We start from the raw sequence: 113960 nt of genomic DNA on the forward strand, positions 1-113960 counted from the left end.
GAGACGAACTCGCGGTTGATCTGTGCCACGCCAATGTCATCTTCCACGATGACCGCTCTCAGTTTGACACTCATGGATTTCCGCCTGCCGACGCCTCGAGCCTCTCGACCGGTGCAATGTGCCCGCCCACGATGCGCAGTGTCACGGTGATCCGGGCGCCGTGGGTGGCACCGTCACCAGCGGATTCGCCAGCAGACGGGAGTCCATTATCAACCTCCACCGTGCCGGCGTTCCGGGTGGCTATTCGTTTAACCAGGGTCAGGCCGATGCCGCGGCCGGTGGAAACGGACCCGGGCCGGGCGGCCTTCGACGAGTATCCGGGGGTGAAGACGCGCTCCCGTAACGCGGGCGCGATTCCCTCGCCGGAGTCGGCCACCGAGATAACAAGTGCTCCTGCGCCGTTGGCAGCCGTCCCCGTGTTGAGGGACACCGAAATCCGGCCACCGGCGCCTGTGGCTTCGACGGCGTTGTCGAGCAGATTGCCGATGATCGTCAACAAGTCCCCGCGGAGGATTTCCGCTGACGGCCGCGAGGCCAGCTGGGGCAGCCTTGAGTCCGGTTCGATCGTGATGTTAATGCCGAGTTCTTCCGCGCGTGCCTGCTTCATCATGAGCAGGGCCGCGATTTCCAGTTCCTGGATACCCGATCGCCCGGCCACTCCGGACCCGGTTCCGCCGCTGCGTTCGTTGGAAATAAAGGTAACGGCCTGCTCCACGCGGCCGAGTTCGAGGAGTCCGGAGATTACCTGAAGCTTATTGGCGAAGCCATGGGCCTGGGCGCGCAGGCCGTCAGCCAAACCCTGCACGCCGTCAAGGTCACGTAGCAGTGCGTGCAGTTCGGTGTTGTCGCGCAGGATGAGGATTGAACCGATGGTGTGGCCGCTGATCTTGGCAATGTCGCGCCGCACCAGTAAGACTCGCTCACCCGAGAGCACCAGGGATTGTTCGGCGTCGCCGTCATCCAGGAACCCCACCAACACGTCCTCAAGGGCGTCCTTGGCAGGTGTGCCTACCAAACCCGGCTCATCCTCGAGGGAGAGCAGGCGCAGGGCAGCGTCATTGATCAACGCGATGCGGCCGCGGTCATCAACGGCCACCACGCCTTCGCGGACACCGTGCAGGATGGCCTCACGCTCTTGGAGCAGCCCGGCAATCTGTTCGGGCTCCAAGCCAAAGATCCGCTTTCGGATCACCACCGTCACCCTGGCAGCCCCGACAACGCCAAAGATCGCCGCGATGCCTATGGTCACGAACAACCAGACCGAATTCGAAAGGTACTGGCTGCGCAGGTCCGTTTCCATGACCCCGACCGAAACCGCACCTATCACGGCATGGTCGGCGCTGAATATTGGCACTTTAACCCGCCAGGATTCCCCCATCGTTCCCTTTTGGGTGCCTATGTACAGGCCACCCGAAAGGGCAGGTCCGGGATCGGTCGAGACGCGCTTTCCGATCTCTGCGGGGTCGGGATGCGAATAGCGGATGCCTTCCTTATTCATCACCACCGCGTAGGCGATCCCGGACGACTTGCTGATCAGCTCGGTGATCGGTTGGATCGTTTTGCTCGGGTCCTTGTCACCGAAGGCGTCCACTATGACCGGCATCGTGGAAACTGATTGCGCGACTCCAAGCATCCGGTCTCGATAGTTTTCCCTGAGCTGGCGCTCCTGCAGGAAGCTGGCGACGGCACCTGTCCCCACAACTGTGATGAGCACAATGGCAACCTGCAGCAGCAGCAACTGTGCCCGCAGCGTCATCCGTCGTCCCATGCCCCGATCTTGCCAGAATTTGGCGCTGCCTTTAGTCGCGGGAGAGTTCACCGGCGGGCTCCTCGCCGTGGGCCGCGCCGTGGGCCGCGCCGATGGCCGCCCCCGACCAGGCACCGCCAACCAGCATGATCCCGGTGGCGACCAGGACGCCGGCAGCCCCCGTTGCGGCCGAAAGCGCCCCCAGTAGGGGCGGCAGCAGGGTTTGACCAAAACGGTTGCTGGCTAGGCGCAGCGACATCGCCAGTCCGCGGGTCCCGGGTGTCGCCAGCTCCGCGATCCAAGACATCGTGAGTGGCTGGCAAGTACCGACGGCGAACCCATAGATCGCCGAGAGGACAATCAGCATGGCGACAGGCACGGGAAGCGCGAAGGCGACCAGGCCAGCTGCGGAGACCCCGATGGCCCACACCATTAGCCGGCGGCGTCCCAGGACATTGACCAGGGAGCCAAGGAATAGGCGCGAGAACATCGAAAACATCGACCGGGTCACCAACATGGCGCTGACGAGCACCGCAGCAATCCCGCGTTCGTGACCGAGTGCTGGCAGGTATGCCAAAAACAGGTCGACCGAGGCCAGGACGATACCGCCCGCCAAGAGCGCCCGCACCAGGCCGGGGATGCGCAGCAAGGCTGCGGCCTCGGTCAGCATCCGGACCCGATTCTCCGGCGCGTGCAGTTCCGAGCTTGGGATGAGGAAGGAGATTCCGAGCAGTACGACGCTGAGTGCGCCGCAAATAACCAAGATCAGCCCCACCGGTGGCGTATCGATGGTGCCGCCAGGAAACGCCAGCAGCAGCGGGCCGATCGTTTGGCCGAGCGCCGATGCGAAACTGAAGTACCCGAACTTGGCGTCAAACTGCCCCCGATTCGTCGTATTCGCGACCATGGCCTGCTCCCCGATCACGGATAGCAAATGGCCCACGCCCAAGAACATGGTGGCGAGCAGCAGTGCCGCCACGGAGCTTCTGCCCAATGTGGCGATGAGCGCCGCCACGATCAGCGCAGCCGCACCGGCGAGCAGTGAAGCTCGTTCGCCTGTGCGGTCTATGACGTGGCCGGCCGGGAGCGCCAGCAGGAGTGCTGGCACAGCAAACGCAGCGACCAAAATGCCGAGCAGCGCCTGTGAACCTCCTGCGTCCAGGACGGCATACGACAGCGTGGGCCGCATGGCAAACGTGATGACCTGGATGACGACGGCGTGGGCAAGCAAGAACGTGATGGTTCGGGACCGCCTCGGCAGACCCCTCATGGCCGATCGGTCATGAGGCTACCGTCATGAGTTCCTGGGCCTCGGCTGAGGGAACATTCGAGCCGGCGTAAAGGAGGGCATCCTCCGCATCGAAAACGAGCCGGACGTCGCCGTCGAGGTCTCCGGTCGGTGAGATGACCTGGACCACGTTGGTGCCAAGCTTCAGTCCGTATTCGTAGCGGGAACCGACATAGGAGCGCGTCAGCACCGAGGTGTCGAGCACGTTGGCCCCCGTGACATCCGCCGTCGCGGCCGTGATCGTGAGTCGCTCAGGCCGTACGGCCACTGTTACGGAATCACCATGGCTGAGTACAAGGTCGCTGGCGACCTTCACTACGAGCCCGGTGTTGTCGAGGCGGACGTGAGCGATTCCGCCATGCGCTTCCTCGAACCGCCCAGTGAAGAAGTTGCAGCTGCCGACAAATGCGGCGACGGCGGCAGTGGCAGGTTTTTCGTAGATTTCGGCCGGCGTGCCGATCTGTGTCATTTTCCCGTCGAAGAGTACCGCGATCCGGTCGCTCAACGAGAGGGCCTCGTCCTGGTCGTGGGTCACGTACACCGTGGTGATGCCCAGTTCCACCTGCAGGCGCTTCAGCCAGGCCCGGGACTGTTCGCGCAGCTTCGCGTCCAGATTCGACAGCGGTTCGTCCAGCAGAAGGACCGACGGCGAATAGACCAGCGCACGGGCGAGGGCAACCCGCTGCTGCTGGCCCCCGGAGAGCTGGTGGGGGTAGCGGTCCTTCAGATGCGCCAGCCCCACCGTGTCGAGCGCTTCATGGATGCGGGCCGCCTTCTCGTCCTTGGACACCTTGCGGATGGCCAGGGGCATCACCAGGTTCTGCGCCACCGTCATGTGCGGCCAAAGCGCGTAAGACTGGAACACCATGCCGAGGTTGCGTTCCTCGGTGGGCAGGTAGAGCTTCGAGGCCGAGTCAAAGAATGGCACGCCGCCAACGGTGATGGCACCCGAGCTGGGCGACTCGAGCCCGGCGATGCAGTTCAGTGTGGTCGACTTTCCGCATCCACTGGGCCCCAGAAGGGTGAAAAATTCCCCTTCCCGAATGGTGAAACTTATGTCGTTCAGCACTGAAACGTCGCCAAAGGTCTTGTGTAGCCCTGAAACGTGTACCTCAGGCATCGGTATGTCCCTTCATGAACCTGTTCGCCACGGCGACGAACACGGCAGTAATTGCAATTTGGATGGTGGCCAAAGCCGCGACGGAACCGGTGTTGCCCTGAACCCACAGATCGAGCATGGTGGTTCCAATCACGCCTGTGTTGGCCGAGGACAGGAACAGTGCGGCGGAGTATTCCTTCATCATGGTGACAAACACCAGGATGAGCGCTCCGACAAAGGCCGGGCGCAGGAGCGTGCGAAGAATACGGAAGAAGGTTCCGAACCAGTCCGCACCTGATGTCCGCGCCGCGTCATCAAGTTCGCGGCCAATCTGCATGATGGCCGGGGCGATGGACCCGAACGCCGTGGGCAGTGCGCGGAGGCCAAAAGCGATGATGATAGCCATCAGGGTTCCCTGCACCCACCCGCCGCCGGGCATCAGGGCGAACGCCCAGAAAAATCCTATGCCGACGATGATTCCCGGCATGGCTTGGGGTGCCAGCGATAAGTATTCAACGCTGCGGGCAAATTTGAACGGGGAACGCCGTGCGATCAGGACGGCCAAGAGCGCCAGGACGCTGACCAGGACTGCCCCCACCGCCGCCACCACCACACTGTTTGTGATGGACTCCACATAGACGGGGAAACTGAACACGCGCTCGTAGTTGGCAAACGTCAGAGTCTGAAGCGGGTTCTGCAGCGGAGTGAAGATCATGGTGAATGACCTGAATACGAGCCCAAGGATCGGCAGCAGCGCGCCAAAGACAACATAGATGACGATCGCGGCGGTGGCCACCCAGCGGATCCAGCCCAGCTCAAGCAGCCGCGGCCGGACGGCCTTGCCCCGGACAGAAATGAACCGCCGGGCATTTTTGAGGACCTTCGCCTGGATGGCCACGGTGCCAATCGTCACGGCCAGAATGAGGGTCGAGGCCGCGCCCAAGATGCCGTAGTCGGGCTGGATGGACTGCAGACCGTTCGTGTAGAGGAAGGTGGAGAACACCTCGATGTTCACCGGCGTGCCGTAAAGCAATGGCACGCTAAGTGTTTCCAGCGACACACTGAATACCAGGATTGAGCTGTACACGATCGGCGGCCGCAGCATGGGCACGACCACCGTGAAGAGGATTCTCAGCGGGCCGGCACCACACACGCGTGCGGCACTCTCCAACGATGCATCCGCCTGGCGCAGGGCGTTGGCACAGAATACGTACGCGATCGGGGCAAGTCCGACAGCCTCGGTGACGGCCATCCCACCCAGCGAGTACAGGTTCCACGGCACAAACCCCAGGACCTGGCGGAATTGAACGCTGATGAAGCCAGCCGGCCCGTAAAGGGTGATCCAGCCAAAGCCCAGAATCAGAGTGGAGATGAAGAACGGCCACTGCATGGACAGACCGAGCAGCCGCCCGAACGGAAGCTTGGTGCGCACCACCAACACTGCCATGGGGATGGCGATCACCAGCGTGAGCACCGTCGTGGCAAGAGCGAAGATCGCCGTGTTCAGCATGACCTGGCCGAAGCCGGCATCGGTGAATAGCTTGACGTAATTGCCGGTTGTCAGGAATCCGCCGGCCTCATAGAGGGGCCGGTCCCGGAATGACTGGTAGAAGATCGGGACGATTGGCGCGAGAACAAAGAGGGCCAAAAGGACGAAGATGCCGTATTGCACGACCCTGCCCCGGCCGACGCCGAAGACCCTGGGGTACTTCGGAGCCGGCAGGGCGGACCGGCTGGCCGGCGGTTTAGTTGCACGTTCCGTGCGGGTGGTTGTCATTGCTTAGCCTGCCTGGTCACAGTCGATGATGCAGAGCGCGTTACTTGCCGAGCTTGTCGTTCCATTTGGTGACGAAAGTGGTGACATCAGCGCTCGGAACCACCTTGTAGGGCACGCGGATGATGCCGTCCTTCCCGACGGCTTTCTCCACTTCCTGGTAGGTGTGGCGACCCTCTGTCAGCTTGACGCTCTCCCGGTACGAGCTGAGGCCGCCTTCAGCGACGGCGTTCTGGCCGGCCTCGGAAAGTACAAAGTCGAGGAAAAGCTTGGCCGTAGCGGGGTGCGGAGCCTTGGGTGTGATGCCAATTCCACGGCCCAGGACAACAGTGCCGTCCTTGGGCAGAACAAACTTAAGCAACCCGCCGCTGGCCTTCTCGGCCGGGTACCCCACGGCCGAACTGATGAAGAATCCAGCCATGTATTCCCCGGAAAGGATCTTCTCCTTCTGGGTGCCGGAGGACGTTTCCTTACGAGCCGCGGGCAGGATGCTGTCGAGGCTGTTCCAGGCTGCGGAGTTTCCTTCGGCGAAGGCGCGGGAAACACTGAAGCCCCACGCGCCCTTCACGTCGCGGGTGGTGATTTTGTTCTTGTAGCTGCCCGGATCGGCCGAGACGGTCTTGGCGAGATCGGCGATGCTGGTTGGTGCTTCCTTCACGAGCGCTGAGTTGTAGGCGATGCCTACCGGGTCCAGTGACATGGCCCACACATTCGGCATCAGCTGAGCGAATTCAGGCAGCTGCTTCGTTTCCGGGGAATCATAGGCCATGAGGGTGTCGGGCTTTGAGGCATAGTTCGACCAGGCCTGCACGGCGTTGGAGACGAGCATGTCCGCCGGAGCCTTGCCCGTGGCGGTCTCACTCAGTTGGCGCTGGAAGACCTCGTCACTGTCCAGGTTGTCCGCCGAGACCTTGGTCCAGGGGTACTTGGCTTTGAAGTCCCGAAGGATTGGCGCCCAATTCTCTTGGTCTGTGTTCGAGTAGATCGAGAGGGAGCCGCCTTCCGCCTTCGACGCGTCAATGATCTTTGCGTAGTCGGCCGGGTAGTAGCTTGGCGTGCCAGCGCCGGCGCTCCCTGGTGTTGCACCGCCGCTCGCCGGGCCACCGCAGCCGGCAAGGGTGACCACCAGGGTGACGGCGGTGAGGGCGCCGAGGCCGGCAAAGCCCCGGCGGCTCAGCAAACCCGAATTATTGATGGAAGTACGGAACATTACTCACTCCTTTGTGACATGAAACATGGGCTGATGCTTTGTTCATGTTCTTGGCACGCACACAGGACATCAATCTTTTGGTCGTATTGGTAAAATCCAGGCTGCTTCTGCTCGTATTGGCCACACGGCCGACTGGCTCTGTCAACTCGAACGGAGCCCACCAGGACGGCCCGAACGGCACCCACGTGCGGGCCTCGCCCGCAGTGCGCTAGCTGGGAAAGCGCGATAGCCGCCTGAACAGCCGGCGGCTGGGCGGGCCGGCTGGCGAAGTTGTTAGAGAATGGGCTGGATTTCAGGAGATTCTGAAGGAGCGCTTCCAATCCTCGCTTCTACCTGCACAAAGAAAAACCCCCGGAAATCTCAAGGATTCCGGGGGTCTTATCTGGTAGCGGTGGGGAGGCTCGATCTCCCGACCTCACGATTATGAGTCGTGCGCTCTAACCAACTGAGCTACACCGCCACGAATGAGGAAAGCCTGTGTCAAGCCGGTCAAAACCGCCTTGACACAGGCCCTCATCCAGAGCCCCCCACCGGAATCGATCCGGTGACCTCGTTCTTACCAAGAACGCGCTCTACCACTGAGCTAGGGGGGCAACGAGTAAATACTTTACCGGAAGATTCGGCTCCCAACAAATCGGTCCGACCGCCGCGTCCTGTGGGCCGGAATCCGCGCCATCCCGGGGAATCCCGGCCCGTCACGCGGGGCCGCAGCGGTGCCCACGCCGCTCCGGCGGCCCGGATGTGACGAAGCAAACTCGTGCACCGCCGCCGGTTGGCGCAGAACGGGACGCCGCGGTTAAAGCCGAACGGGCCGGCTCACCCGAGCCGGCCCGTTCTGTTGCCTAGGAACTAGGAGTTACCACTTGTTGCGCGGCTTGAAGCCGCCCTCGTGGCGCGGCTTCCGGGTATCGGTACCGACGCCGCGCTCGTTGCGGTCGCTGAAGGAGCGGCCGCCGCGGTCCGCGGAGGAACGCTCGCCGTCCTGCTTGCGGAACTCACGCTTGAAACCGCCGTTGCCCTTGAAATTGCCGCTGCCGCCGGAGTAACCGCCGCGCTCTCCCCCGCGGTTGCCCTGGTAGGCGCCCCGCTCGCCCGAAGGCTTGCGGCCGTTGTCCAGCTCGAGGTGGATCAGCTCGCCGCCGATCCGGGTGCGGGAGAGGGCACGCAGCTGCTCGGGGCTCAGGTCGGCCGGGAGCTCCACGAGGGAGTGGTCCGAGCGGATGTCGATTCCGCCGATCTGGGCCGAGGAGATGCCGCCTTCGTTGGCGATGGCGCCGACGATCGAACCGGGCATGACGCGCTGGCGGCGTCCGACCGCGATCCGGTAGGTGGCGTTGCCCTCGGTCAGCGTGCGGGTCGGCCCGCGGGAGCCGAAGCCGTCCTTGGAACGCTCGCGCTTTTGGAATTCCGGCGCGGCCGGGAGTTCCTTGACCAGGAGCGGCTGGCCGCCCTGGGCCATGACGGCCAGTGCGGCGGCGATCTCGGCGGCCGGCACGTTGTGCTCCGCCTCGTAGGAGGAGATCAGGTCACGGAACGAGGCGACGTCCTCGGATTCCAGGGTCTCGGTGATCTTCTCGGCGAACTTGCCCAGCCGCAGGGTGTTGACCGTCTCGGCGGTGGGCAGGTGCATCTGCTCGACCGGCTGGCGGGTCGCCTTCTCGATGGACCGCAGCAGGTACTTCTCCCGCGGGGTCATGAAAAGAATGGCGTCGCCGGAGCGGCCTGCGCGGCCGGTGCGGCCGATGCGGTGCACATAGGACTCGGTGTCGTGCGGGATGTCGTAGTTAACGACGTGGCTGATGCGCTCCACGTCCAGGCCGCGGGCCGCGACGTCGGTAGCAACGAGGATGTCGATGCGGCCTTCCTTAAGCGCCTCAACGGTCCGTTCACGCTGCTGCTGCGGGATGTCACCATTGATGGCTGCCGCCTGGAAGCCGCGGGCCTTAAGCTTGTCGGCCAGGTCCTCTGTCGCCATCTTGGTCCGCACGAAGGCAATGACGCCGTCGAACTCTTCGACCTCGAGGATGCGGGTCAGTGCGTCGAGCTTGTGCGGGCCCATGACCTGCAGGTAGCGCTGGCGGGTGTTGGCACCTGTGGTGGTCTTGGACTTGACCTGGACCTCGGCCGGGTTGTTCAGGTACTGCTTGGAGAGGCGGCGGATCTGGCTTGGCATGGTGGCGGAGAACAAGGCGACCTGGCGGGATTCCGGGGTCTGCTGGAAAATCTGCTCCACGTCCTCGGCGAAGCCCATGCGGAGCATCTCGTCGGCTTCGTCCAGCACCAGGTACTGGAGTTCGGAGAGGTCGAGGGAGCCCTTGGCGATGTGGTCGATCACGCGGCCGGGGGTACCGACCACCACCTGCGCGCCGCGGCGAAGGCCGGCCAGCTGCGGACCGTAGGCGGAGCCGCCGTAGACCGGCAGCACGGTGAAGTCGTCGATGTGCTTGGCGTACGAGGTGAAGGCCTCAGCAACCTGGAGGGCAAGCTCACGGGTGGGGGCCAGGACCAGGGCCTGCGTCTTGCGCGACGGGCCGTTCAGGTCGTGGAGTTCGGCGAGCCGGGACAGCGCCGGTACTGCGAATGCTGCAGTCTTACCGGTGCCGGTCTGGGCCAGGCCCACCACGTCACGGCCCTCGAGCAGCAGCGGAATGGTTGCCGCCTGGATCGGGGACGGCTTCTCGTAGCCGACGTCCTGCAGGGCTGCGAGAACGCGGCCGTCGATGCCGAGGTCGACGAACTTGACGCCTTCCTCCTCGTCGGCGGCCTTGTCGGCGGCGGCAGCGGGGGCGGCCTTGTCGGCGGCGGGAGCGGGGGCCTCGGCAACCTTGTCGGCGGCGGGAGCCTTGTCGGCGGCGGGAGCGGCGGCGTCGGCGGGGGCCTCGGCGGGCTTGTCCGCGGCGGTTTCCGCGGGCTTGTCGGCGGGAACGGCGTCAACGGTGGTGTTGCTCTCGGCGGCAGCCGTTTCGGTAACCTCGACGTCGGCCTGAGTGTTCTCGGTGTCGACGGAGTTGTCCTGATTTTCGGGCATAGGGGAATCTTCCTCATCCATAGGGGCCAGGCGGCACTACCCGAGGTGAGCGGAGCCGCAGTACGCGTGACACGGAATGCCGGGCATACGTTGACCGGCCGGTCACAGAAGCCCGGCGCTTTCGCAATCCCGTGGCAGGACTTCCCGCTGCATCTCTTGGCTGCTATCCCAGCAGTCTGTACAGCGTTTTCTTTAGCCGGCTCTCCCTATGAAAATGCCCGCATCACATTTGCGGGCCCCAACACTTGCCAGTCCTGCCTCAAAAATTGGGCAGGAATAAGGGATTTCCGGAGTGGGGGATGCTTCAAGTGTAAGGCATGCTGCGGCGCGGACGCCACTGCAGCGGCCGACGGCGGCGGTGAGCTTGCGCACACAGGCCGGGTTTGGTCCTACACCCCCAGCTGGCGCTGCCGTTTCTTGAACTCGGCGGCATAGTCGGGCTGGAGGCGGATCTGCCCGCCGGCGTCGGCGTCCCGCAGCGCCGCGATGTCCTCGAGCGCGGGGTCGCTGAACCACTTGCCGATGGTCACCCCGTGGGCCGGGATGTGGCTCCGGTGGATGTGGTCTCCGGCCTGGATGCTTCCGGGCCGGACCACCCGGAGGTAGGTACCTACCCGTCCCGCCTCCGTGAACCGCTTGACCCAGTGCGGTTCCTGCATCCGGCGCTGGAAGGTGGCGCAGGGGACCCGCGGGGACGTCACCTCCAGCTCGACATCGAGCCCAATCCTCCAGCGTTCGCCGATGACCGCACCGGTCGCGCTGATGCCCGCCACGCGCAGGTTTTCGCCAAAGGTTCCCGGCGGAAGCTCACGCCCCAGCTCCGCAGCCCAGTAGTCGGCGTCGTCCTGGGAGTAGGCGTAGAGGGCCTGGTCTTCGCCGCCGTGGTGCAGGCGGTCGGCCTGCACGTCGCCGTACAGGCCCAGCCGGCGGACCTTCACCAGGCCGTCCACGGGGCGCTTATCGATCGCCGTCACACCCACGTTCCCGGCATCGGCGTGCAGCTGGTGCACCCGGCAAATGGCCAGCACAGAAGCGGTCTCCATGGCACCAGTGTAGGTGGGCAGCCGCGGCCGGCCGGCAACCCGCACCGAGGCCGGCGTTCCTGCCCAGTTACACCCCCGGCCCGGCCGGTTAAGCCGCCCGACACCGGCGGGTCGGCCGGATTCTTCACCCGGCTGCCGGAGTAACTGGGCAGGAGCGCGGCGTGGTCGGCGTGGCCCTCGGGAGCGGAGCCGGTGCCGTGCGCTGCCGGTTAGAAGGGGCCCGGGGTCAGGCGGAGAAGCCGCCGTCGGCCTTCACCAGCTGGCCCGAGACCCAGCGGCCTGCCGGCGAGAGCAGGAAAGCCACCGTCTCCGCCACGTCTGCCGGAGTGCCGAGCCGGCCGCCGGGCTGCCGGCCGGCCAGTTCCCGGCGCAGCCGTTCGTCCATCCATCCGGTGTCCACCGGCCCCGGGTTGAGCGCGTTGGCGCTGATCCCCTGCGGCCCCAGCTCCCGGGCCGCGGCGATCACGATCCGGTCCAACGCGCCCTTGGAGGCGCCGTACGGCAGGTTGAATGCGGTGTGGTCGCTGGTCAGCGCCACGATCGCACCGCCCTCGGCCGGGGCCTGCCGGGCAAATGCCGCGATCAGTTGCCAGCTGGCGCGGGTGTTTACGGCAAAGTGCCGCTCGAAGCTCTCCAGGCTGGTGTCCAGGATGCCTGAGTCGACGGATTCTGCGTGGCCGAGGACCAACCCGTGCAGGATGCCGGCCCCCGCCGCCGCCGCAGCCATCAGCCGGTCGACGGCGGCCGGATCCTGGAAATCTGCGGGCACTGCAACCACGGCGGCCCCGATCGCTTCCAGCTCGGCGGTGAGGCGTTCGACGTCGTCCGGCTGGACTCCCCAGGGCATCCGCGCGTCGTAGTCCTGCCAGTAGGTCAGGACCAGGTCCCAGCCGTCGGCGGCGAGCCGGCGGGCGATTCCCGCACCCAGCCCGGCGAGCCGGCCAACGCCGGTCACCAGCGCGGTCCTGCGCGGCCCGGGCGGGGTGGGCGGGACCGGCGCGCCGGGTTCGGGTGCGGGGCGGGAACCGGGGACCGGCGGAGGGGTGACCATGGCGTTCAGCCTAGTGCCGCGTTACGCCGCGGCCGGAGCAACGGCCGTCCGGCCGGCGTCCTTGCGGATGGTCGCGCTGATGACGGCCGCGATGGTGCACATCGCGGCCGCAGCGAACCAGGCATAGGTGTACTGGCCGGTGGCGTCCCGGACGGCGCCGGCGGCCAACGCGGCCGCCGCAGCGCCAAGCTGGTGCGCGGCGAAGACCCAGCCGAAGACCACGCTGCCGTCGGGACCGAATTTTTCGCGGCAGATCGCGGCCGTCGGCGGGACGGTAGCGACCCAGTCGAGCCCGTAGATGACCACGAACACCAGCATGCTCGGGTGGACTTCGGCGCTGAGCAGCAGTGGGAGGACGAGCAGTCCGATGCCGCGGAACTGGTAGTACACGGCCAGCAGGATCCGCGGGTTGAACCGGTCGGTAAGCCAGCCCGACGCGATGGTGCCCAGGATGTCGAAGATCCCGACGACGGCGAGCAGGCCCGCCGCGGTGGTCTCGGGCATGCCGTGGTCGTGCGCCGAGGGGATGAAGTGGGTGCCGATCAGGCCATTGGTTGTCGCCCCGCAGATCGCGAAGCCGGCCACCAGCGCCCAGAAGGTCCGGACCCTGCTCGCCCGTTTTAGCACCTGCAGCGCCCGGACGGCGGCGTTCCGGCGGGGTTCGGCCGAAGCCCCGCCCGCGGGCACCGCCGAGGCTCCGCCCGCTCCGGGATCCGCCGTGGCCGGTTCGGCTCCGTACGGCAGTGCGCCGACCTCGGCCGGGGAGTTTTTCAAGAACTTCAGCACGAGCGGGACCACCGCGAGGGCGCCGGCGGCGATCAGGAGCGAAGCCTGGCGCCAGCCCGGGCTCTGTGCCAGGGCGGCGATGAACGGCAGGAACACCAGTTGCCCGGCCGCGCTTCCGGCGGTCAGGATGCCGACCACCAGGCCGCGGCTCTTCGCGAACCAGGAGTTGGCGATGGTGGCGGCGAAGACCAGCGCCATGGATCCGGTGCCGAGCCCGATCAGCAGGCCCCAGGTCAGCAGGATCTGCCAGGACTGGTTGACCAGTACCGTCAGGGCGCTGCCGGCCCCGATCAGGATCAGCGCCACCGAGGTGACGGCGCGGACTCCGAAGCGCTCCATCAGGGCCGCCGCGAACGGCGCCGTGAGTCCGAAGAGCACCAGGTTGATACTGACGGCGGCTGAGAGGACGGTCGTGGACCAGCCGAACTCGTTCTGCAGCGGCACCATGAGGACGCCGGGCGCTGCCCGGAACCCGGCCGCCCCGACCAGGGCAAGGAAGGCGACGGCGGCGACGACCCAGGCCGGGTGCAGCTTGCGGCGCGCCGGGGGCAGCCCGGCCTGCCGCGGCGTGGACTGGCCCGCCTTGGGTTGGCCCGCCGAGGGTTGGCCCGCCAGAGGTTGGGCCGCCTTGGCCTTGCCAGCAGCGGCCTTGCCCGCGACGGTCCGGGGCGCGCTCATGCGGCGTCCCCTGCGGCCCGGGGAGTCAGCGCGGTGGCGAGGGGCACCGGGTCAGCTGTCCGGGTGAGGCTGTGCCAGCTGGTGTTTTCGGCCGTCAGCCGTTCGCCGCAGCGCGTGCAGGTGTCGGCCGACGTCGTGCGGTGCCCGCAGCCGCTGTGGATCACGAACATATGGGCCTTTGCGGTGGGCGCGGCCAGATGCTTTTCGGCCCAGATCACGACGGCGTTGAGCACTGGCAGGGCATCCTCGCCCTTGGCGGTCAGCACGTACTCCTGGCGGCGCCGGCCGCCGTCGTCGTAGGGACGGCGGGTGAGCATGCCCGCCTCGACGAGGGAGGCGAGCCGGCGGGTGAGAACGGAGTCGGACGCGCCGAGCCGGGCCTTCATCGCGTCGAAGCGGCCGTTGCCCAGGAAAATCTCGCGAAGCACCAGAACGCTCCAGGGATCGCCGAGAATGTCCAGGCCGCGGGCCAGGCTGCAACTGCGCCGGGACCAGTCTGATCGAAGTGCCATTCCGGCAGACTAGCTGGCTACCTTGAAGAAAGCTAGGGTCGGCCGGTGAGATGGCATTTCACGGCAATGTTCGACGAATGAACTGCCGTGAAATGTCACTTCGACGCGGGGTGGCCGGAGGCGGGGCGGCCGGCCCAGCCGTGACCGTGCAGCCGGGTGCGGGACGGCCGGTAGGCCAGCGCCCAGTAGATCAGCATCGCCATGCCGCACAGCACGCCCAGGCTCCCGGCGGTGAGCTGCCATTGCGTGACGGGCGTCTTGCCCCACTCGCGCGCTCCGGCCAGGACCGCCAGGTACTTGGGCGTGAGGTAGAAGGCGACGGCGGACGCGGCCACAATGATCCAGCCCGCGAGCCGCATCCTGCCGTTGCGTGACGGAACCCGGTGGATGGCAAAGCCCATACAGGGCAGCGCCACGGCCATCCAGACCCAGTGATGCGACCAGGACACCGGGCTGATCAGGAGCATCAGCAAGGCGGTGGCGGACACGGCGACGAAGTTCTCCTCCGCCTCGACCGCCCATTTGATCACGAGCGCAGCCACGGCGGTGAGGGCGAGGGACATCACCAGCCACACCAGGGTGGTCAGGGAGGTATCGGGCAGCCCCAGATGCAGAAGCAGGCCCTTGACCGAGAGGTTGTCCACATACCCCGGGCCGCCGATCCTGCCGGTGTCCGGCAGGATTTTGGTCCAAAACGTCCAGGAGGCGTTGGGCAGTACCGCCCACGCCAGCACGATCGATCCGAAGAACCCGGCAGCCATCCAGCCGAGGGCCTTGAAATCGCGGCGGACCAGGAAGTACAGCCCGAAGGCGAGCGGGGTCAGCTTGATTCCGGCCGCCACCCCGATCAGCAGGCCGGCCGGCCAGCGGAACTCCCCCGCCCTGGCCTTACCGTGCAGCGCGAAGTCGGCCAGGATCAGGCCCATCAGGATGACGTTGATCTGGCCGAAGTCGAAGGTGTCCCGCCACGGGCCCAGCAGCAGGATCGCGGCGGTGCCCGCGAGCGCCGCTGCACGGGACCGCCAGTCCACGGCCGCGTCCCGCCAGCGGCCCAGACCGAAATAGTGCCGGGTCAGCCAGGCGGACACGACGGCGGCGCCCAGCAGTGCGGCGGCAATGAAGACGAGGCTCCCCACGCCTTGCCCCAGGGTGGCCAGCGCGGCGAAGAGCAGGGCGGCGAACGGCGGATAGGTGAACGGCAGTCCGTCCCGCGGCGCGTAGAGTTCGTTGACGCCGGTCTCCCCCGCCTGCAGCACCCGGTTTCCGCCGTAGAAATAGACCTCGAAGTCGTTCATCAGCGGGATGTAGGCGGAGTAGAGCACCGCCAGCGCGGCCACCACGGCGGCTGCACCGGCGGCCGTCGCGATCCAGCCGCCGGTGGCGTTCCGGGCTGCCCGGGCAGTGACCGTCACCGGGGGCTAGCTGCCCTGCTGGAGGCGCGCGAACGCCTGCTCGAGGTCGGCGATCAGGTCTTCGACGTCTTCGATGCCGCACGAGAGCCGGATGAGGTTCTCCGGGACGGCCAGTTCGGTGCCCTTGACCGAGGCGTGGGTCATCTCCGAGGGGTAGTTGACCAGTGATTCGATGCCGCCCAGGGATTCCGCGAGGGTAAAGACCGAGGTGGATTCGGCCACCGTGCGCGCCGCGGCTTCGCCGCCCTTGAACTGCACGGAGACCATGCCGCCGAACTTCTTCATCTGCCTGCCGGCCAGTTCGTGGCCGGGGTGCGAGGGCAGCCCGGGGTACAGCACGGCCTCCACCTCGGGGCGTTCCAGCAGCCACTCGGCCACCGCCTGGGCGTTGTCGCTGTGCCGGTCCATGCGCACGCCCAGGGTCTTGAGCCCGCGGGTGGTCAGGAAAGCGTCCATCGGGCCGGAGACCGCGCCGACGGCAAACTGCACGAAGCCGATCTTTTCGGCCAGCTCGGCATCGTTGACGATGATGGCGCCGCCAACGACGTCGGAGTGCCCGCCGATGTACTTGGTGGTGGAGTGGACCACGACGTCGGCGCCGAGGGCCAGCGGGTTCTGCAGGTACGGCGATGCGAAGGTGTTGTCCACCACCAGGAGGGCACCGGCGTCGTGCGCTACCTTGGCGAGACCCGCGATGTCGGTGATCTTCATCATCGGGTTCGACGGGGTCTCCACCCACACCAGGCGGGTCCGGCCGCCGCCGGCTGCCGTGCCGCCGGCCGCCACGGCCTTCGCGACGGCGTCAAGGTCGGACATGTCCACCGGGGTGTTGCCGATCCCCCAGCCGCCCAGGACGCGGCTGATCAGCCGGTAGGTGCCGCCGTAGGCATCGTTGCCGAGCACGATGTGGTCCCCGGGCCGGGTCAGGGCGCGGATCATCGAGTCCTCCGCGGCCAGGCCGGAGCTGAAGGAGAACGCCGCGGCGCCGCCTTCCAGTGCGGCCAGCTGTTCCTGCAGGGAATCGCGGGTCGGGTTGGTGCCGCGGCCGTACTCGTAGCCGGACCGCAGGCCGCCGATTCCGTCCTGCGCATAGGTGGAGGAAAAATGCAGCGGCGGCACGACGGCTCCGGTGCGCGGCTCGAAGGCCTGGCCGGCGTGCACGGCGCGGGTGTTAAAGCCGGTGGTCGTGGAAGAGCTTTCTGGCTGGGTCATGGGGCTCCTTGGACTGGTAACTGGTCAGTTGCTGAGGTAGGCGAGGAGGTCGTGGCGGGTGAGGATCCCTACCGGGGCGCCGAGGTACGTCACCATCAGGGTGTCCGCGCCGGAGAGAAGTTCGCGTGCGGTCGAGATCGATTCGAGTGATCCGATTACGGGCAGCCGGGCCTCCATGTGCTCGGAGATCTTGTCCGTGAGGCGGGCCTCGCCGCGGAACAGCTTGGCTGTCAGGGTGCGTTCGTCCACGGCCCCGAGGACCTCGCCCATCACCACCGGCGGCTCGGCCGACAGCACGGGGATATGCGAGACGCCGTACTCGTTCATGATGTTGATGACGTCACGGACGCTCTCGTTGGGGTGGATGTGGACCAGGTCCGGCAGTTCGCCGGTCTTGGACTTGAGCACCTCCTCCACCAGGGCTTCGTCCCCGCCGGACAGGAAGCCGTAGGACCGCATCCACTGGTCGTTGAAAATTTTCGCGAGGTAGCCGCGGCCGGAGTCGGGCAGGATGACCACCACGACCGCGTCCGCCGGCAGCTCACGCGCCGCCCGCAGCGCGGCGACGACGGCCATGCCGGAGGAACCGCCCACCAGGAGGCCCTCTTCCCGGGCCAGCCGGCGGGTCATGGCGAAGGAGTCGGCATCGCTGACGGCCAAGACCTCGTCAGGAACGGCCTTGTCATAGTTGACCGGCCACATGTCCTCGCCGACGCCTTCGACAAAGTACGGCCGGCCGGTGCCGCCCGAGTACACCGACCCGGCGGGGTCGGCCGCGATGATCCTGACCACGCCGCCGTCAGCCTCGGGGCGGTCGGCGGAGACCTCCTTGAGGTACCGGCCGGTGCCGGTGATGGTGCCGCCGGTACCGGCGCCGATCACGCAGTGCGTGATCTTGCCGTCCGTATCTTGCCAGATCTCCGGCCCGGTGGACTCGTAGTGGCTGGCGGGCGCGGCCGGGTTGGAGAACTGGTCCGGCTTGTAGGCGCCGGGGATCTCGGTGACCAGGCGGTCCGAGACGCCGTAGTAGCTTTGCGGGCTGTCCGGTGCGACGGACGTGGGCGTCACCACCACTTCCGCGCCGTAGGCCTGAAGCACGGCCCGCTTGTCCTCGCCGACCTTGTCCGGGACCACGAAGATGCAGCGGTAGCCTTTCTGCTGCGCCACCAGGGCCAGGCCGACGCCGGTATTGCCGGACGTCGGTTCCACGATGGTCCCGCCGGGGAGGAGTTTGCCGCTGCGTTCAGCTTCATCGATCATCTTGGCGGCGATGCGGTCCTTGATGGACCCGCCGGGGTTCAGGTATTCGAGCTTCACCAGCACCGTGGCGGCGATGCCGTCGGTCACGTGGTTGAGCTTGACGAGCGGCGTGTGACCGATGAGGTCCAGGACGGACTGCGCGTACTTCATAGGTACAAAGTTACCGTCTCCGCGGACACGGGCAGTCCGCACGCCCGGTTGCCGCCACCGGTGCGACGATGGGGCAGTGAGTCCGACGAGCCGCTGGAAGTCGCTGCGCAGCTACCTCGTACCCGTCGCCGTATTGCTGGCGGGCGCCGGGGTGCTGGTTGCCGGGCTGCTGCCCTGGCCGGCGTTCCAGGCCCTGGCCGGGCGTACGGCGCCGGTGCTGGGCTTCGTGGTGGCTATGTCCTTCGTTACGGAATTGGTCGACGACGCCGGACTGTTCCGGGCGGTGACCGGCCGGCTGGCCGCCTTCGGGCGGGGCCGGGTGGGGCTGCTTTGGCTGCTGGTGATCGCGCTGGCGGCAGTTTCCACGGTGTTCCTGTCGCTGGATACGACGGCGGTGCTCGTGACCCCGGTGGTGGTTTTGCTGGCCGTGCACGCCCGAATCCCGCCGCTGCCGTTTGCCCTGACCGCCATCTGGCTGGCGAACACGGCCTCCCTCCTGCTGCCGGTGTCCAACCTGACGAACCTGTTGGCCCAGGAGCGCCTCGGTTTCACCCCTGCCGGGTTTGCCCGGCTGGTCTGGGCACCCGCGCTGGTGGGCATTCTGGCGCCGTTGGTGCTGCTGTGGCTGGCCTTCCGGAAGGAACTGCGCGGACGCTACAGTCCGCAGCCGGCGAGACGGGCGCCGGACCCGCTGCTGCTGTATGCCGCCGGCGGGGTGATGCTGGTGCTGTTGCCGGCTTTGGTGTCCGGCGTCCCGGTTTACCTTCCCGCCGCGGCCGCCGCGGGCGTACTCCTGGTGCTGTTCCTGTGGCGCCGCCCGTCCGCACTGCGCTGGTCCATGGTCCCGTGGCGGTCGCTCATGCTTACCGTCGGCCTCTTCATCCTGGTGGACGCCCTGCATGCCCACGGGCTGGGGACGCTGCTGGCCGGCGTCGCCGGGACCGGGGAGGGGCTGCCGGAGCTGCTGCGGCTGGCCGGGCTGGGCGCGGGCGCGGCCAACGCCGTCAATAATCTGCCGGCCTACCTGGCCCTGGAACCGGTGGCCGGCTCGCCGGTGCGGCTGGCGGCGCTGCTGATCGGGGTCAACCTTGGCCCGCTCGTGACCCCTTGGGCGTCGTTGGCGACGCTGCTGTGGCACGAACGCCTGCGGGTGCTCAATGTCGGGATCCGGTGGGGCGGCTTCGCGCTCGCCGGGTTGGTCGCCGCCGTTGTGACCGTGCCGCTGGCTGTCCTGGCCCTGTGGCTTGGCGCCGGAATGCCCTGAGCCGGGCGCGGGGGCATCAGGCGCCGAGGTCGTCGCCCGCGGAGCCGGTGGCATCGCCGCCCGGCGCGCTCTGCCAGAGTCCCACGACGTTGCCTTCGGTGTCCCGGAAGTAGGCGGCCCAGCCCATGGTGCCGACTTCCTGCCGCGGTGAGACCGTGCTGCCGCCGAGGGACCCTATTTTCTCCAGCGCCGCGTCGATGTCGTCGACGTCGACGGTGATGACCGGGGAGCGGAGGTCGCCTTCGCGCCGGAACATGCCGCCGTTGATGGAGCCCGGAGCCGAGGGCATGCCGGCCGCATCCGTGGGCGTCGTCTTGATCATGGAATAGCTCATCTCCGGCATGGAGGTGACCTCCCAGCCGAAAGCCGAGGTGTAGAAGTCGCGGGCGCGGCGTTCGTCCTCCGCGGGGATCTCGAAATGTACCACTCCACCAGCCATCACAGGCTCCTGCCAATCAAGGGGATGCGCTCCCGGTGCGGGGCGCGGGATTCCGCGTCCACAGCCGGATTCTAGTCCCGCCCGCGGCTGCCGATAAGGGCCGGCGCTTATCGGCAGGAGGCCCGCCTGCGCGTTCCCGATGCGTCCGCCGTCGGCCCTGCGTGGGAACATGTTCGGGTGACCACCGCAGAGCTTCCCGCCGGGACCGCCGCCGCGGCGGACGCCTCGTTGCGGTGGTATCCCGAGGGCCCGTATGACCTGCTGCAGAGCCTCGGCCCGCTCCGCCGCGGACACGGCGACCCGTCGGCCCGGGCCGACCCGTCCGGACTCTGGATGGCCTTCACGACGCCGGCGGGTGCTGCCTCGCTGCGGCTCTCGCCCGGTGGCTCCGCGGCCGCGCCCTGGGTCGACGCCTACGCCTGGGGACCCGGCGCCGGGGCGGCCGTCGACGCCGTGCCGCGGCTGCTGGGCGGCGACGATGACTGGACGGGGTTCGATGAGCCGGCCTTCCACGCCACCCTCCCCCCGATGGTGGTCGAGGCACGGCGCCATAACCCCGGCCTCCGGCTGCCGGCGACCGGCCGGATGGTCGACGCGCTGGTGCCCACCATCCTGGAGCAGAAGGTCACGGTGCTGGAGGCCCGCCGTGGCTACCGTTACCTGATGTACCGGTTCGGTACGGCCGCGCCCGGGGCCGGTACCGTGGCCCCTGCGAACCTGATGATCCAGCCGACCCCTGCGCAATGGCTGCGGATCCCCTCCTGGGAGTGGCACCGTGCCGGGGTGGGCCCGCAGCGTTCGGCCACCGTAATGCGTGCCCTGCGTTCCGCCTCCGGGTTGGAACGGTTGGCGCTGTTGCCGGCGGCCGAAGCGGCCGCGAAGCTGCAGACCGTCGCCGGCATCGGCGTCTGGACGGCTGCCGAAGTGGTCCAGCGCACGCACGGCTGTCCCGACTCGATCGCTGTGGGTGACTATCACCTGGCGGCCTACGTCGGGGCGGCGCTGACCGGGCGGCGGACGGACGACGCCGGCATGCTGAGCCTGCTGGCCCCCTGGGCGGGCCACCGCCAGCGGGTGGTGCGCCTGATCGGTTTGACCGGTTTCCGAAAACCGGTGTTCGGCCCCCGGATGACGGTCCAGGACCACCGCGCGCACTAGCCCCGCTGAAGAGCAACGCGGGGTCACTTCCGGCCCATCAGGAACAACTTTATGGACGCGATCTGACCCCGCGTTGCGTCAGGTTGAGCGGAACCGGGCTGTCTTGATCCGTGCGATGAGGCCTTCGAAGCCGTTGGCAAGGTCATCTGCGTTGGCTTTGAAGTACGCCCAGCCGGCGCCACGGAACGCTTCGTCCCGCCGGATGTCCCTGGATTGCTGTTCCCGGGTGAGGTGGTGGGCGCCGTCGTACTGAATGGCGATGCGGTACCTGCGGTAGCCCAGGTCTGCGGACGGCGAGCGCCCGTCGTCCGGATCGAGCCTGATCTGAAGCTCCGGCTCCGGCAACCGGGCATCCGTCAGCGCGAGTCGCAGGAAAGTCTCCGGAAATGAGTCCGCCCCCACCCGCATCTGTTCCAAGGCAAGCCGGGCCTTCTCTACACCCTTCATGTTGGGATGCTGCCGGATGATCAGCCGCAGTCCGTCTTTGTAGGCGTACGGCTCCGACCTGGCCTCCAACGCCGGCCGGGGTATCCGAATGATCTGGTCGCCCAGGGCGATGAGGTAGTTGAGCGGCAGGACCGCGGCGAGATCCAGCCAGGTCCGCGGCGGTGCCGTTACGGGGACGCCGTCGACGTCGGTTAGCTCGCCGGGGATACACCGCACGCGGTGTCCCGTGATGCCGGCACGGCGGACTCTGGGCAGTTCATGCGGTTTGCTGAGGTGGATGGTGGAACACCCGCCCAGCCACGGTGGCAGTCCGAGCCGAGTGAGGACTGCAGCGGTTTCGTGCGAGATCCAGGCACCGGGTGTTGCGGAGGTCAGCACACGGGCGCGTTCGATGACTTCAAGGTGCCGACCGGCGGGCAGGTAGATGAGCCGGCCGCCGTCGGACAAATCTCGCGCCCGCAGACGTTTGGGCTGAACCCCGAGCGCGCGTGACTCGTACACGGTGAACGGTGTCCGGACGAGGCTTTCGGGGAGTGGCACGATGCGGACCATGCGCACCATTGTGACCGCAGAGCAGCCGCCGCGCTGAGGTTATCCACAGCCACGAAAGACCCTCACCAACCCGGGGTCACTTCCGGTCCGTCCAAGGTCCCGGGACGGGCCTTAAGTGACCCCGCGTTGTGGTTAGAGATGCAGCCGGGCGACGGCCTCCTGCCGCATGTCCACCTTGCGGATCTTGCCGGACACCGTCATCGGGAAGCTGTCCCGGACGTCCACGTAGCGCGGGATCTTGTAATGCGCCAGCTTCCCGCGGCAGAAGTCGGCCAGGCCGGCGGCGTCCAGGGTGGCTGCGCCGGGTTTGAGGATCACGCAGGCCATCAGCTCTTCGCCATAGGTGGGATCCGGGACCCCGATCACCTGCACGTCCTGGATATCCGGGTGGGTATAGAGGAACTCTTCGATCTCGCGCGGGTACACGTTTTCGCCGCCGCGGATCACCATGTCCTTGATCCGGCCTTCGATCACCAGGTAGCCGTCCTGGTCCATCCGGGCAAGGTCCCCGGTGTGCATCCAGCCGTCGGCGTCGATGGCTTCCGCGGTCTTCTCCGGCTGGTCCCAGTAGCCCTGCATTACCGAATAGCCGCGGGTGCACAACTCGCCGATCTCACCGCGCTGCACCACCTCGCAGGTGGCCGGGTCCACGACCCGGCTCTCCAGGTGCGGCATGGTGCGGCCCACGGTCTGCGTGCGTTGGAGCATGGTGTCGCCGCCGCGGGTCATCGTGGACACCGGCGAGGTCTCGGTCATGCCGTAGCAGATGGCCACGTCGCGCATGTTCATGTCCGCGATCACCCGGTTCATCACCTCGATCGGGCACAGCGACCCCGCCATGACGCCGGTCCGCAGGGTCGAGAGGTCGTAGGAGGCGAAGTCCGGCAAGGCGAGTTCGGCAATGAACATCGTCGGCACGCCGTACAGCGACGTCCCGCCGAAGTCCTGCACCGCTTCAAGGGTTGCCGCCGGCGAGAAACCGCGGCCGGGGATGATGGTGGCGGTGCCGTGGCTGAACGCGGCCAGGTTGCCGATCACCATGCCGAAGCAGTGGTAGAACGGCACCGGGAGCACCACCCGGTCGCGCTCGGTGTAGTCCAGCAGTTCCCCGATCGAGTAGCCGTTGTTGAGCAGGTTGTGGTGTGTGAGGGTGGCGCCCTTGGGGAATCCGGTGGTGCCGGAGGTGTACTGCAGATTGATCGCATCGTGCGGGTCCAGTTCGGCCATCCGCGCCTTCAGCCCCGGATGCGGCACGTCGTCGGCGCGCTTTAGCAACTCGCCGTAGCTCTGCTCCGCCGCGCGTTCGGGGATCCCCGCGGCGAGGTCCGGCGAACCGGAGGCGGGCAGGAAGACGAGTTCGCGCAGGTCCCGACATTCGGACAGGGCCCGCCTGGCCATACCCACGTAGTCGCTGTTCCTGTCGGAGGGAGCCGCCACCAGCATCCGCATGCCGTTCTGCTTGACGACGAACTCCAGTTCGTGGCTGCGGTAGGCCGGATTGACGTTGACCAGGATGGCCCCGACTTTTGCGGTGGCGTACTGCAGGATCGTCCATTCGGCGCAGTTCGGGCTCCAGATCCCGACCCGCTCCCCCTTGGCGACGCCGACGGCGAGCAACGCCCGCGCGAGCCGGTCGACGTCGTCGTTCAGTTTGGTGTAGCTCCACCGCCGCGCTTCTTCGCCGGGGACGAGGGCGGCCTCAATCAGCGCGTCATGGTAGGGGAAAGCGGCGACGATCCGTTCGAAATGGTCTCCGATGGTTTCATCGATCAGCGGGACGTCAGTGTCCCCGGCTGTGTAGGCGAGCATGGTGTGACGCTACCAACGCCGCGGCACCAAGAGAAGGGCAGCCTGCGGATGCCGCGCGGAAGACACGGGAGCTTTTCGGCAGCGGAGCGGCCGCAGGTAGGGTGAAGGCCATGAGTACACCCCTTGACCTGCGGGCCACTTTCATTCCCAACGAGGGAGAGTTCTTCCGCGTAAAACTCGCCCTGGAAATCGCGATCGAGGAGGTCGTCAACGAGCCCGGCTGCATCCGCTACGAACTCACGGAGGCAAGCGAGGACAAGCTGGTGCTGACCGAGCAGTGGGCGAGCCAGGCCGATCTGGACAAGCACGCCAAGGGCAGTGCCGTGCAGGACCTGAACGAATCCCTCAGTGCGCTGCTGGCCGAGCCGGTCCGACTGGACCGGCTCTAAACCTTTCCTGCTTAAGCGTCCGGGATCTGGGTGCCGTCCTGCGGGGCGGCCGCGGCTTCGGCCTGGGAGCGTGCCACGTGCGCGTGGACTTCCTCCATGTCCAGGCCCTTGACGGCATCGACCACCTGCTCGAGCTGCTGGGCGTTCAGGGCGCCGGGCTGGGAGAACACCAGCACCTTTTCGCGGAACGCCATCAGCGTGGGAATCGAGGTAATGCCGGCCTCGGCGGCGAGCTGCTGCTCCGCTTCGGTGTCAACCTTGGAAAAGACGACGTCCGGGTGCTTCTCCGAAACGGCCGCGTACGTGGGTCCGAACTGCTTGCACGGGCCGCACCATTCGGCCCAAAAGTCTACGAGCACAATGTCGTTGTCCTCGACGGTTGATGCGAACTGTTCACCTGTAATGTCTACGGTAGCCATGGGTCAACGGTACGCGTGGCCGGCGCGGTTGTCCCCCGGGTTTCGCTGATGGCACATCCTTGGCCGCTTAGGCCCAGACGTGCGGGGCCGGACGGCGGGCGCCCGGCAGCGCATTGCTTTCACGCCAGTCGTGGATCCACTCCGGCAGCTCCAGGTCCGCCGGCGGGGCGCCGAATTCGCGGAGAATCTCCTCCTGGCTGACGGGCTTGCCGCGGCTGACCAGCCGGGTGGCGATGTGGGCCCGGGCGTAGATTTCGCCGTCCACCACCATCCGCTGTTCGAAGTAGATGGCCTTCTCGTCCAGTCCGATGATCCTGGACTCGATGGTGTAGGCCTGCCAGAGCTGCAGCGAGCGGCGGAAGGCGATGGTCTCCCCCGCAACGACCGGCGTCCAGCCGCGCCGGCGCATGGCCTTCCAGGTGCCGCTGCGTGCCATCAGGTCAAAGCGGCCCAGGTCCATCAGCGAGAAGTACATCCCGTTGTTGACGTGCAGGGCGATATCGATGTCCGTCGGCAGGACGCGCAGCGGCAGCGACGATGAATCCCAGATACTCAGGCGCGCGCGCCGGGCGGACGTGATCAGCAGGAGGAGGGTGCGGAGCAGCAGGTGCATAACCCTGATGTTACCCGCCAGTAACAACGCTTGCCAAGGAGCCATGCCGCTCAGGGCGGACTGGCCGCCGGGCCGCCGGGCCCGCCGAAGCGCGCGGGTAGACTCACAGCATGTCCGCCCCGGCCGGAGCACAGACCCTGCGCGCGGCGGTGACGCTGCTGGTGCTCACCGCCGCCCTGGCGGGGTGCGAGTACGCCCCTCCTGAGCCGCCGCAGTCCCCGCCGGCCCACCCGTCGACCGGCCCCGGCCACACCGCCGGCTCCGCCGTGTTCCTGGCCGAGGTGACCCGGCAGCTCGGGGGACCGGCCGCCAGCGCCGCGACCCCGTACGCCACCGGACAGGGCGCGGCATGGACTGGGGAACTCCCCGCCGGCGACTACCTTTTGACCGCTGCCTGTTCCGGCGGCACCCGGCTTGAAGTGCGGCTGGCTGCCGGGGATGCGCTCCCGCAGACCTGGGACTACCCGTGCGGTGAGGCCCGCGCGTCCTTCATCCGCCACACCGGCGGAACCCTCACGGCACGGGCTACCGCCCTGTACGGGCTTGAGGCGGGAACGGCCGGGATCAAGATCGAACCAAACAATGACGCAGCGCGGCGCGACAGCTTTGAAGCGGACGTCTGGGCTCGGAACATCCTGGGCCCGCCGGTGCCCGGGGAGATTCGGGGCGCCGCCAGCTCCGAAGCATCCACCAGCTCCGGACTCGCGGCACCCGCCGGCCACTACGAGCTCGACTTCGCCTGCCGCGGAGCCGCCTGGGTCCGGCTCGCCATCAGCAGCTGGAATGGCGCCGGCGCACTCGCCGAGGTGTCCGTTCCCTGCGGGGAGCCTATCCGTACGGCGCTCGTGCTGCCCTCCGACGGCGCCGAGCTGACGCTGGAGCCCATGGGCGGAGCCGGACAGTACTCCTTCCGGCTGCGTCCGGCCGGTACTGCGGACTAGGCGAGGTCCGCACCGGCCGGGTCGTCCGCACCGGTCGGGTCGTCGGCACCGGCCAGCGCCACCACCATGCGCTCCATCCGGGCGAGACCGGCAAACCGGCCCGCGTTGTCCGTCACCAGCAGCGAGTCAAACCTTTGCGCCCTGGACCTGGTCATGGAACGGGCCAGGGCCTGGCTGAGCGGAGTATCGAGGTTGACCCGCATTCCGGGGCTCACCACGCCGAGGGCCGCCGCTCCGGTGTCCAGCACGGCTACCGGCCGCAGGTGCTCCCCCAACAGCACCACGGCCTCAAGCGACGGGTTCGCCGCAAAGGCATCCGCTGCGCCGGTGACACTGGTCGCCGTCGTGGCCGGCTCGACGACGTCACGGATCACCGTCTTATGGGCAACCGGCCGGGCACTGGCAAGGCGGTGCGCCACATCCAGGTCAATGCCGGCCCACGGGGCAGCCGGCCGGGCGAGATAGTAACCCTGCACGAGCGGGACACCCAGGGACACCAGGGCATCCAGCTCCTCGACGCGCTCCACGCCTTCGGCCAGGATCCAGGCATCGACCCGGCTCGCGAAGGCCCCCATCATTTCGATCAGCGCGCGCTTGGCCTCATCCCGGTCCACGTCCATGATCAGCGCGCGGTCGATCTTGATCAGCGACGGCCGGAGGACCAACAGGTGCCGCAGACCCGCGTAGCCCGCACCGGCGTCGTCGACGGCGATCAGGGCCCCGGCGGCGCGCAACTGGTTAAGGTCAGGTTCGAGTTCCAGGTACGACTCGATCGGAGTCTGTTCGGTCAGCTCGACGATGAGTCCGTCCAGTTTGCCCTGCTCGCGCCACACGCTCCGGATGCACTCGGAGGTGAGTAACTCCGGCGACACGTTCAAAGTGAGAAAGCAGTTCGACGGCAGCGCATCGCGGGCCTGCAGCGCCGTCCGCAGTGCGGCTGCCTCGAGTTCGGCCGCCGTGCCGTGGTCACGGGCGGCCGCGAACCAGACTTCGGGGTTCTTTTCGGTAAAGCCGGGAAAGCGCGCCAACGCTTCGTAGCCCACCACCGTGCCCCTGGAGGTGTCCACGATCGGCTGGTAGGCCGCCGCCAGCCCGTCGCCCCGGCAGGCAGCGGCCAGCAGGGTCTCCCAGTCGGGTGGCTGCGGCCCGGCAGCACCGTGGCCCGGCGAGGCGGGCGCGGGGTTCAACTAACGGTGTGGATGGCTTTGTGGACCGAGTCGACCAGTCCGGAGGGCAGTTCCGTCAGGCCATGCACGGACGCGGCGTGGGCACCGACCTGCACCAGGATTTCATCCTCCGTGCTGCACACCCAGCGCGCTTCGCAACCGGGCACGACGTCACCACACGCAAACGACTTCACTTCTTCTCCTCAGGCTCGACGGCTCATGACACAACGATCAACGCGCTTTACCCTACTCGGCGGTAATACGGATTCCGTGTGACGCGCGCAGGGTGTCGCCGGGAAGCGTCCGGGCGCGTAGGGTGCCGCCATGGACGTCGAGGACCTCGTCGACCTGGACGACGCACGCCGCGCCGCGTTCCGGGCCAGCGCCGTCCCGGAACCCAAGGGGGTCGCCTACGACCGGCAACGGCTCCACGACGACCGTCGCTACGACGTGCCGGCGACGGTTATCGCCTGTGAATTTCCTTCGTCCCTGCTGCGTCAATGGATCGAAGGGGGCCATCCGTACGTGGCGGAGCTGGCCCGGATCCGGGACGTCGAGTACGTGGATCTTCCGACCGGGCACTGGCCCCAGTTCACCCGTCCGGCTGAGCTCGGCGCGGCCATCCTCGCAGCCGTCGACCGCACATCGGCTGCTCCGTAACTGCCGTTGTCGCCCCCGGAGCGGCCGTGCCGGAGCAATCGTTTGGTCCGAAGCGGGCATCAGCGGCGCGGACAAACGAAAAGCCTCCGAAACCAAGTGGTTTCGGAGGCTTTTCGAGGGTGGCAGATGAGGTGTCTAGTTTCACGACATAGTTCACACCTGAGTCGGGACATCGTTCTCAGTTGACCCTTCACCGGTGAGCCGGGACATCGTTCACACTGCGGGGGGTCGAGCATGGTTCATGTCGAAGCAGAAAGTCATCGTCCTCGCCGTCCGTGACCAAGGCCTGACCGTCACGGGCCGCAGCCCGCCGCTACGGAGTCAGCCGCCGCTGGGTCCACGAACTGCTCAGGCGCGAAGCAGAGGGAGGCATCGACGCCGTCGAGCCCCGGCCCAAACGCCCGCTGAGCAACCCGCGCCGAACCACCGAAGCCGCCATCAACCGAATCCTGTCCGTGCGCCGCGAACTGGCCGCCGCCGGCTTGGACGCAGGCCCCGTCACCATCGCCTGGCACCTTGAACGCGAAGGACTGCAGCCGCCCTCGACCTCGACCATCCGCCGCATCCTGCACGCCCATGGCCTCATCACCCCGGAACCGAAGAAACGGCCCAAAGCGTCCCTGCACCGCTTCGAAGCCCATCAACCCAACGAAACCTGGCAGTCCGACTTCACCCACTGGGCCCTCGCCGACGGGACCGACATCGAGATCCTGAACTTCCTCGATGACCACTCCCGCTACCTGCTCGCCTGCACCGCGTTCAAACCCGTCACCGTCACCGCCGTCGTGAGCACGTTCCTGGCCTGCGCCGCCCACTACGGGCTCCCGGCCTCGACCCTGACCGATAACGGCATGGTCTACACGACCCGCCTGGCCGGCGGCCGCGGCGGCCGGAACGCCTTCGAACACCAACTCCACACCCTGGGCATCACCCAGAAGAACGGCTCCCCGAACCACCCGCAGACCCAGGGCAAAATCGAACGCTTCCACCAGACCCTCAAACGCTGGCTGGCCGGCCAGCCGGCCGCCCACACCCTCGAAGACCTGAACGAACAGCTGGAAAAGTTCCGGCACATCTACAACCACGAACGCCCACACCGGGCCCTGGACCGACGCACACCCGCCGCCGCCTACACAGCCACACCCAAGGCAGCCCCAGCCGGAGCGAAACAGGGCGACCACTGGCGCCGCCGCATCGACCGCGTCGACCAGTTCGGGAAACTCACCCTCCGCCACGCAGGACAGCTCCGCCACATCGGCATCGGCCGCGCCCACGCCCGCCGGCACGTCCTCATGCTCATCCACGACACCGACGTCACCATCAGCGACGCCACCACCGGAGAGATCATCCGCGAACTCACCATCGACCCCACCAGGGACTACCAACCCAGAGAACCCGGGCAAAGAAAAACACCCCGGTCCGAAGACCGGGGTGTAACCGATGACCCGACTCATCCGTGAAGGATGTCTCGACTCACCACAAGGGTGGCAGATGAGGGATTCGAACCCCCGTAGGCGTTGCCAGCTGATTTACAGTCAGCCCCCTTTGGCCGCTCGGGTAATCTGCCGAACTTCAAAAGAAGATCACTCGCGGCGACGTGTTCGGAATGGTCTGTTTCCAGTCCTTTCCGCTTCAGCAACCGCGGGCAAGACAACTTTACAGAACTTCCGCCGAAGAATCGAATCGGCGGCGCGGGCTGCGTGCACGCGGGGAATATCAGGCGCCGCCGAGGATCCTGCCGGCAAGTTTCGCCTCGAATTTCGCCGCCTGCTCCGGGGTCACCTGGTTCAGTTGGACCGCACGGGCCAGGTCTGCCTGCACTCCGTCGAGGCGCACGGAAGCCTCCGCGGCCGGGCTCAGGATGATCGAGGCGGCCAGGGCGGCAGCAGCCATGGACGCCGCCGCGGCCGTGAAGCTACCGGCTGCGGCGGCGGTGGAACTGGTGACGTACTGGATGGCCCTGCGGTTCATGTGCCTTGCCTTTCACGCGTTACTTCCAAGGGCTACAACTCTGCCGGGCGAAGCTTCGTTCCCACCGGGACTGAGCTAGGAGCAGACTGTGAAGCCCGGCCCGCCCACGGCAGCGGCAAGGGCATCGGCAGGGGCGGGCCATCCGTATTAGGCTGGAATTCAGAAAGCACCGCCCTACCGGAGGGCGCCCGACAACCAGCAGGAGGACAGTCATGGCAGGCGAATCCACATTCGACGTCGTCAGCAAGGTCGACAAGCAGGAAGTCGCCAATGCGCTGAACCAGGCCCAAAAGGAACTGGCCCAGCGGTACGACTTCAAGGGCGTCGGCGCCGAAGTCGACTTCAGCGGCGAAAAGATCCTCATGAAGGCAAATTCCGAAGAGCGGGTGCTGGCGGTGCTGGACGTGCTCCAGTCCAAGCTGATCCGGCGCGGCATTTCGCTGAAGTCACTCGATACCGGCGAGCCGTACGCTTCGGGCAAGGAGTACCGGCTCGAGGCCAGCATCAAGGAGGGCATCGCCCAGGATCTGGCGAAAAAGATCAACAAGCTGATCCGGGACGAGGGCCCGAAGTCCGTCAAGTCCCAGATCCAGGGCGACGAACTGCGGGTGACGTCCAAATCACGGGACGACCTGCAGGAAACCATGGCGCTGCTGAAAAACTTCGACGAGGCCGATCTCCAGTTCGTGAACTTCCGCAGCTAGGGTCGGTTCGCCGCGTCATTACCGGGCTGTTGCGTCCGTAGTCCGCACAGAGTCGCAGAATACCCCGAGGACCGCAGCGATCAGCCTTGATCCTGCGGTCCTCGTCTTGTCTCCGGCGGCCCGGCCGGCGCGAACACGGCCCTGGATGCGGTCACGACACCGTCCAGCATGGGGATCACGTTGACTACCTCCACGACGGGCACCGCCACGCCGTCCACAGCGACCACTACGACGAGCACACCGGCTGAACCCGGTAGGGCGTCGCCACATGACCGGTGCAGCCCTGCTCTCAGGCTCGGCGCTCCAGGGCCGCCCGGTCCCAGTGCGCGCAGCTCGCGGCGGCCTCGTAGGTGCCCTGCAGGAACCCCAGGAGCAGCGTGTCCGGATCGGCTGCGGTCCGCACCAGCCGGTAGGGCAGCACAAATTCGCCGAGTTCCGCGCTGAAGTAGGCGCCGGGAGTCTCCACCGGAAACTCCCGGTATCCCTGAGGTTCCGGGTACGCGTAGGAATAAAAGACACCCTCGGCATCGCCCCCTGGCCAGTACCCGGCACTGCACACCTCATGGGAGTACGCCTCGAGCATCACGTGGGGCCCGCAGTTCGGCGCACCGCCGGGATGCGCCGGGGCGGTCCGGCCGGAGAATCGGCTCACCGCCAGGTCCAGCGCTCCCCAGAACAGATGGATGGGGCTGGCCTTGCCCACGAAGCGTCCGCGGAACATCGTCAAAACGCGGTCGGCCTCGACCAGGGTGAGCCAGAAACGGTGCACCGCTTCGGTGTCATAGTCTGCATGCGTCCGGTCTTCGGCGAAGGGGATCGCACCGGCGATTTCTACCGGAACGGGCCAGAATTCCGTCGTCAGGTCCAGTTCGTCCAGGCAGTGCCGCAGGGAGTTGTAGAAGCCCTCAACAGTGAGGGAGCCGAGCCCAAATGAGCGGGCCGCGCCGGACGTACTCACAATCTCGACGCGGTGCGTCTGGAAGTTGAAGTCGATCTGGAAGCGCTGGCCCCCGGGGTGGGGCATGAGTGGGGTGGTGAGTCCACGGGCTGTCACACGGAGGGCGCAGTTCCACCAGTGGTTGATCAACGGCGTGTTGGCGAGGCAAACCTTTCCGACAACCTGGGTGAACAATTGAAGGGTGTCGCGGGTTTCCTTCCACTGGTCGAGGGGCAGATATGGCCAGGCCCCTGAAGCTGCAGTGTTCATTTCGCCTCCGCCGGGGCGCCGGTACCCCGGCGGTCAGTTTCCCACCGGGGCCGGGGATGTTCAAGGCTTCCGGGCGCTGAAGGACGTTCCGGTCGCTTCCCGGTCAGACCAGCGGACGGCCCGCCATCCGCTCCAGCCGGACAATCCGGTCCTGCATCGGCGGGTGCGTTGAGAACATCCGAGCCACCCCTGCACCGCCGCGGAAGGGATTGGCGATCATCAGGTGCGAGGCGTTGACCAAGCGCTGGTCCTGCGGCAGCGGAGCGAGCTGAACCCCCTGCTCGATCTTCCGCAGGGCGGAGGCGAGCGCCAGCGGGTCGCCGGTGAGGACCGAGCCGTCCTCGTCGGCGTCGTACTCCCGGGTGCGGGAGATCGCCATCTGGATCAGCGACGCCGCGAACGGTGCCAGCAGGGCCATGGCGAGCAGCGCCAGCGGATTCCCGTTACGGCGGTCGCCGCCGCCGAAGAAGAGCAGCATCTGCCCCACCGAGGTGATCACACCCGCCACGGCAGCCGCCACCGAGGAAGTGAGGATGTCCCGGTTGTACACGTGCATCAGCTCGTGGCCGAGAACACCGCGCAGCTCGCGGGCGTCCAGCAGCTGCAGGATGCCCTGGGTGCAGCACACGGCTGCGTTCTGCGGGTTGCGGCCGGTGGCGAAGGCGTTCGGGGCCATGGTCGGTGAGATGAAAATGCGGGGCATCGGCTGGTTTGCGCGGGCCGATAATTCACGGACCATCTGGTGCAGCTGCGGCGCCTCGGCCTCCGTCACGGGGTAGGCCTGCATGGAGCGGATCGCGATCTTGTCACTGTTCCAGTAGCCGTAGGCCGTGGTACCGACGCCGATCAGCGCCATGATCCAGATCGGCGCCGCGCTGCGCGTGCCGGCCCCGATCAGTGCGCCCAGGCCGAGCAGGACTGCCCACAGGACGCCAAACAAGGCCGCCGTCTTCAGTCCGTTGTGATGGTTGTGCACTGATCCTCCCAAGCCTTGCCGTGGATGTCCGCGTGGATCATACATCTGAGAAACGAACTGTTAGGGGACCGGGTTCCGCGCGTCGTAGGCCAGAAAACCGGACTGCCAGCGGGCGACGAGCCAGGCAACCAGCGCGCACAACGCGCCGCCGGCCAGCAGCACCCACCCCTCGCTGAGCAGCCGGGTTGCACCGCCTGCGAGCATGTCCCCGACCCGGGGGCCGCCGGCTACTACCACCACGAAAACGCCCTGCAGCCGGCCACGCAGGTGGTCGGGGGTGGCCGACTGCAGAATCGTGGTGCGGAACACGGCGCTGACCGAGTCGGCGATGCCGGCGAGCGCACAGCAGACGGCGGCGGGCACCAGCCACGGGCCGACCTCCCCGCCGCCGGACCGCCCGGCCAGTACCACCACCAGGCCCAGCCCGGCAATCGAGGCGCCCCAGCCCATGACCGACCAGACCACCGCGGTCCCCTGTTTGTGCACCGCTCCCAGCGGCCCGGAGAAGAGCCCGGCCAGGAAGGCGCCGACGGCGGTGGAGGCCAGCAAAAGACCGACGGTGGCGTCGCCGCCGCCGATCATGAGCGCGGCGATGGCCGGCAACAGCGCCCGCGGCTGGGCCAGGATCATGGCCACCAGATCGATGATGAAGGTCATGCGGAGGTTGGGCCGGGTGCCGAGGAAGCGGAAGCCCTCCACGACCGAGCGCAGCCCGGCCCGGTGCGCCGTCTCACCGGGCGGCATCGCCGGCAGTTTTAGCAGCGCCCAGACCACAAAGGCGAAGCTGGCCACGTCGAGCGTGTAGGTCCAGGCAAAACCGACCGAGGCGACCAGCACACCGGCCAGCAACGGGCCAGCCGTCATGGTCAGGCCAAAGCTCATCATGCTCAGCGCGTTGGCAGCCGGCAGGAGCTGTTTGCGCACGAGGACCGGGATGATGGCGCTGCGGGCGGGCTGGTTGATCGACTGCGCGCCGCTCTGCACCGCGATCAAGGCATACAGCAGCCACACGTTGCCCAGCTGGAGCCACGCCTGCAGTGCCAGTCCCGCAGTGGTCAGCCAGAGCACGGCCGAAGCGAGCAGCGCGACTGCCCGGCGGTCGTGGGCATCCGCAATGGAGCCGCCCAGCAGGCCGCCGAACACCAGCGGAACCAGGGCGAAGATGCTCAGCAGGCCGACGTACAGACTGTCCTGGGTGAGGCGGTAGACCTCCAGGCTCACGGCCACCAGGGTGAGCTGGCTGCCCAGGGCCGAGACGGCGGAGCCCAGCCACAGGCGGCGGAACGCCGGGCTCTCGCGTAACGGCGTGATGTCCGCCAGGAATTTCCCCACTGGGCAACTCTAGTGGCGCACCGGAACGAAACACGCCGCAGCTTATTATGACCTGCTCAAAATAAGTGCTTGAATGGAGGCATGACAGATCACGCGGGGAGCCATGAGGGATGGGCCGCGGCGCTGCGTGCCCACGGCCGCCGGGTGACCAAACAGCGGCTGGCCGTGCTGACCGCCGTCGAACGTCACCCGCACGCGCCGGCAGAGGGCATCCTCGCCGCCGCCCGCGAAGAGCTTCCCGAACTGACCGCGCAGTCCGTCTACGTGGTCCTCGGCGACCTCACCGAACTGCAGATGCTCCGCCGCTTTGAACCGCCGCACTCGCCCGCGCTGTACGAGACCCGGGTGGGCGACAACCACCACCACGCTGTCTGCGTCAGCTGCGGCCGGGTGGAGGACGTCGAATGCGCCGTCGGCCACGCGCCCTGCCTGACTCCGCACTGGGACCCGGACTCCCGGCCGATGACCATTCAGATCGCGGACGTCCTGTACCAGGGCATCTGCGAAGAGTGCCAGCGGAACCAAAAACTTCCCGACCGAACCTAAGTTAGAACCGAAATAGGAGAATGATGACTCAGAACATCTCTGCGCCCGCAGTATCCACGACACAGTCCGGCGCCCCCGTCGCGTCCGACGCCCACTCTCAGACCGTCGGCGCCGACGGCGCGATCATCCTGACCGACCACTACCTGATCGAGAAGCTCGCCCAGTTCAACCGCGAGCGCGTGCCGGAGCGTGTCGTGCACGCCAAGGGCGGCGGTGCGTTCGGTACCTTCAAAACCACCGAGGACGTCTCCGCCTACACCAAGGCCGCGCTGTTCCAGCCCGGCGTTGAGACGGACATGCTCATCCGTTTCTCCTCCGTCGCCGGCGAAAGCGGCTCCCCCGACACCTGGCGCGACCCGCGCGGCTTCGCGGTGAAGTTCTACACCACCGAAGGCAACTACGACCTGGTCGGCAACAACACCCCGGTGTTCTTCATCCGCGACGGCATCAAGTTCCCGGACTTCATCCGCAGCCAGAAGCGGCTTCCGGGCACGCACCTGCGCGACGCCGACATGCAGTGGGACTTCTGGACCCTCTCCCCCGAGTCCGCCCACCAGGTCACCTGGCTGATGGGCGACCGCGGCCTGCCGGCCTCCTGGCGCGAAATGCAGGGCTACGGCTCGCACACCTACCAGTGGATCAATGCCGCCGGCGAGCGCTTCTGGGTCAAGTACCACTTCAAGTCGAACCAGGGCGTCAAGGCCATCACCGGTGACCAGGCTGAAGAACTGGCCGGCTCGGACGCAGACTTCTACATCCGCGACCTGTCCGAGAACATCGAGGCCGGCAACTTCCCGTCCTGGGACCTGCACGTCCAGGTCATGCCGTACGAGGATGCCAAGACCTACCGCTTCAACCCGTTCGACCTCACCAAGGTGTGGCCGCACGCCGACTACCCGCTGATCAAGGTCGGCACCATGGAGCTGAACAAGAACCCGGAGAACTACTTCGCGCAGATTGAGCAGGCCACGTTCGCGCCGTCGAACTTCGTGCCGGGCATCGCTGCCTCCCCGGACAAGATGCTGCAGGCCCGCATCTTCTCCTACGCCGACGCACACCGCTACCGCGTGGGCACCAACCACGCCCAGCTCCCGGTGAACCTGCCCAAGAGCCAGGTCAACAACTACAGCCAGGACGGCGCCGGCCGGTACACCTTCAACGCCCCCAGCGTTCCCGTGTACGCACCGAACTCGTTCGGCGGCCCGGCTGCCGTGGAGCCGCAGAGCCCGGCCGGCGGCTGGGAGAACGACGGCGAGCTGACGCTTTCCGCGCACTCCCTGCACGCTGAGGACGGGGACTTCGGCCAGGCCGGGACCCTGTACCGCGAAGTGTTCGACGACGGCGCCAAGGCCCGCCTGCTGGACACGATCACCGGCGCCGTGGGCGGCGTGAAGAGCCCCGCCATCAAGGAACGCGCCATCCAGTACTGGACCAACGTGGACGCCGAGCTCGGCGCCAAGCTGCGCGCCAACCTCGGTGCGGGCCAGGCAGCATCCGACGCCGAGGCAGCCAACAAGCTGTAGCCTCCGCCGTCGGCCGCTGGCCGCAACGAAACACCCCGCCACGGACTATCCGTGGCGGGGTGTTTCGTTTGCTTCGGGGCCTTCGCGGGCGACGCCCTTAGCCTGCGGTTGAGCCGGCGGCCGAGCCCGCTGCCGCGGGACGGTGGCCCTTCTTGGCCAGCTGGATCTGCTCGTACACGTGGTGCCGAAGTTCGGTGAAGCGCGGCAGCGCCCGCGTGTTCAGCTGGTCGCGGTCCTCGGGAAGGTCGATCACGATGTCCTCCTGCACCACAGTCGGGGAGCTGGACAGGATGATGACCCGCTCGCCAAGGTAGACCGACTCGTCGATGTCGTGCGTGACGAACAGGACCGTCACGCCGAGCTTCTTCCAGACCACCCGGATGAGGTCTTCCAGGTCGGCCCGGGTCTGGGCGTCCACCGCGGCGAACGGCTCATCCATCAACAGGACCTCGGGCTGGTAGGCAATGGCCCGGGCAATCGCCACGCGCTGCTGCATGCCGCCGGAGAGCTGCCAGGGGTACGAGCGCGGGACGTGGGCCAGTCCCACGGCCTCGAGAGCCTCGTCGACGAGCCGGTCGCGTTCCGCCTTGGGCACTCCCTGGTTCTTCAGCGGCAGTTCCACGTTGTCCCGGACCCGCATCCAGGGGAAGAGGGAACGGCCGTATTCCTGGAAGACCACGGCCATCTTTTTCGGCGGCCCGGAGACGCGCTTGCCGTCCAGCAGGACTTCCCCCTCGGTGGGGGCCATCAGACCGGAGATGCACTTGAGCAGCGTGGTCTTGCCGGAACCCGAGGGACCCACCAGGCAAGCCAGCTCCCCGGCGCGCAGATCGAAGGTGAGGTTGCGGACCGCCTCGATGTCGCCGCCGTCGGTCTGATAGACCTTCTTCAGGCCGCGGACGGAGAGCATGGCATCGGGCTGCGTCGTCGCGGCTGGCTGCGTCGTCCCGGCTGGCTGCGGAGCGGGGTCAGGCTGCATTTTCTACCTCTTTCTGGCCGTGGTACCAGCGCAGGATGTTCCGCTCGGCCCACTGGAAGATGAACGACATGGCCACGCCCAGCAGGCCAAGCACCACGATGCCGGACCACATTTCCGGGATGGCGAAGGAGCGCTGGAACTGGACGATGGTGAAGCCAAGCCCCGAGGACGAGGCAAACATCTCGGAAATGACCATAAGGATCAAGCCGAGCGAGAGTGACTGGCGCACGCCCGCAAGGATCTGCGGGCTGGCGGAGGGCAGCACCAGGTACCGGACGCGGGCCCAGCCATCGATGCCGTAGGTGTGCGCGGAATCCGAGAGGACGCCGTCGACGGCGCGGACTCCCTCGATGGTGTTGAGCAGGACCGGCCAGACGCAGCCCGAGATGATCACCGCGATCTTCATCGAGTCGGTGATGCCCATCAGCAGGATGAGCACCGGAACCAGCACCGGCGGCGGAATGGCGCGGAAGAACTCCAGCACCGGTTCCAGCAGCGCGCGAAGCCAGCGGACGGAGCCGATCAGGACACCACCCACGACGCCGATCACGACCGCGGCGATGACGCCGACCAGGAGCCGGCCGACGCTGGGCAGGACGTCGGTAAAGAACCGCTCACCGAACCAGACCTTGCCGAACTTGTTGACCAGCGTGGCCGGGGTGGGGACGAAGAAGTTGACCGCGCCCAAGGTGGACGCCCACCAGAGCAGGACCAGCAGCACCGGAAGCGCCAGGACATAGCCGAGGGTCTTCAGGATCTTCATACGATTACCTCGGAACGGACGGAGGAGTGCCAGGCGAGCGTCTTCTTTTCGATCAGCCGCATCAGGGCATTGATCAGCACACCGATCAGGCCGGTGGCGAGCACCAGGGCGTACATTCCGGAGATGGCGCCGCCGGACTGCGCGAGCGCGATTTCCCGTCCCAGCCCCGGGGAGCCGATCACCAGTTCCGCCGTAATGGCCAGCACCAGCGCCACCGTGGCGGCAAGCCGGACGCCGGTCATCAGATAGGGCAGGGCGGTGGGGAACACGACGTAACGTATCCGCGCCATCGGGCCCAGCCCGTACGTCTTGGCGGTGTTATTGGCGACCATGTCCACATCGGCCACGCCGTAAAGGACCTGGATGAGGACCTGCCAGAAGGCCGCGTAGGTGATCAGCATGAGCGACGACTCGATCTTCACACCGAAGAGCAGCACCGCCAGGGGGATCAGCGCCACGGACGGGATGGGCCGCAGGAACTCGATGGTGGAGTTGGTGGCGCGGCGCAGGAAGTCGCTGGAACCGATGATGAAGCCCAGCAGCACGGCCAGAAGCACCGCAAGGAGCAGACCCAGGAACCAGGCCGTCATGGTTTCGCCCACCGAGACCCAGAAGGCGGTCAGGCCGAGGTCACGGACAAGGGCCAGAATCACTTCGCTGGCAGGCGGCAGGTAGCGCGGGTCGATGATGCCCAGCCGGGGAATCAGTTCCCAGGTGGCCAGGAATCCGATGATCCCGGCCAGGCCAAGCAGCTGTTTGGCCGGCAACTTCGTGCTGCCGCTGCGGTCCCGCCCCGTACGCGGGGCGGGACCGCCGGAGACCGGAGAGTCGGGACTCACGGGAGCAGGTCGCCCGCGTTCGGCGCCTTGGTGAGCGTGCCGTACTTTGTGGCGGCATCACCGAGGGTCTTGAAAGCGTCTTTGTCGAAGTTGACGGTCCAGTGCGTCAGTGTCATCTTGGCGCGGGTGGCCTCGTCGATCTTGGTGTAGGTACCCACAATGTCACGGACCTCCTGCGGGTGCGCCTGCGCGTACTCGAGGGACTTGTTCATGGCCCGGGTGAACTTCTGGGTCAGCTCGGGCTTGTTCTTGACGGTGTCCGACTTCGTGAAGTAGCCGGCAATGTCAAGCTTCGGGCTCATCTCCACGAAGTTCCAGTCGACGACGGTTCCGCCGGCGGCCACGGCCTTGGACATGAACGGCTCCAGGATCCAGGCGGCGTCGACCTGCTTGTTGGCCAGGGCGGCGGGCGCGTCCTGGAAAGCCACCTCGACGAACTTCACGGTGGACGGGTCCCCGCCGTCCTTTTCGATGGCGGACTTGATGGTGGTGTCACCGATGTTGGAGAGGTTGTTGACGGACACCGTCTTGCCGGCCAGGTCCTTCGCGGACTTGATGCTGGAACCGGCAGGAACGACAACGCCGCCGACGTCCTTGCCCTTTTCACCGGTGGTGGAGGCACCGTTGGCGACAAACTTCAGGTCCAGGCCCTTGTCCTTGGCAACCATCACCGAGATGAGGTTGGAGAAAGCGAAGTCAAAGCTGCCGCTGACGACGCCGGGGACAATTGCCGCGCCTCCGGAGGCGGTCTGGATGTCCAGCTGAAGTCCTTCGTCCTTGAAGAAGCCCAGTTTGCTCCCCAGGTAAATGGGAGCGCAGTCAACGATCGGAATGACGCCGACGCTGACCTTGGTCAGGTCCCCTCCGCCGGTGGCCCCGCCGGAGGCGCCGCCGCCGGTGGAACTGGGCGTCCCGCTGCCGCAGGCGGACAGGGCCAGGACCGCGACGGCCGCCAGCACCGTGGTAATTCGTTTCATGGTGACTCCTTTGTGCGTTGGCATGGGAGCCCAGGGGCCCAAAACCACCGAATGTTCGCTTGTCGAACAGTCGTTCAGGTACCAGTCTTAGCTTAGAGTACTGTGAGCCCGGACACATCGGGGGCATTGTCACGGCTTCCAGACGGGGCGGCGGCGCAAGGAGCCCCGAAATAGCAGCGCGGGGCCGCCTGCGGCCCATCCGGGTGTCCGGACAGTCCGCGGGCGGCCCCGCGCTGGGGTGCGGCTTTGTGCTGTTTAACGGCGGGCCAGCTGCTCCGCATCCTGGTGTTCCGCCGGCGCCGCGGGCGCACCGTTGACGGACTCCCGGGCCTCGGCGAACTTCTCGTTCAGCCGCGAGTGGCTCCGGCCGTAGGAGAAGTAGATGGCGATGCCGATAACCAGCCAGAGGGCGAAGAAGACCCAGGTCTCCACGGCCAGGTTGGTCATCAGGTACAGGCATAGCACCGCCGAGACGACCGGCAGCACCTTGCCGAAGGGGACGCGGAACGCAGGCTTCAGGTCCGGGCGCTTCCGGCGCAGCACCAGGATGCCCAGGCTGACCATCACGAACGCCGACAGCGTGCCGATGTTGATCATCTCTTCGAGCAGGTCAACGTTGGTCAGCCCGGCGACCAGCGCGACGGCGGAGCCGCAGATAATCTGCAGCCGTGCGGGGGTGGCCCGGCTCGCGGAGGTCTTGGAGAGCGAGCGCGGCAGCAGCCCGTCGCGGCTCATCGCCAGGACGACCCGGGAGAGCCCCATCAGCAGCACCATGATCACCGTGGTCAGGCCCACGAGTGAGCCGAAGGCGATGACTTTGGCGGCGTCGTTGTTCCCCACGGCTTCGAAGGCCGTGGTCAGGGTCGGGTTCTTCGCTTCGGCCAGCTGGGTGTAGGACACCATGCCGGTGAGCGCCAGCGATACCAGAATGTAGAGCACGGTGACGATCGCCAGGCCGCCGAAGATGCCGCGCGGCAGCGTCTTCTGCGGGTTCTTGACCTCCTCCGCGGAGGTGGCGACGACGTCGAAGCCAATGAACGCGAAGAACACCAGGGCCGCACCGGCGAAGATGCCCAGCGTGCCGTACTGCGCCGGCGCCGCACCGGTGAGGAAGCCGAAGAACGACTGCTTGAGCACGTCGGTGGCCCCGGTGCCACCGGTGGGTTGCGCTGCGGGGACGAACGGGGTGTAGTTCTCGAACTTCACGTAGGTGAAGCCGACCACAATCACGAAGAGAACGACGGCGATCTTGATGATGGTGAAGACGTTGCCGACGCGGGCGGACAGCTTGGTCCCCAGCACCAGCAGGACGGTGAAAATCGCCACGATCAGGAAGGCGCCCCAATAGAGATCGACGCCGCCGATGGCGAGCGCCGGGGGGACGTCCAGGCCCGTCAGCGCGAAGACCTTGCTGAGGTAGATCCCCCAGTACTTGGCGATCACCGCAGCGGCGGTGAAGAGTTCGAGGATAAGGTTCCAGCCGATGATCCAGGCGAGGACCTCGCCCATCGTGGCGTAGGTGAAGACGTAGGCGGATCCTGCCACCGGGATCGCGGTGGCGAATTCGGCGTAACACATGATGGCCAGCGCGCAGGTGACGGCGGCAATCGCAAAGGAGACAGTGACGGCGGGGCCGGCAAAGTTGGCGGCCGCTTTGGCGCCGACCGAGAAGATCCCGGCGCCGACAGCGACGGCGACGCCCATGATCATCAGGTCCCATGTGCTGAGCGAGCGTTTCAGCTTGCGTCCGGGTTCATCGGCGTCGGCAATCGACTGCTCGATGGGTTTCGTCCGGAATAGGTTCATAGGAAGAGTCCAAGATCTCGATAGCGGGGTGGAAACGGACCAGTTAATAGTAGTGTCCATCCACTGGACGGCCGTTTTAATCCCACATCGTGAGACGGAAGCGCTTCCGCCTGAGCCGTTCCGCGGTAGCCCGGGGGCCGCTTCAGACCGGCCAGTCCATCAGCGTCGAGCGGATCAGGAAGCGTTTGCCTTCTGGTGCCTCCACAGAGAAGCCGCTTCCCCGGCCCGGCACGACGTCGACGGTCAGGTGCGTGTGGCTCCAGTAGTTGAACTGCTCCTTGGACATCCAGAACTCCAGCGGCTGTGGGTCGCTTCCGTCCGAAATGTCGAACCGGCCCAGCAGCACGTCCGAGTCACCGGTGAGGAACTCCCCCGCCGGGTAGCACATCGGCGAGGACCCATCGCAGCAGCCGCCGGACTGGTGAAACATGAGGGGCCCGTGCCGGAGCCAGAGCGTGCGCAGCAGGTCCACGGCCGCGGGGGTGAGGGCCACGCGGGAAAAATCTTCGCCGGACAGCGTGACGGCGGCATCAAGCCGGGGGTTGGGCAAGGGGATCTCCTCGGGAGGTGCGGTGAGAGGGCAACGGCGGGACGGACCAGGCAGGTCCGTCCCGCCCGGTGGCCTAGAAGAAGCCGAGCTTGTTCTCGTTATAGCTGACCAGCAGGTTCTTGGTCTGCTGGTAGTGGTCCAGCATCATGGCGTGGTTTTCGCGTCCGATGCCGGAGGACTTGTAACCGCCGAACGCGGCTCCCGCCGGATATGCGTGGTAGTTGTTGACCCACACCCGGCCGGCCTGGATCTCGCGGCCGGCGCGGTACGCGACGTTGCCGTTCCGGGACCAGACACCGGCGCCGAGTCCGTAGAGGGTGTCGTTCGCGATGCCCATGGCGTCGCTGTAGTCGCTGAACCGGGTCACGGAGACCACCGGGCCGAAAATCTCCTCCTGGAAGATCCGCATCTTGTTGTGCCCCTCGAAAATGGTGGGCTGGACGTAATATCCGTCGGCCAGGTCCCCTGACAGTTCGGCGCGGGCGCCGCCGGTGAGGGCCTTGGCCCCCTCCTGCTTTCCAATGTCGATGTAGGAGAGGATTTTCTCCAGCTGGTCGTTCGAGGCCTGCGCGCCCAGCTGGGTGTCGGTGTCCAGCGGGTTGCCCTGGATGATCTTCTGGGTGCGGGCCAGCGCGTCTGCCATGAAGGAGTCGTAGATGCCGTCCTGCACCAGGGCGCGTGACGGGCAGGTGCAGACTTCGCCCTGGTTGAAGGCGAAGAGCGTGAATCCTTCAAGGGCCTTGTCGTAGAACGCATCGTTGGTGTCGGCGACGTCGTTGAAGAAGATATTGGGGCTCTTGCCGCCCAGCTCCAGGGTGACCGGGATCAGGTTCTGCGACGCGTACTGGCTGATCAGCCGTCCGGTGGTGGTCTCGCCGGTGAACGCGATCTTGCGGATCCGCGGGCTGGAGGCGAGCGGCTTACCGGCCTCGACGCCGAAGCCGTTGACGACGTTGATCACGCCCGCCGGCAGCAGGTCGCTGATGAGTTCCATCAGCACCAGGATCGAGGACGGCGTCTGCTCGGCGGGCTTGAGCACGACGGCGTTGCCGGCGGCGAGCGCGGGGGCAAGTTTCCAGACCGCCATCAGGATCGGGAAGTTCCACGGGATGATCTGCCCGACGACGCCGAGCGGCTCGTGGAAGTGGTAGGCGGTGGTGTCGTCATCGAGCTGGGACAGCCGGCCTTCCTGGGCACGGACCGCGGAGGCGAAGTAGCGGAAGTGGTCCGCGGCGAGCGGGATATCGGCGTTGAGCGTTTCACGGATCGGTTTTCCGTTGTCCCAGGTCTCGGCGACGGCCAGCAGTTCGGTGTTCTCGTCCATCCGGTCGGCGATCTTGTTCAGGATGGCGGCACGCTCGGCCACGGAGGTCTTGCCCCACGACGGTGCAACCTTATGGGCGGCGTCGAGCGCGAGTTCGATGTCCTCCGCGGTGCCGCGGGCCACTTCACAAAAGGCCTTGCCGGTCACCGGCGTGATGTTTTCGAAGTACTGGCCCTTGACCGGGGCGACCCATTCGCCGCCGATCCAGTTTTCGTAGCGGTCCTTGAAAGTGACCTTCGAACCATCGGTACCGGGCTGTGCGTAGACGGTCATTGCGAGCTCCTTTGCTGGGCAAGATGGGTGGCGGGCGCTGCACAGGTGTCCTGTGGCCGCCGCTGGCACCAGCCTAGGAGCGTGGAGGTTGCAGGAAGGTTGCAGCCATGTGAACCGGATCACTCCGGAGCCTGGCCTCTGGCGCGGGTCAGGCCCGAAGCTCCGCTTCGAGCCGTTCGAGGTCCGCGACGACGGCGGCACGCCTGGGTGAGCGCGGCGGCAGCAGCTTGAGCGCGGCGGTGCGGACGCCGACGTCGTACTGCGCTTCGGGCAGCCCGGCGTACTTCAGCAGCGAGTCGGCGCTGCCGTCGGCGAGCACCGCCTCCCGCAGCAGGGACGAGACACGGCGGCGCAGCGCAATGATGCCCGGCGCCTCGGAGCGGGGCAGGACGGAGCCGCGGTAGATTTCCAGTGCGATCCGGTGGGCGCCGCGCTGCAGGCAGCGGAGGACCTGGCCGGAGTCCGCTACCAGGTCCATCGGGAGCCGGTAGGGGCGGGATCCCGGAACAGCATCGGGGCTGAGTTGTTGCAGGACCTTGCGCAGCCGCACCATCTCGGCGCGCAGCGTCATGGCGGACCCGTCCCGTGGGTAGAGCAGGGCGCTAAGTTCCTCCGCGGAGAGCCCGGCCGGGTGGCTGCTGAGCAGCGCCAGGATCTCGCTGTGCCGGGCGGACAGTGCGACCGTCCGGCCGTCGATACTGAGCAGCGCCTGGTCGCGTCCCAGCACCTGCAGGCTGTTCCGGTACAGGCTTCCGGTCCCGGGGCGGCTCGGTGCGGCCGGCCGAGCCCCACCGGAATGGCCGGCCACGGCACCGGCGGCCCGGCGTCGGCCCGGTGCGCCCCGCCGGGCGGCGGCGAGCTGGAGCCGCTCCACCCTGAGGTGGGCCTGCGCGGCGGCGACGGTCGCCTCGACGAGGGACAGGGTGTGCGGCGCGACGGCGGATTCGGTGCCGGTGATGTCGACAACGCCGAGCAGGGCTCCGGAATCCGGATCGTGAAACGGCACGGCTGTACAGCTCCACGGGTGCACGGAGCGCTTGTAGTGCTCGGCGCCGGCGATCTGGATGCCGCGTCCCAGCGCCAGCGCCGTCCCGGGGGCGCTGGTGCCCACGGTGGCTTCGGACCAGTCGGCGCCCGGGACGAACATCATCCCCTCGGCGCGGCGCTGCAGGGCGGGGTCCCCTTCGACCCAGAGCAGCCGCCCCACCTCGTCCCCGACGGCCACCAGCATCCCGCTGTCGTGGCTGGGCAGGACCAGCAGCTGGTGGATCACCGGCATGATCGCGGCCAGCGGATGCTGCCGCCGGTAGTCCTCAAGCTCGTCGCGGGCCAGGGCGAGCGGCGCTTCCGGGTTGTCCGGATTGGCGTGCAGCTCCACAGAGCGCTGCCACGATTCCCGGATCAGGCTGCGCAGCCCTGGCAGCCGTTCCATGTCAAAGCCGCGGCCGCCGGCACGGGCATCCAGCTGCTCATGCCCGGCCCGGGCGGCTTGCTCGCGCAGTTCCGGGCCGGGTCCCTGCTGCGGGGTGCCGGGTAGGCACTGCTCGACCGGATTCCGCATTGAATCTCCCGCCTGTCGGGCCCCATCGCCGGCCCACGACCGTATGCCGGGCACCGTCACGTCCGCCGAGTCTACGGGGCCTTTCCGCCCGCCGCTAGGGCGAAACCGCAGCGACCAGCGGCCGGGTCAGCCGCGGGAGATCCGGATCATTTCGTCCCGCGGGACCACCTTGATGCGCTCCCGCACCACACCGTCCGCGTTGCCGCTGCCGGACCAGGCCGCGCCGAGGGCAGCCTCGTGCGCATCCAGCTTGTTCCAGCCCTCCCAGGTGGTGTATTCCACGCCGCGTTCTTCGAGCAGTTCGATGACGGCCTGGGGATCCGGGTTCCGGGCCGGCGGAAGGGTCAGCCGGTCCTCCAGCAGGAAGCCGATGGTCTCCAGGGCGTCCCCCTTGGTGTGGCCGATCAGGCCGACGGGGCCGCGCTTGATCCAGCCCGTCGCGTACAGGCCCGGCACCGGGTTGCCATCGGCGTCGAGGATGCGGCCGCCCTCGTTAGGGATGACACCGCGGCGGGCGTCGTACTCAAGCTCGTCCAGCGGCGAGCCATGGTAGCCGATCGCCCGGTAGACGGCCTGGACCGGGTAGTCGAGGAACTCGCCGGTGCCGTTGACGTTGCCGGAGCCGTCCAGCTGCATGCGCTCGAACTTGATGCCCGCCACCTTGCCGGACTGACCGTCGCCGCTGTTGTCCGCGTATATCTCCACCGGGTTGTGCAGGAAGTGCAGGTGCAGCCGGCGGGACGACGGCGTGTCCGCCTCGGTTTGCTCCTCGACGAGCCAGTTGCCCAGCGTGTTCACCATCGTCTTGATCTGGTTGTTCGTGCGGATGGCTTCGTCGGAGGCCTCGTCGAACTCGAAATCCTCCGGATAGAGCACGATGTCCACGTCCCGGGCGTGGCTGAGCTCGCGCAGCTCCAGCGGGGTGAACTTGACCTGCGCCGGCCCGCGGCGGCCAAAGACGTGGACATCGGTGACCGGAGAGGCCTTCAGGGCGCGGTAGACATTGTCCGGGATCTCGGTGACCAGGAGGTCATCCGCGTGCTTGGACAGCATCCGGGCCACGTCCAGGGCCACGTTGCCATTGCCGATCACCGCGATTTCCTTGGCATCCAGCGGCCAGTCACGGGGCACATCGGGGTGCCCGTCGTACCAGGAAACAAAGTCCGCGCCGCCGAAGGAGCCCGCAAGCTCAATCCCCGGGATGTTGAGGTCCGCGTCCTTGATGGCGCCCGTGGCGAAGATGACGGCATCGTAAAAGGACCGGATATCGTGCAGGGTTATGTCCCGGCCGTAGGTGACGTTGCCGAGGAAGCGGATGTCGCCACGGTCCAGGACCTTGTGCAGCGCGTTGACGATCCCCTTGATCCGCGGGTGGTCCGGTGCCACCCCATAGCGGATCAGGCCGTAGGGCGCCGGGTAGGCCTCGAACAGGTCGATGCTGACGTCGAAGTCGCCGTCCTTGACCTGATTGGATTTGGTCAGGATGTCGGCGGCGTAGACACCGGCCGGTCCGGCGCCGACGATCGCGACACGGAGGGGACGTTGGGACGGGGTTTCGGCCGAGCTGGACACGGGAGCCCTTCTGAGTCTTGGCGGGTGCGCCGGCACATGCGGCGCACAGTGCCCCATTCTAAATGTCCCGGCCGGAGACGCGGAAAACGTGCGGCACCCGCCACTGCACGGATCAACACCGGATCCGGCCCGCTCGGCGCGGCGGTGCCGGGTGGAATAGGGCCATGGGGCGTGGTGTTATTGGCTACGTGCCTACTCCCGACGGATACCATGCCCCCGCAGCGTTGACGCCTCCGGGCAGGTCCGGGGTGGAAGGACCGCCGCCGGCTTCCGCCGCGCCCGGGCTCAAAGCGGTGGACAAGGATACGACGGCGGGTGTCCTCTTTGGCATCGGCGCCTACAGCCTGTGGGGTCTGCTGCCACTGTACTTCTACGTGTTGGCGCCGACCGGTGCGGTGGAAATAGTGGCCAACCGCGTGGTGTGGTCGCTGCTGTTTTGCGTCCTGCTGATCACCGTGACGCGCTCCTGGCGGGTGCTCGGCGCAGCTTTCCGGAACCGCAGCATCATTGTCCCGCTGAGCATGGCCGCCGGCCTGATTGCGGTCAACTGGCTGACCTACACGTACGGGGTCACGACGGGGCAGGCGGTCGAGGCCTCGCTGGGCTATTTCATCAACCCGCTGGTGTCGGTCCTGCTGGGCGTCTTCGTCCTGAAGGAGAAGCTGCGCCCGCTGCAGTGGGCCGCCGTCGGCATCGGATTCGTCGCCGTCGGCGTCCTGACCTTTTCCTACGGCAAGCTGCCGTGGATCGCCCTGACCCTGGCGTGCAGCTTCGGACTTTACGGCTTCTTCAAAAAGCGCGTCGGTCCGCGCGTGGATGCGCTGACGAGCCTGACCGTGGAGACCGTGGTGCTCACGCCGTTCGCCGGGGCCACGATGATTGCCTTGGGCGTGAGCGGGGCGGCGACGCTGGGGTCCAACGGAGCCGGGCACTTCTGGCTCCTCCTCGCCTCAGGTGTCATCACTGCTGTCCCGCTGCTGTTTTTCGGCGCCTCGGCGCGGCGGCTGCCGATGACGACCATCGGGCTGCTGCAGTACTTCGCCCCGGTCCTTCAGTTCATCGTGGCCCTGACCGTGTTCCGGGAGGCCATGACCACGGAACGCTGGATCGGTTTTGGTGTGGTCTGGCTGGCGCTCCTGGTCCTGACCCTGGACATGCTTCGGGCGGCCAGGAAGAGTTCCGTTGGCCGCAAGCTGGCCCGCCTCTCCGCCTCCGCCTAATCCCGGCGGCGTTCCGGCCCGGCGGCGTTCCGACCCGGCGGCTGTCCTACCCGGCGGGGTCCGCTGCGATGTCTTCAGCCCACAGGGCGGGCTGATCCTCGATAAAGGTACGCATCATCTCGACGCAGCGCTGGTCGTCGAGGATCACCACCTCTACCCCGCGTGAGCGGAGAAGGTCGAGTTCGCCGTCGAAGGTCCGCGCCTCGCCGACCACCACGCGGGGGATCTTGAACTGGATGATGGTTCCGGCGCACATCGCGCACGGCGCGAGTGTGGTGTAGAGCGTACTGTCCCGGTAGCTCTTTTGCCGGCCCGCTGCCCGGAGGGCGGACATTTCGCCATGCGCGACCGGATCGCCGTTCTGGACCCGTTCGTTGTGTCCGCTGGCGATGACCGCACCGTCGCGGGCCAGGGCTGCGCCGATCGGAATGCCGCCTTCGCGGAGGCTCCGCCGGGCAGCTTCGTAGGCGGCCTCGAAGGCCGAGTGCTCCGGCCCGGCCGCTGCTTCCTGGATCATGCACCCATCGTCGCACGGCCGGGCGTTGCCGGGGGGCAGCGGCACCCGCTCAGTCCTCGGGATAGCTGTCGATCCGGACGTAGTCCCGGGGCACCACCACCATGGGGACCGGCAGCGCGCGGAGCACCTTGTTGGCAGTACTCCCGATGAAGAGCTTGTTCTTCTCCGCCAGCCGCGATGAACCGACGATGAGTATTTCGGCGTCATCCCAGGCGAGGTCGTCGATGGCCTCCTCGATGTTCCGGCCGTGCGCCACCTCCACCGTGACCGGGTGCCCTTCGGGCAGCCGCTCGGCTGCGGCCTTGAGGACCGTGTTCGCGTGGACATGCGCCGCATTGACATTTTCTCCGCCGTCGCCCGCGGCGTCGAGTTCCACCAGTGACACCAGCCGCAGCGGCACGCCGCGGCGTCCGGCGGCACCGATTGCGACGTCGATCGCGGCTTCCGCCCCGGTGCGCTGGCCGACGGCGAGCGTCAGGCCGCGGACCGGTTCGGTCCGCCTGTAGCCCCGGGGGGCCAGGGCCACCGGGACCGGGGACGCATGCAGCAGCGCGTTGGCCACGCTGCCCACGCTGTAGCGCTTGAACAGGCCGTTGCTCGCGGCGCCCACGACGATCAGGCCCGCGCGGTACTCCAGGGCCGCGTCAATCAGGCCAGCGGCAAAAGAGTCCGCCTGGCGCACGTGGAACCTGGCAACCAGGCCTTCGGGCACCAGGGCCAGGCCCTGCCGCTCGGCTGTCAGCACGGACTGCTCCGCGACGCTCACCCGGTTGCCCTGCGGATTGAGTGCGACGTAGGGGGTGTGCCGGTCCACCACATGGACCAGGTCCAGGTGGGCGCCCTGCGCGCGGGCCAGGGCCGAGGCCAGGGCGACGGCGTCCGCGCCGCGGTCGTTCGGGGTATAGCCAACTACGTATCGCATCGATGAACCCCTCGTGGGTCTGGGCAGAATCCAGCGTGCCTCCCGGGATTCCGGGCGACGTCGGCCGGGCTGCGTTCCTGCAGTGGTAGCACGACTCTAGCCCAGCCGGGTCCGGAATTGCGCCGGTCGTCGGGTGGTCCGTGTCCGGCGCCCTGTCCGGCGCCTCGGCCGGGCGCCGGACAGGGGTGTCGCTACGCGTGGGCGCGGATCGCCGCGGCCAGCACCTCAAGGCCGTCAAGGAGCAGGTCGTCGCTGATCACCAGCGGCGGCAGCAGCCGGATCACGTTGCCGAACGTGCCGCAGGTAAGGATGATGACCCCTTCCTGCAGGCACGCGGCGGCGACGGCCTTGGTCAGCTCCGGGTTCGGTTCCTTGGAGCCGGCCTGGACGAGTTCGATCGCCAGCATGGCGCCGCGGCCACGGATGTCGCCCAGCACGGATCCGTTGCCGAGCGCTGCCGCCAGCTCCCGGAGTTTGCCGAGGGCAAGCTCCTCGATGCGCCGGGCACGGGCGTTGAGGTCGTACTGCTCCATCGAGCCGATCGCGGCCAGCGCGGCCGCACACGCCACCGGGTTGCCGCCGTAGGTGCCGCCGAGGCCGCCCGGGTGCACGGCGTCGAGCAGGTCGGCGCGGCCGGTGATGGCGGAGAGCGGCAGGCCGCCCGCGATGCCCTTGGCCATCGTGATGATGTCCGGGATGACGCCTTCGTGGTTCACCGCGAACCATTCGCCGGTGCGGCAGAAGCCGGACTGGACCTCGTCGGCGATGAAGACGATGCCCTTGTCCTTCGCCCAGGCGGCCAGGGCCGGCAGGAAGCCCTCGGCAGGGACGATGAAGCCGCCTTCGCCCTGGATGGGTTCGATGATGATGGCGGCAACCTGGTCGCCGCCGATCTGCTTCTCGATCATGGTGATGGCGCGCTGGGCGGCCTCGGCACCGGTGATCGCCGGGTTTTCCTCGCGGAACGGGTAGCTCATCGGCATGCGGTAAACCTCGGGCGCGAAGGGGCCAAAGCCACCGGCAGGGCCAGTTTTGTACGGCATGGCTTTGGCGGTCAGGGCCATGGTGAGGTTGGTGCGGCCGTGGTAGGCGTGGTCGAAGGCGACGACGGCGTCCCGGCCGGTGGCCAGGCGCGCCACCTTGACGGCGTTTTCGACGGCTTCGGCGCCGGAGTTGAACAACACGGTGCGCTTCTGGTGGTCGCCCGGGGTGAGGCGGTTCAGCTGCTCGGCGACGGCCACATAGCCTTCGTAGGGCGTGACCATGAAGCAGGTGTGGGTGAAGTGCTCCACGGCTTCCTTCACAGCACCGACGACGGCGGGGTCGGAGGCGCCGACGCTGGTGACGGCGATACCGGCGCCGAGGTCGATGAAGGAGTTGCCATCGACGTCCTGGATGATGCCGCCGTCGGCGTCGGCGACGTAGACCGGGACGCTGGAGGCAACGCCGGCGGCTACGACGGCCTTGCGGCGCTCGGTCAGGGCGATGGACTTGGGGCCCGGGAAGTCGGCCTGGACGCGGCGCTTCTGCTCCAGCCGGAAGATGATGTCGTGTGCTGTGGTGGTCATGGAAGGGCCTTTCTAAGTGTGGAGGGGAGACAGAGCCTGCGTTAAGCGTCGAGTGCGCTCATCACATGCTTGATCCGGGTGTAGTCCTCGACGCCGTACATCGAGAGATCCTTGCCGTAGCCGGACTGCTTGAAGCCGCCGTGCGGCATCTCCGCTGTGAGCAGGATGTGCGTGTTGATCCAGACGGCGCCAAAATCGAGGTCGCGGCTGACCCGCATGGCGGTGCCGTGGTCGGTGGTCCAGACGCTGGAGGCGAGCGCGTAGTCGACGTCGTTGGCCAGCTCGATGGCCTCCGCTTCGGTGCTGAATTTCTGCACCGTGATGACCGGGCCGAACGTTTCCTTTTGCACGATGTCGTCGCTCTGCTTTGCGCCGGAGACGATGGTGGGTTCGAAGAAGAAACCCTTCTCCCCCGCGCGGTGGCCGCCGGTTTCGACCCTGCAGTGCTCGGGCAGGTGCTCCAGCACCGCGGTGACCGCGTTGAAGTGGTTGACGTTGTTCAGCGGCCCGAAGTAGTTGTCTTCGTCGTTTTGCGAGCCGGTGCGCAGCGTCTTGGTGTGTTCGACCATCGCGGCCAGCAGGTCATCGTAGGCGGCGTCCTGGACCAGCACCCGGGTGATCGCAGTGCAGTCCTGGCCGGCGTTGAAGAAGGCGAACTCCGCGATGGCCGCGGCGCTCTTCTTGATGTCGGCGTCCTTGAAGACGATGGCCGGGGCTTTGCCGCCGAGTTCGAGGTGTGCGCGTTTGAGGCCCTTGGCCGCGCCGGACGCGACGGCGATGCCGGCCCGGACGGAGCCGGTGATGGAGACCAGGCCGGGAACCTTGTGCTCGACCATCAGGGCGCCCGTCTCCCCCGTTCCGAGCACGACGTTGAGCACGCCGGCGGGCAGGATGTCGCCGGCGAGCCGGGCCAGGACCAGGGTGGATTCCGGTGTGGTGTCGGAAGGCTTCAGCACCACGGTGTTGCCGGCGGCGAGGGCCGGACCGATCTTCCAGATTGCCATCAGGAACGGGTAGTTCCACGGCGCCACCTGCGCCACCACCCCGATCGGTTCGCGGCGCACATAGGAGGTGTGTCCCTCGAAGTATTCCCCGGCGGACTTGCCCTCCAGGAGGCGGGCGGCACCGGCGAAGAAGCGCAGCTGGTCCGCTCCCGCGGCGACTTCCTCGGACGCGATCAGGGACCGGACCTGGCCGGTGTTCCGATGCTGGGCCTCGACGAGTTCGTCGCTGTTGGCCTCGACGGCGTCCGCGAGCTTGAGCAGCATCAGCTGGCGCTGGCCGGGCGTGACGTGCTTCCACGTGGCGAAGGCGTCCTTGGCGGCAGCCATGGCGGCATCGACGTCGGCCTGCAGGGAGATCGGCGACTTGGCCACCACTTCGCCGTTCGTCGGGTTCACGATGTCCAGCATGGCCGTACCGGCGGGAGTGACGAACTCCCCGTTGATGAAGTTCTGCAAGGTCTGGACCACGGTGTGCAACCTCTTTCGTGCTGGCCCCCGGCAAAGGCTGGGACGCGGGGATCTGGATTGAACCGAGCCTATGTCAGCCGCCCGTACGGGGGAATAGGCAGCTGCACATCCAGGGCCGATTCCTTTGGTGCGATTGACTAGCGCGCGCGGTTATCCTGACTCCATGGCAATTTCACTCGCGGCCCTGCTGGGGGTCCCGTCCCTGCGGCTGACGAAGGCGGGCCTCGCGGAAACCACCTGGCACCAGGACATCCACTGGGTCGCGGTGACCGAGCAGGAGGATCCGCAGCGTTTCCTCAACGGCGGCGAACTCGTGCTGACCACCGGGATGCGGCTCCGCTCTGCTCCGGAGCAGCGGCGTTTCGTCCGTCAGGTCCAACGCGCCGGCGCCGTCGGCATTGGGTTCGGCGTGGGGCTGACCCACGACGCGGTGCCGCCGGCCCTGGTCGCCGAAGCCAACCGCTGGGGCCTGCCGGTCGTGGCCGTGCCGTACGAAACGCCGTTTATTGCGATCGGCAAACTCGTCGCCGACGCCCAGTCCGCGGACCACTACGCCAAGCTGGAGCGCCTGATTGCCGGACACCAGGTCCTGGCCCGCGCCCTGCTGACCGGCGGCGGCCTGGCCGAACTCCTCAAGCAGCTGGGTTCCATGCTGCGAACCGAGATCGTCCTGACCCAGTTCACCGCGCAGCTTTACAACAGCGCCGCCGGCAGCCCCTCCCCCACTGCGGAGGGCTGGGCGTCCTACCCGGTCCCCACCGGGCGCCGGGATGCGTGCACGCTGTGGGTGCGGTATCCGTTCGAGGATTCGGGCATCGTGGGCTACGCACAAAACCTGATCAGCGTCGAACTGAACAACATGGTCAAGCAGCGCCAGTCCCAGCGGGCCCTGGCCGGGCAGGTACTTGAGGACGTCATCCAGGGCACCCTGGATCCCAGCGAGGCCACCCGCCGCCTGGCCGGCGTCGGCGTCAACAGCACCCGCAAGAATGTTGTCCTGCTGGCAGAGTCGGCGCCGCACCCCGCGCAACTGGCGAGCACCTCACTGCCGCAGCCGCTGCGCACGGCGGTGACGGCCGCCGTCGGACGGGATTTGGTGGCGGTGGTCCCCGACGACGGCAGCGGCGCCGGCGCCCTGGCCCGCAGCCTCAGTGACCACCTCGCGGAAGCGGGAATCCACGCCACGATCGGCATCGGCGGAGCGTATACGAAGCCGAACGGACTGCGCTGGAGCTACTTCGAGGCCCGGGACGCGGTCCGGCACGGACTTCCCGTCAACGAGCCGGAACGGCTGAGCCTGACCTCACTGCTGCTCGCCAGCGAGGACGTGCCACTGGCGGACATGGCGAACGAATCGCTGAACCCGCTGCGCGAGTTCGATGCCGCCCATGGCGCGGAACTGCTGGGCACGCTGGAGAGCTATCTGGCCAACAACGGCTCGGTGGCCGCGGTGGCCGAGGAATTGACCCTGCACCGGAACACGGTCCGCTACCGGCTGGGGCAGATTGCCGAGCTGACCGGCTACGACCCTGCCCAGACCGCGGACCGGGTCCAGCTGTGGCTCGCCCTGGCGGTCCAGCGGCTCGGCGCGCGGCATCCGGGCTGAGCAGCTCCCCCCCGGCCGCGGCGGACGCAGGCCGACACAAATTCGTGCGGCAAACGTCAGACGTCTAACCTTTGGGAATGACACGAACGACGCCGGCAACCGCCGCTGCCGCCTCCTCCGCTCCGCCACGGGTGCGGACGCGCACGGTTGCCGTGTTCGGGACAGTCGCGATCGTCCTGATCGGCTTGAACCTTCGGGCGGGCATCAGCGGCGCTTCGGCCCTCTTTCACGACCTCCAGGCGGTCCTTGGCTACGGAGCGTTTGTCGCCGCCGTAGTCCCGTCGGTTCCCACCCTGTGCTTCGCCGTGGCAGGGGCGGCAACCTCCTGGCTGAGCCGGCGGCTCGGCGTCGAAAAGGCCATCCTGCTCTCCCTCCTGATGCTCGCCGGCGGCCTCCTCCTGCGCGGCGTGCCCAGCACCGGCATGCTGGTGGCCGGCACCGTGGTCGGCATGTCCGGGCTGGCTGTCTGCAACGTGGCGATGCCCACGTTCATCCGCGAATATTTTCCGGACCGCACCTCCCTGATGACGGGCCTCTACACGATGACGATGACCACGGGAGCCACCGCCATCTCGGTCCTGATCGTGCCGGTGGCCGCGCAACTCGGCTCTCCGTCCGCAGGACTGGGCTCGATTGGCGTCCTCGCCTTTGCCGCCTGCCTGGGCTTCCTGCCAATTGCGCTGCATGCCCACCGCAATGCCCCGGCGGTCAAGGGCGCCCACGTCTCGCCGTGGCCGCTGCTGCGGACCCGCACCGGCCTCATGATCACCCTGGGTTTCACCGTCCAGGCGCTCCTGGCCTATTCGGTGCTGAGCTGGTTTCCGTACATGCTGGCCACCGAGGGCGTCAGCCCGTCCCAGGGCGGCCTGTTGTTCGGGCTCATGCAGCTGGTCTCGGTCCCGGCGGGCATGGCGTTGATTGCGCTCGGGGCGCGGCCGGGGATGTTGCGCCCGGCCTTCTACCTGGCCAGCCTGGCTACCGTGCTGGGCATTGTCGGGATGCTCCTGCTGCCGGCGGAGCTGGCGCCGCTGACCGCCGTATTCCTTGGATTCGGACTCGGGATCTTCCCGCTCATCATGGTGATGATCAGCCGCAGCGGGCGGACCGGCAGCGAGACCACCGCGCTGTCCACGCTCGCCCAGTCGGTGGGCTACCTGCTGGCTACCGCCGGCCCCTTCGGCGTAGGCCTGCTGCACAGCGCTACCGGCAGCTGGACGCTGCCGCTGGCCCTGCTGCTGGCGGTGGCCGCGGTCCAGGTCGTCGTCGGCCACCTGCTGACGGTCCGGGCCCCGCTGCCGGGCCCGAAAGCGGCACGCGGCCGGAATGCGGCACGGCCATGAGCCTCAGCAGCTCGTCCAGGACCCCGCTGATGGCGGAGATCACTGCCAAACTCAGGGAGCTGATTCATTCCGGCGAATGGCCGCTGCAGCAGCGGATCCCGCCCGAACCGGATCTGATGGCGGCCCTGGGCGTCTCCCGCGGCACGCTGCGCGAAGCCATTAAGGCTCTGGCGCACACCGGAATGCTGGAGGTGCGGCGCGGCGACGGGACGTACGTCCGGGCCACCAGCGAGATACCGGGGGCCGCCCAGCGGATGCATCTGGACCATAGCCAGGAGCACATCCTGGAAGTCAGGCTGGGTCTGGACACCCAGGCCGCACGGCTCGCGGCCCGCCGCGCCACCGCCGAGGACATCGTCGCCATGCAGGATCTGCTCGCCGCTCGCCGGGCCGGGTGGCAGGCCGGCGACTTTGCCGCCTGGGCCCGGGCCGACTGGGACTTCCATGTCCTCGTGGCACAGGCGTCCGGAAACCCGCTGCTGCATGAGCTGTACACGGCTTTCGGCGCCGTGCTGCACGCTGACCTGCTCCGCCAGCAGCGCCGCGGCGGATTCAACGGCCTGCCGCACCAGGGCCATGAGGAGCTTGTCGCGGCGATCGAGGCGCGTGACGGTCAGGCCGCCGTCGACAGCGTCGGCCGGAACCTGGACTCCTGCGCCGAATGGTTCCGGGATGAATCGGAACCATTCGGCTGACCGGGCCGGGAGCTAGCGCCGCAGCCCCTTCGCGACATTCTTCGGACGCTGCATCTCGCCGTGCTTGGCGCCGAGGACGATGACCCAGCCGGCGAAGAACGGTATCGCCCACTGCAGGATCTTGAGCTGCTGCTGGGCCGCGCGGAGTTCGTCGGACGCCGCGGGCGCCGGCTCGGTCGCACCGCTGCCGCCCTCGTGCGCGAGCTTGTCCACCTTCCCGCCCTGCAGGCCGGCATACAGTGTCACAGCGGCTCCGGCGAGCGTGACGACCGTCTTATAGATGCTCAGCCGGGTCACACCCTCCTGCTTGGCCATCCTGCCCTTGTTTTCCCAGATGATGGCCAGGCCGGCGAGGATATGGGCACCAAAGGCCGCCGTCTGGTACGGCGCCCACTTCTTCCAGCCCAGGCTGGAAAGCCTGGTCCGCTCGGCAGCGTCCTTGGCTTCAGCTGCCGCCCCGTTCAGTCCAATGGCCCCCATCAGGGACCCGCCGAACCAAGCACCTGCGGTGAGGTCATGAATGGATCGGGCAACAAGATTTCCTGCCATGGCGAGCTTCCTCTCGTGTGTCATCCGGCTTCGGGAGAAGCGTAACCCAGCTAGAGTAAGCACACTTACCAATAACCGGCTACCCCCTGGCGTATCCCCGGAAGCCGCCCCGGGCCCGGAGCGTGGAGCGCGTAAAGTCATCGACATGAACGAAACCGGTCATCTTTTCGGCTGGGCCTTCGGCGACCCGACCAGGGCCCACGTCCACCAGTACCTTGAGTCGGTGCAGGCGGCGGCCCTGGAAAACGCGAGGCAGGAAGCTGCCGCGCGGGGCTTCGAGGTCATACCGGCCTCGGAACATTTCGCTGTAGTGGAGCAAGGAGGGACCCTCATCGACATCGGCGGCGCCCCCGGCGGCCTGGTGGTCCGCTGCACCGTCACGATTGTGGGGGCAGATGCCGCCAGAGTGCATCCGGAGGGCCCCATGAATGGCTAACGGCAAGCACTGGAGCGAGGCACTGCGAGAAACGCGAGAAGGATCAGGAGGGCCCAGGGGCGATGCCGCAGAACGGGACCACAATCGAAGAGGCTGCCGACGCAGCGGAAGCGGCATCAAACAGCAAGGCACTCGACGTCGTTGCACGCTGGGGGTTCGCGGTCATGGCCGTGCTGCACATCGTGATCGGTGCCATCGCCGTCGCGCTGGCGCTGGGCGCGCCCGGCCAGGCCGAGCCGACCGGCGCTGTTGAGCAGCTCGCCCGCAACCCGTGGGGTCCGGCCGCCATGTGGTCGGGCTGCCTCGGTTGCGCAGGACTCGCCCTCTGGCAGCTCAGCGAAGCGACCCTGCGCGCCCGCCACCTGCCGCGCGGCGAACGGGTCGGCAAGTTCGTCTCCTCGGGCTTCCTGGCCGTCGCCTATGCCAGCGTCGGCGTCACCTTCGGCAGCTTCGCCGTCGGCGTCCGCACCGACTCGGGCGAGTCCACCGCCGCCCTCAGCCGGACCGTGATGGACCGCCCGCTGGGCGCCCCGCTGCTCATCGGCCTGGGCCTGACCGTCGCCGGCGTCGGCATCTATTTCGTGGTGAAAGGCCTGGGCAAGAAGTTCAAGGAGGAGCTGCGGCACTTCGAAGGAACCCACCGCGGCCACCTGGTCAGCGGGCTGGGCGTGGCCGGCCATGTCGCCAAGGGCTTTGCCTTGATCCTGACAGGATTGTTGTTCGTCGTGGCCGCCGCCACGAATGACCCAGACTCCTCCACCGGGCTGGACGGCAGCCTCAAAGCGTTGCAGCACCATCCGTTCGGCCCGTACCTGCTGCTGGCCATCGGCGCCGGCTTTATCGCCTACGGCGTCTTCGCCCTGATCCGCGCACGGTTCGGGCGGATGTAAAACGTTCCGCCTCTGCACCGCCGTCCGGCCGCAGCGGCCGCCCGGGTGCCCGGTCAGCGCAGCCGGATGACCTCGCCCTCCTGGTAGAGCAGCGCCCGGACCTCCGACTCGGCAGAGTCCAGCCGCTTGGGATCGATGGTCTCCCCCGCCGCGAAATGGTCCAGCAGCCGCGGGTCGACGTAGCTTTTTCGGGCGATCGACGGCGTGTTGCCCAGGACCGCCGCGGCGTCGACCATGGCACGGCTGATCGCCCGCTTCCGGGCAGCGACCTTCGGCTGCGGTCCGCTCCGGGCCAGGCTGACAGCGGCCGCGACGGTCCCGCGCAGCGTGCGGAAGTCCTTGGCGGTGAAGTCGGCGCCGGTGCGGTCTTTCACGTAGTCGTTGATCTCGGCGCTGGTGACCGGGTGCCAGCTGCGGCCGTTCCGGTAGGCCAGCAGGCGGGCCTGGCCGCCGCGGCGCTTGAGGGAGCGGACGACGGCGGCGAGGTCGGCGTCGTCGATCCGGGACTCCCACGTCTTGCCGCTCTTGGCCGGAAAACTGAGCCGGAGTTCGTCCTTGCGGACTTTGACATGGGCGCACAGCAGGGTGGCCAGGCCGTGGCTGCCGTTCTCGTTGGTGTAGCGCTCCGAGCCCACGCGCAGCGAGCCGCAGTCCAGCATCCTGAAAGCAGCCGCGAGTACCCGGTCCGGGCCGAGCCCCTCCGAGCGGAGGTCCAGGGTCACCCGCCGCCGGGCAGACGGCAGTGTCTCGGCCAGCTGGAGCGACCGGTCGAACTTCAACCGGTCTTTCCGCTCCCGCCAGCCGGGGTGGTAGATGTACTGGCGCCGCCCGACGGCGTCGAGTCCGGTGGCCTGAATATGCCCGTTTTCATACGGGGCTATCCAGACATCCGTCCAGGCCGGCGGGATGCCAATGCCCTCCAGCCGGTCCCGCTCCGGTCCGGGCGGCAGGGTTGATCCGTCAAGTCCGCGGTAGCTGAACCCGGTCCCCGCCCGGACGCGGCGGTACCCGCGGCCGGACGCATTGCTGTGACGTAGCCTCATCCGCCGGCCCCCGGGCGCCTCGTGTCCATGACGGTAAGCCTACTGACTAGCCGGCCAATTTCCGACGTCGACGGCCGTGCGCAGGTTTTAGACCTCCGCGGCCACGCCACCGCGGGAGATTTGCACCATGTCGGCGCGCGGGACCACTTTGACGCGCTCGCGCTGGACGCTGCCGGTGCTCGCCCGCTCGCCGAGGAGCCGTTCATGGGCGTCCAGGGCCAGCCAGCCTTCCCAGCTGGTGAAGTCCACGCCGCGGTGCTCCAGCAGTTCGATGATGCGCTCCGGGGCGGGCGCCGGCGCCGGCGGCAGGGCGTCGCGGTCTTCCAGCAGGTGTGTCACGGTCTCCAGCGCGTCGCCCTTGGTATGGCCGATCAGGCCGACGGGGCCCCGCTTGATCCAGCCGGTCGCGTAGAGGCCGGGAACGTGGGTGCCGGCGGCGTCCAGGACGCGGCCGCCGTCGTTCGGTACGACGCCCCTGGCGTGATCGAAATCGACGTCCGGCAGTGCGGAGCCGAAGTAGCCAATGGCGCGGTAGACGGCCTGGACCGGGTAGTCCACGAACTCTCCGGTGCCCTTTGCGTTGCCGGTACCGTCCAGCTCGGTGCGCTCGAACCGGATGCCCGCGACCCGGCCGGGACCGCCGTCGCCGGCGTCGGCGCCCAGGACCTCAACGGGGCTGTGCAGGAAGTGCAGGTGCAGGCGGCGGGAGGCCGTGAGCCTGGAGAGGTCTTCGGGCTGCTCGGCGATCCAGTTGGTGAGGGTGCCGACCATGGTTTTGGTCTGGTTGTTCGTGCGGATGGCCTCGTCGGAGGCTTCGTCGAATTCGAAGTCCTCGGCGTAGAGAATGATGTCGACGTCTTTGGAGTGCGACAGTTCGCGCAGTTCCAGCGGGGTGAACTTGACCTGCGCGGGACCGCGGCGGCCAAAGACGTGGACATCGGTGACCGGTGAGTCCTTCAGGGCGCGGTAGACATTGTCCGGGATCTCGGTGACCAGGAGGTCATCCGCGTGCTTGGACAGCATCCGGGCCACGTCCAGGGCCACGTTGCCGTTGCCGATCACCGCGATTTCCTTGGCATCCAGCGGCCAGTCACGGGGCACATCGGGGTGCCCGTCGTACCAGGAAACAAAGTCCGCGCCGCCGAAGGAGCCCGCAAGCTCAATCCCCGGGATGTTGAGGTCCGCGTCCTTGATGGCGCCGGTGGCGAAGATGACGGCGTCGTAGTGCGCGCGAAGGTCTTCGAGCGTGAGGTCCGTTCCGTAGTCCACGTTGCCGAAGAAGCGGATGTCGCCGCGGTCCAGGACTTTGTGCAGCGCGTTGACGATCCCCTTGATCCGCGGGTGGTCCGGCGCCACCCCGTAGCGGATCAGCCCGTAGGGTGCGGGGTAGCGGTCGAAGAGGTCGATGCTGACCGCAAGCCCGGCTTTCACGGCCTCGCTCTTGGTCAGGATGTCCGCGGCGTAGACACCGGCGGGGCCGGATCCGACAATGGCAACGCGCAGCGGGCGCGCGGGGCTTCCTACGGGAGTGCTGGTTGACACGGCGGAGTTCCTTTGGTTCGGTCCGTCCCAACCGACTCGGACTCGTTGTCGTGCCGGGCCCAGATCGACAACAACTGCAAGCCAGTTGGGTGCTACCTTCTACGATGCCAACCTGCGCCCCGGGTCGCAAACCGGCGGCGGCCGGCGAAGCCGCAAAACCGGCGCGGCCGCCCGGCGCCATGACCAGAATCACGGGCGGGCCACGGCCACGGCAGCCGCTAGCGTAATCTGAGACCGTCCTATCCGCCCGCCAGACCGAACGACCGGGGCCCATGACTTTCTCCTTCGATGCCGTGCTGGTATGGCTGGACCTGTCCGGCGTCTTCTTCTTCGCCGTCTCCGGTTCGCTCCTCGCGGCGCGGAAACATTTCGACATTGTCGGTTCGGTGCTGCTGGCCGCCCTCGTGGGCCTGGGCGGCGGCGTCATCCGGGACCTCATCATCAACGCCGGCCCACCGGCGGCGTTCAGCAACCCCGCCTATCTCGCTCCGCCCCTGCTGGCCGCGGGCCTCGTCTTCTTCCTGTTCACCGGCGTGCAGCGCTACACCTCCCTGCTCTTCCTCTTCGATGCCGGGGGCCTCACCCTCTTCTGCATCACCGGGAGCCTGAAGGCCCTCAACGAGGGGATGCCTCCGGTGGCAGCCATGCTGCTGGGCGCCACCACTGCCGTGGGCGGAGGCCTGCTCCGCGACGTCACCGCCAATGAGGAACCGCAGCTGTTCGACCCGCACGACCTCTATGCCCTGCCCGCGTTCGCCGGCGCCGCGCTGACGGTACTCCTCTCGGTTACCGGCTCTTTCAACGTGCTGACGGCGGTGGCTGTGGCGGCCGCGGTCTTCGCTTTCCGTGTCACGGCCCACCGGCGGCACTGGCAGGTCCCCCTCGCCGTGCGCGGATGGCACCGGCGGGGCTCCGACACGGCCGGAGGGGCACCCCGGAATTAGCTAGGATGTGAAGCATGACTGACATGTTCCTCGAGAAGTTCCGCGCACTTGTTCCGAAGTATCTCGAAGACGAATGGCAGGAAGAGGACGGGCTGTCCGACGGCGAGCTGGACGAGGCCCTCGCCGAGCACCAGTTCCAGATCCCCCTGGTCCTGCGGGAGTTCTACCTGGCCGTGGGCGGCTGCGAGGACCTGATGGAGGCCTACCACTACTTCTGGGATCCGGAGGAGCTCGAAGTTGATGACGAGGGTTTCCTGATGTTCCTTGAGGATGAGGAAGAGCAGTTCACCTGGGGCTTCCGCGTCGGCGATCTCGGCGTGCCGGATCCGATCGTCTACCGCCGCAACAATGCCCGCGGCCAGTGGAAAAGCGAGGAGGGCACGTTCTCCGAATTTGTCTTCGACATGTTCGAATGGGCGTTCAACGACGAGGACGACGACTAGCCCTGCCGGCGGGCCACCCTCCCCCAAACTGCGTAAAGCCGGATTTACAAATTCCCTAGACAACATGACAGAACTGTCATATGCTCGTTCATGGGTTCACTAAATGCCTCCGGTGGATCTGATGCGAACGGAGAAATGGCCCCGGTTCCACACAACGGATGACTCGTACGTTGTGAGGAACCGGGGCCATTCCGGTTGGTGCCTGGGTGAGCCGGCGCCTAGCTGCTGCGGTCCACCACTGCGCGGGCAAAGCTGCTCAGCGAATCCTTGACCACACCCTCCGGCAACGGAGCCAGCGCCGCGATGGCTTCGTCGGCCCAGGCACGCGCCACGGTCCAGGACTCGGCGGTGACCGCATGGTCGCGCAAACCGGCTACCGCGGCCGCCAACGCCTCGTCCGAGCTCAGGTCGCCGTCAATCAACGCAAGCAGCTCTACGGCGGACCGGTCACCCTCGGCCGCGGCCTTGCGCAACAGCAGGACGGGAAGCGTCGGCACGCCTTCGCGCAGGTCGGTGCCCGGCGACTTTCCGGACTTGACCTTGACTCCGGTGACATCGATGACGTCGTCGGCGAGCTGGAAGGCAACGCCGACCTTCTCGCCGTACTCCACCAGCAACGCCTCGTAGGAAGGATCGGCGTCGGCAAAAATCGCACCCAGCTGGCCGGACGCCGCCACCAGCGAACCGGTCTTGTCCGCGATCACGGAGAGGTAGTGCTCCACCGGGTCCTCGTCCGGCCGGGGGCCCACGGTCTCATGCAGCTGGCCAAGGCAGAGCCGCTCGAAGGTGCGGGCCTGGATGCCGAGGGCGCGGGATCCCAGTTCGGAGACCAGGATGGAGGCCCGGGCGAAGATCAGGTCGCCGGTCAGCACGGCCACCGAGTTGCCCCAGACCTCGTGCGCGGTGGGGGCGCCCCGGCGGAACGGCGCGGAGTCCATCACATCGTCGTGGTACAGGGTCGCGAGGTGCGTCAGTTCGACGACGACGGCGGCCTGCACCACCGCGGGCAGCGAGGCGTCACCCAGGTGGGCACAGAGCAGCGCCAGCAGTGGGCGGATGCGTTTGCCGCCCGCCTCCACGAGATGGCGGGAGGTGGCGTCGGCCAGCGGATCCGAGTTGGCGATCGCTTCGCGCAGCTTTTTCTCCACCCGGGCCAGGTTGGTCGTGATTGCCGGGCCCAGTTCGGGGTCCCCGGCGATCGCCGCGAAACCGGCGGGCAGCTGGAGGCCGGTTGCGATGGCGGTGGTGTTGAGATCGGGTTCGGCGCCCCGCAGGCCGTGTCCGGCGTGCGTCCAGCTGTGGTCTGCAGAGTTGGTCACGGGTTAACCCTAACTTTTTGTTGCGGAGTCCGCGGTTTTGAGATCGGAACGGTCCCGGTGTTGGATGTCGCCGGGACGAGGGCTTCCAGGACCCGGATCATCCGATCCTCGATGCCCTTGGCCGAAGGGTCCGTCAGATTGGCCAGCAGCCGGACCACAAACTTCATCAGCAGCGGCAGGGGCATGCCGGTCCGGAGTGCCAGTTTCATCACGGCCGGCCTGCCGATCAGGGCCGCGAAGGCGCGGCCAAGGGTGAAGTGTGAGCCCCACTGGCCGCGGACGAAGTCCGCGTAACCGGCAAGGCGTGCATCGGCGTCGTACGTTTCGCCGGAGTACGCCGAGCGCGCGGCGGCGTCGATGATGTACTCGGCTGCGAAGCGGGCGGACTCCATGGCGTAGGAGATGCCCTCCCCGTTGAACGGCGAGACCATGCCGCCGGCGTCGCCCAGCAGCAAGAGCCCGGGCGCGTAGTGCGGGGTGCGGTTGAAGCCCATCGGCAGCGCCGCGCCGCGGATTTCGCCGACCTGGTTCGCCGGGGTGAAGCCCCACTCCGCGGGCATGGCGCCGGTCCACTCGCGTAGCACCTGTTTGTAGTCCAGTTTGCCGAATTCCTTGGAGGAGTTCAGGATGCCCAGGCCCACGTTGGAGGTACCGTCGCCGACGCCGAACACCCAGCCGTAGCCGGGCAGCAGCTTGCCGTCGCGGCCGGGAAGCTCCAGCCAGCCTTCCATCCAGTCGTCGTCGTGGCGCGGACTGGCGAAATAGGTGCGCACGGCCACGCCGAGCGGACGGTCGTCGCGCTTGTGGATGCCGAGCGACACGGCGGTCCGGGTGGAGTTCCCGTCCGCGGCGAGCACGACGTCGGCGCTGAAGTCCCGGGTTTCGCCGGTCTTGCGTCCGGCATTGTCGAGCAGCGCGGCGCGGACGCCGGTAACCCGTCCGTCGTCGGAGCGGAGCGCCTCCGTGACGCTGTGGCGTTCGAGCACGACGGCGCCGGCGGCCTGGGCGTGCCGGGCCAGCTCCTCATCGAAGCCCAGCCGGGTCCGGATCAGGCCGTACTGCGGGAAGTCGGAAACCTCCGGCCAGGGCAGCTCGACGGTGCGGCCACCGGCGATGAGGCGCAGGCCTTTATTCCGGCGCCAGCCCTCGGTCTCCGGGTGCAGCAGGCCGAGCTTCTGGATTTCCCGGACGGCGCGCGGGGTCAGCCCGTCGCCGCAGACCTTTTCGCGCGGGAAGCTGGTCTTTTCCAGCACCGTCACGTCGACGCCGGCCTGGGCGAGGTAGTACGCGGCAGTGGATCCGGCCGGCCCCGCCCCGACGATCAGTACTTTCACAGCAGCTGTCAGCTACCGCTCGGCCGGGTGATGTTGCGGCGCAGTTTGGCCACCGGACCGGTGTGGTTGGCCAGCGCCGCGGCGCCCGCGGCGGGGCCGGTCACGGGGCCCGCAGCCGGTTTCCCGGCACGGTGGACGGCGACGATGCCGCCACTGAGGTTGCGGTACGAGACGTTTTCCCAGCCGGCTTCCTGCAGCCAGGCCGCGAGGTGGTCCTGGTCCGGCCAGGCGCGGATCGATTCGGCGAGGTAGACGTAAGCGTCCGGGTTGGAGGAGACCTTGACCGCGATGGCGGGCAGCGCGCGCATCAGGTATTCGGTGTACATGGTGCGCCAGAGCGGCACCACAGGCTGGGAAAATTCCGCGATGACCAGCCGGCCGCCCGGCTTGGTGACCCGGAGCATCTCCGCCAGGGCCTTCTTGGGCTCATTGACGTTGCGCAGGCCGAAGGAAATCGTGCTCGCATCGAAGGTGTCATCGGCGAACGGCAGCCGGGTTGCGTCGCCGGCCACGAAGTTGATGTCCGGGCGGCGGCGCTTGCCGACCTTGAGCATGCCAAGGGAAAAGTCGCAGGCGATCACGTCGATCCCGGCGTCGGCGTACGGTTCGCTGGAGGTGCCGGTTCCCGCGGCCAGGTCGAGCACGCGCTGGCCGGGCTTCGCGTCCATGGCATCGACAACAATCCGGCGCCAGCGGCGGGTCTGCCCCATGGACAGGACGTCGTTGACGACGTCGTATTTCGGGGCCACGTCGTCAAACATCGTGGCTACTTCGTCCGGACGCTTATCCAAGGATGCTCGGTTCACCCCGTCATTGTCTCAAATCTTCGACCCGCCCCCTAACCGCGGGCGCGGCCGGGGCGCGGCGCGGGTCCGGAGTACTGTTGTCTCATCATGACGAGCGCCCCCTCCAGCAGCATTATCAGAACACTGACGGTCCCCCTCGACGCAGAGTCGTTCCCCGGGGGCCTGCCGTCCTTCCTGGTCCGTGACGACGTTTTGTGCTGGACCCGCCGCGAGGCCGGGCTGGTCGGCTTCGGGGAGGTTGCACGCTTCACGGCCACCGGCCCCGAGCGCTTCCTCGAAGCGGACATCTGGTGGCGGCACCTGGTCCTTGAAGCGGAGGTCAGCGACGCGGTCAACTGCCCCGGGACCGGCCCGGTGGCCTTCGGCTCGTTCGCGTTCTCCAAGGTGTCCGCCCACGCCTCCCGGCTGATTGTCCCCGAAATTGTGGTGGGGCTGCGTGACGGCACCGCGTGGCTGACCCAGCTCACCTTCGACGACGGCGAGCTCACCGAGGCGGGCGCCCGCGCGGCCCTCCGCCGCTGGCTGGACGTCCCGCGCGCAGCGGCAGCGGGGCTCCCCGGCCAGGCCGCTGGCCTTCCGGCGGAAGCTGCGCAGCCGGCGGAAGCTGCGGGGCGGGAGGAAGCGGCGGGGCGGGAAGCCAAGCTGAGCACCGGCTCGCTGAGCGAGTCCGACTGGATGGCCGCCGTCGCCCAGGGCGTGGCGGAAATCCGCACCGGGGCATTGGAGAAGCTGGTGCTGGCCCGGGACATCGTCGCTACCCTGCCCGACGGCGTGAACGCCGCGGAGGTTCTTCGCCAGCTTGCGGTCCGGTACCGCGAATGCTGGACCTACGGCGTCGATGGCCTGGTGGGCGCCACCCCGGAGATGCTGATCCAGGTGGAAGGCCGGACCGCGCAGGCCCGGGTGCTCGCCGGCACCCTGGACCGTCGCGATGCGCAGGGCATGGCGGGCTCGCCGCTGGAATTCGCCGAACGTGTGCTCGCCGGCTCCGACAAGCAGCGGCACGAACACGACATCGCCATCCAGTCACTGACCACCCAGCTGGCACCCTTCTCCGAGGCCATGAATGCGCACAGCGAACCGTTCATCCTGGAACTGCCGAACGTCTGGCATCTTGCCTCGGATGTGAAGGCCGAACTGACCGAGGTGGAAGGACATGTGCCTACCTGCCTTGCCTTGATTAACGCGCTGCATCCCACTGCTGCGGTCTGCGGCACCCCGACCGCCGTGGCTGGGGAGCTGATCCGCCGGCTCGAGCACCTCGACCGTGGGCCCTACGCCGGCCCGGTCGGCTGGCTCGACGCCGCGGGCAACGGCGAATGGGGCATCGCCCTGCGCGGGGCGGTAATCGAGGGACCGGACTCGATCCGGCTCTATGCCGGCTGCGGCGTCGTGGAGGGGTCCGTTCCGGAGGCAGAACTCGCCGAGACCTGGGCGAAGTTCAGGCCGATGCTGGAGTCCCTGGGCATCGCGAGCTGAGCCGCGCGCCGGGGCACCGGGTCTGTAATTGCAGACGGCGGCCCTGCGAGTACGCTTGAAAGCTGATTCCATTAGTTATCCAATAGTGAAACTTCGTATTCTGTGATGCACATCTCTTATTCGGCGATAGACTAAAACCCGTTTTAGTCACGCATGCCCCTGCAACAAAAGGTAAAGAAATGCTGATCTCCCGTTCCTTCCTGGCCGGCTCCGCGGCCAAGGCGGCTGCCGTCGTCGCCGTCGGCGCCCTTGTCCTGACCGGCTGCAGCACTTCCGGCGGCTCGACGACCACCGATTCCGGCGTCAAGCTGATCGAATCCGGCAAGCTCACGGTCTGCTCTGACATCCCCTACGAGCCGTTCGAATTCGTCAAGGACGGCAAGAACGTCGGCTTCGACATGGACCTGGCCTCCGAGATCGCCAAGGACCTCAAGGTCGAGCCGAATGTCCTCACCGTGGCCTTCGAAGGCATCCAGTCGGGCCAGGCGCTCAACACCAACCAGTGCGACGTCGCCATCTCCGGCATCTCCATCACCGATGCGCGCAAGACCGTCATGGACTTCTCCACCCCGTACCTCGATGATGACCTCTCGCTGCTCGTAACCAAGGCGTCCGGACTGAAGACCCTGGCTGACCTCAAGGGCAAGAAGGTCGGCGTCCAGCAGGGCACCACCGGCGAGGAATACGCGAAGTCCAAGGGCCTGGAGACCATCCAGTACGAGAACACCGGCCTCCTGATCCAGGCGATCAAGACCGGCGGCGTCGACGCGGCCATCAACAACCAGTCCGTGCTGGGCTTCGCGGCCAAGGGCGACAACAGCCTGGTCTTCGCAGAAACGTACAAGACCGGCGAGAAGCTCGGCGTCGCGATCAAGAAGGACAACAAGGCCATGACCGACTCCGTCGACAAGACGCTCAAGCGCCTTGCCGACGACGGCACCATGACCAAGCTCAAGACCACCTGGTTCGGCGAAGCCGCCAAGTAACCCACCCGCCGGACCGACCACAGCAGGGCGGTTCCGGATCAGTCGTTGGCTCCGGCCGGCGGCTGGCCCGGAACCGCCCCGCAACATGTAAAAGGCAAATCACATGGCAATGACTGTTCGCCAACGGGCCCGCGTCAGCCGGTCCGTTCAGTACGGACTGCTGGCACTCGCCGTCGTCCTCTTCATCCTCTTCGCCGACTGGGCCTCCATCGGCAAGGCGTTCTTCAACTGGGATTCCGCGGTTAAGCAGTTCCCGGAGATCATCACCCTGGCGCTGAAGAACACCCTGATCTACACGGCCCTGAGCTTCGTTGTGGGCCTCTCCGGCGGCCTGCTGCTGGCGCTGATGAAGCTCTCCTCGGTGGCCGTGTGGCGCTGGATCGCTACGCTGTACATCGAGTTCTTCCGCGGCGTCCCGGCCCTGCTGGTCTTCATTGCGTTCGGTTTCGGCATCCCGACGGCGTTCGGCGTCCGCTTCGACATCTACGTCACCGTGATGCTCGCCCTGGGCATGGTCGCGGCGGCGTACATCGCCGAAACCCTGCGTGCCGGCCTGCAAGCTGTGCCGAAGGGCCAGCTTGAGGCCGCCCGGTCGCTGGGCATGCCCCACTGGCGCGCCATGGTCTCGATCGTCATCCCGCAGGCTTTCAAGATCGTCCTCCCGCCGCTGACCAACGAGGTCATCCTGCTGACCAAGGACTCCTCCCTGGTCTACCTCCTGGGCCTGGCAGCCTCGCAGTACGAGCTCACCAAGTTCGGCCGCGACGGCATCACCCAGCCCAACGCCGGCCTGACCCCCCTGGTGATCGCCGGCGCCTGCTACCTGATCATCACCGTTCCGCTAGGAATTCTGGCCCGCCGCTTTGAATCCCGCACCGCCAAGACGAAGGGCTAGGACCATGACTGACTCAACGTCATCGGCTGCCGCGAAGCAGACCCAGGCCGCCGGGGTCTCCATCAAGGACCTCCGCAAGTCGTACGGCGCCAACGAGGTCCTGAAGGGCATCGATCTCGAGGTCGCTCCCGGCGAGGTGGTGTGCCTGATCGGGCCCTCCGGCTCCGGCAAGTCCACCCTGCTGCGCTGCGTCAACCTGCTGGAGAAGCCCAACGTGGGCACCATCCACGTCGGCGGTTTCGAGTCGACCGACCCGGATGTGGACATCGACAAGATGCGCCGCAAGGTCGGAATGGTGTTCCAGCAGTTCAACCTCTTCCCACACCTGAGCGCGCTGCAGAACTGCACGATCGCGCAGACCAAGGTGCTCAAGCGCAGCCAGGCCGACGCCTCCGACGTGGCCCGCAAGAACCTGGCACGCGTGGGCCTGGACCACCTCGCGGACCGGTTCCCGGACCAGCTCTCCGGCGGCCAGCAGCAGCGCGTGGCCATTGCCCGCGCGCTGAGCATGGATCCCGAACTGATGCTGTTCGACGAGCCCACCTCGGCCCTGGATCCGGAGACCGTGGGCGACGTGCTCGCCGTCATGCGGAACCTGGCCAAGGAAGGCATGACCATGCTGGTGGTGACCCACGAGATGGGCTTCGCCCGCGAAGTCGCCGACCGGGTGGTCTTCATGGACGGCGGCGTCGTGGTGGAGGAAGGCGCGGCCGAGCAGGTCGTCGGCGCCCCCACCCAGCCCCGCACCAAAGAATTCCTCCGCCGCGTGCTCGACCCGACGCACATCGACATCGCGGAGTAAGCGCGGCGGAACCCGCTGGGCGACACGCAAAAGCCCCGGCGCTACCGGAATTCGGTGGCGCCGGGGCTTTTGCGGGTCGTGGGACGGTTTGCGCATCACATTCAGCGGGCAGACCGCGCACGACGGCGGGGCACCCCGGCCGCCGCCAGCTTTCGTTCCAGGCGGGCCGACTCCATCAGGTCCGACCAGACCCACCGGACCACGCCGTTTCCCTGTGCGCGGATCCGGTTCTCCCTGTCCTTTTCGTCGACAACGGCCTGCGACGGGGTCCGCCCTTTCAGATACTCAGGCTTGACGTACTTCTCGACGCCGTCGAACTCACCGGCAAGCCGCACGGATTCCCAGTAACAGTCTGCGTAGCCGACGAGTCCCGCACCATCGCGAATGGCGTACTGGAGTTCCGGCGCTTGGAATCCGGCTAACCGCATGAGCGCCCGGCTATAGGATTCGCCAGCGGATCCGGATCTCGGATCCGCAAAATCCAACGCCGTCAGGATCCGCCGTTGTGCCGCCGCGGTGAAATTTCCTTTGATTCCGGCCAAAAGCTGCTCTTTCGTCAGGGCCGGCAGGCGCTGCTCGACGTCGGGCCCAAGGACGTGGTCAAGCGGCACCACTGCCACGGCGAACGGTGTAAAGGCGGCAATGTCCAGCACTGTCCGCACCCTTCCGGTCACCAACAGCCCGTCCCGCTCGACGTACTCCAACCCGGCCGACGGCGCATAGTGCCGCAGCACGCCCGCCCGGGATCGGCCGCCGTCGTTCTACAGGGTTAAGGCGTGAACGGGGTGCCGGAGTCCAATAATCGGAATCCTCCACACGGAAGCGGCCGAATGCCGGGCAAAGATCGTCGGCGCAACAAATGTCTCCGCGGCCGCACTGACCCGGACCCGGTATTGGTCCCAGGGACTCAACGCCCGCCAAGCACTGCCATCGACGTAAACGCCCTGGCGCACCCGGACCAATGCACCCGCCCGGCAGCGGCTAGCCAACTCCTTGGGAGCCATGCCCCGCTGGATGTGCTCGCGGGTGAGGATCAGCCTGGGCAGTTCATTCATGGATCGACGGTCCCAGTCCTGCGGCGGCCGCACCATCCCGCAGCATCGGCATGTGGACAACCCGACGCGCTTCCGGTTTCGCGCTGCGCAAAAGAGCTGACGCGGCGGGTATTCGGGCCGCGCAAGGTATTTCGCGCGTCGCCAGGCCCGGGGCGCCTCGTCAGGCCGAAGGCGAGGCGCCGGTTATCCCCCGGCGACTCCGGTCACGGCGGCGGACACGGCGGCGCGGATGCGGCCGTGCAGCTCGCGCAGGCCGCGCCGGTCTGTCCGGACCTCGATGATGCTGCGGCCCGCGACCGGCTCGGACAGCGCCGCGGCGAGCTCCGCCGTCGTGCTGACCGCGCGGTGGTCCACGCCGTAGGCGGTGGCGAGCGCGGAAAGGTCCACCGCGTGCGGGGTGCCGAACAGGCGTTCGACGGCGGATCCATACTGCCCGGACCGCTCGACGGCACCGTGCTCCAAGAGCCCGAAGATAGCCCCGCCGGCGTCGTTCAGGACCACGATCCGCAGCGGCGGCGCCGTCTCGCCTGCGCCCAGCAGCAGGCCCCCGACGTCGTGCAGGAAAGTCACGTCGCCCAGCAGCACCGTGGTTTCCTGGCGGCCTCCGACGGCGATCCCGGTCGCCGTAGCGACGGTACCGTCGATGCCGGCCAGCCCGCGGTTGGCGAACACCGTGGCGTGCGGCTCCTGGGCCGGGACGCCCGCCAGGTCGACGTCGCGGATCCCGTTCGAGGACCCCAGGACCAATTGGCCGCGGGCGTGCTCCCAGACCAGGGCGCCGACGGCGGGGCCGGTGGCAGGGGTTGGTCCGCCGCCGTCCGGGGATCCGGCGAGCACCCGGTCCAGGGCGTGCTGGGCGGCGGCGCCGGCCAGCAGCCAGGCGTCGAGCCAGGACGCCGGGCCGCGGCCGGCGAAATCGGCCAGGTCCGCCAGGCTGGCCAGCGGCAGCTCGGTTCGCCGGCCGGGCTCGTACCAGGCCACCGGAACCGGCTGGTAGAGGGCGGACGGCACGTCGGCGCGGGCGAGCAGGGCGGACACCGGACGGGACAGGGTGGGGCGGCCGAACAGCACGACCCGTTCGATCGGTTGGCTGGAGTCCGGGCCGAAGTGGTCGAGTAGCAGCCGGTACGGGCCCACGGCATTCGGGCCGAACCGGGCATTGGAGGATGGTTCGGCCAGGAGGGGCAGCCCGTGGGCGCGGGCGAACGCCTCGGCAACCGGGCCGGCGTCGTGGCCCGCGAGGACCACGGTGCGCCGCAGCGGCAGCGAGGACGGCGCCGCCGGGAAGTCGAGCACCAGCGGGTGCCGGGGGGCGTGGTACACCCGGCGCCCCGCCGCGCCGCCCAGGCTGTCGCCGGCTGCCGGGACGAGCGGGTCGCGGAAGGCGAGGTTCAACTGCACGGGGCCGGGCGGGATGTCCGTGAAGGCGCCGGTCGCGGCGCTCAGGGCGGTCTCCACGGCCCGCAGCGGATTGTCGCCGGCCGGGACGTCCGCGGCGAACCTGACATGCTCGCCGAACAGGTCGGGCTGGACGGTGGTCTGGTTGGCTCCGGTGCCCCGCAGCTCCGCCGGGCGGTCGGCGGCGAGGACCACCAACGGCACGGCGGCGTGGTTGGCCTCCATCACCGCCGGGAGGAGGTTGCCGACGGCGGTTCCGGAGGTGGTCAGCACAGCGGCGGGCGCTCCGGTGGCGAGCGCCAGGCCCAGCGCCGTGAAGCCGGCGTCGCGCTCATCGATCCGGACCAGGAGCTCGACCCGGCCGCCGGCGTCGGCCTCGGCCAGGGCGTAAGCCATCGGTGCCGAACGCGAACCCGGTGCGACCACGACGTACCGCACGCCGCCGCCCACCAGGGCTGCGACGGCCACCCGGGCGGCCTCAACCGCGCCGAGCCCGTCGCGCCGGGCCGGCAGGGCCGGTGGCTGGTCCGGGCTCACATGTTCTCCGGCGTCTCGATGCCCAGCAGGTCCAGGCCGCCGGAGAGCCGCCGCAGGACCAGGCCGCACAACGCCAGCCGGGATTCCCGGACCGGCTCCTCCGCCTTCAGCACCGGGCACTGGTCGTAAAAGGCGGTGAACAGCTGGGCCAGTTCGAACAGGTAGCCGCACAGCCGGTGCGGTTCGAGCAGTTCGCCGACCCGCTCCAGCATTGCGTCGTACTCGAGCAGGTGCAGCGCCAGCGCCCGCTCGGTCGGCTCGACGACGGCGATGGCCGCCTTCGCGGCGGCGGTGCCCCCCTCGTGCTGCCGGCCCAGGGTTCCGGCCTTGCGCAGGATGGAACGGATCCGGGCTGCCGCGTACTGCACATAGGGTCCGGTGTTTCCGCTCAGCGCGAGCATCCGGTCGAAGTCAAAAACATATTCGGTGTCGTGGCCGGTGGAGAGGTCCGCGTACTTGACGGCCCCGATGCCGACCTGCCGGGCCGTGACTGCACGCTCGGCGTCGCTGAGTTCCGGCCGGCTGGCGTCGATCACGGCGCGCGCCCGGTCAACGGCTTCCTCCAACAGCGCCATCAGCTTGACCGGGTTGCCGGCCCGGGACTTGAGGATCTTGCCGTCCGCGCCGAGCACGTTGCCGATTTGGACGTGCGCCGCGTCCACGGTGTCCGGCAGCCAGCATGCCTCCCGGGCGGTGGCCATCACCATCCGCAGGTGGAGGTTCTGCGGCGCACCCACGACGTACAGCACGCGGTCGGCCGCCAGTTCGCGGACCCTGTACCGGATGGTGGCCAGGTCGGTGGTGCCGTAGCCGTAGCCGCCGTCGGACTTGCGGATGATCAGCGGCAGGGGGTCGCCCTCGCGCCCGGTGAAGCCTTCCGGGAAGGTGCAGAGCGCGCCTTCGCTGATCCGGGCGATGCCGCGCTCCTCGAGTTCCTGGCACAGCTGTGCCAGATGCGCGTCGTAGGAGCTTTCGCCCGCGATGTGGTCGTCGGTGAGGCTGATGCCGAGCATCGCGTAGATGGCGTTGAAGTAGCGCTTGGACTGTGCAACGAGCCGCTGCCAGACGGCGAAGGTGTCCGGGTCCCCGCCCTGGAGGGAAACCACCCGCCGCCGGGCGCGGGTGGCGAACCCGTCCGGGCCTGTGGCGGAGGCGTCGAACTTGGCCCGCGCCGCCTGGTAGAAGGCGCTCGGGTCTTCGACCAGCAGGGCGGCCTCGGGCGAGTCCTCCCCCACTTCGAGCCAGTGCTCGATCAGCATGCCGAACGGGGTTCCCCAGTCGCCGATGTGGTTTTGCCGGATGACCGTGTGGCCAAGGTTTTCGAGCACCCGCACGATACTGTCGCCCACGACCGTGGTGCGCAGGTGTCCGACGTGCATCTCCTTCGCGACGTTCGGCGAGGAGTAATCGACGACGACGCGCTGCCGGGCCGGCCGGGCGCCCGCACCGGCAGGCACCCGGGCGTTCAGCAACTCCTCGATCCAGGTCCCGTCGTAGGTGAGGTTGATGAAGCCCGGGCCGGAAATCTCCACAAGGCTGCAGACGCCGTCGAGGTCGAGGGCAGCCACGATCCGGGCGGCCGCCTCGCGCGGCGGCAGGCCGACCTTTTTGGCCAGCGCCATCGCGGCGTTGATCTGGATGTCGGCGAACTGCGAGGGCCGAACCACGGGGTCGGTCTGGCGGAACTGCTCGCCAAAGGCCTGGGCAATAGCTGCCTGAACGCGGGGAACTACCAATTCGGCCGGATTATTCACACTGTTCAAATTATCAGTTCCGCCCGTTCCCCCGGACGTTCCCTCAGATCCTGCCGCCCAACCGCAGACCCTCCCGCACGTTCGGCCAATAATCCGCCAACGCTGCCGCACGTCCGGCCGGCAACCCGTCGAACGTGCGGGAGCGTCAGGCGGCGGTTAGTCGCCGGCGCGGAAGACCTGCACCACCGACGGGCGGGGCAGGCGGGCCTGACCCGCCTTGACATCAGCGCCGGCGGCAACGTAGTCCGGGAAGGCGGAGTGCTGCGCCTCAAACGACCCATCCTCGCCCGGGTGCTGCACTGCGACGAAAACGGTCCGTTCCTCGTCGTGGATGATCGGGCCGCAGGTCTCCGCCTCGCGCGGGACGGCGAGGAACTGTTCCACCCGGCCGCGCTCGGCGCCGTCCAGGGTGACCTTGAACAGGCCGTCGGCGTAGCCGATCGAGGACGGGGCTCCGTCGGTGGAGATCCACAGGTTGCCGACCGAGTCGAACGCCACGTTGTCCGGGCAGGAGATGGGCGAGACCTTGTCCTTCGGGAAACCGGCGAAGTAGGTGGAGCTGTTCTTGGCCGGATCACCGCACACCATGAGCAGGGTCCAGTTGAACTTCGTGGACGTCTGGTCGCCCGTTTCGGTGATTTCGACAATGTGTCCGTCGCGGTTCAGGGTGCGCGGGTTGACCTCGGTGGCGCCTTCCTTGCCGGCCTTGCCACGGTCCGAGTTGTTGGTGCAGACCACGTACACCTTGCCCGTGTGCAGGCTCGGCTGGACGTCTTCGCAGCGGTCCATCTTGGTGGGACCGACCTTGTCGGCGGCCAGGCGGGTGTAGACCAGCACCTCTTCGACCGACATGCCTGGCACCATCGACTTGCCGCCGACGACGAGCGGCAGCCATTCGCCGGACCCGTCGAAGGCGCCGTCGGCGGGAAGCTTGCCGGATCCGTCGATCTCGGCGGCCGGGGAATCGCCGGTGAACTTCGCCACGAAGAGGTCGCCCTCAGCCAGGAGATTCATGTTGTTCTTGCGGTCCCCCTCGACGTACTTGCCCTTGGAGACGAACTTGTACAGGTAGTCGAAGCGCTCGTCGTCGCCCATGTACGCCACGACGTGGCCGGACTTGGCAACGATCACGTTGGCGCCTTCATGCTTGAAGCGGCCCATCGCGGAGTGCTTCCGCGGCGTCGAGGTCGGGTCGAACGGATCGACCTCGACAATCCAGCCGAAGCGGTTGCTTTCATTGGTGTACCCGGGGTTGCGCGTGTCGAAACGCGGGTCGTCGAGCTCCCACTGCCGGGCGGTGGGCTTGCTGGTCAGCCCGTAGCGCTTGTCCTCCGCTGAGGTTCCGGCCGCCACGAAGTAGCCGTTGAAGTTTTCCTCGCCGGAGAGGATGGTGCCCCAGGGGGTGGTCCCGCCGGCGCAGTTGCCCAGCGTGCCCTTGATGGCCCGGCCGGAGGGATCGCCAACGGTGCTGACCAGGGCGGAGCCTGCCGCCGGTCCGGTCAGTTCGTACGTGGTGTCGGTGAGGTACCGGCGGTTCAGCGGGGCGCCCTTGACGTAGCTCCACGGCTTGTTCTTGTTTTTGCGCTCCAGTTCCACCACGGTCAGGCCGTGGGCGGCGCGGCCGATGCCCCGCGTCTCGGCGGCGTCGAAACCGGCCGGAACCATGATGTTTTCATTGGTGTATTCGTGGTTGGTAAAGAGCACGGCCCGGCGGTCCTTGGATCCGTCGATCGGCAGGATGTCGGTGTAGTCGTTGTTGTAGCCGAACTGGCGGGCCTGCGCGGCGGCGCTCTGGTGCTCGGCGTCGAAGTCCGGCGAGTCGCTGAAGAGCGGGTCGCCCCAGCGGATGATCGGCTGCCACGCGAAGCCTTCGGGGACGGTGAACGCGTCCACCGCGGCGTCGACCGGGGCGATCGCCGTGAATTTCAGCTTGGACTTGCCGAATCCTTCCTTGGCCGCGGCGGCCAGGCCGGGTCCCCCGGCGGCGGCCGGTTCGGCGGAAACGACCGCGTTGCCGAAGACGACGGCGAGTGCGCCGGCGGCACCGAAGCCCAGGGCGGAGCGTCGGGACATCGTGGCGGAGGCGATGTCGCGGAAGTAGCCGTTGGAGCTGCTGTTGCAGACCTCGCCCGAGCAGGCGTTGTCACACTTGAGCGCGCAGGTCACGGGACTGCGCTTGCCCTTGGTGTGGCCGAGCATGGGCAGCAGCGCGAACTTGCGTCCGGAGGAATCAGGCATGGGGAGAGAACCTTCCAAGGCAGGGGTGAGTGTCTTCGTCACCCTGCCAGCGCCTAACGACGCGGAGCGGTCCCGCCGGTGAAGTCCCGGTTAACTCAGGGGGCCGGTGGTGCAGCTGTGGCTGATGCGAGCACGGCGTAGGTGCGCCGTAGCCGGTCCAGCCACCAATCAGTGCGTTCCGGCGGCGCGGCGTACTCCTCCAACAGCTCCGGGTCGGCCACCACATCGCGGAGCCGGATGGCACCGTCGTCGGACACGAGTGGGTCCCGGGTGATGTCGGCAGCGAGCAGTGACACGGTCCCGAGCCCGCAGGCGTACGGCAGCTCGGGCAGGGCCGCGGCGAGCGCCAGCCCGGCCCGGATGCCCACGGAGGTGTCCAGGGCGGAACTGACGACGGCGGGCAGGCCTGCCTCCGCCACGATGCTGAGGGCCCGCCGGACACCGCCGAGCGGGGCAGCCTTGACGACGATCAGGTCGGCGGCCCCGGCGCGGGCAACCTTCAGCGGGTCCTCTTCCTTACGGACGCTTTCATCGGCGGCGATCGGCACGGGCACCCCGGCGGAACGGAGCCGGCGGCGTACCTCGGCGAGTCCGGCAATGTCCGGCACCGGCTGCTCGGCGTATTCCAGTCCGACGCCGGCCAGCCGGGTGAGCGCCGCGACCGCCGTCGGGACGTCCCAGCCGCCGTTCGCGTCGACCCTGATTGCGGCGTCCGGCAGTGCGGCGCGGACGGCTTCCACCCGGGCGGCGTCGGCGTCGAGCGATTGGCCGGGCTCGGCCACCTTGATCTTGACGGCGTCGACCCGGCCGAAGCGGGCCAGTATCTCCGGAACGCGGCCGGCTTCGACCGCGGGGACGGTGGCGTTGACCGGGATGCTGATCCGGCGGGCCGCCGGGAAACCGTGCCAGCCGGCCTCCACGGCGGCGGCCAGCCAGCGGGAGGATTCGGCGTCGCCGTACTCGGGGAAGGGGCCGAATTCAGCCCAGCCGTGAGGTCCCTGGAACAACAGGGCTTCACGCTGGGTGATGCCGCGGAACTTCACGCGCATCGGCAGGCTGACCACCCGCGCCAGGTCCAGGAGTTCTTCCAGCCCGCCGGGGTTCAGGCCCCTGGCAGGCGGGGTGTCGGCGCGGGGAGGCATGGAGTTACTCTACCTGCGGGCGGCGCTCCCCGGCGCTCCCCGCGGGGCGGCGCGGGCCGCTTCCGGGGCGGAACCGCGGCAGCAAGTCCTCGGACGGGCCGGCGTCGACTGGGGGTGAGCGCCTGTTTTAGGACACTCGTCTGCAGCGGCCCGCCCAAGGGCCCCCGGGGCAAGCCACTCGGGTTCTGGAAGTCTATGGACCGGCCCGCCGGTGAACACGAGTAGCCGCTACTGGTCTTGGGCAGTGCCGCTACGCGTCCTACAGCCGCTCCGGTCAGCGGCAGCACGGCCGGCTGTCAGTCTTCTATGGGACCCTAGAACGATGAGTTTCCGGCAGCCACGCAGCAGCGGTCCGACCGAGGCTGATGTGCGCCGCCGGGGCCCCCGGGCGCACGCTGCCGGGGTCCGCCGGAAGCCCGGTCCCGGATGGCCGGGAGCGGCCGCCGGCGTCCTGTTCCTGATCGGCACGCTCTGTTGCGCTGCCGGGCTGGCTGCCACGTACTACTTTTTTGTGCGCACCACCACCGGGCAGTTCATCGATGAGTCGGCCTTGGTGGAGGCCATTGAAATCCACGGGGCGGCCGGCAGGGCGAGTACCCAGCTGCTGGACTGGCTGCCGGCCCTGTCGGTTCTGATCGCGTCCGTCGTTGTGGTGGTCGTGGCGCTGGCGCGCCGCCGCTGGGCGGCGGCGGGCATTGCCGTCTCGGCCGCCGCTGCGGCGAACGTGGCGACCCAGGTCATCAAGGAGCTGGTCCCGGTGCGGCCGTTCCGCGGGATCGAAACCCTGGAACTTAATTCGCTCCCGTCGGGCCACACCACGATGGCGGCCTCGGCGGCGATGGTGGTCTTCCTGGTGGTGTCGCCGCGTTGGCGGCCGCTGGCCGGCTTCCTGGGCGGCAGCTTTGCCGTGGCCACCGGCGTGTCCACACTCATCAACCAGTGGCACCGCCCGGCCGACGTCGTGGCCGCCTTCTTGGTGGTCGGAGCGTTTACGCTGCCCGCGGGCTGGCTGATCATGCGTACCGGCCGGCGGTGGAATGTCTGGGCTGGCTACAGCAGGCACTGGGCATCCGCCGGTGTGTGGGTTGTTCTCCCGGTGGTGGCCGGGCTCGGGTCCGCCGCAGTCGCCACCTACTCCCTGCTGAAGATCGCGCCCGGGCCGGGGCAGGAAGGCAGCACCACGAACTACTTCTGGGCGGGCACCTCGCTGATCGTCATTGCCGGTTACCTCGCCACCGTTGCCGGGATCTGGCTCTTCGGCCACACCGCGCGCCGCCGGGCTATTCCGGGCGCCCTGGTTCAGTAGTTCCGGCGGTGCCGGAGCCTCGGGATGGTGACGGCGAAGACGCCGGCAGCGGCGAAGCCGATGATGCCCGTGGCGCCCACTCCTGCGCCCAGCGATGCCGCGGCGGTCACCACGGAGAGCAGCACCGGGCCGCCGGTGGAACCGGCATCGGCCATGAACCGCCAGATGCCGAGGAACTGGCCACGGCCGTTGTCCGGAGAGAAGTCGGCGCCGAGAGTCATGTTCAACCCTGAGCTAATGCCGTTGCCGAACCCGACCAGCAGGGACGCAAGGAGCAGTCCGGTGAACCCTGCACTGAGCGGGATCAACAGCATGGCGGTGCCCATGATGAGCGTGGACGGTAGCGCCACCCACAGCCGGCCCTTGCGGTCCATCAATTTGCCGGCGGGATAGAAGACCAGCATGTCGATGGCCCCGGAGATGCCGTAAATCAAGGACGCCTGGGTTGCATCCAGGCCCAGGTGGTCAGCCCAGAGCGGGATGACGACCTGGCGTGAGGCGCGCAGGGCACTGAGCAGCAGGACGCCCAGGCCCACGCTGAGGAAGACCCCGGCGTGGGAGACGGCGACGCTGCGCAGGGTGGCATCCGCCGTCGCGACGCCGTCTGCCGGGACGGGAGCGGCCACCAGGTCTGGAATGGTGACGGACACGGCGGCGGCCGCTGCCATGCCCACCGCGCCGGCCCAGTACGCTGCAGGGATGCCGCCGAACTGCATGACGGCGGCGCCGAGGAAGGGCCCGATGAAGATGCCGATCCTGTTGACCCCGCCGAGGGTCGAGAGCGCCCGTGCCCGCAGCATGACCGGCACGGCCTCGGTCAGGTACTTCTGCCGGGCCAGGCTGAAGACGCTGGCGGACATGCCCACGACGACCATCGCCACGGCCAGCAGCCAGAGTCCGCCCGGCACCAGGGGTGCGAGTGCGGCGGCGGCGAGGGCAAGGGCGCTCGCCGCCGCCGCGCCGACGATGGCCCAGCGCTCTCCGAACTTCAGCGTGATCAGCGACGCCGGCAGGTTGAAGAACCACGACCCGAGTCCGATCAGCATCACGACCAGGGCCGCAAGCGCCACCGATGCGCCGAGTTCCCGGGCGGACAGCGCCACGACCGGCAGGATCGCCCCTTCCCCGACGCTGAAGAGCAGGGCGGGTCCGAACGCCGGGACGGCGATGCTGCGGAGGGTGAAGGGTGCGGAGTCGGTGGCGGTCATCCCTTTTATCCTAGGGCCGGGAGGAGCCGTGGCCCCGCGGCCGTCGGGCGGGCGGGTCAGCCGTCGAAGTGGGTGCGGATTTCCTGGCCCGTGACGTTCCGGAGGACATCCCCGGCCACATCGCGGAGCTTCTGGTTGCGGTTGCTGGAAACCCTGGTGAGGATGCGCATTGCTTCGTCCTGCGAGCACCGGTTTTGCGCCATCACCACGCCGCAGGCCAAATCGATGGAGGTGCGGTGCTCCATCGCGGCCTGCAGGTCCTCGGCCCGGGCCTGCGCGCTACCGATTCTCACGGCGAGGCGCAGGGCACGCCCCGCGAGGTCGGCGAACCCTTCGGCCTCGGCAACGAGCGCGGGGCTGAAGACGTTGGTACCGGAGGCAAAAAAGTTCAGCGCAGCTGCCGAGTCGGGCCCGATTTCCAGCGGCACGCCGAGGGTGCTCTGGCAGCCGTTCGCGGCGAGCTGCCGCTGGTACTCAGGCCAGCGCGGATCGCTGTCCACGTCGGCCAGGAGCACGACGCTTTTGGTCCGGAGCGCCTCGATGCAGGGCCCATCGCCCAGGCTCTGCTCGATCCGGTCGAGCATCACCGCGTTGCTGCTGCTGCCGGCCACTGTCATGGTCTTCTTGCGCCGCTGGAGCGTCACGCCGCATTCGATCTCCGCGCCGACGGAGTGGCTCAGCGTGGACGCCGAGAATTCGGCGAGGCGCCCGAGAAAGTCCTCGACGTTTTCGGTGCCGACGATCAGGTCCTGCAACTGGATGGCTGCGTCGTTACCGGCGTAGTTGCTCATTGGCTAAATGTAGTCCCTAGACGTAGCCGTCGACGATTGCGGCGGCTATCTCGCGGTAGGCCCGGCGCGTTTCGGGCCGAAGCGCATCAAGGGTGACAAGGTCGCCGTCGGCGACGCCGCGGTCGTGCGGGACGGCGATCAGTTGGCGGCAGATGCCGGCGAGGTGGTCCTCAATGGCATCCTTGTCCACGCGTGAGGACACCTCGTCCTTGTCCGTGATGACCACGACGGCGTTGCGCGCCAGCTCTTCGTAGCCGTGGCTGGCGAGCCAGTGCAGGGTGCTCCGGGCGCGCTTGGCGCCACTGACGGCGTATCCGGCGGCGATAATGAGGTTGTCCGCGGACTGCAGGATCCCGCTCATGGCATTGTGGGTGACGCCGGTGCCGCAGTCCGTCAGGGCCACCGAGTAGTACCCGGAGATCAGTTTCCTGATCCGCAAATACTCCTGCGCGGTGAGCGAGTCGGAGACCTCCGGGTCCTGTTCACCCGCGATCAGGTGCAGGCGGCCGGCGTGGTGCATGTACCGGGCGAGGGCGGTCAAGGAGTCGATGGATTCGACGTTGCGGAGCAGGTCGCTGATGGTCCGCGGGGCCTGTTGCTGGTAGATCCCTTCGCCGAGGGCACGTTCGACGAGGTCACCCGAGTCCGGGTTGGCGTCGATGGCACAGGGCGGGTCGCCCCGGTATTCGGCCAGGGTCAGGCCGACGCCGACGGTGGTGGAGGTCTTTCCGATGCCGCCTTTGAGGCTCAGCACGGCGGTGTTGTAGCTGCCTTGCAGTTGCCGGGAGATCCGGCGCGCGAGTTCGTCTTCTTCGCGCTGCCGGGCGCTCGGGCCCAGGTTCAGGCTGCCGCCGGTCATCTTGTAGAGCGCACCCCGGAAGCCGCCGACCGGGCGCGGTTTCTGCTCCCGGACGAAAAGGCCGGGGGAACTGATGAAGTCCGGGGCCGGTGCGTTGAGCGCCGCGGCCCGGTTCGCCGAGCGGGCGGCGCGGGTGGGCAGCGGGGGCACCGGACCGGGCCCGGCATCCGTGGCAGGCGGTTCGCCGGCCAAAGCGGACCCGGGGTCAGGCGAAGCCGGCGCCGTTTCGTCGGCCCGGGCGGCCGACGTCGGCGGGGTGGACGGCCGCTGCGGAGCGGAGGGCTGCTGCGGGGCGGTCGGGACCTGACTGATCACCGGAGTGGCCCCGGTAGCGGGGTATCCCAGACGTTCGTCGGCGGCTTCCGCAGCCTGGGCCCAGGAACTGCTGCGTAAGGGAGCGGGGCGGGCGGCTGAAGCCGGGGCTTCGGCGGGGTCGGCGCGGGGGTCGATAACCGGCATGGTTCCTGTCCGGGCAGCCTGGGACTGGCCGTCTGCGCGACGCAGGTCGCGGCGACGGCGGAGTTCGGGCTGGCCTGAGTTTTCAGTGGCAGCTGAGTTGTCTTCCACCGGTTCGGGCATCTTTTGGTTTCTCCCCCAGTACTCACAGCGGAGCACGCTGCGGCGCTTGATCTGACTTCTTCCAAGGTGCAAGTCTAGGCGCAGTCGGTGGCCGACCTTTCGCCGCCGGGCTTTTGGACCGGATCAGCGCTGCCCGTGGGTTTCCTGGAGCCGTTTGATGAACCAGCGGGACTGTTCCGGCCCGTAGGGCAGGATGGGGATTGCCTTGGTGGCATCGTTCGGCGTTTCGCGGGTGGCCTGGACCGCCTGCCGCGCCGCGGTCTTCATCGTGTTCGCCATCGTCTTGACGAACTCGTCGCTGCACGGCGCCCCGTGGCCCGGGATCAGGAACTCATAGCGGTGCCGCAAGGCGGACACGTGCCGCAGCACATCGGCCCATTCTTCCGGATAGGAATCCTCGAATGACGGGTGGGCCCCCTGCTCCACGAGGTCCCCTGCGTACAGCGTGGTCCCCGTGCCGACCAGCAGGTCACCGTCGGTGTGCCCGCAGCCCAGGTAAAACAGCGTCGCGGTCTGGCCGCCAAGGTCGACCAGTACCGGCTGGTCGTCAACCAGGGCGTTCGGCACCACCAGGTCCACGGGTCCGCCGGCGCCCGCTGCCATCTCCGGTTCGGCGGCCGCGACCAGGTGGCGTTGGGCGTCGCCGTCCTTCTCGATGCCCGCGGCGCAGTTCCGGTGCGCCCAGAACTCGGTCACGCCGTCGTCGGCAAATAACGCGTTGCCGAAAAAGTGATCGTAGTGGGCGTGCGTGTTGACCACCACCAGCGGCAAAGCGGTCTTTTCCCGCACGGCGTCAAGGATTTCGCGGCCCTGCCGTGGCCCGCCGCCGGTATCGATCACCATGGCCCGCTCGGCGCCCACCACCAGTCCGGTGTTGAGCAGGGATCCTTGCGTCGTCAGCACGTAGTTGTCTTTGCCGACCTCGAGCCATCGTGACATGAAATCTCCGTAGTCCGGCGCCGCGCCGGCATGGTTGGTGCGATGTTCAGTCCCCGATTCTACCTACCGGGCCCTAGAGATCCGCGAGCACCGAGCCGGGGTTTTCGATCGCGTCGGCAACGTAGCGCAGGAAGCCTCCGGCGGTTGCACCGTCGCAGACGCGGTGGTCGAAGGTGAGCGTCAGCTCGGTGACCTTGCGGACGGCCAGCTCCCCGTTGACCACCCACGGCTTGTCGATGATGCGGCCGACGCCGAGGATTCCCACCTCCGGATGGTTGATGATGGCGGCCGACCCGTCGACGCCGAAGACGCCGTAGTTGTTCAAGGTGAAGGTGCCGCCCCCGAGTTCGGCGGGCGTTGCCTTGCCGTCGCGGGCGACGGCGGTGAGCCGCCGGATCTCGGCGTCGAGTTCGCGGGCGCTGAGCTTGTCCGCGTTGCGCACTGAGGGAACGACGAGTCCGCGGTCGGTCTGGGCGGCGAAGCCGAGGTTGACCCCATCGAAGGCCAGGATCTCCTGGCTGGCGCCGCCGGTGGTGTCCTCGGTGGTGACGATCCGGGAGTTCAGTTCGGGGAATTTCCTGAGCCCTGCGGTGACAAACCGGGCGATGAACGCCAGCAGTCCCGGGGTGTGCTGCGGATCGGATTTCTTCAGCGCGGCGCGCAGTTCCACGAGCGCCGTGGCGTCCACGTCCACCCATACGGTGGCTTCGGGGATCTCGGACCGGCTCCGGCTCATGTTGGCGGCAACGGCCTTGCGCACACCCCGCACCGGGGTCCGCGCGGAGATACCCAGCCCTGTCCGTGCGTCCGTGCCGGCAGCCTGGGCCGGAGCCGCAATGGGGGCTGCAGCAGGTGCCACCGGGCGCTCAACGGACGGCGTGGGCTGGATGGCGGCCTCGACGTCGCGCCGCATGATCAGCCCGCTGGTCCCGGACCCCTGCAGCTCCCCCAAATCCACCCCATGGTCCCGCGCCATCCGCCGGACCAGCGGAGAAATCACAGCCCCCAGCTTCCCCGGAACCCGCGTCCGCATCAGCAAAAGATCATCAGCAGCCTTCTCCTCCTCCGAAACCTGCACCGACGCCGCAGCCCGCTTCGGAGCCCGACTCCGCCGCGCCACCCCATGCCCGCCCGGAGTCCCATACCCAATCAACACATTCCCGGACCCAGCCTTCTCCTCCTCCCGATAAACCTCAGCGGCAACAGCAGCCGGCGAGTCAGAAGCAGCGGCAGGCGAATCAGGCGTCAAATCAGCAGCAGGCGAGCCATCAACGGCGGCAGGTGAGTCAACAGCGACACCGGCCGACGCGGATGATGCCGCCCCGGGAGTGGCATCGGGCCTTCCGGAGCCGGACGGCATGCTGCTTGCAGCAATGCCGTCCGGCGAAGGGGCGGGGGCGGCATCATCCGCGCCGGCCCCAACGGAAGCCCCAACCGGAGTCACGGAAATCAGCGGCTTCCCGACGTCGAGCGTCTGGCCGGGCTCGCCGTGCAGCACGGCCACGGTCCCGGCGTACGGCGAAGGAACCTCGACCATGGACTTCGCAGTCTCCACCTCGGCGATCGGCTGGTCGACCCGGATCTCATCGCCGACGGCGACGAGCCAGCTGACCAGTTCGGCTTCGGTGAGGCCTTCGCCGAGGTCCGGCAGGAGGAATACTTTCGGTTCGCTCATGGTCAGTCTTCCCATTGGAGGTCGTCGACGGCGTCGAGGATGCGGTCCACGCCGGGCAGGTAATAGTGTTCAAGTTTCGGCGCCGGGTAGGGCACATCGAAGCCGGTGACGCGGCGGATCGGCGCGGCGAGGTGGTGGAAGCAGCGCTCCTGGACCCGGGCCACGATCTCGGAGGCCACGGAGGCGAAGCCGTGCGCTTCGGCGATGACCACGGCCCGGCCGGTCTTCCGGACGGAGGCGCAGACGGTTTCATCGTCGAACGGCACGATCGAGCGGATATCGACCACCTCCAGGGATCGGCCCTCCTCGGCGGCGGCCGCCGCCGCGGCGAGCGCCGTCGGGACCGACGGGCCGTACGCGATCAGCGTCGCGTCGGTGCCGGGCCGGGCGACGGCGGCGCGGCCCTCGGAGGAGATGCCGCGTTCGGTGTTTGCCGCATGTTCGCCGCGCAGGGCGGCGAGGTCCACCTGGTCCTTGGACCAGTAGAGCTTTTTCGGCTCCATGAACATGACGGGGTCATCCGAGTCGATGGCCTCGCGGAGCATGCGGTAGCCGTCGGCCACGGTTGCCGGGGTGAAGACCTTGAGGCCGGCGGTGTGTGCATAGTAGGCCTCGGAGGAGTCGCAGTGGTGCTCCACTCCGCCGATGCCGCCGGCGTACGGGACACGGATGACGATGGGCAGCTTCACGGTGCCCTTGGTCCGGTTGTGCATCTTGGCCACGTGGCTGACGATCTGTTCGAACGCCGGGTAGGCAAAGGCGTCGAACTGCATCTCGATGACCGGGCGCATGCCGTTCATGGCCATGCCGACCGCCATGCCGACGATCCCGGATTCGGCCAGCGGGGTGTCGAAGCAGCGGCTGGTTCCGAAGGTCCTGGTGAGGCCGTCGGTGATCCGGAAGACGCCGCCGAGCATGCCGACGTCCTCCCCGAAGACCAGGACCGAGTCGTCCGCGTGCATGGCGTCCGCGAGTGCGGTGTTCAGCGCTTTGGCCAGCGTGACGGTTTGCGGGCCGGCTGCCTCGGCGGCGACTGCGGCCCGGGCAGCGGCCCGGGCCGTGGCAGCGCTGACGTTGCCGTTTGCCTTGGAGGAGGTGGTGGCGGTGGGGCTCATCGGGAGGCCTCCTCGGAGGTGGTGGCGGATGCGGCGTCGCGCGCCAGTTCGTCCGCGAGCAGGGCGGACTGTTCCTGCAGTTGCGGGGTCGGCGTGGAGAAGACGTATTTGAAGAGCTCCTGGGGGTCCACGGGCACGTCCTCGCCCAGTCCTTCACGCAACTGGGTCGCCACGGCCTCGGCATGTTCGGCGATCCGGGCGGCACCGCCGTCGTCGAGCAGGGCGCGTTCGGTGAGGTAGGTCTTGATCCGGCTGAGGGGATCCTTGGCGGCCCATTCGGCCACTTCGCTGTCCTGCCGGTAGCGGGTGGCATCGTCGGCGTTGGTGTGGGCCTGCATCCGGTAAGTGTGGGCCTCGACCAGCAGCGGGCCGGAGCCTTCGCGGGCCAGCTTGACGGCCCGTCCGAGCACGGCGAGCAGCGCGACGACGTCGTTGCCGTCCACCCGCTCGCCGGCCATGCCGTAGCCGACCGCCTTGTGCGCGAGTGACGGCGCGACCGACTGGTGGGCCAGCGGGACGGAGATGGCGTATTGGTTGTTCTGGACGAAGAAGACCACGGGGAGGTGGAATACGGCGGCGAAGTTGAGCGCCTCGTGGAAGTCGCCTTCGCTGGTGGCGCCGTCCCCGCACATGGCCAGAACGACGGTGTCCTCGCCACGGAGCTTAGCGGCGTGGGCGACGCCGACGGCGTGGAGCAACTGGGTGGTCAGCGGCGTGCACTGGATGCCGACGTGGTGCACGGCCGGGTCGTAGCCGCCGTGCCAGTCACCGCGGAACAGCGTCATGGTCTGGACCGGGTCGACCCCCCGTGCCATCACGGCGACCGAGTCACGGTAGGTGGGGAACAACCAGTCGCCATCGGACAGGCAAAGTGCGGCGGCCACCTGGCAGGCCTCCTGCCCGTGGCTGGAGGGGTAGACGGCCATCCGACCCTGCCGTACCAGGGCGGAGTTCTGGTCGTTCACCCGGCGTCCGACGACGAGCTGTTCGTAGGCGGCGAGCAGTTCCGCATCGCCGGGCAGGCTGTACTCGTGGCCGGGCTGGGCGCCCTGCTCCGTGTGGGGGTTCAGGCTGCCGTCCGGGCCCACGATCTGGATAGCGTGCCGGGCCGGCAGCATGTAGTCCTCCACGGTGATGCCGAACTTGCGCACAGCCTCACTGGCTGCGTTTTCGGCCGGGAGGCCGGGGCCGCCGGACGCGGCGGGTCCCGCGGGTTGCCGCCCGGTCTGGTCTGCGGAGATCGTCATTGGTCCGTCCTTCGGTAGCCACTATTCGCTCCCAGTATGAGACGGTGAGCGGTTTCGTATCCACCGGGCCGGAATATCGTGGAGGTTTTGCCAGCATTGCCCTAGTCTTGGAGACAAATTGTAAATGTGAGCTGGATTACCACCGGGAGTTGTAGACGAATGGCAGAGTCAGGGGCCGAGCAGGCGGTGCCGCTGGACAGCGTGGACCGGAGCATCATCACCGAGCTCGTCCGGGACGGACGGATGTCGGTGACCCAGGTGGCCGAGAACGTCCACATCTCCCGGGCGCACGCCTATACCCGGATTGCCAGGCTGACCGGCGAGGGCGTGCTGACTAAATTCACCGCCCTGGTGGACCCGGCCAAGGCGGGGTTGAAGTCCTCCGCCTACGTGACGCTCAAGGTGCGCCAGCATTCCTGGCGGGAACTGCGGGAGCTGCTGCGTGCCATCCCCGAGGTGCACCACATCGCCCTGGTGGGCGGGGATTTTGATGTCATTCTGCTGGTGCGCGCCGTGGATAACGTCGACCTGCGCCGGGTGATCTTCGACCAGCTGCAGTCTATGCCCGGCGTTCTGGACACCCAGACATTCCTGGTCTTCGAGGACCTGGACACCCGCTAGGGCATCCGCCCTGCTAGGGTCACGCGGAGTAAATCCCGGACAGCTGAGCGGCAACCCTGTTGATGCTGAACGTTGTCGACAGCCCCACATACCCGTTGGACACCAGACTGTCCCTCAGCTGCTGACCACTTAATATGCGCGCCACGGCGTCAGCTAAGTCCTCGGGCGAGCCGTCGGTAAGTTCAGCTGCCTTGAGCGACGCCAACTGTGGGGCAATTCCCGAGTCGCGAGTAGTGACGACGGGGGTTCCCGATGCAAGGGATTCGAGTACGGTCATAGGGAAAACCTCTCCCGTGCTGGGGAGCACGTAGACGCCTGCCTGCGCGAGACGACGGACAGCGTGCCCAGTCGGGAGAACTCCTTCGTAGATCAACGCATTTTCGAGGGAATGTTCCTTTATGAAGGCACTGAGCAGCGGGAGATCGCCTTCGTCAGGGCCTACGACCACGCAGGTAAGGGCAACACCCCGGTCCACCAGGATCTTGCTCATTTGGGCAAAGCTCATGACTCGCTTTCTCGGATGTAGCCTCGCCAGAAACAGGACCTCGTTTGGCCTTCGCGCCAGTTGCGGGGCCGATTGAAGGGAAACCCCGTTGGCGATCTTTTCCACGGCAATGCGCCGGCCGGCAACCTCCTGGAGGCCACGCCGTTCCCGTTCGGTCAATGCCAGCACGCGACGCGCGTGCCGCAGAATTCCCCCGGTCAGGAAAAAGTCCAGAAGCCGGGCCTGAAGCCGGTTGTCCGGCATGACCATGCCATGCGTCTGGACTACTGGCCGGGCATACCGGGAAACTGCCCGCGCGGCTGAAAGCGTGACAAGGTCGCGGGCGAGATGGAGGTGAATCACTGCGCCGCTTCGGGCACGCGTGCGGGCGGCCCGCGCCAGACCGGGCGCCCACAAGCCGCTAAATCCGCGCGGCCACAGCCGGCGCGCCTCGAACAGGCTGATCTTGACTCCTTCAGCCTCCAGCACCGCCTTGCCATCCCAGCCGGCCAGCAGCTCAACGTCGTGTCCCTGGCGGGCAAGCTCCGTCAGCTGGGCAATAGCTACGGCGATGGGTCCGCCAAAAGCCCCGTCTGCAGACACGTAGGTGACGATATGAACGATTCTCATTGCCGCTGTCCCAGTCCATGCGCTGCCATGCCGCCCCTAACTCTGTCGGATCGCCAATCGAGCACCATTCTTGCATCTAAAAACGAATCGGGCGTCTGACAGAAGTAAATGCAGCCGGATGGGTGGGAAGCACCCGAAAAACAAGTAGTAGGTACTCGTGCCGGGCGTCGCCGGCCCTTCCTAAGATCGTCAGCAACACGCAATTGCATTGGTGTCGAGAAGGGCGTCGCCAGTGCCACTCCGCGGTAATTCATAACCAGTAGTTGGCGGTCTCAATGACAAGGATAACTATAATCGGGCTCAATTATGCCCCTGAGCGGTCCGGGAATGCCCCATACACGACGAACTTAGCGCGAAACCTCGCGGCTGCCGGTCATTCGGTCAGTGTCGTCACCGGCTTCCCTCACTACCCTGAGTGGCATCGTCAACAGGGGTACGACGGCTGGCAAATGATCGAGGACGTAGATGGCGTCAAGGTAAAGAGACTCCGCCATTACATTCCGGGTAAGCCACGCGGTTTCCGGCGAATTCTCCTGGAATTGACTTTTGGGCTTCGGGTTCTTACTGCCAGCTGGAACAAGCCGGATGTCATTATCCTGGTCAGCCCTGCCCTCATCTCCACGGGCCTTGCCGCTGCACGAGCCAGGCTGGCCCCGCGGAGGGTACCGTGCCTTATCTGGGTTCAGGACCTGTACAGCCGGGGCGTTGTGGAAACTAATATGACAACAGGACCCTTCGCCCGTTTGGCGGTACGTCTCGAAGCAGGGATCCTACGCCGGGCGGACGGCGTGGTGGCGATCCATGAGCGGTTCCGCACCTACATCACCGGCACTTTGGAGGTCTGCAGCCCGGATATCCGTGTGATCCGGAACTGGACCCACCTCCCGCCGGCTCCGGCATCCGGACAGCAAGACCTTCGGGAAAAGCTGGGCTGGAAAGCCAGCGAGACGATCGTCCTGCACGCCGGGAACATGGGGATGAAGCAGGGACTGGAAAATGTCGTCGCCGCTGCCCGGCTCGCAGAGGCAGGTGACAGTCCGGTGCGGTTCATACTGATGGGCGACGGCAACCGTAGGCGGGCCCTGGAACTGGCTGCCGAAGGGCTACGGAACATATCCTTCGTCGATTCACTTCCGGACGCCGAATTCCAAATGGCGCTTACTGCTGCCGACGTCCTCCTCGTGAACGAACTGCCCGGCGTGAAAGAAATGTCGGTGCCGAGCAAACTCACATCCTACTTCAACGCCGGCGTTCCGGTACTGGCGGCGACCGATCCCGGCAGCGTCACCGCCGAAGAGATCGCCGCCGCAGCAGCCGGAGTCCGGGTCGATGCGGGCAATCCGGCCGCGCTGGTGGCGGCCGCCGAGGCGCTGGGTACCGATAAGAGTTTCTCCCAAGAGCTCGGGGAAAACGGCTTGAGGTTCCGGCAGCTAACTCTTTCAGAAGCCACGGCAATGGCAGCATACGACGATTTCATCCACAGCCTTATTCCGGTGAGCGGCCTAAAGCCCGTGCATCTTATTCTTTCGCATCTATGGGGGGCTAAATGAGCAAGCGCGCGCTTATCACCGGCATCACGGGGCAGGACGGCTCGTACCTGGCAGAATTGCTTCTGAGTAAGGGCTACGAGGTGCACGGCCTGATCCGCCGCGCATCGACCTTCAACACCGCTCGGGTCGATCACCTGTACGTCGATCCGCACGATCCCCGGGCCAGGTTGTTCCTCCACTACGGCGACCTCAGTGATGGGGCCCGGCTCGTTACTCTCCTGGCCCATATTAGGCCGGACGAGGTCTATAACCTGGCAGCACAGTCCCACGTCCGGGTCTCGTTCGATGAGCCCGAGCACACGGCCGACACGACCGGCGTCGGCTCGGTTCGCCTCCTTGAGGCTGTGCGGATGTCGGGAATAGAAACGAAGTTCTATCAGGCGTCCTCTTCAGAGATGTTCGGTGCCACACCTCCTCCCCAGAGCGAGGAGACTATCTTCTATCCGCGGTCCCCGTACGGTGCGGCGAAGGTCTACAGCTACTGGATCACCAAAAACTACCGTGAGGCCTACGGCATGTTCGCGGTCAACGGCATCCTCTTCAACCACGAGTCCCCCCGCCGCGGGGAAACGTTTGTCACCCGCAAGATCACCCGTGCCGTGGCCGCCATCAAGGCCGGCAGGCAGGACCTGCTCTACATGGGAAACTTGGATGCCGTCCGAGACTGGGGATATGCCGCGGAGTATGTCGAAGGCATGTGGCGGATGCTTCAGGCCGACGAGCCCGAGGATTTCGTGCTGGCGACCGGCGGCAGCTACACGGTCCGCGACTTCCTGCAGATCGCCTTCGACCACGCCGGTCTGAACTGGGAGGATCATGTCCGGTTCGACGAACGCTACCTCCGGCCCACGGAAGTAGACGCCCTGATCGGGGACGCCTCCAAGGCCTTGGAAAAGCTTGGCTGGAAGGCCTCAGTCCATACGCCGGAACTTGCCCGCATCATGGTCGACGCCGACGTCGAAGCTTTAAAACACGCCGGCGATAGCTGGATCGACAGCGTGGACCTCGAGAGCTGGCATAGCTAATGGGGACTGAGGCCTCCTTCCGGCCCGCGCCCCTGGACCGTTCAGAGCGGTTCTATGTAGCTGGCCACCGGGGGCTTGTAGGTTCGGCTATCTGGCGGAATCTTGAGAACGAAGGGTTTGGCAATCTCATCGGCCGCACGTCGCAAGAACTCGATCTAAAGAACCGAACCGACGTTTTCGACTTCTTTGCCGCCACCAAGCCACGCTACGTAATTCTCGCCGCTGCCAAAGTGGGTGGCATCCTCGCCAACGACACTTATCCGGTCGATTTCCTCAGCGACAACCTGCGCATCCAAGTGAACGTCCTGGACGCGGCACGCGAATACGGCGTCGAGCGGCTCCTGTTTCTCGGTTCGTCCTGCATCTACCCCAAATTTGCCGAGCAGCCCATTCGAGAGGAATCGTTGCTGACCGGTCACTTAGAGCCCACCAACGACGCCTACGCGATAGCGAAAATCGCTGGCATCACGCATGTTCAGGCTATCCGCCGCCAGTATTCGTTGCCCTGGATCTCAGCGATGCCTAGCAACCTGTACGGTCCGGGGGACAACTTTTCCCGGGAGGGCTCGCACGTTCTGCCTGCCCTGATCCGACGCTTCGACGAGGCCGCTACGGCCAAAGCAGTCGGTGTCACCAACTGGGGAACGGGCTCCCCACGGCGTGAGTTCCTCCACGTGGACGACATGGCGTCGGCCTGCCTGCATCTGCTGGAGCACTACGACAATGCGGCACAGGTGAACGTGGGGACAGGATCCGATATCACGGTCAAGGAGCTGTCCTCCATCGTGGCGGAGGCTGTAGGTTACGACGGACAAGTTTCCTGGGACACAACTAAGCCCGACGGTACGCCCCAAAAGCTTCTAGATGTCTCCAGGCTGGCCGGGACCGGGTGGTCTGCACGCATCAGTTTGAGTGACGGAGTAAAGGGAACCGTCGAGTGGTATCGGAACAACATCGCTCATCTTCGAACCTAATCCGGTCAGTTGACGAAGGCCTTCAGCCAAGCCTTGAGTTCTTCGGCGAACTCGACGCGTTCGGAGGCGATTGAAAACACGGCTTTGAGGTAGCCGAGTTTGTCGCCCGTGTCGTAGCACCGGCCTCGGAACACGACCCCGTGGACCCCGCCACCCGCAACCTCGGACCCGGCGAGCAGCTGCAGGGCGTCCGTGAGCTGGGTTTCCCCGCCGCGGCCGGGTCCGGTGTTTCCAAGACGCCGACGACGGCCTGGTGCAGCACGTACCGGCCGATCACACCCACGTTGGACGGCGCCTCCCCGGGCGGGCTTTTCCACCAGGCAGCTGACCTTGAAGTACTCCTCGTCCGGCACCGGCGAGATGTCCGCGCAGAGGTAGACGCTGATTTGTGACGGGTCCACCTCGATCAGTGCGATCACCGAGCCGCCGGTCCCCTGCTGTACTTCCATCATGGTGGTGAGCAGTTCATCGCGTTCGTCGATCAGGTCATCGCCCAGAAGCACTGCGAAGGGCTCGTCCCCCACGTGCTGGCGGGCGCACAGCACCGCCTGCCCCAGCCCCTTGGGTCCCCTACCGGAGGTAGTGGGGCGGTCCCAGGCTGGAGGCGTATTTGACCTGCCTCGAGCCGGTCCAGATCGTCTTTGCCCTCCAGCCCGCGCTCGAGGGTGGGTTCACGGTCGAAATGGTCCTAGAGGGCCGCTTCTGCCGGCCCGGGAAATGAGAATGGCTGGCAGTAAGGAGAAGTGCCCTGTCCGGGCGGCCCGCCGGGCCCCTCCGAACGTGCGTTCAGCCCTTGAAAACCGGCGTGCGCTTCTCCTGGAAGGCCAGGAAGCCCTCGGCGTAGTCCTCGGTCTTGCAGAGCCGGGCCTGTTCGGCGTTTTCCTCCGCCATGGATTCCCAGAGGCCGAGGCGCTGGTCACGCAGGTGCGCCACCAGGTCCTTGCTGGCGTTGAAGGCTTCGGTGGCGCCGGTGGCGACTCTGGCAACGATGCTCCGGGTGTTGCCCAGCAGCTCCTCTGCGGGCATCGCTCGGCTGAACAGCCCCTGCGCCACGGCCTCGGCGCCGCTCATCAGCTCCGCCGTGTAAATCAGGTCGAGGGTGCGGTGCATCCCGAGCCGCTCGGTGAAGTACCAGTGGCCGCCGGAATCCAGGGTGGCGCCCAGCTTGGCGAACGGCGAACCGAATTTCGCGCTGTCGGCGACGTACACCACGTCGGTGGCCAGCAGGAGTCCCAGGCCCACCCCGAGGCAGGCGCCCTGTGCCGCAGCGAACGTGGGTGCCGGGAAGGAGCTCATCTTCTGCAGCAGCGGCTGGACCAGCCCACCCAGGTACCCCTGGACGTCGTCGTTCGACGGGGTCACGCCGGCGATGTCCCGGCCGGCGCAGAACGCGCGGCCCTCACCGCGTAGCAGCAGCGCGCGCACCTCGCCCCGGGACGCGGCGTCCGCCGCGTCGTCGTACGCCTGTGCCAAATCCCGCAGCGCCTGCTCATCGAGCGAGTTCAGTTTCTGCGGTGCGTCCAGGACGATCTCGGCGACGCAGTCGGCGATGGTCAGGGAAATCATGCGGCTCCTTGGGGTTGGTGCGGGCTGGCGGCGAAGAAACTTACACGTCGAAGTCGACGCTGACTTCGGGCGTGGTGGGGTGCGACTGGCAGGTCAGCACGTAGCCCTTGTCCAGTTCGTCCTGTTCCAGCGCGTAGTTCTCGTCCATCGTGACCGATCCTGCAACCACCTTGGCGCGGCAGGTGCCGCAGACGCCGCCGGCGCAGGCGAACGGCACGTCCGGGCGGACCCGCAGGGCCGCGTTGAGGATCGATTCCCGGGCGTGGGTCGGGCTGGCCACCTCGCCCTGCAGGCCGTCAAGTTTGAAGGTGATCTTGTAGGTCTCCTTGGACTCGTCCGCGATCACCGGGCGGCCGATGTTGCCCTCGGGGCGGTCCGGCTTGCCGGAGGTGAACAGTTCAAAGCGCACATGTTCCGGCTTCACGCCGCGCGCGGCGAGGGTATCCCGGCACAGCTGGACGAGTTCGAACGGGCCGCAGAGGAACCACTCGTCGACGTCGTCGCTGTGGATCGCGGTGCCCAGCAGCGCCTGCAGCTTCTCCGCGTCGATCCGGCCGCTGAGCAGCGGGGCGATCCGCTGTTCGCGGGAAAGCACATGGTGCAGCGCGAGCCGGGACGGGTATTTGTCTTTCAGGTCGGCGAGTTCCTCGAGGAACATGACGTCCATCGCGGCCTTGTTCGCGTAGACCAGGTCGAAGCGGGTCTCCGGGTGCGCGGCGAGCAGCGTACGGGCGATCGCGATCACCGGGGTGATCCCGGAACCGGCGGCAATCGCGACAAAGTTGCCGGGCTCGGCCGCCAGCTCCTTCGGATCGTTCATGGAGGTCATCAGGTTTTGTTCGACCGACTCGCCGTCCCGTCCATGCCGGGACACGAACGCCCCCATCGGGCTCATGACGTCCAGCACGTCGCCGGCCTTGAGTTCGGCGTTGGCCCAGGTGGAGAACAGGCCGCCCAGGTCCTTCTTGATCGCGACGCGGATTTCACTGCTGCCATCGGCAAAGCTGCGGGGTTCGGCGCAGATCGAGTAGCTGCGTCGGATTTCCTTGGGCTCGCCGTTCTCGTCCGGCAAGGTGGTGCGCAGGGCAACGTATTGTCCCGGGAGGTAGTCGAACTGTCCCGCCAGCGCCGCGGGAACACCGAAGGTGACCTCGATCGCGTCGTCGGTGAGGCGGCGCACCTCGTCCACCGCCAAGGGGTGGAAGGACGCACGACGGCGGCCGGTCGCGGCGGCCGTTTCGGCGGCGGTCTGGCGGACAACAGTCATGGGAGCACCTGTTCCTTACAAAACTTTGAAATAGTCGAACGGTTCCTTGCAGTCCTGGCAGACGTAGAGCGCCTTGCAGGAGGTGGAGCCGAAGCGGGTGAGTTCCTTGGTGCGCAGCGAGGAACACTGCGGGCATTTGACGGCGAGGGAGAGCCGGACCGGGCCGGCGTGGCGGACGGCCGCGGAGTGGCCCGACGGCGGGGCGATCCCGTACTCCTCCAGCTTGGCCTTTCCGGCCTCGCTCATCCAGTCAGTGGTCCAGGCCGGGGACAGGACCAGATTGACGTCGACGCGCGGGTAGCCCTGGGCAACGAACGCCGTCGTGAGGTCATCGCGGATGGCGTCCATGGCGGGGCAGCCGGAGTACGTCGGCGTGATGGTGATCTGGACCGCGGGCACCATGCCGTCGTCGGCGCCTGGCTCCTTGGTGACCCGGACCTCGCGCAGGATGCCGAGGTCCTCGATGGTGAGGACGGGGATCTCCGGGTCGCAGACCGTGGCCGCGAGCTCCCAGGCTTTCTGTTCCGCCGTCTGCTGCGTTCCGCCCGCATCGGCGGTGGGGTGGCTGAGGTACATCTCCGGCATGGGTTACCAGCTCGCTCCGGGAAATTGACGGGCCAGGACCTGCATCTCGGCGAGGATGTAGCCCAGGTGCTCGGAGTGCTGGCCCCGGCGTCCGCCGCCCGGGGCGGGCTGGACCTGCGGAACGTCCAGTTCGGCCTCCGCCAGCACCTCGCCGGTCAGCCGGTCGAAATCGACCCGGAGGGTGGACGGCTCGACGGCGACACCTGCTGCGCTGAGCCGGCCGGTGAGCTCGTCGTCGCGGAACAGTTCGTCGACGTAGGGCCAGATGACCTTGAAGCCGTGGATCATCTTCTCGCGGGACTCGTCCGTGCCGAGCGCCAGGCGCAGCACCCACTGGGCGCTGTGGTCGCGGTGGTAATCCACTTCTTTGACCGCCTTGGCGGCGATGCCGGCCAGGGTCGCGTCGGTGGATTCCGCCAGCCTGCGGTACAGCTCAAACTGGTAGTAGCTGACCACGAACTGGCGCGCGATGGTCACGGCGAAGTCGCCGTTGGGCTGTTCGAAGAGCTGCACGGAGCGGAACTCGGGTTCGCGGCGGAAGTACGCCAGATCGTCCTCGCTCCGGCCATCGAGGCCGCCCGCGTAGCTCAAGAAGGACCGGGCGTGGCCCAGTTGGTCCAGCGCAATGTTGCCCAGTGCGATGTCCTCCTCAAGCTCCGGCGCCCGGGAAATCCAGTGGCCGAGCCGCTGCGCGAGGATGAGGGCGTCGTCGCCGAGCCGCAAGGCCAACTCCGCGGCGTCTTCGCTCGGCTTGGCGGTGCCCTGGCTGACGGCCAGGGCGATGTCCTCCGGGCGGAGGGCGTTGCCGGGAGTGATGCGGGTGGCGCTGGCCGCGCCGTCGCCGCCTGCTCCTGCCCCGGCGACACCGACGGAGATGGCGCCGTGGCCGGCGTCGTGCGCGTTGACTTCGGTGTTCGCCGGCGAGTTTGTTTCGGGGGTGCTCACAGGTGCTTCACGCCCTCGCTCTTGGTGTAGTAGGTCGCATGCCGGTAATCCTTGCCCTGGGGCGACTCGAAAAACGCGCCCTTTGAGTCGGGGTCGGACGAGGCGATGGCGTCGGCCGGGACCACCCAGATGGAGACGCCCTCGTTGCGGCGGGTGTAAAGGTCCCGGGCGTTGCGCAGGGCCATGGCGGCATCCGGAGCGTGCAGGGACCCGGCGTGGACGTGGGAAAGGCCGCGGCTCGAACGGACGAAGACTTCCCAGATGGGCCAGACGTTACCTGCGTGCGGTTCGCCGGAGCTTGCCGTGAGCGGGGCCGGGGCCTTCTCAGCTGCCCGGTCCTCGGCCTTGTCGATGGAGCGGGAATCGCTGTCTGCGGTGCTGGCCGGGAACTCCGGGTTGCCGTGGGGGGCCTCGACGACCGGGGTCCCCGGCCGAGCTTGCGAGGTTGGGGTGTCGGTGGGGAGGCTCATGCTGCAAATTCCTTCTCTGCGTGCTTCGTGGCCTGCTTCTGCGCGTAGGCCGCTGCGGCCTCACGCACCCAGGCGCCGTTCTGGTGGGCTTCGCGGCGCCGTTCCAGGCGCTGGGCGTTGCAAGGGCCGCGGCCGGCCAGGACTTCGTGGAATTCGTCCCAGTCCAGCGGCCCGTGCTCCCACTTCTTCGTTTCCTCGTTGAAGCGGATGTCCTTGTCCGGCAGGGTGAGCCCCAGGACCTTGACCTGTTCCATCATCATGCCGACGAAGCGGTTGCGGAGCTCGTCGTTGCTGAAACGCTTGATGTTCCAGGCCATCGACTGCTTGGAGTTGGGCGAATCGTCATCCGGGGGGCCGAACATCATCAGGGCCGGCGCGTACCAGCGGTTGACGGCGTCCTGGGCCATCTGCTTCTGCTCCGGAGTTCCGTGCGAGAGCTCCAGCAGGATTTCGAAGCCCTGGCGCTGGTGGAAGGATTCTTCCTTGCAGACCCGGACCATGGCGCGGCCGTACGGGCCGAAGGAGGCGCGGCACAGCGGCACCTGGTTGGCGATAGCGGCGCCGTCGACCATCCAGCCGATGGCGCCCATGTCCGCCCACGTCCGGGCCGGGTAGTTGAAGATCGAGGAGTACTTGGCCTTGCCGTCCATCAGGTCCTGCATCATCTGGTCGCGCGGCTGGCCGAGGGTTTCGGCGGCGGAGTAGAGGTACAGGCCGTGGCCGGCCTCATCCTGGACCTTGGCCATCAGGATGGCCTTGCGCTTGAGGCTCGGGGCGCGGGAGATCCAGTTGGCTTCGGGCTGCATCCCAATGATCTCCGAGTGGGCGTGCTGGGAGACCTGGCGCAGCAGCGTCTTGCGGTAGGCCGGCGGCATCCAGTCGCGTGGCTCAATCCGGGAGTCTTCAGCCATGACCTTGTCGAAGTACGCCTGGCCCTCGGCATCGCGGCGGGCCGCGTCCTCGGGGCTCATTTCTTGCCCGGATTCGTGGCGAGCGGGCGTGGGCCCGGCGGGCACTGACTGCAGGGTCTGCGATGCCATGGTTGCTCCTATGCGTTTCCGATAAATAATTACCGACCGTTCGTTCAGGATATGCGGAAGGCCGGAAGCGAGTCAAGCACTCGCGGCGGATCTACGGCTCAGAATCGCGGATTCTCTGGGCATGTCCCGGGCGGGCCGGCACTCCGCCGCCGGGCGGAACACGGGTGCCCGCGGAGCCCGGCGCCCGCGGACCCAGGGCTCGTGAGGCCGGCCCCCTAAGTGGACATGCCCTCCGTTCGGGCCCGCCACTGGACACAATGACCCCGTGTTCGCCCCTTGCCCCCAAAGATGAGCATGTCCCGCGAGCCCGGGGCCGCATGCCCGCGAGGAGCTGTGAAAAGTGAGCATGTCCCCCGGGGCCTGCCGCGCAGCCCGGACCACCTGCGGAAAACGAGCATGTCCCGCGGGGGCCTGAACCAGGAACGACGACACCCAACTGGACATGCTCACCGCTCAGATTGGCAACCGGCCACAATGCCCATATGTGCACCCCCCTCAAAAAATGAACATGCTCATCGTGTCGTGGCCCGAACCCCGCCTGAGCGGAAGCGCGCCGGCCGCCGACACCCTTGGTCACCCGGTCGCTGACAGCCCTTGGTCACCGGACGCCGGCGGGGTGCCTCCGCGGCCCGCCGCGGGCACCGTGTTAAGTTTGGGGGTCACGGATTATACCGGTCCTGCACCAAGCTCGGAAAGAGTTCTTAAGTGGAAACGCACTCCCCCGTCCGCATTCTTACCGTCTGCACCGGAAACATCTGCCGGTCCCCAGTGGCCGAGCGCTTGCTTCAGGCAGGCCTGGACCAAGTGCAGCCAGGGGCTTTCATAGTGCGGAGCGCCGGCACCCGCGCCATGGTGGGCGAACCCATCCAGCCACCGTCGGCGGACATCATTCGAACCTACGGTGGCTCTCCTGAGGGTTTTTCCGCGCGGCAGCTCACCAGCGCAATCCTCCGCGAGTCCGACGTCGTCCTCACCATGGCCTCCACTCACCGCGGCGAAGTCCTGCGGCTGGACGCTTCGCTGCTGAAGCGGACCTTCACCATCCGGGAATTCGCCCGGATGCTGGGCCAACTGGAGTTACGTGAGGGCCTTCCGGAACGGGGTACGGCCGACCCGCAAGGAGCGGAGGGCTGGCGGAGCCTTCCCGTGCGCGCCGCTTCCGTACGGCACCTGGCGCTTGCCGCGGAGCCGGCGGACAACGACGTCGTGGATCCTTACCGGCGGCCCCAAAAGGTGTACGACGAGATGGAGGACCAGCTGGCCCCGGCTATTCTGGCTGTGCTGCGATTCGCGCGTCTCACCTGGCCGGCATAGCCCAGCGTTTGCCGTCCACTGGCTTGAATCCGGACACTGCCCACTTATTTTCCAGGAAGCTATGACGCACCCGCTGGACACCGTACCGCCGACGCCGGAGCAACCCCGCCCGGGCCAGCACCCGCAACACACCGGGGCCGCAAAACGGGAGCTACCTCTTTGACCTGGCCCAGACGTTCGATAACCGGTCAATATCCTGATGATGGGAAGCGGCAGCCGCGGCGCCACGGAAGCCGACGCGGTAAGCGGCGTGGCCACCGACCAGCGGGCAGACACCCCCATGCTGGTGCACATACCGGGGACCGGAAGAATATCTACACCATGTCCGTGATGCTCGACCTCTGGGTCGACATCCCGGGCCACGGCCAGGCAAAGAGCAACGCTTCGCTTGCCCTCGGCGGGACGCCCCTAATGGTGCAGACCGTCGAATCAATCTTTATGCAGCGAATTGACCACGTGGCCATGGTCGACTTCCAGGGCTTTAAAGGCCTCAAGGATGCGCTGGGTGGCGTCGGCGTGGACGTCACCGGGCATATTTCCGAGGCCCTGACCTCCGATACGCTGGGCGACTACGTAAACTACCGGAACCAACAGAAGTAGCCGCAGCTGGTGCACCGGGCGGGGCACACCGCCGTCGGATTATTCTCGCTATCATCGCCGGGCTGGCGGTCCTCGCCGTCGCCGCCGCGGCATTCTTACTGAATCGGCCCCGCACCGAAAACCGCTGCCCCGGTGCCGGGCTCCGCCCCGGCGCCCACGCCAACATGCCGCACGTCTCGGTGACTCCGGGGCTGCTCCCTGGACACCCTGGAACGCCTAGCCTTCACCCTGCGCAGCATGCCGGCCGGCAGCGGAGTGTTTTTCATGCTTCCGATGGCGGCATCGGGACCAGCGCGGACGGCCAGTCGCTTGTGCCGCCGACTCCCGCCGCACCGCGGACGTGGCCGCGGCGTGGCATCGGAAGGGCCCGGTAACTACGTGGGGCCACACCAGCTGCAGAACGAAAATTGAGGTGCGCCCGGTCCGACTCACGGGTCCGGTCCTGTCACTGCCCGGCGGTAGATTGGGTCCATGACCCAGACTTCCGTACACGTGACCCCGCAGCCTCCGGTAGCCAAGAAAGTCCCCGCCCTTCGCACCCACCATGGCGACGCCTTCGAGGACAACTATGAGTGGCTGCGGGACAAGGAATCCGCCGAGGTGGTGGAACTGCTGAAGGCCGAAAACGCCTACCAGGAAGCAGTCACCGCCCACCAGGAACCCCTCCGCGAGGCCATCTTCCAGGAAATCAAGGGCCGCACCCAGGAGACCGATCTTTCCGTGCCGCACCGCAAGGACGGTTGGTGGTACTACTCCCGTTCGGTGGAGGGCAAGGAGTACGGCATCCGGTGCCGGGTGCGCGCCCAAAACAGTGCGGACAAGGTGGCGGACTGGACTCCGCCGGCGGTCGGGGCCGGCGTCGAAATTCCGGGCGAAGAAGTGCTCCTGGACGGGAACGTGGAAGCCGAGGGTAAACCCTTCTTCGCTGTCGGCGGCACTGCCGTGACCGTGGACGGGACTTTGTACGCCTACGCCGTGGACAACGCCGGTGATGAACGCTTCACGCTGCGGGTCAAGGACCTCCGCACCGGAGAACTGCTGCCCGATCAGATTGAGAACGTCTTCTACGGCATTTCCTTCTCCCCCGACGGCAGCCGGATTTTCTACACCGTCGTCGACGCCTCCTGGCGCCCCTATCAGGTCAAGGTCCACGTCCTGGGCACGCCGGTCACCGAGGATGAGGTCATTTACCAGGAGGACGACGTCGCCATGTGGCTCGGATTCGAGCTTTCGGCGGACCGGCGGCACCTGGTCCTGGGCATCGGCTGCTCGGAGTTCAGCGAGACCCGGCTGCTGAGCTTCGATGCACCCGCGGCCGGCCTGACCACTGTCATTCCCCGCTCGGAGCGCATCCTCTACGAAGCCGAGCCGTTCCTGCTGGCCGGCCCGGACGGCGCTAGCTCCGAAACCATCCTGCTGACGCACAACAAAGATGCGGCCAACTCGATGGTCTCGCTCGTCGACCCGGCCGAGTTGGGCAAGCCCGTCGCTGAGCAGCGCTGGCGGACCGTCGTCGAGCATTCCGAGCAGGTGCGCGTGAACGGCGCGGGCGTGACGTCAAGCCATCTGGTGCTGTCCGTCCGCAAGGACACCATCGAACGCGTCCAGGTCCTGCCGCTGGCGGGACTGGGTACCCCGGCACAGGGCGCCGCCGTGGAGCCGGCCTTCGACGAGGAGCTGTACACGGCCGGGGTCGCCGGCTCCGATTACGAGGCACCGCTGATCCGGATGGGCTACACCTCCTACTTCACGCCGTCGCGGGTCTACGATTTTGTGCTGCCGACGGCGGAGCAGCCGGCCGGGGAGCTGCTGCTGCGGAAGGAAAGCCCGGTGTTGGGCGGCTACTCGCCGTCCGACTACGTCGCGACCCGCGAGTGGGCGGAAGCTGCGGACGGGACCCGGGTTCCGCTGTCCGTTCTCCGCCACGTCTCAGTCCGGCAGGATTCGACGGCGGCTGGCCTGGTGTACGGCTACGGCTCCTACGAGCTGAGCATGGATCCCGGCTTCGGCATTCCCCGGCTCTCGCTGCTGGACCGCGGAATCGTTTTCGTGATCGCGCACGTCCGCGGCGGAGGGGAACTGGGCCGGCACTGGTACGACAACGGCAAGAAACTGCATAAGAAGAACACCTTCACGGACTTCATCGCAGCCACGGACTGGCTGGCCGGGTCAGGCTGGGTGGATCCGGCCCGGATCGCTGCCATGGGCGGGTCTGCCGGCGGGCTGCTGATGGGCGCCGTGGCCAACCTGGCGCCGGAAAAGTACGCCGCGATCGTCGCCGCTGTGCCGTTCGTGGACGCGCTGACCACCATCCTGGATCCGGAGCTTCCCCTTTCGGCACTGGAGTGGGAGGAATGGGGTAACCCCATCACGGACCCGGACGTCTATGCGTACATGAAGTCCTATACCCCGTATGAGAATGTCCGGGCGGTGGCTTACCCCAAGATCGCTGCGGTGACCTCTTTTAACGACACCCGGGTGCTGTATGTCGAGCCTGCCAAATGGGTGCAGCGGCTGCGCGAACTGAATACCGGCAGCGAGCCGATCGTGATGAAGATCGAGATGGAGGGCGGCCATGGCGGAGCCTCGGGCCGCTACGTGCAGTGGAAGGAACGTGCCTGGGACTACGCGTTCGTCGCGGACTCCCTCGGCGCCACCGACCTGCTGCCGGGCGCCGGGCTCAAGTAACCGCGGTCTTCCCCCGATCGGTTGCTCCGTAGCCGCCCTTTTGGAGGGTCAAAACGGCCCCTACGGAGCAGTCGATCGGGATTTCGGGCCCCGCGTGCACCAAAATTTCATCATCATGCTTACTATTGACCTGCACTAGGCACGTCGGTGGAGACACTGCTCACTGGGGGCAGCAGAAAACGGTGCCGGAACTGGAGTCATTCGTGAGTAACGACCGAGCCATGAACGGGTTGTCCGACGAGGAACTGCTGGCCGAAGGCGCGACCGCCCTTCCCGACAAGGAAGTGGCTTCCGTCCTGGACCTGAATGCCGACCTCAACCTCGGGATCAGCGCCGCAGCACCGATCGACCTAGGCGTCGCGGCAAACGCCAACGTTGCGGCACCGATCGGCGCCGCCGCCTCGGCCAACGTCCTCTCGTTCGGGTCCGAATCGCAGGCCCTTGCCGATCAGGGCACCATCATCAACCAGGGCATCACCGGCGATGCCACAGCGCACTCGGTGCAGGACAGCGGAATCGACCAGGGTACCGCTGCCGGGACCGCGTCCGATCCGGCCGCCGCACCTGCCACCACCACCGGTCCCGCCTCCGGAGGCGTGTCCGGCGTCGTGGATGCCGGCGCCGTTCCCGGCGCAACGACCGGCGGCGCAACGACCGGCGGTGTCCTGCCGGACGGCGCCGTTCCGGGCCTGGGCCAGGCGCTGCCCGCAGATCTCGGCGCGGCAACCGCCGGAGCCGCGGGAGCGCTCAACGGCAACTTGCTCAATGTCGATGTGAACTTGGACGCCAACGCCGGCATCGCGGCACCCATCAACGGTGCCGTCGCCGCCAACGCCAACGTTGCCGCGCCGATCGACGCCGCCGTCGGCGCCAACATCGGCTCCATCGACAGCAACGCGTACGCCGTCGCACAGCAGGATGCCATCATCAACCAGGACATCCACGGCAATGCCTCGGCTTCGGCCGACCAGCAGTCCGATCTGAAGCAGTAGCCCCTCGATGAGCACCGCACACGGAGGGCCGCCCGCGCAGGGCGGCCCTCCGGTCCGCTCCGCCACGGCAGCGCCAATGGCCGGCAGCCCGACGGCGGGTCCTACCGCCGAAGGCACCCTGCCGCCCCCCGCCCTGGCCGCCGGGGTCCAACTGATCGGCGAAACGAAAGGCTCCGGCTACAAGCAGGCGCCCTCCCTGGTCCGGCGCGCCGACGGCCAGACGCTCCAGCTGACGCGCCTGCTCTACCTCGTACTCGAGGCCGTGGACGGGCGCCGCACCCTCGAAGAGATCGCCCGGCACGCCGGCGGTGCCTACGGCAAGCAGGTCACGGCCGGGAACGTCCAGTCCTTGATCGAATCCCAATTGCTTCCGTTGGGACTGCTGCGGCTGCCGGACGGCTCGCAGCCCGAGGTCAGGAAGTCCAATCCGCTCCTGGGTCTGCGGTTCCGCTACTCCGTCACAGACCCGGAACGCACGCGGAAACTCACCGCGCCGTTCGCCACACTGTTCAACCCGCTGATCGTCGTCGCCGTGACCGCCGCCTTCCTCGCCACCTGCTGGTGGGTGCTGATGGTCAAGGGACTGGCCTCGGCCACCCATGAGGCCTTCGCCAACCCCGGGCTGGTGCTGCTGATCCTCCTGGTCACCGTGCTTTCCGCCGGCTTCCACGAATTCGGCCATGCCGCCGCGGCCCGCCGCGGAGGCGCCACGCCCGGGGCCATGGGCACCGGCCTGTACCTGATGTGGCCCGCGTTCTACACCGACGTTACCGACTCCTACCGGCTGGGCCGCGCCGGCCGCATCCGGACCGACCTGGGCGGTCTGTACTTCAACGCGATCGTCGCGGTGGCCATCATGGGAATCTGGTGGGCGACCGGTTTCGACGCGCTGCTACTGGTGGTGGTCACCCAGATCCTGCAGATGGTCCGACAGCTGCTGCCGATGGTCCGCTTCGACGGCTACCATATCCTCGCCGACGCCACCGGCGTGCCGGATCTGTTCCAGCGGATCAAGCCGACCCTGCTGGCGTTGATTCCTTGGCGCAGGACCGATCCCGAAGCCCAGGTCCTCAAGCCGTGGGCCCGGGCCGTTGTCACCGTCTGGGTGCTCGTCACCGTTCCGCTGCTGGCCTTCAGCCTGGTCACCATGGTCCTCACCCTGCCGCGGGTGCTCGGCACCGCCTGGGACAACGGATGGAAGCAGCAGGCCATGCTGTCGCACAGCGTGGCCGTCGGAGACTGGGCCGACGCCGCCGTGCGTGCGCTCGCCATCATCTGCCTCGCCCTGCCCCTCCTGGGCATCTTCTACATCCTGCTGCGTCTGGGCCGGCAGTTCGTCACCGGGCTCTGGCAAAAGACCCGGGGCAAGGCGCTGCAGCGCGGCGTAGCGATGGCGGCGGTCGCGGCCGTCACCGCGGGCCTGGCGTGGGCCTGGTGGCCCGGCGCGGAGAGCTACCGCCCGGTCCAGCCCTATGAACGCGGCACCCTGGCCGACGCCACCACCGCCATCTTCCCCGCCGCCACGGCCAGGGGAATGAAGCAGGGCCAGGCCGGCCGGACCGTGGCGCTCTGGCCCCAGGGCGCCCGCAAGCCCACCCGCGAGGAACCCCAGCTAAGCATGGTGCTGGTCCCCCGGTCCGCGCCTGCCCCGGCCACCGGAGCCGGCACGCCTACGACCGCTGCGCCCGCGCCCGCCTGGGTGTTCCCGTTCGACCGGCCGGCGGCCCCCGACGACGGCGGCAACCAGTCGCTCGCCGTCAACACCACCGACGGCTCCGTCACCTACGACGTGGCGTTCGCCCTGGTCTGGGCCGAGGACGGCGAGGATGTCCGGAACCGCAACGAGGCGTACGCGTTCGCCAGTTGCGCGGATTGCGCCGCCGTTGCGGTCGGTTTCCAGGTGGTGCTGATTGTGGGCCAGGCTGATGTGATCGTCCCGGAGAACCTGTCCGCGGCCGCCAACTACAACTGCCTGCGCTGCCTCACCTACGCCCTGGCCAGCCAGTTGGTCCTCACCTTGGATGGTCCCCTAAGCCCGGACGGCATGACCAAGCTCCAGGGGCTGTGGCAGCAGATAGCGGAGTACGGCCGGAATCTGCGGAACGTCCCGCTCTCGGAGATCCAGGGGAAACTGGCGGGGTTCAAGGAACAGATCATGCAGCTCGTCCGGACCGACCCCAGCGCCACCCACGGCGGCACCGGCGCGCCGACCACACCGCCTGCTGCCCCACCCGGTGCCACGCAGTCCTCGTCGCCCGGCACCACGGCGCCGCCGTCGACCGGTGAAACCGTCCCGCCCGCGCCGAACCCCACCCTGGCGCCTGAGCCCACGACGGCGCCGGACCGCAGTCAGTCTGCCGCCCCCACGGCCCCGGCCCCCGCTCCGAGTCCTAGCGGGGGGACGGTCCCGCCGCCTCCGGCGAGCACTGCCCCGCCCGCGCCGTAAGCCGACCGGGCGGGGGGGTGCCGGCGGCGGCGCTCCAGCCCAGTTACCGGTGCTGGAGCCTGGCAGCGGGCCCCGGGAGCCTTGCAGCTGCGCGGGGTGCCGCAGGTCCGGGGCGGGACGGCCGGAGGTAACTGGGCGGCAGCGTCACCGCGCCCGCCGCGCCTGCCATTCCTCCGCGAGCAGCGCGTACACCAGCTCGGTGGCCCACTGGCCCTTGTAGTGCCACTTGTCGACCTGCGTCGATTCCAGCCGCATGCCGAGGCGCTGGCACAGGGCGGCCGACGCGGTGTTGAGGGCGTCCAGCTTGGCGTCGATGCGGTGGAAGCCGAGGTCTTCGAAGCCGAACCGCAGCATCTCCGTCGCAGCCTCGCACGCGTAGCCCTTGCCGCGGGCCGCCGGCGCCAGGCTCCAGCCGACCTCGGCCTGGCCGCATCCGGCCAACCACTTGAGCACCACCTCGCCCAGCAGCCCGGGCACGTCCGCGGCCTCGATCGCCAGACAGACCCAGTCCCCCTCCTTCTCGAACTCGAAGTTGGCGTACTTGCCGACGGATTCCATGGACTGGGTGTAGCTCTTGGCCTCGCGCGGCAGGAACCGGGCGGTGTCGGGCAGCGAGTGGTAGGCGTGGAAAGCGTCCAGGTCGCCGGCCTCGAACCGGCGCAGCACCAGCCGCGGGGTGCGAAGAGGCAGCCGGAGGGGACGGTTCATCTCGGTCATGCCCCAACGCTACCCGTCCGCCGCTGCGGAGCCGCCGGTGCGGGCCTGGTGTCAGCTAGGAAGCAACCGCTGCACGGCTGACGACGGCGGCCGTCGCCTCGGCGATCGCCCGCTCCTCATCCGTGGGCACCACCAGGACCGGCAGCGCAGACCCGGGCGTCGAGATTACCCGCGGTTCCGTGGACCGCTCCCGGTTCAGTCGGCCGTCGAGCTCCACCCCGAGCGCTCCCAGCCGTTCCGCGACGAGGCTGCGGAACTGGTGTGAGTTTTCGCCAATCCCGGCGGTGAAAACCAGGGCCTTCGCCCCGCCGACGGCCACGTGGTAGCCGCCGATGTACTTCGCCAGCCGGTAGGACGCCACCGCCAGCGCCATGCCGGACCTTTGATCCCCGGCTTCGGCCGCCTCCACGACCGAGCGCATGTCGTTGTTCCCGGCGAGGCCCTTGAGCCCGGACTGGCGGTTGAGCAGCGAGTCGAGGTCCTCCGCGGACCAGCCGGCCCGGGCCAGGAAGATCAAGATCGAGGGGTCCAGATCCCCGGAGCGGGTCCCCATCACCAGGCCTTCGAGCGGGGTGAACCCCATCGAGGTGTCAATGGAGGCGCCCCCGCGGATCGCGGTGACGGAGGCGCCGTTGCCCAGGTGGGCGATCACGGCGTCGAACTCGTCCGGCGGCACATCCAGCAGGGCAGCGGCACGGTGCGCGACGTACTCGTGCGAGGTGCCGTGGAAACCGTAGCGCCGGATGCCGTGGTTCGCGTACAGCTCGTCCGGCACGGCGTACCGCCAGGCGTGCTCGGGCAGGGTGCGGTGGAAGGCGGTGTCGAAGACGGCCACCTGCGGCAGGTCCGGCCACTTCTTCGCAATCGCGCGGATGCCGAGAACGTTCGCCGGGTTGTGCAGCGGCGCCAGCGGGTTCAGCCGCTCGATGGCCCGAGTAATTTCGTTGTTGATGAGAACGGGCTCAGCGAACCGTTCGCCGCCGTGCACCACCCGGTGGCCAACGGCGTCCAGGGACCGGTCGCCGAGGGCTTCGTGGAGGACGCCGCCCACCTGCTCCAGGGCCTCCGCGTGGTCACGGGGCCCCTGGACCTCACCGTCGCCATCCCCGCCGTTGCCCACCCCGATCTTCTCGACCAGGCCCTCCGCGAGGACGCTGCCCGCCTCCACGTCGCGGACCTGGTACTTTAGCGAGGACGAACCGGAGTTGATGACGAGTACGAGCATGCTGGCCTCCTAAGCCTTGGCTTCGACGGGCTGTTCGGCACCGGGCACAGCTGCGGCGGGCCGGGCACCCGAAATCTCCGGGGCACCCGGTGCGGTCACGTCCTGGACCGACTGCGCCTGGACAGCGGTGATCGCCACCGTGTTCAGGATGTCGTCCACCGTGCAGCCGCGGGACAGATCGTTGACGGGTTTGCGGAGGCCCTGCAGCACGGGCCCGACGGCGACCGCGCCGGAGGACTGCTGGACCGCCTTGTAGGTGTTGTTGCCGGTGTTCAGGTCCGGGAAGATGAACACGGTCGCCTGTCCGGCCACCGACGAGCCGGGCATCTTGGACGCGGCAATCGCGGCGTCCACGGCGGCGTCGTACTGGATGGGCCCCTCCACCGCCAGGTCCGGGCGGCGCTGGCGCACCAGCTCGGTGGCCTGCCGCACCGCGTCGACGGCCTCCCCGGCGCCGGAGCCGCCGGTGGAGTAGGACAACATAGCCACCCGCGGCTCGACGCCGAACTGGGCCGCCGTTTCGGCCGAGGCCAGCGCGATGTCCGCCAGCTGCTCAACGTTCGGTTCCGGGTTGACGGCGCAGTCGCCGTAGACGAGCACCCGGTCCGGCATCAGCATCAGGAACACGGAGGAGACGATCTTGACGCCCGGACGGGTTTTCACGAACTCCAGGGCTGGCCGGATGGTGTGCGCCGTGGTGTGCGCCGCGCCGGACACCATGCCGTCCACCACCCCGAGCTGGACCATCATGGTGCCGAAGTAGCTTTCGTCCTGCATCACTTCAAGTGCCTTGGCCAGGTCCACCCCCTTGTGGGCGCGCAGCTCCGCGTAGGTCTGCGCGAACCCGTGCCGGAGCTGGGAGGTGGCTGGGTCCACGACGTTGATGCCGTTCAGGTCGATTCCCTGGGTGGCGGCGAGCTCGCGGACGTCGGCGTCGCGGCCCAGCACGGTGAGATCACAGACGTCGCGGCGGTGCAGGATCTCGGCGGCGCGCAGGATCCGGACGTCGGTGCCCTCGGGCAGGACGATGTGGCGGCGCTCCGCCCGGGCCCGTTCGATCAGGTCGTGCAGGAAACGCAGCGGCGTCATCCGCTCCGGCCGCGGCAGGTGCAGGCGTTCGAGCAGCTCCGCCTCGTCCACCCGTCTGGCCCAGAGCCCCAGCGCGGAGGCTACCTTGCGGCGGTGCCCGGACCAGATCTCACTGCGCACCTCGGAGACCCGCTTGGCGGTGACGTAGGTGTCGTCGGGAGACGCAAAGATCGGGAACGGGGCCTGTGCCAGCAGGGAGTACACGGTGGGGTCCGGCGCCAGGCCGCCGGAAAGGATCAGCGCCGACGGGACCGGGAATTCGGGCGAGAAGGAGGATGCCAGGCAGGCCACCAGCACGTCCGCACGGTCACCGGGCACGATCACCAGCGCGCCGTCGTCGAGCACGTGCAGGAAGTTGGCCACGTTCATCGCCGCCACTTTCACCGAGCGGACGTCGCGTTCCAAATCCGGCAGCCCGGCGACCTGGCCCAGTCCCAGCGCGGCGGCGACTTCGCCGGTGGTGGGACGGGCGATGTCCTCGAGCTCCGGGAAGACGTAGACCGGGCGGCCGGACGCGCCGGGGCGGACCGCGGCGGCGATGCTGTCCAGGTCCGCCGGGTCGGCGCGGTTGACCATGATGGCCAGCAGGGTGCACCGTTCGGCGGTCAGTTCCTTACGGGCCACCTCGACGGCGTCCGCGGTCTCGGCCACGGTGCGGCCCTTCGCGCCGACGACGGCGACCACCGGCGCCGCGAGGTTGTTGGCCAGGCGTGCATTGAGGTCGAATTCGACGGCGGCGTCCTGGCCGGTCAGGTCGGTTCCCTCGATGATGATCACGTCGCAGTGCCGGGCCATCTCGGCAAAAATCTCGACGCAGCGGGAGTCGATTTCCTCGCGTTTCCCCTCCGCGAGGAGGCCGCGGACCTCGGCGAAGGTCAGCCCGCCGCGGCAGCGTTCGTCGTCGAGGTCGAAGCGCGTTTTCATCAGGGTGACCATGGGGTCCGCGTCGGTCCGGGTGTGGACCACCGGTTTGAAGAAGCCGAGCCGGTCCGCGTGCCGGTGCAGGGTGTCCGCCAGGCCGAGGGCAATGAGTGACTTGCCGGATCCGGGTGTCGTTGCGCTGACGTAGATTCCTTTGGCCATGTGTCCCAGCATACTTACCCCCTTGACAGCGGGCACCCGCATGGGATTACCTAATGAACATTCGGTAAATAAGGCTGGAGGCAATGACGCATGGCTGAAGTGACAATTTCCGGGCCGGCCCACCCGGTCCTGAAGGACGATTACGCCTCCGAATGGATGGGTATTGAAGTCTTGGCGATCGAGGACGGCCACGCCACCATCCGGATGCCGCTCCGGCAGGAAATGCTGAACGGTTTCGGGATGGCCCACGGCGGCATGATCTTCGCGTTCGGTGACACGGCATTTGCCCTGGCCTGCAACCCGGCGAACCCCGCACCCGGCGAGGAAGGCAACATCACCGTCGCTTCCGGCGTCGACATCAACTTCATCAAGCCGGCCTTCCGCGGCCAGATCCTGACCGCCGTCGCGAACCGCCGCGCCAGCACCGGCCGCAGCGGTCTGTACGACATCCAGATCTATGCCGCCGCATCCGGCGCCACGTCCGGCCCGGCCGCCGCCCCCGTCACGCTCCCGGGCGGGCTCCCCGCCGACGACGCCGCAGCGTGGGAACTCGTCGCCGAGTTCCGCGGCCGCAGCCGCACCATCTCCAAAAAATAGAACCCTAGGACTCCCAGATGACCACCCCCACCGCTGAATCCTCCCGCTCCACCAGTGACGCTGTCCTGGACCGTGAGGAAACCATCTCCCGCGACGAACTGGAAGCCCTGCAACTCAGCCGGCTGCAGCACACCGTGGCCTACGCCTACGACCGTGTTCCGCTGTATAAGCGCAAGTTCGACGAGGCCGGGGTGCACCCGAGCGATCTGCGCGAACTCTCGGACCTGGGCAAGTTCCCGTTCACCACGAAGGAAGATCTGCGGCTCGAGTACCCGTTCGGCATGTTCGCCGTGCCGCAGCAGGAGGTGGCCCGGATCCATGCCAGTTCCGGGACCACGGGCCGCGCCACCGTGGTGGGTTACACCAAGAAGGACCTTGCCGACTGGGCCAAGCTCGTGGCCCGTTCGCTGCGCGCCTCGGGCGTCCGGCCCGGCATGAAGGTGCACAACGCCTACGGCTACGGCCTGTTCACCGGCGGCATGGGCGCCCACGCCGGTGCCGAGGCACTCGGCTGCACGGTGATCCCGATCTCCGGCGGCCAGACGGAACGCCAGATCACCCTGATCCAGGACTTCAAGCCGGACGCCATCCTCGCCACCCCCACCTACCTGCTGACCATCGCGGACGCCATGATGAAGCAGGGCATCGACCCGGCCTCGACGTCGTTGAAGTATGCGGTGCTCGGTGCCGAGCCGTGGACCGAAGAGATGCGGCACGAGCTCGAAGTGACCATGAACATCAAGGCCTGCGACATCTATGGCCTGTCCGAGGTGATGGGCCCCGGCGTCGCCGGCGAAGCCGTAGAAACGCAGGACGGCAGCCACATCTGGGAGGACCACTTCCGCCCGGAAATCATCGACGCCTTCGACTCCTCCGTGGTCCTCGGCGACGGCGAACCGGGCGAGCTCGTGTTCACATCGCTCACCAAGGAAGCCCTCCCGATCATCCGGTACCGGACCAAGGACCTCACCCGGCTGCTGCCCGGAACCGCCCGCCCGGCACACCGCCGCATGGGCCGCATCACCGGCCGCAGCGACGACATGATCATCCTCCGCGGCGTGAACCTGTTCCCCTCGCAGATCGAGGAGATCGCGCTGCGCATCCCCGAGCTAAGCCCGCACTTCCAGCTCGAGCTCACCCGGCCCGAGGGCCAGCGGATGGACCAGCTCACGGTCCGGATCGAGCGCCGTGAGTCGGTCACCGTCGAGGGGATCGCGGCCGCGGCCAGGGTCCTGAAGGAACAGATCAAGATCCACGTCGGCTCGTCCTGCGCCGTCAATGTCGTCGAACCGGGTTCGCTGGAGCGCTCCAACGGCAAACTGCGCCGGATCTACGACATGCGGCCCAAGGCCTAAACCCCTTCGGCCGGCCTGCCCTGACGGCCCCGCGCGACCCGGCTCCGGACCAGGCTCCGGGCCACGCGGGCAGGACAGGGCCGGCCGACCGTACATGAGAAACTAGCGAGTATGCCCAGCACAGGAACCACCGCCAAGCGCGGCCGCCCCGGCTATGACCAGCGGTCCGTCCTGCTGATCGCCGTCGACGTCTTTAACCGCCACGGCTACGATGCCACGTCGATGGGCATCCTCGCGGAGAATCTGGGGATCTCCAAGTCCGCGATCTACCACCACGTCCCGTCCAAGGGCGACCTTCTGAAGCTCGCCCTCGACCATGCCCTGGGCGGCCTGGAAGCCATCCTGGACCAGCCAGAGGCCACCAGCGGCACCGCCGATGCCCGGCTGGAATTTGTGCTCCGCGAGACCATCTCCGTGCTGGTCGAGCGGCTGCCGTTCGTCACATTGCTGCTCCGGCTGCGCGGCAACACCGAGGTGGAACGGGACGCCCTGGAGCGCCGCCGCGCCTTCGACCACAAGGTCGCCGCCCTGATCTCGGCGGCCCGGGACGAGGGTTCGCTCCGCCAGGACATCGACCCCCGCACCGTTACCCGACTGCTCTTCGGCACGATCAACTCGATCGTCGAATGGTACCGTCCGGGCGGCTCCCTCTCCCCCGAGAAGCTGGCCGACGACGTCATCACCATGGCCTTCAACGGTCTCCACGTCCCCGCCTAGGCGAAGCACCGGACATGCCCTCCGTTGCCGCGGACCGATGAGCATGATGGTGAAGTGTCCACTCGCTCCAGCCATCTAGGGGCATGTCCCTCGCAGGTGCGGGGTCCGGCGGGCGGAGTCATTGACGCCGCAGGGACGCACGCCCACCCTTGAGGCATGGCCATCAAACTTTCCCAAATGATCTTCGGAACCCTCCCCGAACTGCGCTACGAGCCCACCGCCAAAAGGATTCGGGCCAGCCGTGCCGGAGACGCCGTCGTCGACACGCGACAGGCCTACCTGGTCTGGGAGCCTCGCCGGGTCACCCCAGTTTTTGCCG

At 67.5% G+C, this 113960-nt stretch carries 99 protein-coding genes, 3 tRNA genes and 3 pseudogenes (2 of these 105 only partly in view); 35 read left to right on the forward strand and 70 right to left on the reverse strand.

The window, feature by feature from the left end; genetic code table 11:
- The 16 genes from AC3ANP_RS01615 to AC3ANP_RS01690 all read right to left on the reverse strand — a co-directional run.
- Nucleotides 1-74 carry the beginning of a response regulator gene (locus AC3ANP_RS01615; RefSeq protein WP_488331624.1) on the reverse strand. 622 nt of this gene lie to the left of the window's left edge, so 74 of the gene's 696 nt are visible here — the first part of the coding sequence; the start codon lies at nt 72-74; its stop codon lies beyond the left edge, outside the window.
- Entirely contained in the window at nt 71-1768 is a 1698-nt protein-coding gene (locus AC3ANP_RS01620) for an ATP-binding protein (RefSeq protein WP_488331625.1), read from the reverse strand. The genes AC3ANP_RS01615 and AC3ANP_RS01620 overlap by 4 nt, the downstream gene beginning before the upstream one ends.
- A gap of 31 nt (nt 1769-1799) precedes the next feature.
- Nucleotides 1800-2978, reverse strand: coding sequence for an MFS transporter (locus AC3ANP_RS01625; protein ID WP_488331626.1), 1179 nt, complete (start codon nt 2976-2978; stop codon nt 1800-1802).
- Nucleotides 2979-3027: 49 nt separating this feature from the next.
- Entirely contained in the window at nt 3028-4155 is a 1128-nt protein-coding gene (locus AC3ANP_RS01630; RefSeq protein ID WP_488331627.1) for an ABC transporter ATP-binding protein, read from the reverse strand.
- Nucleotides 4148-5806, reverse strand: a complete 1659-nt coding sequence (locus AC3ANP_RS01635; protein WP_488331628.1) for an ABC transporter permease — start codon at nt 5804-5806, stop codon at nt 4148-4150. Before AC3ANP_RS01635 ends, AC3ANP_RS01630 begins: the two co-directional genes overlap by 8 nt.
- Before the next feature lie 145 nt (nt 5807-5951).
- Nucleotides 5952-7118 carry an ABC transporter substrate-binding protein gene (locus tag AC3ANP_RS01640; protein WP_488331629.1) on the reverse strand — a complete coding sequence of 389 codons (1167 nt, stop codon included), beginning with the start codon at nt 7116-7118 and terminating at the stop codon, nt 5952-5954.
- Between the two features lie 383 nt (nt 7119-7501).
- Nucleotides 7502-7578, reverse strand: a tRNA-Met gene (locus tag AC3ANP_RS01645).
- Nucleotides 7579-7639: 61 nt separating this feature from the next.
- A tRNA-Thr gene (locus AC3ANP_RS01650) sits at nt 7640-7711 on the reverse strand.
- 263 nt (nt 7712-7974) lie between these two features.
- Nucleotides 7975-10146: a DEAD/DEAH box helicase gene (locus AC3ANP_RS01655; protein ID WP_488331630.1), complete on the reverse strand. Its 2172-nt coding sequence runs from the start codon at nt 10144-10146 to the stop codon at nt 7975-7977.
- 389 nt (nt 10147-10535) lie between these two features.
- Complete coding sequence (locus tag AC3ANP_RS01660) at nt 10536-11189, reverse strand: MOSC domain-containing protein (RefSeq protein ID WP_488331631.1); 654 nt, start codon at nt 11187-11189, stop codon at nt 10536-10538.
- 226 nt (nt 11190-11415) lie between these two features.
- Nucleotides 11416-12240, reverse strand: coding sequence for an SDR family oxidoreductase (locus tag AC3ANP_RS01665; protein WP_488331632.1), 825 nt, complete (start codon nt 12238-12240; stop codon nt 11416-11418).
- 21 nt (nt 12241-12261) lie between these two features.
- On the reverse strand, nt 12262-13704 hold the full coding sequence (locus tag AC3ANP_RS01670; RefSeq protein ID WP_488331633.1) for an MFS transporter: 1443 nt from the start codon (nt 13702-13704) through the stop codon (nt 12262-12264).
- Nucleotides 13701-14216, reverse strand: coding sequence for a winged helix-turn-helix transcriptional regulator (locus AC3ANP_RS01675; protein ID WP_488331634.1), 516 nt, complete (start codon nt 14214-14216; stop codon nt 13701-13703). The genes AC3ANP_RS01670 and AC3ANP_RS01675 overlap by 4 nt, the downstream gene beginning before the upstream one ends.
- 95 nt (nt 14217-14311) lie before the next feature.
- Nucleotides 14312-15628 carry a glycosyltransferase 87 family protein gene (locus tag AC3ANP_RS01680; RefSeq protein ID WP_488331635.1) on the reverse strand — a complete coding sequence of 439 codons (1317 nt, stop codon included), beginning with the start codon at nt 15626-15628 and terminating at the stop codon, nt 14312-14314.
- A 6-nt stretch (nt 15629-15634) separates the two neighbouring features.
- Entirely contained in the window at nt 15635-16840 is a 1206-nt protein-coding gene (locus tag AC3ANP_RS01685; RefSeq protein WP_488331636.1) for a cystathionine gamma-synthase, read from the reverse strand.
- 24 nt (nt 16841-16864) lie between these two features.
- Nucleotides 16865-18250: a cystathionine beta-synthase gene (locus tag AC3ANP_RS01690; protein WP_488331637.1), complete on the reverse strand. Its 1386-nt coding sequence runs from the start codon at nt 18248-18250 to the stop codon at nt 16865-16867.
- Nucleotides 18251-18326: 76 nt separating this feature from the next.
- On the opposite strand from AC3ANP_RS01690, the gene AC3ANP_RS01695 reads away from it, so the two are divergent.
- Nucleotides 18327-19514 (forward strand): ArsB/NhaD family transporter, encoded by a 1188-nt coding sequence (locus AC3ANP_RS01695; protein WP_488331638.1) that lies wholly within the window; start codon nt 18327-18329, stop codon nt 19512-19514.
- Between the two features lie 16 nt (nt 19515-19530).
- Here the strand turns inward: AC3ANP_RS01695 and AC3ANP_RS01700 are convergent, their stop codons facing one another.
- Entirely contained in the window at nt 19531-19953 is a 423-nt protein-coding gene (locus AC3ANP_RS01700; RefSeq protein ID WP_488331639.1) for a VOC family protein, read from the reverse strand.
- A 177-nt stretch (nt 19954-20130) separates the two neighbouring features.
- On the opposite strand from AC3ANP_RS01700, the gene AC3ANP_RS01705 reads away from it, so the two are divergent.
- Nucleotides 20131-21111 (forward strand): DNA-3-methyladenine glycosylase family protein, encoded by a 981-nt coding sequence (locus tag AC3ANP_RS01705; RefSeq protein ID WP_488331640.1) that lies wholly within the window; start codon nt 20131-20133, stop codon nt 21109-21111.
- Between the two features lie 78 nt (nt 21112-21189).
- Here AC3ANP_RS01705 and AC3ANP_RS01710 read toward each other — a convergent pair whose 3' ends face one another.
- Together AC3ANP_RS01710 and AC3ANP_RS01715 are read right to left on the reverse strand one after the other, a co-directional pair.
- Nucleotides 21190-22110: an endonuclease domain-containing protein gene (locus AC3ANP_RS01710; protein ID WP_488331641.1), complete on the reverse strand. Its 921-nt coding sequence runs from the start codon at nt 22108-22110 to the stop codon at nt 21190-21192.
- Between the two features lie 132 nt (nt 22111-22242).
- A complete protein-coding gene (locus AC3ANP_RS01715) occupies nt 22243-23919 on the reverse strand; it encodes an AMP-binding protein (RefSeq protein WP_488331642.1) in 1677 nt (558 codons plus the stop codon).
- Between the two features lie 110 nt (nt 23920-24029).
- Between AC3ANP_RS01715 and AC3ANP_RS01720 the strand changes: the two genes are divergently transcribed.
- Nucleotides 24030-24308 carry a putative quinol monooxygenase gene (locus tag AC3ANP_RS01720; protein ID WP_488331643.1) on the forward strand — a complete coding sequence of 93 codons (279 nt, stop codon included), beginning with the start codon at nt 24030-24032 and terminating at the stop codon, nt 24306-24308.
- Nucleotides 24309-24319: 11 nt separating this feature from the next.
- On the opposite strand, the gene trxA is transcribed toward AC3ANP_RS01720, so the two are convergent.
- Nucleotides 24320-24727, reverse strand: coding sequence for a thioredoxin (gene trxA, locus AC3ANP_RS01725; RefSeq protein WP_488331644.1), 408 nt, complete (start codon nt 24725-24727; stop codon nt 24320-24322).
- Nucleotides 24728-24794: 67 nt separating this feature from the next.
- Nucleotides 24795-25340, reverse strand: coding sequence for an acyl-CoA thioesterase (locus tag AC3ANP_RS01730; RefSeq protein ID WP_488331645.1), 546 nt, complete (start codon nt 25338-25340; stop codon nt 24795-24797).
- A 110-nt stretch (nt 25341-25450) separates the two neighbouring features.
- On the opposite strand from AC3ANP_RS01730, the gene AC3ANP_RS01735 reads away from it, so the two are divergent.
- Nucleotides 25451-26281, forward strand: coding sequence for a hypothetical protein (locus tag AC3ANP_RS01735; RefSeq protein ID WP_488331646.1), 831 nt, complete (start codon nt 25451-25453; stop codon nt 26279-26281).
- On the opposite strand, the gene AC3ANP_RS01740 is transcribed toward AC3ANP_RS01735, so the two are convergent.
- Both AC3ANP_RS01740 and AC3ANP_RS01745 read right to left on the reverse strand, forming a co-directional pair.
- Nucleotides 26278-27468, reverse strand: a complete 1191-nt coding sequence (locus tag AC3ANP_RS01740; protein WP_488331647.1) for an EAL domain-containing protein — start codon at nt 27466-27468, stop codon at nt 26278-26280. The two genes, AC3ANP_RS01735 and AC3ANP_RS01740, sit on opposite strands and share 4 nt — an antisense overlap.
- Nucleotides 27465-27641 carry a DUF1059 domain-containing protein gene (locus tag AC3ANP_RS01745; protein ID WP_488331648.1) on the reverse strand — a complete coding sequence of 59 codons (177 nt, stop codon included), beginning with the start codon at nt 27639-27641 and terminating at the stop codon, nt 27465-27467. Before AC3ANP_RS01745 ends, AC3ANP_RS01740 begins: the two co-directional genes overlap by 4 nt.
- 139 nt (nt 27642-27780) lie before the next feature.
- Here AC3ANP_RS01745 and AC3ANP_RS01750 point away from each other — a divergent pair.
- Together AC3ANP_RS01750 and AC3ANP_RS01755 are read left to right on the forward strand one after the other, a co-directional pair.
- Nucleotides 27781-28107, forward strand: a pseudogene (locus AC3ANP_RS01750) (alpha/beta fold hydrolase); the annotation flags it as partial.
- A 241-nt stretch (nt 28108-28348) separates the two neighbouring features.
- A pseudogene (locus tag AC3ANP_RS01755) lies at nt 28349-29567 on the forward strand (IS481 family transposase).
- Between the two features lie 25 nt (nt 29568-29592).
- Here AC3ANP_RS01755 and AC3ANP_RS01760 read toward each other — a convergent pair.
- Nucleotides 29593-29674: transfer RNA gene (locus AC3ANP_RS01760), tRNA-Tyr, on the reverse strand.
- Nucleotides 29675-29823: 149 nt separating this feature from the next.
- Nucleotides 29824-30078, reverse strand: coding sequence for a hypothetical protein (locus AC3ANP_RS01765; RefSeq protein WP_488331649.1), 255 nt, complete (start codon nt 30076-30078; stop codon nt 29824-29826).
- A gap of 212 nt (nt 30079-30290) precedes the next feature.
- Between AC3ANP_RS01765 and AC3ANP_RS01770 the strand changes: the two genes are divergently transcribed.
- Nucleotides 30291-30782: a YajQ family cyclic di-GMP-binding protein gene (locus AC3ANP_RS01770; RefSeq protein WP_488331650.1), complete on the forward strand. Its 492-nt coding sequence runs from the start codon at nt 30291-30293 to the stop codon at nt 30780-30782.
- Between the two features lie 289 nt (nt 30783-31071).
- Here the strand turns inward: AC3ANP_RS01770 and AC3ANP_RS01775 are convergent, their stop codons facing one another.
- The 3 genes from AC3ANP_RS01775 to AC3ANP_RS01785 form a co-directional block, all read right to left on the reverse strand.
- Nucleotides 31072-31989, reverse strand: coding sequence for a DUF5996 family protein (locus tag AC3ANP_RS01775; RefSeq protein WP_488331651.1), 918 nt, complete (start codon nt 31987-31989; stop codon nt 31072-31074).
- A 103-nt stretch (nt 31990-32092) separates the two neighbouring features.
- On the reverse strand, nt 32093-32965 hold the full coding sequence (gene htpX, locus AC3ANP_RS01780) for a zinc metalloprotease HtpX (RefSeq protein ID WP_488331652.1): 873 nt from the start codon (nt 32963-32965) through the stop codon (nt 32093-32095).
- 60 nt (nt 32966-33025) lie between these two features.
- Nucleotides 33026-34297 (reverse strand): MFS transporter, encoded by a 1272-nt coding sequence (locus tag AC3ANP_RS01785; protein ID WP_488331653.1) that lies wholly within the window; start codon nt 34295-34297, stop codon nt 33026-33028.
- 81 nt (nt 34298-34378) lie between these two features.
- Here AC3ANP_RS01785 and AC3ANP_RS01790 point away from each other — a divergent pair, with 81 nt between their 5' ends.
- Nucleotides 34379-34843, forward strand: coding sequence for a Fur family transcriptional regulator (locus AC3ANP_RS01790; RefSeq protein WP_488331654.1), 465 nt, complete (start codon nt 34379-34381; stop codon nt 34841-34843).
- Nucleotides 34844-34866: 23 nt separating this feature from the next.
- Nucleotides 34867-36366, forward strand: coding sequence for a catalase (locus tag AC3ANP_RS01795; RefSeq protein ID WP_488333123.1), 1500 nt, complete (start codon nt 34867-34869; stop codon nt 36364-36366).
- Between the two features lie 97 nt (nt 36367-36463).
- Here AC3ANP_RS01795 and AC3ANP_RS01800 read toward each other — a convergent pair whose 3' ends face one another.
- The 9 genes from AC3ANP_RS01800 to AC3ANP_RS01840 all read right to left on the reverse strand — a co-directional run bounded on the left by AC3ANP_RS01800 (nt 36464) and on the right by AC3ANP_RS01840 (nt 47010).
- On the reverse strand, nt 36464-37345 hold the full coding sequence (locus AC3ANP_RS01800) for an ABC transporter ATP-binding protein (protein ID WP_488331655.1): 882 nt from the start codon (nt 37343-37345) through the stop codon (nt 36464-36466).
- A complete protein-coding gene (locus AC3ANP_RS01805; protein ID WP_488331656.1) occupies nt 37335-38108 on the reverse strand; it encodes an ABC transporter permease in 774 nt (257 codons plus the stop codon). The genes AC3ANP_RS01800 and AC3ANP_RS01805 overlap by 11 nt, the downstream gene beginning before the upstream one ends.
- Nucleotides 38105-38875: an ABC transporter permease gene (locus AC3ANP_RS01810; RefSeq protein WP_488333124.1), complete on the reverse strand. Its 771-nt coding sequence runs from the start codon at nt 38873-38875 to the stop codon at nt 38105-38107. The genes AC3ANP_RS01805 and AC3ANP_RS01810 overlap by 4 nt, the downstream gene beginning before the upstream one ends.
- Before the next feature lie 68 nt (nt 38876-38943).
- Nucleotides 38944-39924: an ABC transporter substrate-binding protein gene (locus AC3ANP_RS01815; RefSeq protein WP_488331657.1), complete on the reverse strand. Its 981-nt coding sequence runs from the start codon at nt 39922-39924 to the stop codon at nt 38944-38946.
- Nucleotides 39925-40179: 255 nt separating this feature from the next.
- On the reverse strand, nt 40180-41730 hold the full coding sequence (locus AC3ANP_RS01820) for an amino acid permease (protein ID WP_488331658.1): 1551 nt from the start codon (nt 41728-41730) through the stop codon (nt 40180-40182).
- A 142-nt stretch (nt 41731-41872) separates the two neighbouring features.
- Nucleotides 41873-42280: a DUF779 domain-containing protein gene (locus tag AC3ANP_RS01825; RefSeq protein WP_488331659.1), complete on the reverse strand. Its 408-nt coding sequence runs from the start codon at nt 42278-42280 to the stop codon at nt 41873-41875.
- Between the two features lie 73 nt (nt 42281-42353).
- Entirely contained in the window at nt 42354-43877 is a 1524-nt protein-coding gene (gene exaC, locus AC3ANP_RS01830; RefSeq protein ID WP_488331660.1) for an acetaldehyde dehydrogenase ExaC, read from the reverse strand.
- Between the two features lie 148 nt (nt 43878-44025).
- Complete coding sequence (locus AC3ANP_RS01835; protein ID WP_488331661.1) at nt 44026-45438, reverse strand: GAF domain-containing protein; 1413 nt, start codon at nt 45436-45438, stop codon at nt 44026-44028.
- 126 nt (nt 45439-45564) lie between these two features.
- The gene (locus AC3ANP_RS01840; RefSeq protein ID WP_488331662.1) at nt 45565-47010 is read right to left on the reverse strand and encodes an FAD-dependent oxidoreductase; all 1446 of its coding nucleotides are present in this window, start codon (nt 47008-47010) and stop codon (nt 45565-45567) included.
- A gap of 164 nt (nt 47011-47174) precedes the next feature.
- Between AC3ANP_RS01840 and rarD the strand changes: the two genes are divergently transcribed.
- Nucleotides 47175-48230: an EamA family transporter RarD gene (gene rarD, locus AC3ANP_RS01845; protein WP_488331663.1), complete on the forward strand. Its 1056-nt coding sequence runs from the start codon at nt 47175-47177 to the stop codon at nt 48228-48230.
- A gap of 46 nt (nt 48231-48276) precedes the next feature.
- Here rarD and AC3ANP_RS01850 read toward each other — a convergent pair whose 3' ends face one another.
- From AC3ANP_RS01850 to AC3ANP_RS01865, 4 genes are all read right to left on the reverse strand, one after another.
- Entirely contained in the window at nt 48277-48747 is a 471-nt protein-coding gene (locus tag AC3ANP_RS01850; RefSeq protein WP_488331664.1) for a nucleoside deaminase, read from the reverse strand.
- Between the two features lie 49 nt (nt 48748-48796).
- A complete protein-coding gene (locus AC3ANP_RS01855) occupies nt 48797-49669 on the reverse strand; it encodes a universal stress protein (protein WP_488331665.1) in 873 nt (290 codons plus the stop codon).
- Nucleotides 49670-49860: 191 nt separating this feature from the next.
- A complete protein-coding gene (gene gabT, locus AC3ANP_RS01860) occupies nt 49861-51237 on the reverse strand; it encodes a 4-aminobutyrate--2-oxoglutarate transaminase (protein ID WP_488331666.1) in 1377 nt (458 codons plus the stop codon).
- 41 nt (nt 51238-51278) lie between these two features.
- Entirely contained in the window at nt 51279-52709 is a 1431-nt protein-coding gene (locus tag AC3ANP_RS01865; protein WP_488331667.1) for an aminobutyraldehyde dehydrogenase, read from the reverse strand.
- A 163-nt stretch (nt 52710-52872) separates the two neighbouring features.
- Here AC3ANP_RS01865 and AC3ANP_RS01870 point away from each other — a divergent pair, with 163 nt between their 5' ends.
- The 3 genes from AC3ANP_RS01870 to AC3ANP_RS01880 all read left to right on the forward strand — a co-directional run bounded on the left by AC3ANP_RS01870 (nt 52873) and on the right by AC3ANP_RS01880 (nt 56350).
- Nucleotides 52873-54315, forward strand: a complete 1443-nt coding sequence (locus tag AC3ANP_RS01870) for a PucR family transcriptional regulator (RefSeq protein ID WP_488331668.1) — start codon at nt 52873-52875, stop codon at nt 54313-54315.
- A 77-nt stretch (nt 54316-54392) separates the two neighbouring features.
- The gene (locus AC3ANP_RS01875; protein ID WP_488331669.1) at nt 54393-55655 is read left to right on the forward strand and encodes an MFS transporter; all 1263 of its coding nucleotides are present in this window, start codon (nt 54393-54395) and stop codon (nt 55653-55655) included.
- Complete coding sequence (locus AC3ANP_RS01880; protein WP_488331670.1) at nt 55652-56350, forward strand: FadR/GntR family transcriptional regulator; 699 nt, start codon at nt 55652-55654, stop codon at nt 56348-56350. The genes AC3ANP_RS01875 and AC3ANP_RS01880 overlap by 4 nt, the downstream gene beginning before the upstream one ends.
- A 12-nt stretch (nt 56351-56362) precedes the next feature.
- Here AC3ANP_RS01880 and AC3ANP_RS01885 read toward each other — a convergent pair whose 3' ends face one another.
- Complete coding sequence (locus AC3ANP_RS01885; RefSeq protein ID WP_488331671.1) at nt 56363-56899, reverse strand: hypothetical protein; 537 nt, start codon at nt 56897-56899, stop codon at nt 56363-56365.
- A gap of 145 nt (nt 56900-57044) precedes the next feature.
- Here AC3ANP_RS01885 and AC3ANP_RS01890 point away from each other — a divergent pair, with 145 nt between their 5' ends.
- Nucleotides 57045-57335, forward strand: a complete 291-nt coding sequence (locus AC3ANP_RS01890) for a hypothetical protein (protein ID WP_488331672.1) — start codon at nt 57045-57047, stop codon at nt 57333-57335.
- Nucleotides 57336-57397: 62 nt separating this feature from the next.
- Nucleotides 57398-58225 (forward strand): DUF1206 domain-containing protein, encoded by an 828-nt coding sequence (locus AC3ANP_RS01895; RefSeq protein ID WP_488331673.1) that lies wholly within the window; start codon nt 57398-57400, stop codon nt 58223-58225.
- Between the two features lie 53 nt (nt 58226-58278).
- Here AC3ANP_RS01895 and AC3ANP_RS01900 read toward each other — a convergent pair whose 3' ends face one another.
- Together AC3ANP_RS01900 and AC3ANP_RS01905 are read right to left on the reverse strand one after the other, a co-directional pair.
- Complete coding sequence (locus tag AC3ANP_RS01900) at nt 58279-59268, reverse strand: DNA topoisomerase IB (protein ID WP_488331674.1); 990 nt, start codon at nt 59266-59268, stop codon at nt 58279-58281.
- 87 nt (nt 59269-59355) lie between these two features.
- Nucleotides 59356-60810 carry an FAD-dependent oxidoreductase gene (locus AC3ANP_RS01905; RefSeq protein ID WP_488331675.1) on the reverse strand — a complete coding sequence of 485 codons (1455 nt, stop codon included), beginning with the start codon at nt 60808-60810 and terminating at the stop codon, nt 59356-59358.
- Nucleotides 60811-61082: 272 nt separating this feature from the next.
- Between AC3ANP_RS01905 and AC3ANP_RS01910 the strand changes: the two genes are divergently transcribed.
- Both AC3ANP_RS01910 and AC3ANP_RS01915 read left to right on the forward strand, forming a co-directional pair.
- Complete coding sequence (locus AC3ANP_RS01910; protein WP_488331676.1) at nt 61083-61754, forward strand: trimeric intracellular cation channel family protein; 672 nt, start codon at nt 61083-61085, stop codon at nt 61752-61754.
- Nucleotides 61755-61768: 14 nt separating this feature from the next.
- Nucleotides 61769-62197: a hypothetical protein gene (locus AC3ANP_RS01915; RefSeq protein WP_488331677.1), complete on the forward strand. Its 429-nt coding sequence runs from the start codon at nt 61769-61771 to the stop codon at nt 62195-62197.
- A 218-nt stretch (nt 62198-62415) separates the two neighbouring features.
- Here the strand turns inward: AC3ANP_RS01915 and AC3ANP_RS01920 are convergent, their stop codons facing one another.
- The 3 genes from AC3ANP_RS01920 to AC3ANP_RS01930 are packed head-to-tail and all read right to left on the reverse strand — an operon-like array spanning nt 62416 to nt 65656.
- Entirely contained in the window at nt 62416-63516 is a 1101-nt protein-coding gene (locus AC3ANP_RS01920; RefSeq protein WP_488331678.1) for a polyprenyl synthetase family protein, read from the reverse strand.
- On the reverse strand, nt 63513-64850 hold the full coding sequence (locus AC3ANP_RS01925) for a geranylgeranyl reductase family protein (RefSeq protein WP_488331679.1): 1338 nt from the start codon (nt 64848-64850) through the stop codon (nt 63513-63515). The genes AC3ANP_RS01920 and AC3ANP_RS01925 overlap by 4 nt, the downstream gene beginning before the upstream one ends.
- An 8-nt stretch (nt 64851-64858) precedes the next feature.
- Nucleotides 64859-65656: a demethylmenaquinone methyltransferase gene (locus AC3ANP_RS01930; RefSeq protein WP_488331680.1), complete on the reverse strand. Its 798-nt coding sequence runs from the start codon at nt 65654-65656 to the stop codon at nt 64859-64861.
- Between the two features lie 87 nt (nt 65657-65743).
- Between AC3ANP_RS01930 and AC3ANP_RS01935 the strand changes: the two genes are divergently transcribed.
- From AC3ANP_RS01935 to AC3ANP_RS01950, 4 genes are all read left to right on the forward strand, one after another.
- Nucleotides 65744-67135, forward strand: coding sequence for an isochorismate synthase (locus AC3ANP_RS01935; RefSeq protein ID WP_488331681.1), 1392 nt, complete (start codon nt 65744-65746; stop codon nt 67133-67135).
- A gap of 179 nt (nt 67136-67314) precedes the next feature.
- The gene (locus AC3ANP_RS01940; RefSeq protein ID WP_488331682.1) at nt 67315-68121 is read left to right on the forward strand and encodes an ABC transporter substrate-binding protein; all 807 of its coding nucleotides are present in this window, start codon (nt 67315-67317) and stop codon (nt 68119-68121) included.
- Nucleotides 68122-68224: 103 nt separating this feature from the next.
- On the forward strand, nt 68225-69016 hold the full coding sequence (locus AC3ANP_RS01945) for an amino acid ABC transporter permease (RefSeq protein WP_056737689.1): 792 nt from the start codon (nt 68225-68227) through the stop codon (nt 69014-69016).
- 4 nt (nt 69017-69020) lie between these two features.
- Nucleotides 69021-69818 (forward strand): amino acid ABC transporter ATP-binding protein, encoded by a 798-nt coding sequence (locus tag AC3ANP_RS01950; protein ID WP_488331683.1) that lies wholly within the window; start codon nt 69021-69023, stop codon nt 69816-69818.
- A gap of 101 nt (nt 69819-69919) precedes the next feature.
- Here AC3ANP_RS01950 and AC3ANP_RS01955 read toward each other — a convergent pair whose 3' ends face one another.
- From AC3ANP_RS01955 to AC3ANP_RS01975, 5 genes are all read right to left on the reverse strand, one after another.
- Entirely contained in the window at nt 69920-70552 is a 633-nt protein-coding gene (locus AC3ANP_RS01955) for a hypothetical protein (RefSeq protein WP_488331684.1), read from the reverse strand.
- Nucleotides 70553-71056: 504 nt separating this feature from the next.
- Nucleotides 71057-72808: a 2-succinyl-5-enolpyruvyl-6-hydroxy-3-cyclohexene-1-carboxylic-acid synthase gene (gene menD / locus AC3ANP_RS01960; protein ID WP_488331685.1), complete on the reverse strand. Its 1752-nt coding sequence runs from the start codon at nt 72806-72808 to the stop codon at nt 71057-71059.
- A complete protein-coding gene (argS, locus tag AC3ANP_RS01965; RefSeq protein WP_488331686.1) occupies nt 72805-74562 on the reverse strand; it encodes an arginine--tRNA ligase in 1758 nt (585 codons plus the stop codon). The genes menD and argS overlap by 4 nt, the downstream gene beginning before the upstream one ends.
- A 156-nt stretch (nt 74563-74718) precedes the next feature.
- On the reverse strand, nt 74719-76800 hold the full coding sequence (locus tag AC3ANP_RS01970) for a PhoX family protein (RefSeq protein ID WP_488331687.1): 2082 nt from the start codon (nt 76798-76800) through the stop codon (nt 74719-74721).
- Between the two features lie 95 nt (nt 76801-76895).
- Nucleotides 76896-77942, reverse strand: coding sequence for an o-succinylbenzoate synthase (locus AC3ANP_RS01975; RefSeq protein ID WP_488331688.1), 1047 nt, complete (start codon nt 77940-77942; stop codon nt 76896-76898).
- 322 nt (nt 77943-78264) lie between these two features.
- Between AC3ANP_RS01975 and AC3ANP_RS01980 the strand changes: the two genes are divergently transcribed.
- The gene (locus AC3ANP_RS01980; RefSeq protein ID WP_488331689.1) at nt 78265-79248 is read left to right on the forward strand and encodes a phosphatase PAP2 family protein; all 984 of its coding nucleotides are present in this window, start codon (nt 78265-78267) and stop codon (nt 79246-79248) included.
- Here the strand turns inward: AC3ANP_RS01980 and AC3ANP_RS01985 are convergent.
- From AC3ANP_RS01985 to pdhA, 7 genes are all read right to left on the reverse strand, one after another.
- Entirely contained in the window at nt 79242-80456 is a 1215-nt protein-coding gene (locus tag AC3ANP_RS01985) for an MFS transporter (RefSeq protein ID WP_488331690.1), read from the reverse strand. The two genes, AC3ANP_RS01980 and AC3ANP_RS01985, sit on opposite strands and share 7 nt — an antisense overlap.
- A 56-nt stretch (nt 80457-80512) precedes the next feature.
- Nucleotides 80513-81247 (reverse strand): GAF and ANTAR domain-containing protein, encoded by a 735-nt coding sequence (locus tag AC3ANP_RS01990; protein ID WP_488331691.1) that lies wholly within the window; start codon nt 81245-81247, stop codon nt 80513-80515.
- Nucleotides 81248-81263: 16 nt separating this feature from the next.
- Nucleotides 81264-82685 carry a MinD/ParA family ATP-binding protein gene (locus AC3ANP_RS01995; RefSeq protein ID WP_488331692.1) on the reverse strand — a complete coding sequence of 474 codons (1422 nt, stop codon included), beginning with the start codon at nt 82683-82685 and terminating at the stop codon, nt 81264-81266.
- A 123-nt stretch (nt 82686-82808) separates the two neighbouring features.
- A complete protein-coding gene (locus tag AC3ANP_RS02000) occupies nt 82809-83624 on the reverse strand; it encodes an MBL fold metallo-hydrolase (protein ID WP_488331693.1) in 816 nt (271 codons plus the stop codon).
- Between the two features lie 73 nt (nt 83625-83697).
- Entirely contained in the window at nt 83698-85299 is a 1602-nt protein-coding gene (locus tag AC3ANP_RS02005) for a dihydrolipoamide acetyltransferase family protein (protein ID WP_488331694.1), read from the reverse strand.
- Nucleotides 85300-85301: 2 nt separating this feature from the next.
- Nucleotides 85302-86414, reverse strand: coding sequence for an alpha-ketoacid dehydrogenase subunit beta (locus AC3ANP_RS02010; protein WP_488331695.1), 1113 nt, complete (start codon nt 86412-86414; stop codon nt 85302-85304).
- Entirely contained in the window at nt 86411-87661 is a 1251-nt protein-coding gene (gene pdhA, locus AC3ANP_RS02015; protein ID WP_488331696.1) for a pyruvate dehydrogenase (acetyl-transferring) E1 component subunit alpha, read from the reverse strand. Before pdhA ends, AC3ANP_RS02010 begins: the two co-directional genes overlap by 4 nt.
- A 159-nt stretch (nt 87662-87820) precedes the next feature.
- Between pdhA and AC3ANP_RS02020 the strand changes: the two genes are divergently transcribed.
- Complete coding sequence (locus AC3ANP_RS02020) at nt 87821-88282, forward strand: Lrp/AsnC family transcriptional regulator (RefSeq protein ID WP_488331697.1); 462 nt, start codon at nt 87821-87823, stop codon at nt 88280-88282.
- 19 nt (nt 88283-88301) lie between these two features.
- On the opposite strand, the gene AC3ANP_RS02025 is transcribed toward AC3ANP_RS02020, so the two are convergent.
- Complete coding sequence (locus AC3ANP_RS02025; protein WP_488331698.1) at nt 88302-89396, reverse strand: glycosyltransferase; 1095 nt, start codon at nt 89394-89396, stop codon at nt 88302-88304.
- A gap of 275 nt (nt 89397-89671) precedes the next feature.
- On the opposite strand from AC3ANP_RS02025, the gene AC3ANP_RS02030 reads away from it, so the two are divergent.
- From AC3ANP_RS02030 to AC3ANP_RS02040, 3 genes are read left to right on the forward strand one after another with little or no spacing between them, the layout of a single operon-like run.
- Entirely contained in the window at nt 89672-90946 is a 1275-nt protein-coding gene (locus tag AC3ANP_RS02030; RefSeq protein ID WP_488331699.1) for a glycosyltransferase family 4 protein, read from the forward strand.
- Nucleotides 90943-91971: a GDP-mannose 4,6-dehydratase gene (gmd, locus tag AC3ANP_RS02035; RefSeq protein ID WP_488331700.1), complete on the forward strand. Its 1029-nt coding sequence runs from the start codon at nt 90943-90945 to the stop codon at nt 91969-91971. The genes AC3ANP_RS02030 and gmd overlap by 4 nt, the downstream gene beginning before the upstream one ends.
- Complete coding sequence (locus AC3ANP_RS02040) at nt 91971-92945, forward strand: GDP-L-fucose synthase family protein (RefSeq protein WP_488331701.1); 975 nt, start codon at nt 91971-91973, stop codon at nt 92943-92945. Before gmd ends, AC3ANP_RS02040 begins: the two co-directional genes overlap by 1 nt.
- Nucleotides 92946-92950: 5 nt before the next feature.
- Here AC3ANP_RS02040 and AC3ANP_RS02045 read toward each other — a convergent pair.
- The 7 genes and pseudogenes from AC3ANP_RS02045 to paaA form a co-directional block, all read right to left on the reverse strand.
- Nucleotides 92951-93633, reverse strand: a pseudogene (locus AC3ANP_RS02045) (UTP--glucose-1-phosphate uridylyltransferase); the annotation flags it as partial.
- 98 nt (nt 93634-93731) lie between these two features.
- Nucleotides 93732-94511: an enoyl-CoA hydratase/isomerase family protein gene (locus AC3ANP_RS02050; RefSeq protein WP_488331702.1), complete on the reverse strand. Its 780-nt coding sequence runs from the start codon at nt 94509-94511 to the stop codon at nt 93732-93734.
- Between the two features lie 40 nt (nt 94512-94551).
- The gene (gene paaE / locus AC3ANP_RS02055) at nt 94552-95778 is read right to left on the reverse strand and encodes a 1,2-phenylacetyl-CoA epoxidase subunit PaaE (protein WP_488331703.1); all 1227 of its coding nucleotides are present in this window, start codon (nt 95776-95778) and stop codon (nt 94552-94554) included.
- Between the two features lie 15 nt (nt 95779-95793).
- A complete protein-coding gene (gene paaD, locus AC3ANP_RS02060; protein ID WP_488331704.1) occupies nt 95794-96363 on the reverse strand; it encodes a 1,2-phenylacetyl-CoA epoxidase subunit PaaD in 570 nt (189 codons plus the stop codon).
- A gap of 3 nt (nt 96364-96366) precedes the next feature.
- Nucleotides 96367-97308: a 1,2-phenylacetyl-CoA epoxidase subunit PaaC gene (gene paaC, locus AC3ANP_RS02065; protein ID WP_488331705.1), complete on the reverse strand. Its 942-nt coding sequence runs from the start codon at nt 97306-97308 to the stop codon at nt 96367-96369.
- Nucleotides 97305-97778: a 1,2-phenylacetyl-CoA epoxidase subunit PaaB gene (gene paaB, locus AC3ANP_RS02070; RefSeq protein ID WP_488331706.1), complete on the reverse strand. Its 474-nt coding sequence runs from the start codon at nt 97776-97778 to the stop codon at nt 97305-97307. The genes paaC and paaB overlap by 4 nt, the downstream gene beginning before the upstream one ends.
- Nucleotides 97775-98818 carry a 1,2-phenylacetyl-CoA epoxidase subunit PaaA gene (paaA, locus tag AC3ANP_RS02075; RefSeq protein WP_488331707.1) on the reverse strand — a complete coding sequence of 348 codons (1044 nt, stop codon included), beginning with the start codon at nt 98816-98818 and terminating at the stop codon, nt 97775-97777. The genes paaB and paaA overlap by 4 nt, the downstream gene beginning before the upstream one ends.
- Nucleotides 98819-99523: 705 nt before the next feature.
- On the opposite strand from paaA, the gene AC3ANP_RS02080 reads away from it, so the two are divergent.
- From AC3ANP_RS02080 to AC3ANP_RS02100, 5 genes are all read left to right on the forward strand, one after another.
- Nucleotides 99524-100132: an arsenate reductase/protein-tyrosine-phosphatase family protein gene (locus AC3ANP_RS02080; protein ID WP_488331708.1), complete on the forward strand. Its 609-nt coding sequence runs from the start codon at nt 99524-99526 to the stop codon at nt 100130-100132.
- A gap of 321 nt (nt 100133-100453) precedes the next feature.
- Entirely contained in the window at nt 100454-100732 is a 279-nt protein-coding gene (locus tag AC3ANP_RS02085) for an LCP family protein (protein ID WP_488331709.1), read from the forward strand.
- 471 nt (nt 100733-101203) lie between these two features.
- Nucleotides 101204-103420, forward strand: coding sequence for a S9 family peptidase (locus tag AC3ANP_RS02090; protein WP_488331710.1), 2217 nt, complete (start codon nt 101204-101206; stop codon nt 103418-103420).
- 221 nt (nt 103421-103641) lie between these two features.
- The gene (locus AC3ANP_RS02095) at nt 103642-104412 is read left to right on the forward strand and encodes a peptidoglycan-binding protein (protein ID WP_488333125.1); all 771 of its coding nucleotides are present in this window, start codon (nt 103642-103644) and stop codon (nt 104410-104412) included.
- 7 nt (nt 104413-104419) lie between these two features.
- A complete protein-coding gene (locus AC3ANP_RS02100; RefSeq protein ID WP_488331711.1) occupies nt 104420-106858 on the forward strand; it encodes a hypothetical protein in 2439 nt (812 codons plus the stop codon).
- Nucleotides 106859-107002: 144 nt separating this feature from the next.
- Here AC3ANP_RS02100 and AC3ANP_RS02105 read toward each other — a convergent pair whose 3' ends face one another.
- Genes AC3ANP_RS02105 through pta form a run of 3 tightly spaced genes read right to left on the reverse strand, consistent with a single transcriptional unit; the run spans nt 107003 to nt 110972 of the window.
- On the reverse strand, nt 107003-107575 hold the full coding sequence (locus AC3ANP_RS02105) for a GNAT family N-acetyltransferase (RefSeq protein ID WP_488331712.1): 573 nt from the start codon (nt 107573-107575) through the stop codon (nt 107003-107005).
- A 55-nt stretch (nt 107576-107630) separates the two neighbouring features.
- On the reverse strand, nt 107631-108800 hold the full coding sequence (locus AC3ANP_RS02110; RefSeq protein WP_488331713.1) for an acetate kinase: 1170 nt from the start codon (nt 108798-108800) through the stop codon (nt 107631-107633).
- Between the two features lie 9 nt (nt 108801-108809).
- Nucleotides 108810-110972: a phosphate acetyltransferase gene (gene pta, locus AC3ANP_RS02115; protein ID WP_488331714.1), complete on the reverse strand. Its 2163-nt coding sequence runs from the start codon at nt 110970-110972 to the stop codon at nt 108810-108812.
- Nucleotides 110973-111062: 90 nt separating this feature from the next.
- Between pta and AC3ANP_RS02120 the strand changes: the two genes are divergently transcribed.
- The 4 genes from AC3ANP_RS02120 to AC3ANP_RS02135 all read left to right on the forward strand — a co-directional run.
- Nucleotides 111063-111569 carry a hotdog fold thioesterase gene (locus tag AC3ANP_RS02120; RefSeq protein ID WP_488331715.1) on the forward strand — a complete coding sequence of 169 codons (507 nt, stop codon included), beginning with the start codon at nt 111063-111065 and terminating at the stop codon, nt 111567-111569.
- Between the two features lie 17 nt (nt 111570-111586).
- A complete protein-coding gene (gene paaK / locus AC3ANP_RS02125) occupies nt 111587-112924 on the forward strand; it encodes a phenylacetate--CoA ligase PaaK (protein WP_488331716.1) in 1338 nt (445 codons plus the stop codon).
- A gap of 111 nt (nt 112925-113035) precedes the next feature.
- On the forward strand, nt 113036-113641 hold the full coding sequence (locus tag AC3ANP_RS02130; RefSeq protein WP_488331717.1) for a TetR/AcrR family transcriptional regulator: 606 nt from the start codon (nt 113036-113038) through the stop codon (nt 113639-113641).
- 156 nt (nt 113642-113797) lie between these two features.
- On the forward strand, nt 113798-113960 hold the 5' portion of the coding sequence (locus tag AC3ANP_RS02135) for a DUF427 domain-containing protein (RefSeq protein WP_488331718.1). 734 nt of this gene lie beyond the right edge of the window; only the first 163 of its 897 coding nucleotides appear in the window; its start codon is at nt 113798-113800; its stop codon lies off the right edge, out of view.

This window comes from Arthrobacter sp. JB02-1C, assembly GCF_057748045.1.

Excerpts from the sequence above, each read along its gene's own strand:
- AC3ANP_RS01850 (WP_488331664.1), bottom strand. The coding sequence starts at position 48,747 with ATGATCCAGGAAGCAGCGGCCGGGCCGGAGCACTCGGCCTTCGAGGCC.
- AC3ANP_RS02110 (WP_488331713.1), bottom strand. The coding sequence starts at position 108,800 with ATGCTCGTACTCGTCATCAACTCCGGTTCGTCCTCGCTAAAGTACCAG.
- AC3ANP_RS02100 (WP_488331711.1), top strand. The coding sequence starts at position 104,420 with ATGAGCACCGCACACGGAGGGCCGCCCGCGCAGGGCGGCCCTCCGGTC.
- pdhA (WP_488331696.1), bottom strand. The coding sequence starts at position 87,661 with ATGACGATCTCCGCAGACCAGACCGGGCGGCAACCCGCGGGACCCGCC.
- AC3ANP_RS02095 (WP_488333125.1), top strand. The coding sequence starts at position 103,642 with ATGAACGGGTTGTCCGACGAGGAACTGCTGGCCGAAGGCGCGACCGCC.
- AC3ANP_RS01800 (WP_488331655.1), bottom strand. The coding sequence starts at position 37,345 with ATGCAGCCTGACCCCGCTCCGCAGCCAGCCGGGACGACGCAGCCAGCC.
- rarD (WP_488331663.1), top strand. The coding sequence starts at position 47,175 with ATGGGGCGTGGTGTTATTGGCTACGTGCCTACTCCCGACGGATACCAT.
- AC3ANP_RS01945 (WP_056737689.1), top strand. The coding sequence starts at position 68,225 with ATGGCAATGACTGTTCGCCAACGGGCCCGCGTCAGCCGGTCCGTTCAG.
- AC3ANP_RS01685 (WP_488331636.1), bottom strand. The coding sequence starts at position 16,840 with ATGACCCAGCCAGAAAGCTCTTCCACGACCACCGGCTTTAACACCCGC.
- exaC (WP_488331660.1), bottom strand. The coding sequence starts at position 43,877 with ATGACCGTCTACGCACAGCCCGGTACCGATGGTTCGAAGGTCACTTTC.
- AC3ANP_RS01795 (WP_488333123.1), top strand. The coding sequence starts at position 34,867 with ATGACTCAGAACATCTCTGCGCCCGCAGTATCCACGACACAGTCCGGC.
- AC3ANP_RS02030 (WP_488331699.1), top strand. The coding sequence starts at position 89,672 with ATGACAAGGATAACTATAATCGGGCTCAATTATGCCCCTGAGCGGTCC.
- AC3ANP_RS01770 (WP_488331650.1), top strand. The coding sequence starts at position 30,291 with ATGGCAGGCGAATCCACATTCGACGTCGTCAGCAAGGTCGACAAGCAG.
- AC3ANP_RS01765 (WP_488331649.1), bottom strand. The coding sequence starts at position 30,078 with ATGAACCGCAGGGCCATCCAGTACGTCACCAGTTCCACCGCCGCCGCA.
- AC3ANP_RS02000 (WP_488331693.1), bottom strand. The coding sequence starts at position 83,624 with ATGTCACGATGGCTCGAGGTCGGCAAAGACAACTACGTGCTGACGACG.
- gmd (WP_488331700.1), top strand. The coding sequence starts at position 90,943 with ATGAGCAAGCGCGCGCTTATCACCGGCATCACGGGGCAGGACGGCTCG.
- AC3ANP_RS01990 (WP_488331691.1), bottom strand. The coding sequence starts at position 81,247 with ATGAGCAACTACGCCGGTAACGACGCAGCCATCCAGTTGCAGGACCTG.
- AC3ANP_RS01700 (WP_488331639.1), bottom strand. The coding sequence starts at position 19,953 with ATGGCTGGTGGAGTGGTACATTTCGAGATCCCCGCGGAGGACGAACGC.
- AC3ANP_RS01875 (WP_488331669.1), top strand. The coding sequence starts at position 54,393 with ATGACACGAACGACGCCGGCAACCGCCGCTGCCGCCTCCTCCGCTCCG.
- AC3ANP_RS01910 (WP_488331676.1), top strand. The coding sequence starts at position 61,083 with ATGACTTTCTCCTTCGATGCCGTGCTGGTATGGCTGGACCTGTCCGGC.
- AC3ANP_RS01975 (WP_488331688.1), bottom strand. The coding sequence starts at position 77,942 with ATGCCTCCCCGCGCCGACACCCCGCCTGCCAGGGGCCTGAACCCCGGC.
- AC3ANP_RS01670 (WP_488331633.1), bottom strand. The coding sequence starts at position 13,704 with ATGAGCGCGCCCCGGACCGTCGCGGGCAAGGCCGCTGCTGGCAAGGCC.
- paaB (WP_488331706.1), bottom strand. The coding sequence starts at position 97,778 with ATGAGCCTCCCCACCGACACCCCAACCTCGCAAGCTCGGCCGGGGACC.
- AC3ANP_RS01995 (WP_488331692.1), bottom strand. The coding sequence starts at position 82,685 with ATGCCCGAACCGGTGGAAGACAACTCAGCTGCCACTGAAAACTCAGGC.
- AC3ANP_RS01940 (WP_488331682.1), top strand. The coding sequence starts at position 67,315 with ATGCTGATCTCCCGTTCCTTCCTGGCCGGCTCCGCGGCCAAGGCGGCT.
- AC3ANP_RS01815 (WP_488331657.1), bottom strand. The coding sequence starts at position 39,924 with ATGAAACGAATTACCACGGTGCTGGCGGCCGTCGCGGTCCTGGCCCTG.
- AC3ANP_RS01980 (WP_488331689.1), top strand. The coding sequence starts at position 78,265 with ATGAGTTTCCGGCAGCCACGCAGCAGCGGTCCGACCGAGGCTGATGTG.
- AC3ANP_RS01855 (WP_488331665.1), bottom strand. The coding sequence starts at position 49,669 with ATGCGATACGTAGTTGGCTATACCCCGAACGACCGCGGCGCGGACGCC.
- AC3ANP_RS01970 (WP_488331687.1), bottom strand. The coding sequence starts at position 76,800 with ATGCCTGATTCCTCCGGACGCAAGTTCGCGCTGCTGCCCATGCTCGGC.
- AC3ANP_RS01880 (WP_488331670.1), top strand. The coding sequence starts at position 55,652 with ATGAGCCTCAGCAGCTCGTCCAGGACCCCGCTGATGGCGGAGATCACT.
- AC3ANP_RS01890 (WP_488331672.1), top strand. The coding sequence starts at position 57,045 with ATGAACGAAACCGGTCATCTTTTCGGCTGGGCCTTCGGCGACCCGACC.
- AC3ANP_RS01630 (WP_488331627.1), bottom strand. The coding sequence starts at position 4,155 with ATGCCTGAGGTACACGTTTCAGGGCTACACAAGACCTTTGGCGACGTT.
- AC3ANP_RS02005 (WP_488331694.1), bottom strand. The coding sequence starts at position 85,299 with ATGAGCGAACCGAAAGTATTCCTCCTGCCGGACCTCGGCGAAGGCCTC.
- AC3ANP_RS01820 (WP_488331658.1), bottom strand. The coding sequence starts at position 41,730 with ATGAACCTATTCCGGACGAAACCCATCGAGCAGTCGATTGCCGACGCC.
- AC3ANP_RS01730 (WP_488331645.1), bottom strand. The coding sequence starts at position 25,340 with ATGCACCTGCTGCTCCGCACCCTCCTCCTGCTGATCACGTCCGCCCGG.
- AC3ANP_RS02020 (WP_488331697.1), top strand. The coding sequence starts at position 87,821 with ATGGCAGAGTCAGGGGCCGAGCAGGCGGTGCCGCTGGACAGCGTGGAC.
- gabT (WP_488331666.1), bottom strand. The coding sequence starts at position 51,237 with ATGACCACCACAGCACACGACATCATCTTCCGGCTGGAGCAGAAGCGC.
- AC3ANP_RS01710 (WP_488331641.1), bottom strand. The coding sequence starts at position 22,110 with ATGGTCCGCATCGTGCCACTCCCCGAAAGCCTCGTCCGGACACCGTTC.
- pta (WP_488331714.1), bottom strand. The coding sequence starts at position 110,972 with ATGGCCAAAGGAATCTACGTCAGCGCAACGACACCCGGATCCGGCAAG.
- AC3ANP_RS01640 (WP_488331629.1), bottom strand. The coding sequence starts at position 7,118 with ATGTTCCGTACTTCCATCAATAATTCGGGTTTGCTGAGCCGCCGGGGC.
- AC3ANP_RS02130 (WP_488331717.1), top strand. The coding sequence starts at position 113,036 with ATGCCCAGCACAGGAACCACCGCCAAGCGCGGCCGCCCCGGCTATGAC.
- AC3ANP_RS02090 (WP_488331710.1), top strand. The coding sequence starts at position 101,204 with ATGACCCAGACTTCCGTACACGTGACCCCGCAGCCTCCGGTAGCCAAG.
- AC3ANP_RS01675 (WP_488331634.1), bottom strand. The coding sequence starts at position 14,216 with ATGGCACTTCGATCAGACTGGTCCCGGCGCAGTTGCAGCCTGGCCCGC.
- AC3ANP_RS01660 (WP_488331631.1), bottom strand. The coding sequence starts at position 11,189 with ATGGAGACCGCTTCTGTGCTGGCCATTTGCCGGGTGCACCAGCTGCAC.
- AC3ANP_RS01870 (WP_488331668.1), top strand. The coding sequence starts at position 52,873 with ATGGCAATTTCACTCGCGGCCCTGCTGGGGGTCCCGTCCCTGCGGCTG.
- AC3ANP_RS02040 (WP_488331701.1), top strand. The coding sequence starts at position 91,971 with ATGGGGACTGAGGCCTCCTTCCGGCCCGCGCCCCTGGACCGTTCAGAG.
- AC3ANP_RS01985 (WP_488331690.1), bottom strand. The coding sequence starts at position 80,456 with ATGACCGCCACCGACTCCGCACCCTTCACCCTCCGCAGCATCGCCGTC.
- paaD (WP_488331704.1), bottom strand. The coding sequence starts at position 96,363 with ATGCCGGAGATGTACCTCAGCCACCCCACCGCCGATGCGGGCGGAACG.
- paaK (WP_488331716.1), top strand. The coding sequence starts at position 111,587 with ATGACCACCCCCACCGCTGAATCCTCCCGCTCCACCAGTGACGCTGTC.
- AC3ANP_RS01620 (WP_488331625.1), bottom strand. The coding sequence starts at position 1,768 with ATGGGACGACGGATGACGCTGCGGGCACAGTTGCTGCTGCTGCAGGTT.
- AC3ANP_RS01895 (WP_488331673.1), top strand. The coding sequence starts at position 57,398 with ATGCCGCAGAACGGGACCACAATCGAAGAGGCTGCCGACGCAGCGGAA.
- AC3ANP_RS01835 (WP_488331661.1), bottom strand. The coding sequence starts at position 45,438 with ATGCGGAATCCGGTCGAGCAGTGCCTACCCGGCACCCCGCAGCAGGGA.
- AC3ANP_RS02085 (WP_488331709.1), top strand. The coding sequence starts at position 100,454 with ATGTCCGTGATGCTCGACCTCTGGGTCGACATCCCGGGCCACGGCCAG.
- AC3ANP_RS01655 (WP_488331630.1), bottom strand. The coding sequence starts at position 10,146 with ATGCCCGAAAATCAGGACAACTCCGTCGACACCGAGAACACTCAGGCC.
- AC3ANP_RS02105 (WP_488331712.1), bottom strand. The coding sequence starts at position 107,575 with ATGACCGAGATGAACCGTCCCCTCCGGCTGCCTCTTCGCACCCCGCGG.
- AC3ANP_RS01690 (WP_488331637.1), bottom strand. The coding sequence starts at position 18,250 with ATGAAGTACGCGCAGTCCGTCCTGGACCTCATCGGTCACACGCCGCTC.
- AC3ANP_RS02050 (WP_488331702.1), bottom strand. The coding sequence starts at position 94,511 with ATGATTTCCCTGACCATCGCCGACTGCGTCGCCGAGATCGTCCTGGAC.
- paaA (WP_488331707.1), bottom strand. The coding sequence starts at position 98,818 with ATGGCATCGCAGACCCTGCAGTCAGTGCCCGCCGGGCCCACGCCCGCT.
- AC3ANP_RS01665 (WP_488331632.1), bottom strand. The coding sequence starts at position 12,240 with ATGGTCACCCCTCCGCCGGTCCCCGGTTCCCGCCCCGCACCCGAACCC.
- AC3ANP_RS02120 (WP_488331715.1), top strand. The coding sequence starts at position 111,063 with ATGGCTGAAGTGACAATTTCCGGGCCGGCCCACCCGGTCCTGAAGGAC.
- AC3ANP_RS01715 (WP_488331642.1), bottom strand. The coding sequence starts at position 23,919 with ATGCTCGCCTACACAGCCGGGGACACTGACGTCCCGCTGATCGATGAA.
- AC3ANP_RS01950 (WP_488331683.1), top strand. The coding sequence starts at position 69,021 with ATGACTGACTCAACGTCATCGGCTGCCGCGAAGCAGACCCAGGCCGCC.
- AC3ANP_RS01720 (WP_488331643.1), top strand. The coding sequence starts at position 24,030 with ATGAGTACACCCCTTGACCTGCGGGCCACTTTCATTCCCAACGAGGGA.
- trxA (WP_488331644.1), bottom strand. The coding sequence starts at position 24,727 with ATGGCTACCGTAGACATTACAGGTGAACAGTTCGCATCAACCGTCGAG.
- AC3ANP_RS01805 (WP_488331656.1), bottom strand. The coding sequence starts at position 38,108 with ATGAAGATCCTGAAGACCCTCGGCTATGTCCTGGCGCTTCCGGTGCTG.
- AC3ANP_RS01885 (WP_488331671.1), bottom strand. The coding sequence starts at position 56,899 with ATGGCAGGAAATCTTGTTGCCCGATCCATTCATGACCTCACCGCAGGT.
- paaE (WP_488331703.1), bottom strand. The coding sequence starts at position 95,778 with ATGACTGTTGTCCGCCAGACCGCCGCCGAAACGGCCGCCGCGACCGGC.
- AC3ANP_RS02025 (WP_488331698.1), bottom strand. The coding sequence starts at position 89,396 with ATGAGAATCGTTCATATCGTCACCTACGTGTCTGCAGACGGGGCTTTT.
- AC3ANP_RS02010 (WP_488331695.1), bottom strand. The coding sequence starts at position 86,414 with ATGAGCCCCACCGCCACCACCTCCTCCAAGGCAAACGGCAACGTCAGC.
- AC3ANP_RS01775 (WP_488331651.1), bottom strand. The coding sequence starts at position 31,989 with ATGAACACTGCAGCTTCAGGGGCCTGGCCATATCTGCCCCTCGACCAG.
- AC3ANP_RS01935 (WP_488331681.1), top strand. The coding sequence starts at position 65,744 with ATGACGAGCGCCCCCTCCAGCAGCATTATCAGAACACTGACGGTCCCC.
- AC3ANP_RS01915 (WP_488331677.1), top strand. The coding sequence starts at position 61,769 with ATGACTGACATGTTCCTCGAGAAGTTCCGCGCACTTGTTCCGAAGTAT.
- AC3ANP_RS01735 (WP_488331646.1), top strand. The coding sequence starts at position 25,451 with ATGTCCGCCCCGGCCGGAGCACAGACCCTGCGCGCGGCGGTGACGCTG.
- AC3ANP_RS01790 (WP_488331654.1), top strand. The coding sequence starts at position 34,379 with ATGACAGATCACGCGGGGAGCCATGAGGGATGGGCCGCGGCGCTGCGT.
- AC3ANP_RS01900 (WP_488331674.1), bottom strand. The coding sequence starts at position 59,268 with ATGAGGCTACGTCACAGCAATGCGTCCGGCCGCGGGTACCGCCGCGTC.